Below are 115343 nucleotides of genomic sequence, written 5' to 3' on the forward strand. Positions count from 1 at the left end.
CGACTGAGGGTGTTCGACTGAGGGCTCGGGTGAAGAATTTCCCCACGAATTCCTCACGGGACGTACAACCATCCGTCCCCGTCGGCGATCTGATGAGGTGAGTCAACAGACTCCACCATCACTTTGGGCCCCGGATGTGACGACGAGCCGTGTGAGCGGCCACCGTCCGGGGCCCCTCTCCTCAGGGGGAACGCACATGCGCATTCGCGCCACCGTGGTCGCCGTCACCGGCGCCGTGGCCCTGTCCGCCCTCGCCGTGCCCGCCGCGCAGGCCACCGGCAGCGGCTCGCACAACCCCGTCGACACTCTGAAGGCCCTCCACGCGGCCGCCTCCGGCAAGAGCGCCTTCACCGGTTCGACCGCCGCCGACACCGGCAAGCCGTACGCGCTGGACGCCAAGTTCGGCAACGTCCGCATCAACAACGGCAAGCCGATCGTCGCGAGCACCGGCGGCAAGGTCACCGCCCCGGTCACCTTCACGGTGACGCACGGCGCGGGCGTCGACGTCACCGCGGACGACACCGAGCTGGACCTGCTCATCTACCGCGGCAAGTCCGACGAGCCGGACAACTTCCTCATCGGTGACGACTGGCCGTCCTGCACCAACACCTCGGCCACGGTCGCCACCTGCAAGAGCACCATCGACATCCTCCCGGGTGAGGAGCTGGAGAACGCCGACGCCACCACGTGGAAGGCGACCGGCTACATCGTCGACTGGAACGACGTCGACCCGAACGCCGACAACATCGACTTCAGCAAGGTCGGCTACGTCGAGGCCGACTCCCTGGCCGCCACCAAGCTGCAGCGCCTGTCCAAGCTGACGGTCAACGCCGCGCCGGAGCCGGTGAAGAAGGGCCGGACCATCACCGTCACGGGCCGCCTGACCCGCGCCAACTGGGACACCGGCACGTACACCGGTTACGCCGGCGTCTACGCCCAGCTGCAGTTCCGCAAGAAGGGCGCCACCACCTACAGCACGGTGAAGTCCGTCAAGGCCACCTCCACCGGCGGTCTGGCCACCACCGTCAAGGCGGGCGTGGACGGCTACTACCGCTACTTCTTCGTCGGCACCACGACCTCCCCGGCGGCCGTCGCCGCGGGTGACTTCGTCGACGTGAAGTAGGACGGGCGAACCAGCGCGGCAGCGGAACAAGAGCGGCCGGGCCCGGGATTCCGGGGCCGGCCGTTCGCTGCTCTTTCCCCACTTCTTACCTCACCTTGTACAACTGGCCCTGCCCGTCACGGATCTCACCTCATGAGTCAACAGACTCAGAGATCACTCCTCTCCTCTGGGGAACGCACATGCGCATACGCGCCATCGTGGTCGCCTCCTCCGGCGCCCTCGCCCTCTCCGCCCTCGCCGTCCCGTCCGCGCAGGCCGCGCCTTCGGCCGCGCCGAGCGTCACCTTCTCCAACATGAAGGTCAACGCGGGCAAGGCCGTCGTGGTCGGCCCCTCGGCCAAGGTCACCGTCACCGCCACGTACACCGTGACGAAGCCCGCGAACCTCAGCGCGAGCTCCTTCGAGAGCGGCCCGCTGCTCTACCGCGGCACCACGCTCAACGCGCAGTCCCAGATCATCGGCGGCGACGACCCGGGCACCTGCACCGCGGCCTCCGCGACGGTCCTCAAGTGCACGGCGAAGATCCAGTTCCGGCCGACCGAGTCCGAGGACTTCGACGACCTGGCCAACAGCCAGGCCGGCACCTGGAAGGTGGGCGCGCTCGCCGTCCCCAAGAACGCCACCGGCCTCACCGACTTCAAGTGGCAGAGCAACCTCGGCGCCGTCAACGTGCAGCGCCAGGCGCAGCTGACGACGGACGCCGCGCCGGAGCCGGTGAAGAAGGGCAAGACCCTCACCGTCACGGGCAAGCTGAGCCGCGCCAACTGGGACACCAACAAGTACGCCGGTTACGCGGCCCAGCCGGTGAAGCTGCAGTTCCGCAAGAAGGGCAGCACCGTCTACACCACCGTCAAGACCGTCAAGACCAGCTCGACCGGAGTCCTGAAGACCACGGTCACCGCCTCCGTGGACGGGTACTACCGCTACACCTTCGCCGGCACCACGACGACGCCGGCGATCAGCGCGGCGGGCGACTTCGTCGACGTGCAGTAGCCCCTAGGCAGGAAAGCGGCGGTCGACCCATTTCCAGGAGAACTCCAGGGCGACCGCCGCCACCGCCGCCACACCCACCGCGATCCACGGCATCGTCACCCCGACCAGCTTCAGCGCGAAGAAGTGCTGGAGCCACGGGATCACCAGGACGAGCAGGAACGCCACGCCCATCGAGGCCACCAGCAGCACCCGCCACCAGGTGTACGGGCGGGCGATGATCGCCAGCACCCACATCGAGATCAGGAACAGCGTGAGGGTCGCCGCGCTGGTCTCGGCGTCCAAGGAGCCCTCGCCGACGTAGTAGTGACGGGCGATCAGATACGTCACGAAGGTCGCGACGCCCGCGATCACCCCGCCCGGGATCGAGTACCGCATCACCCGCCGTACGAAGTGCGGGCGGGCCCGTTCCGTGTTGGGGGCGAGGGCGAGGAAGAACGCCGGGATGCCGATGGTGAGGGTGGACAGCAGCGTCAGATGACGGGGCAGGAACGGGTATTCGACCTGCCAGCACACCACCAGCAGCGCCAGCAGCACCGAGTAGACCGTCTTCACCAGGAACAGGGTCGCCACGCGGGTGATGTTGCCGATGACCCGCCGGCCCTCCGCGACCACCGACGGCAGGGTCGCGAAGCTGTTGTTCAGCAGCACGATCTGCGCGACCGCCCGGGTGGCCTCGGAGCCCGACCCCATCGCCACGCCGATGTCGGCGTCCTTCAGCGCGAGGACGTCGTTGACGCCGTCCCCGGTCATCGCGACCGTGTGGCCGCGGGACTGGAGCGCGCCGACGATGTCCCGCTTCTGCTGCGGGGTGACCCGCCCGAACACGGTGCCCTCGTCCAGGGCCTGCCCCATGCCGGCCTGGTCGGCGGGCAGGCGGCGGGCGTCCACCGTGCCGCCGTCGAGCCCCAGCTTCGCGGCGACCGCCCCCACCGACACCGCGTTGTCGCCGGAGATGACCTTGGCGTGGACGTTCTGCTGGGCGAAGTAGCGCAGGGTGTCGGCGGCGTCGGGCCGTAGCCGCTGTTCGAGGACGACGAGGGCCGCGGGCCTGGCGCCCTGGGCCGGGTCGGGATCGTCGAGGTCGCGGGCCGCGCGGGCCAGCAGCAGCACCCGCAGACCCTGCTCGTTGAGCCGCTCGGTGTCGGCGAGGGCGGGGGCGTCCTCGGCCAGCAGCACGTCCGGCGCCCCCAGCAGCCAGGTGTTGTTCTCCCCGTTGCCCTCGCTGAAGCTGGCGCCGCTGTACTTGCGGGCGGAGGAAAACGGCAGGGACTCCGTGCAGCGCCAGTCCTCGGCGTCCGGGTAGGCGGCGATGACGGCCCGCAGGGAGGCGTTGGGCCGCGGGTCGGACTCCCCGAGGGCGCCGAGCACCTGCCGTACGTACGTCTCGTCGAAGCCGTCGAGGGTCCTGAGCTCGGTGACGTCCATGCCGCCCTCGGTGAGGGTGCCGGTCTTGTCGAGGCAGACGGTGTCGACGCGGGCGAGGCCCTCGATGGCGGGGAGTTCCTGCACAAGGCACTGTTTCCGGCCAAGCCGGATGACGCCGATCGCGAAGGCGACGGAGGTGAGCAGGACCAGTCCCTCCGGGACCATCGGGACGATGCCGCCGATGGTGCGGGCGACCGAGTCCCTGAGGTCGTTGTTCTTCACGAACAGCTGCGTGACGACCAGGCCGATCGCGGCCGGGATCATCATCCACGTCACGTACTTGAGGATGGTGGAGATGCCGGAGCGCAGCTCGGAGTGGACGAGCGTGAAGCGGGAGGCCTCCTCGGCGAGCTGGGCGGCGTAGGCCTCGCGCCCGACCTTCGTGGCGCGGAAGGCACCGCCGCCGGCCACCACGAAGCTGCCCGACATGACCTGGTCGCCGGGGCGTTTCACCACGGGGTCGGCCTCGCCGGTGAGCAGCGACTCGTCGATCTCCAGCCCGTCGGCCTCGACGCACACCCCGTCCACGGCGACCTTGTCACCGGGGCCGGTCTCGATGAGGTCGTCCAGGACGAGCTCGGAGGTGGACACCTCCATCGCCGTGCCGTCGCGGCGGACGGTGGGGCGGGCCTCGCCGACGACCGCGAGGGAGTCCAGGGTCTGCTTGGCCCGCCACTCCTGGATGATGCCGATGCCGGTGTTGGCGAGGATCACGAACCCGAACAGGCCGTCCTGGATGGGCGCGACGGCGAGCATGATCACCCACAGGACGCCGATGATCGCGTTGAACCGGGTGAAGACGTTCGCCCGGACGATCTCGCCGACGGTGCGGCTGCTGCGGACGGGTACGTCGTTCACCTGACCGCGCGCGACGCGGTCCGCCACCTCGGCGGCCGTGAGACCGGTCGCCGTCGTCGGCACGGAGGCGGGTGCGTCGGTGTGGGCCATGGAATCGACGGTACGTGTGGATATGGGCGTTCACCCGTCGGAGGGGCGGAAGATCCGACCTGGGGAGGAGACGGAATAGTGCGCCGGTTGTACAGCCGGGACCCGTTTCTACTCGGCGGCCGGCGTTCCGGTGCCCGGCGTTCCGGTGCCCGGCGTTCCGGTGCCCGGCGTGCCCTCGGCTGCCGCTGCGGTGTCCGCGGCCGCCGCCGCGCGCTTGATCGCCGCGTCCCGGCTGCGCACGATCCGGATGCCGAGCAGCCCCAGCCCGGCGCCGGCCAGGCAGGTCCACAGCCACCACAGATGGCCGTGGTCGTCGAACCAGCCGTAGAAGGGGAGCTGGACGAGGAAGAGGACGAACCAGAGGATCGTGCCGCCGGTGATGGTGGCGACGACCGGGCCCTCCAGGGGCTCCGGCGCCTCGTGCTTGGTGGGTCCCGAGAAAAACGCGGCCATGGGCACAGCTTACGAGGAGGTCACATCTACGCGCAGAGATGGCTGATTCAAACGCTATAGGTTCATACTGAAACGGTTTGTGTCTGACCACTTCTCTTCGTAGGAACCGCCAAAACATGTCCAGCCCCGCCCTCGGCGCCCTCGACCGCTACTTCCGCATCTCCGAGCGGGGCAGCACACTGCCGCGTGAGATCCGGGGCGGTTTCGCCACCTTCTTCGCCATGGCGTACATCATCGTGCTGAACCCGATCATCCTCGGCAGCGCGAAGGACATGTACGGGCATCAGCTCGACAACGGTCAGCTGGTCACCGCCACCTGTGTGACGGCCGCCTTCACCACGCTCCTCATGGGTGTGGTCGGCAACGTCCCCATCGCGCTGGCCGCCGGCCTCGGCGTGAACTCGGTGGTCGCCCTCCAACTCGCACCCCGGATGTCCTGGCCGGACGCCATGGGCATGGTCGTGCTCGCGGGTTTCGTGGTGATGCTCCTGGTCGCCACCGGTCTGCGCGAGCGCGTGATGAACGCCGTGCCCTTCGGTCTGCGCAAGGCGATCTCGATCGGTATCGGCCTGTTCATCATGCTGATCGGGCTCGTCGACTCCGGCTTCGTCAGCCGCATCCCGGACGCCGCCCACACCACCGTCCCGCTCCAGCTCGGCGGCGACGGTCACCTCAACGGCTGGCCGGTTCTCGTCTTCATCCTGGGCGCCCTGCTCACCCTGGCGCTGATCACCCGCAAGGTGCCCGGCGCGATCCTGATCTCGATCGTCGCGATGACCGTCCTCGCGCTGATCATCGACGCCGTCGCCACGATCCCCTCCTGGGGCCTCACCACCCCCAAGTGGCCCGGCAACCCCGTCGCCAGCCCCGACTTCGGTCTCATCGGCGACGTCAGCCTCTTCGGCGGGTTCGACAAGGTCGGCGTGCTGACGGGCATCCTCTTCGTCTTCACCGTGCTGCTGTCGTGCTTCTTCGACGCGATGGGCACCATCATGGGCGTCTCCGACGAGGCCAAGCTGACCAACGCCAAGGGCGAGATGCCCGGCATCAACAAGGTCCTCTTCGTCGACGGCCTCGCGGTCGCCGCGGGCGGCGCCAGCTCCTCCTCCGCCACCACCGCCTTCGTGGAGTCCACGGCCGGCGTCGGCGAGGGCGCCCGCACCGGCTTCGCGAACCTCGTCACCGGCGGCATGTTCGCCGTGGCGCTGTTCCTGACCCCCGTCGCCACGATGGTCCCGTCCCAGGCCGCCACCCCGGCACTGTTCGCGGTGGGCTTCCTGATCCTGGCGGGCTCGGTCAAGGAGATCGACTGGAGCGACTACACGATCGCCATGCCCGCCTTCATCACGATGGTGATGATGCCGTTCACCTACTCGATCACCAACGGCATCGGCATGGGCTTCATCGCCTTCGTGCTGCTGCGTCTGGCGGCCGGGCGAGGCCGGGACGTCCCGGTGCCGATGTACGTGGTCTCCGCCGTCTTCACCTTCTACTACCTGATGCCGGCCCTGGACCTGACCTGAAAGCCGGGCGACCGGGAAGCCGGGTTCAGGTGAGCCCGTAGAACTTCTCCGTCTCCTCGACGGCGGTCTGGAACCGCTCGTCGAAGTCGTCGCGAATGAGCGTCTGGACGACATAGTCCTGGACGCTCATTCCCCTTTTCGCCGCATGCTGCCGGAGTCGTTCGAGCAGCTCCCCGTCGATCCGCAGGCTGAGCACAGTGGTCCCCATGAGGCCAGGGTCCCGTCCGCGCACCGAAGTCCGGTCACTTTCCGCTGTCTACTCACTCGTTCGAGTGAGCGTGGTGCCCTCCGTGGCCAGAGTCACGGGAATCCCGGCGTGCCCCAGCTTGTTTAGCGAGAGTAATGAGTTACCCTAAAGAGATGCCTGACCTAAGCCATGGCGACGATGCTGCCGCCGTGAACTCCCTGCGATCAGCCGTGATGCGGTTGTCCCGTCGGCTCAAGCACCAGCGGGTCGACGAGTCGCTGAGCCCCACCGAGATGTCGGTGCTCGGCACCCTCTCCCTCTGCGGCAGTGCCACCCCGGGCGAGCTCGCCCGCAAGGAGCATGTGCAGCCGCCCTCGATGACCCGCATCGTGGCGTTGCTGGAGGCCAAGGGCCTGGTCCGGCTGGAGCCGCACCCCGAGGACCGGCGCCAGAAGGTCGTCACCAAGACCGAGCAGGCCGAGACCATGCTCGCGGAGAGCCGCGCCAAGCGGAACGCCTTCCTGGCCACCCTGGTCGACGGCCTCGACGAGGACGAGTGGGCGAAACTGCGCGCCGCCGCCCCCGTGCTGGAGAAGCTCGCACACCTGTAAGCAGTCTTCGAGTAAGCAGTCTTCGAGGAGGCGAACCCTTTTGAGTACGGGATCCGGAGCAGATTCCGCCCCCGCACCGACCACCCACGACTCTCCCCCCGGCACCCCGGGGGGCACCCGCAAGTCCCCCCGCACGTCCCCCGGCAAGTCCTCGATGTTCAGCTCCCTGAGCATCAGGAACTACCGGCTGTTCTTCCTCGGCCAGGTCGTCTCCAACATCGGTACCTGGATGCAGCGCATCGCCCAGGACTGGCTGGTCCTCAGCCTTACCGGCTCCGCGACCGCCGTCGGCATAACGACGGCCCTGCAGTTCCTGCCGATGCTCCTCTTCGGCCTCTACGGCGGCGTCCTCGTCGACCGCCTCCCCAAGCGCCGCGCCCTGCTGTTCACCCAGTCCGCGATGGCCCTCACCGGCATCGCGCTGGCCGCCCTGACCCTCTCCGGGCACGTCGAGGTCTGGCATGTGTACCTGGCTGCCTTCGCCGTCGGCCTCGCGACCGTCGTCGACAACCCGGCCCGCCAGTCCTTCGTCTCCGAGATGGTCGGCCCGGACCAGCTGCAGAACGCGGTCAGTCTCAACTCCGCCAACTTCCAGTCCGCCCGCCTCGTCGGCCCCGCCGTCGCCGGTCTGATGATCACCGGTGTGGGCACCGGCTGGGCGTTCCTCGCCAACGGCCTGTCCTTCGTCGCGCCCATCACCGGCCTGCTGCTGATGCGGGCCCGCGAACTGCACGTCGTCGAGCGCGCACCGCGCGCCAAGGGCCAGCTGCGGGAGGGACTCCACTACGTCGCGGGCCGGCCGGACCTGATCTGGACCATCGTCCTCGTCGGCTTCATAGGGACCTTCGGCTTCAACTTCCCCGTCTACCTCTCCGCCTTCGCCGATGACGTCTTCCACGCGGGCGCCGGCAGCTACAGCCTCTTCAACACGCTGATGGCGGTCGGCTCGCTGGCGGGCGCCCTGCTCGCCGCCCGGCGCGGCACCGCCCGTATGCGCGTCCTGATCGCCGCGGCGGTGGCCTTCGGCGCGATGGAGATCGTGGCCGCGACCGCCCCCTCGCTGTGGCTGTTCACCCTGCTGATGGCCCCGATCGGCATGTTCGGCATGACGGTCAACGTCACCGCCAACACCAGCATCCAGATGGCCACCGACCCGGCCATGCGCGGCCGGGTGATGGCCCTCTACATGATGGTCTTCCTCGGCGGATCCCCGATCGGCGCACCCATCGCGGGCTGGGTCACGGACGCGTACGGCGTCCGGGCGGGTCTGGCCGTGGGCGGCGCGATCGCCACGGCGGCGGCCGTCACCATCGGTGTGATCCTTGCCAGGGTCGGCGGCCTGCGGTTGTCGGTCGGCTGGAACCGCGGTCATCCGGTCGTGCGGTTCGTGCCGCGGGAGCGGCGGGAGGAGCTGGCCGCGGCGGCGTGATGCGACCGGCCGGGTCAGTCGCGGGGGAACTCGTCCGTCTTGAGAACGAGCCCGACGACTGTCCCGGTCAGGTCGATCTCGTCGCCGAAGTCGAGGCTCACCTCGCCGTGGTAGTCGCCGTCCTTCGGCACGGTGTGGAGATACCACTTGCCCTTGTAGGGGTCGACGATCAGGTACACCGGGACCTCGGCCGCGGCGTAGGCGGTCTTCTTCGGACCGTAGTCGTTGTGAGCGGTGTCCTTGGAGATCACTTCGGCAACGAGTTCGACGTCTTGACAGCGCCAGCGGCGCTTGGCGTCCGGTTCCGCGCCCTCTGCCAGCAGCGTGACGTCGGTGGCGAATCCGTTGAGGTGCCCCGGGTAGTCGATGCGGACGTCGGACTTCAGCCGCCGGCGGGGGTACTTGGCACGTAGCTGGTCCAGGATGTCGAAGATGATCTCCCAGTGAGTGTCCCGTTGCGGCGCCATGCAGATGCTCCCCCCGACGATCTCCGTCTTGTAACCCTCGGGGATGGGCATCTTCTCCAGCCACTCGAACATCGTGTCGAGTGTGAGCTCTTCACCGCTCTCGGCCATCGCAATCCTGTCGTCCAGGACGGTCATCGTTGGCGCTCCTCCCCGGCGACCCCGATGGACGGGTGCCGCCGCGCAGTACAACGATACGCACGGCGCCGGGGATACGCCCGGCAGACTGGGCCCATGAGACTCTTCGCCGCCGTGCTGCCCCCGGAGGACGTCGCCCGTGAACTCGCCGACGAGGTGGCCGAGTTGCGCAGGCTGCCCGGCGCGGAGGGGCTGCGTTGGACGGGCCGCCCCGGCTGGCACTTCACCCTCGCCTTCTACGGCGAGGTCGACGACGACGTCGTAGCGGAGCTGTCGGCGCGGCTGGAGCGGGCCGCGCACCGCAGCGCGCCGTTTCCGCTGGCGCTGCGCGGCGGGGGACAGTTCGGGCACGGGCGGGCGCTGTGGACGGGGGCGACCGGGGACGTGCCGGCCCTTCGTCTGCTCGCCGACCGGGCGGAGGCGGCGGCGCGCAAGGCGGGCGTGGAGATGGGCGAACACCGCCGCTACAAGGCCCACCTGACGCTGGCCCGCAGCCGGGACGCGGTGGACGCGCGGCCCTACGTCGAGGCGCTGGGCGCCTTCGAGGGCCGTACCTGGACGGTGGAGGAGCTGGTGCTGGTGCGCAGCAGCCTGCCGAAGTCCGGGGTCCCGGGGGAGCAGCCGCGTTACGAGCCGGTCGGCCGCTGGGCTCTGGGCGGGGCCGGTTAGTCTCGACGCGTGGACCCGAAGACCCGGAACCGGATCATGGCCGGTGCGCTTGTGCTGATGTTCGTGGTGGTGGCGGTGGCGGCGGCGGTCGGCAGATGACCGCCGCCGACCGCCACCGCACGCCGCCCCGCCCCGACCGCATGCCGCCCTGCCTCACGACGCCCTGAGGGGCGGGTGGCCTACGACGGGATCTGCCAGGGGATCTACCAGGCGAAGGCCTCCGGGGACGGGCCCGGCCCCGGGAAGATCTCGTTCAGGCCGGACAGCAGCTCCTCGCTCAGCTCCAGCTCGACCGCGCGCACGGCGGAGTCGAGCTGCTCGGCGGTGCGCGGGCCGACGATCGGGCCGGTCACGCCGGGCCGGGTGAGCAGCCAGGCCAGTGCGGCCTCGCCGGGCTCGACGCCGTGCTTCTCGAGAAGGTCCTCGTACGCCTGGATCCGGGTGCGTACGGTGGGGTCGGCGAGGGTGTCGGCGGTCCGGCCGCTCGCCCGGCGCCCGCCCTCGACCTCCTTCTTGATGACGCCGCCGAGCAGACCGCCCTGCAGCGGCGACCAGGGGATGACCCCGAGGCCGTACTCCCGCGCGGCCGGGAGGACCTCCATCTCGGCGCGGCGCTCGAAGAGGTTGTAGAGGCACTGCTCGCTGACGAGCCCGAACGACCCGCGCCTGGCCGCGACCTCGTTGGCCTGGGCGATCTTGTAGCCCGGGAAGTTGGACGATCCGGCGTAGAGGATCTTCCCCTGCTGGACCAGCACGTCGATGGCCTGCCAGATCTCCTCGAAGGGAGTGGCGCGGTCGATGTGGTGGAACTGGTAGAGATCGATGTGGTCCGTCCGCAGCCGCTTGAGGCTGGCGTCGACGGCGCGTCGGATGTTGACGGCGGAGAGCTTGTCGTGGTTCGGCCAGGCGTCGCCCTCGGCGGCCATGTTGCCGTACACCTTGGTGGCGAGGACGACCTTGTCGCGCCGCTCGCCGCCCTTCGCGAACCAGTTCCCGATGATCTCCTCGGTACGGCCCTTGTTCTCACCCCAGCCGTACACGTTCGCGGTGTCGAAGAGGTTGATGCCGGCGTCCAGCGCCGCGTCCATGATCGCGTGGCTGTCGGCTTCGTCGGTCTGCGGGCCGAAGTTCATCGTGCCGAGGACGAGGCGGCCGACCTTGAGTCCGGTGCGTCCGAGCTGCGTGTACTTCATGGGCATCAAGCCAACGTCGTGGAGTGCGCTCTAGGCAAGGGAGATCGGAGATCTTGACGCTATCTGATGGTTAGTGCTTTCCTATGGGAAGTGTAAGCTTGAACCTTCAATATTCACTCTGGAGCGTCGCATGCCTCCCACCGCCTCAGTCCGCAGGGCGCTTGTCGCCGTCGTCGCCTCCGCCGCCGTGCTGGGCGCCGCCGCCGTCCCGGCCGTCGCGGCACCGCACACCGCCTCCACCGGACACGGCGGTCACGACAGTCACGCCGGATACGCCGGGTACGGCGATTCCGCCCGCCTGGGCTATCAGAAGGCCGTTGTCGCCGCTGTCCTCAAGGGGGTGTTCGAGCGCGGCGACACCCAGGTCGTGGACCGCTTCGTACGACCGGACTACATCCAGCACAACCCGTTGGCGCCGGACGGCGCGGAGACCCTGAAGAACCTGGCCGTCTCGGTGCACCAGCAGTTCCCCGACGCCAAGTACGACATCAGGCGGGTCATCTCCGAGGGCGACCTCGTCCTCGTGCACTCCAACGTCGTCCTGGCGCCGGGCACCCGGGGCTCGGCCGTCTTCGACATCTTCCGCTTCCAGGGCGGGAGGATCGCCGAGCACTGGGACGCCGGACAGAACGTGCCCGAGACCACGGCCAACGGCAACGACATGTTCTCGACGGTGAGTCGGCCGCGGACGGAGTCCCCGGGCCCGCGATGGCTGACGGCGTACAACAAGAAGCTGGTGACCGCGGCCGTCGAGCGACTGCTCGTGCGCAAGGACCTGTCGGCGCTCGACATGTACTGGGGGACCGAGTACCACCAGCACAACCCGAACATCGCGGACGGCGTCGCCGGCGCGAAGGCGGGGCTGGGCGCGTACTTCAAGGCGTTCCCCCAGCTCTCCGTCTCACCGAAGCGGATCGTCGCCGAGGGGGATCTGGTCGCCGTCCACAGCCACTATGTGAACGCGCCGGGCGAACGGGGGCAGGCGGTCGTGGACCTGTTCCGTGTGCGCAACGGCAAGATCGTCGAACACTGGGACGTACTCCAGGACGTCCCGGCCACGTCGGCGAACGACAACACGATGTTCTGACGAGGTCACGAGGAGCGCTCGTACTCCCCGCCCAGTTCCCACCCCTGGTACATCGCCTCAGCGAAGGCGGACGCCAGTTGGTGTTCGCCGGCTGCGTTGGGGTGGGTGCCGTCGTAGGTGTCGGTGTCGATGTCCCAGGTTTGCGGGATCGACGCCAGGAGGATCGGGGAGGCCGGTTCGTCCAGATCGGCGGCCGTCTTCGCCAGGAGCTCGTTGAAGAGGGTGACCTCGGTGGCGAAGGGTTCGTCGTTCGCGGCGCGGATGTTCGGGATCACCGGGAGCCACACCATCCGTATCCGGGGCCTCGCCGCCCGGGCCTCGGCCACGAAGGCGCGGGCGTTGGCCGCGGTCTGCTCGGCGTTCGTGTAGAAGCCCAGGTCGATCAGGCCCAGCGACACCAGCAGGACGTCCGCCTTCGACCGGCGTACCGCCTCGCCGATCAGCGGGACCATGTGCTGCCAGCCCTCGCCCCAGCCGGCCAGGTGGCCGCGGGGGAAGTCGGGTTCGGCGTACGCGTACGACGTCGGGGTGTCCGTCGCCTTGTCGTAGAGGGTCTCGCGAGGGCCGACGAGGGTGAACGGGCCCCCGTACGTCCCGCACAGGTGTCGCCACAGGCGGTAGCGCCAGGTGTGGTCGCCCGTGCTGCCGATCGTCATCGAGTCGCCTACGGGCATGAACCTGAGCATCCGCTCATGATGAGGGATCGGAGAAGGATCACCGTGGCCGGGGGCGTGTGACACCGGCCACGAGACGGTGAGGGCCCATGGGAGCCCGTGAACGGCCGGGCGGGATGGCAGGCTTGTTCGCATGCGCCGACCTTTCGCCGTCCGAGCCGGAGCCCTCCGCACCGGAGTCTTCAGGGCCCTCGGAGCCCTCAGGGTTCTCGGAGTTCTGGGGTTCCTCGGGGTCCTCCTCGCGGGTGGCTTCGCCGTGCCCGCCGCCTTCGCCGCCGACGGCGACAAGGGGTTCACCATCGAGGACCCGCGCGTCACCGAGTCCAGCGGCCTCGCCGCCTCGCGTCAGCACCCCGGCGTCTACTGGACCCACAACGACAGCGACGACGGCCCGTACCTCTACGCCGTCGACAGCGCGTCCGGAAAGACCGTCGCCCGGCTCACCCTCACCGGCATCGGCTCCCCGCGCGACGTCGAGGCGATCTCCATCGGGCCCGGCAACGAGATCTGGGTCGGCGACATCGGCGACAACCTCGGCGGCACCTGGAAGTACGTGTGGATCTACCGGCTGCCCGAGCCGGCGAAGCTCGTCGACCAGACGGTCAAGGCCACGCAGTACGTCGTGAAGTACTCCGACGGCGCCCGCGACGCCGAGTCGCTCCTCGTGCACCCCAAGACCGGCCGGGTCTACATCATCGACAAGAAGGAGGAGGGCGGGCACCTCTACGAGGGTCCGGCGAAGCTCTCCGCCTCGGGGACGAACATCTTCAAGCCCGTCGCCGCCGTCGACCTGTGGGCCACCGACGCCGCCTTCTCCCCGGACGGCTCCCAACTCGCCGTGCGCGGCTACTTCGGCGGCATCTACTACGCCTGGAACGGCGGAAAGATCGAGCGCAAGGGGCGGCTCGACGTGCCGCTGCAACGGCAGGGGGAGTCCGTCAGCTACTCCGCCGACGGCACCAAGCTCATGTACGGCAGTGAGGGCGCCGGGAGTTCGGTGGTGGCGGAGGACGCCCCCGACGGTGCGGGGTCCTCAGGCTCCAAGTCGGCCTCCGGGGGCGGGAGTTCGAGCGCCTCGGGCGACGGTGGCGGGTCCTCGGCCACCGGCAGCGGCGTCAAGTTCGGCGCGCTCGCCGTCGCGGTGGTCGCCGCCGTCGTCTTCGGCTTCCGCCGTCTCCTGCGCCGGAACTGAGCCGGCGTCCTCCGGCTTCCCCCGTCGAACTTCTTGACGTGGTCATGGGGTGTCAGTTTCCTGGGGGGAGCGCGGTGTATGGGAGCGCTCCCATAATTTCCGGGCCCGCGCCTCCCGAGAGGAAGCAGCGAGATGTTCCGCAGCTTGCGAAGAGCACTGTGCGCCGGCGCCGCCGCGCTTTTGATACCGCTGGGATCCGTAGTGCAGACGGCAGACGCGGCGGAGGCCCACGCGGCCGATGCCGCCGGGGCCGCCGTCGCGGCGAATGCCGGTACGGGGTACTGGCACACCAGTGGCCGCCAGATCCTGGACGCCGCCGGGCAGCCGGTCCGGATCGCCGGGATCAACTGGTTCGGCTTCGAGACCGGCAACTACGTCGTCCACGGCCTCTGGTCCCGCGACTACAAGAGCATGATCGACCAGATGAAGTCGCTCGGCTACAACACGATCCGCATCCCGTACAGCGACGACATCTTCAAGAGCACGACCGTTCCCAACAGCATCGACTTCAGCAGCGGCAAGAACGCCGATCTACAGGGGCTCGGCTCGCTGGGCGTGCTGGACAAGCTGGTCGCGTACGCCGGTCAGGACGGCCTGAAGGTCATCCTCGACCGGCACCGCCCGGACGCGGGCGGGCAGTCGGCGCTCTGGTACACCTCCGCCGTTCCCGAGTCGACGTGGATCGCCAACCTCAAGTCCCTCGCGACCCGTTACAAGGGTCAGGACACCGTCGTAGGCATCGACCTCCACAACGAGCCCCACGATCCCGCCTGTTGGGGCTGCGGGGACACGGCGACGGACTGGCGGCTGGCTGCGCAGCGGGCCGGGAACGCGGTCCTGTCCGTCAATTCGGACCTGCTGATCTTCGTCGAGGGCGTGCAGTCCTTCAACGGCGTCTCCGGCTGGTGGGGCGGCAACCTGATGGGCGCCGGGCAGTACCCGGTGCAACTGAACGTGGCCAACCGGGTGGTGTACTCGGCCCACGACTACGCCACGAGCGTCGCCCAGCAGAGCTGGTTCAACGACCCGACGTTCCCCGCGAACATGCCGGGTATCTGGGACAAGTACTGGGGCTACCTCTTCAAGCAGAACATCGCGCCCGTGTGGGTGGGCGAGTTCGGCACCACCCTCCAGGCCACCGTCGACCAGAAGTGGCTCGCGGCGCTGGTGAGTTACCTCCGCCCGACCTCGACGTACGGCGCCGACTCCTTCCACTGGACGTTCTGGTCCTGGAACCCCAACTCCGGTGACACGGGCGGGATCCTGAAGGACGACTGGCAGACGGTCGACACGGTGAAGGACGGCTATCTGGCGAGCATCAAGGCGCCGGGCTTCCCGAGCAACGGCGGCGGCGGGGGCGGAGGGGGCGGCGGGAGTACGGCCTCCTGCTCCGCCGCGTACACCGTCAGCAGCGACTGGGGCGGCGGCTTCAACGCCGAGGTGAAGGTGACCAACACGGGTACGACCGCGCTCAGTTCGTGGAAGGTCACCTGGACCTGGAGCGGCGCCCAGCAGATCACCAACATCTGGAACGCGTCGTACACGCAGACGGGCTCGACCGTGACGGCGGTGAACGCCGCCCACAACGGCTCGGTGCCGGCGGGCGGTTCGGCGAGCTTCGGGTTCGGGGGCGCGCCCGGGGGCGGGGGTGCGCCGAGCGTGAGCTGCACGGTGAGCTGACGAAGGGCGCCCGGTGCGGCAACTGCCGTACCGGGCGCCCTTCAGCGTCGTGCCGGAGTGATCAGAGCTTGTCGATCACGTAGTCGATGCACTTCGTGAGCGCCTCGACGTCCGCCGGGTCGACCGCCGGGAACATCGCGACGCGGAGCTGGTTGCGGCCGAGCTTGCGGTAGGGCTCGGTGTCGACGATGCCGTTGGCGCGCAGGACCTTGGCGACGGCGGCCGCGTCCACGTCGTCGGTGAAGTCGATCGTGCCGATGACCTGGGAACGCTTCGCCGGGTCGGCGACGAACGGGTTCGCGTACTTGACGTCCTCGGCCCAGCCGTAGAGCGTGCGCGCGGAGGTGGCGGTGCGGCGCACCGACCAGTCCAGGCCGCCCTGCCCGTTGATCCACTCCAGCTGCTGGTTGAGCAGGAAGAGCGTGGCCAGGGCCGGGGTGTTGTACGTCTGGTTCTTGCGGGAGTTGTCGATCGCCGTGGGCAGCGAGAAGAACTCCGGGATGTGGCGGCCGGAGGCGTGGATCCGTTCGGCGCGCTCGATCGCCGCCGGAGAGAACACGCCGATCCACAGGCCGCCGTCGGAGGCGAAGGACTTCTGCGGGGCGAAGTAGTAGACGTCCGTCTCGGCGACGTCGACCGGGAGGCCGCCGGCGCCCGAGGTGGCGTCCACGAGGACGAGCGCGCCCTCGTCGGCGCCCGGCACGCGCTTGATCGGGGCGGCGACACCGGTCGACGTCTCGTTGTGCGTGAAGGCGTAGACGTCGACGCCGGCCTCGGCGGCGGGCTCGGGGTGCGTGCCCGGGTCGGAGGAGACGACGGTGGGCTCGGCCAGCCACGGGGCGAGCTTGGCGGCCTTGGCGAACTTGGAGCTGAACTCGCCGAACGTGAGGTGCTGCGACTTGTTCTCGATCAGGCCGTGGGTCGCGATGTCCCAGAACGCGGTGGAGCCGCCGTTGCCGAGGATGACCTCGTAGCCCTCGGGGAGGGAGAACAGCTCGGAGATGCCCTCGCGCACCTGGCCGACCAGGTTCTTGACCGGGGCCTGGCGGTGGGAGGTGCCGAGGAGGGACGTACCGGTGGCGGCCAGGGCGTCCAGCGCCTCCACCCGCACCTTGGAGGGGCCCGCGCCGAATCGACCGTCGGCGGGCTTGATGTCAGCAGGAATCTGGATCTCAGCCACGGAAGGGAGGGTAGCCGTTGGGGGAAACGTGGGCGAAACGTCGTCCGTCGGGTGAGACGAGTTTTTTGGTTTCCTGGACAGGTGACAGTTCCGGAGGGTCTTCAGGGTCTTGAGGGTGAGCTGCGCCGGGCCGTGCGGGGGGACGTCGGCTTCGACGTCACCTCCCGGGCCCTCGTCACCATGGACGCGTCCAACTACCGGCGTGTCCCCGTCGGGGTCGTTGCGCCCAGGGACGCGGACGACGTGGCCGCCACGCTCGCGGTGTGCCGGGAGGCCGGGGTGCCGGTGGTCGCGCGGGGCGGCGGGACGTCCGTCGCCGGGCAGGCCACCGGCGTCGGGGTGGTGCTGGACTTCACGCGGTACATGAACCGGCTGGTCACCCTGGATCCGCGGGCGCGGACGGCGGTCGTGCAGCCGGGGCTCGTCCTCGACCGGCTCCAGGAGGCCGCCGCCCCGCACGGGCTGCGTTTCGGGCCCGACCCGTCCACGCACAGCCGCTGCACGCTCGGCGGGATGATCGGCAACAACTCGTGCGGCTCCCACTCGGTCGCCTGGGGGACGACCGCGGACAGCGTGCGCGAGCTGGACGTGGTCACCGCGCGCGGGCGACGGCTGCGGCTCGGGCAGGGGTGGGCGGGGGCGCCGGACGGGCTGCGAGGGCTGGTCGAGGGGGAACTGGCACGGCTGCGGACCGGGTTTCCCGACCTGCCGCGCCGAATCTCCGGGTACTCGCTGGACGCGCTGCTGCCCGAGCACGGCGCCGACGTCGCCCGGTCCTTCTGCGGCTCCGAAGGCACCCTGGGCGTGCTCACCGAGGCCGTCGTGGGGCTTGTCGAGGCTCCACGCGCGCGTGCGCTCGCGGTGCTCGGCTACGCCGACGAGGGCGCCGCCGCCGAGGCCGCGGCCGGGCTGTTGCCGTACGGCCCGCTGACGGTGGAGGGGATGGCGGCCGACCTGGTGCCGTCGTCGGCGGCGGCCGGGCTGCCCAGGGGCGCGGCCTGGCTGTTCGTGGAGACCGGAGGGGAGACGGGCGACGAGGCACGCGCGCGTGCGCAGACGATCGTCCGCGCGGCGGACGTCGTCGACGCGCGGGTGGTGAGCGACCCCGCCGGGCAGCGGGCGCTGTGGCGGATCCGGGAGGACGCGAGCGGGACCGCGACCCGGATGGCTGGGGGAGGCTCAGAGGCGTGGCCCGGCTGGGAGGACTGCGCGGTGCCGCCGGCCCGGCTCGGCGCGTATCTGCGGGACTTCCGTGGGCTGCTCGCCGCGCACGGCCTGCACGGCACGCCGTACGGCCATTTCGGGGACGGCTGCATCCACGTCCGTATCGACTTCGACCTGCTGACGGCGGCGGGCGTCGGCCGCTTCCGCCGCTTCTCCGAGGAACTCGCCGACCTGGTGGTCGCCCACGGCGGCTCGCTCTCCGGCGAGCACGGCGACGGCCAGGCACGGGCCGAGCTGCTGCCCAGAATGTACGGGGACGAACTCGTCGCGCTGTTCGAGCGGGCGAAGGACCTGTGGGACCCCGACGACCTGCTCAACCCCGGGATGCTCGTGCGCCCCGCCCCGTTGGACGCCGGACTGCGTTTCTCGGTGCTGCCGCGCGAGCCCGTCCCGGTGGCCTTCGGCTACCCGGCCGACGGTGGCGACTTCTCGGCTGCCGTCCGCCGCTGCGTGGGCGTCGCGAAGTGCCGTACGACGTCGGCGGCCGGCGAGTCCGTGATGTGCCCGTCGTTCCGTGTCACGGGCCGGGAGGAGCACTCCACGCGCGGGCGTGCCCGGCTGCTGCACGAGATGCTGGCCGGTGAGCTGGTGACCGACGGCTGGCGCTCCACGGAGGTCCGGGACGCGCTGGACCTGTGTCTGTCCTGCAAGGGCTGCCGCTCCGACTGCCCGGTCGAGGTCGACATGGCCACCTACAAGGCGGAGTTCCTGCACCACCACTACGAGGGACGACGGCGTCCGGCCGCGCACTACAGCATGGGGCGGCTGCCGCTGTGGCTGCGGTGGGCGTCCCGCACGCGCGCGACGGGGCTCGTCAACGCCCTCGCGCGCGTACGGCCCCTCGCATGGGCGGTGAGACGGGCCGGCGGGATCGCGCCCGAGCGGGAGATTCCACGGCTGGCGCGCGAGACGTTCAGCGGGTGGTGGCGCAAGCGGGGACGGCCGACCGTCGGCAGCGGCGAATCGCGCGTCGAGGGTATGGGCGGGTCGGGCGAGTCGGGCGAGTCGGGTGAGTTGGGTGAGTCGGGTGAGTCGGGCGAGTTGGTCGTCCTGTGGCCGGACACCTTCACCGAGTATCTGTCGCCGTCCGTGGGCCGGGCGGCCGTCCGGGTCCTGGAGGCGGCGGGGCTGCGGGTGGCGCTGCCGCCGACGCTGCGGATGCGGGGCCGTCCGGTGGGCGACGGCCGGTCCAGGGGCGTCGGCGCGTCGGCCGCGCTGCTGACGGCTCGCCGGGGGCGGGTCTGCTGCGGCCTGACGTACGTCTCCACCGGCCAGCTCGACCACGCGCGCGTGGTGCTGCGTCGCACGCTCGACCTGATGGAGCCGGTGCTGGAGACGGCCGCCCCGGTCGTCGTCCTGGAGCCGAGCTGTGCGGCCGCCCTGCGCACCGATCTGCCCGAGCTGCTGTCCGACGACCCGCGCGCGGGCCGCCTCGCCGCCCGCGTCCTCACCTTCGCGGAGGCCCTGGAGCGGCACGCGCCCGACTGGACCCCGCCCCGCCTGGACCGTCCGACGGTCGGCCAGACCCACTGCCACCAGCATGCGGTCCTGGGCGACGCGGCCGAGCGGCGGCTGCGCGAGGCCGCGGGGCTCACCGGGGACCTGAGGGGCGGGTGCTGCGGCCTCGCCGGCAACTTCGGCTTCGAAAAAGGCCACTTCGAGGTGTCGAGGGCCTGCGCGGAGGAACAGCTCCTCCCGGCCGTCCGGAACGCCCCCGAGGGGGCGGTGATCCTGGCGGACGGCTACTCCTGCCGGACCCAGCTGGAGCAACTGGCAGGGGTGCGGGGGAGGCATCTGGCGGAGGTGCTGGAGGAGGCGCTGGTGGAGGGGCTGGAGGAAAAGGAAGCAGGTTCCCCCTGAGAACCTCATCCCTCCCGTCCGCTCCCGCCGGTTTGTCCGCCCGTCAGCTCGCGACGGCCACCCGGCTGACCACGTCGCAGGTCGCACGGCAGTCCGGTACCTGCGGGGGGTCTGTGCCGGGCATGGGTGTTGAGCCGCAGGGCCCGGTCCTCCATCCGGGCCCAGAAGGCGAGGAAGACGGTGTTGCCCGAGGTGAACAGGACGGCCGTCAGCCAGGCGGTGTGCACCATCGGCAGGGCGGCGCCCTCCAGCACCACCGCGATGTAGTTGGGATGGCGCAGATAGCGGTACGGGCCGTGGTGGACGAGTGGAAGAGCCGGGACAACGACGATCCGGGTGTTCCAGCGCGGCCCGAGCGCGTGCATGCACCATCCACGCACGGCCTGCACCAACACCAGGACGGCGACGGCCGACCAGCCCAACACCGGGACGAACGGGCGGTGGGCGAGGGCCACTTCGAGGGGAATGCCGAGGACGAGGCAGGTGTGCAGGACGACGACGACCGGGTAGGACCGGCGCCCGTACTCCACACCGCCGTGCGCGGTGGCCCAGCGGGTGTTGCGCCGGGCCACGCACAGCTCGACCAGACGCACGCAGCACATGGCGGCGACCAGGACCAGCGCCCCGAGGGGGACAGCGGCCGTGCCGGGCAGTGTCATTTCGGCACTCCTTCGGGCTCCTCGCTCCCGCCGTGCGGGGCGGGTTTCCGGGACGTCCTCGATGAGCCGAGTCCGAGGAAGCAGATCGCGGCGGCGGTGACCACGGCCACTGCGACGACCGCCGCGGACATGCCACTCATGAACGCGTCGCGGACGTCCTGGGCGAGCCCGCTACCCCGTGGGCCCAGGAGGTTCGCGACATACAGGCCGCCCGCCGGTGAGCGGCGCACCGCTTCCGCCGCCTGCCCGGGGAGCCCGTCGAGGTCCGAAGTGAGGGAGGACCCGTAGCGGCTGTCGAAGACGGAGCCCATGAGCGCGATGCCGATGGACGCGCCGATCTCGCGAGTGACGTCGTTGGCGGCCGATGCCACGCCCTGCCGGTCGGCGGGCAGCGAGCCGGTGATGGCCGAGGTGCCGACGGCGCCGGTCAGGCCGAGGCCGAGGCCGGCCAACAGGACGCTGCCGAGGAAGGGCGGGTAACCGGAGCCTGCCGTGAGCAGCGACATGGCCAGCAGCCCGGACGCCAGCAGGACCAGTCCGCTGATCATCACCACGCGCATGCCGACGCGCCGCACGAGCAGGGGGGTGGTCTGCGAGGTCGGTACGACGACCAGGGCCACCGGCACCAGGGCGACGGCGGAGCGCAGCGGGCCGTAGCCGAGGACGAGCCGCAGATATTGCAGGCCGACGAAGTAGAAGCCGAACAGGACCATGAACTGTACGGTCAGTGCCACGCTGCCGGCGGAGAATTCCCGCACGCGGAACAGGCGCGGATCGAGCAGCGGATTCTCGGTGCGCAGGCCGATGACGACGTAGGCGCTGCCGGCCGCCACGGCGACGGCCAGCGCGGCGACGACCTGAGGGGTACGCCAGCCTTGCTCGTTGCCCGCGATGAGCGCGTACACCAGCGCGCCTGGGGCGAGCGCGGTGCAGACGGCTCCGGCGGTGTCGAAGCGGCCGGGGCAGGCGTCCTTGGACTCGGGGGCCCGCACGGCGACGGCCAGAGCGGTGACCGAGGCGACGAGCCCGCAGGTCACGAAGATCGACCGCCAGGAGAACCACTCCAGCAGGGTCCCGGAGACGAGCATGCCGAGGATGGACCCGGCGGCGGCGCAGCCGGACCAGACCGCGACCGCCTTGGCACGCCGCTCGGCCGGGAAGACGGCGGTGATGGTCGACAGCGTCCCCGGCATGATCATCGCGGCACCCAGGCCCATCACCAAGCGGCACAGGATGAGAGCGGTGGTGCTGGAAGCGGCCGAGGCGGTGAAGGCGGCGCCGCCGAAGACGACGGCGCCGACGAGCAGCACGGCCCGTCGGCCGACCCGGTCGCCCAGGGCGCCCAGCGGCAGCACCAGGCCGGCCAGGGCCACCGTGTAGGCGTCGACGATCCAGGTGAGCGAGGTGAAGGAGGCCGACAGGTCAAGGCCGATGTCCGGCAGGGCGAGGTTCAGCGCGGACATGGAAGCGGTGACGAGCATCAGCGCGAGGCACATGACGCCGAGGACCCCGCGGCGCCCGGTCGGGCCGAGTGCCACCGCTGCTCCGCTCGGGAGGGCCGGCGTAGAAGTCATCCGTGGACGCCCTCCATTGCGACGGGATGTGGTCTCACCAGCGGGTGAGGACCAGCTCGATGGCGAACCCGGGACCCATGGCGGCGATGAGGCCGGGCGCGCCCGCGGGCGGCGGTGTCGTCATGACCGTGTCCAGCACGTGCAGGACGGAGGCGGAGGAGAGGTTGCCGTTTTCCGCGAGGGACCGCCGGGTCGGTTCAAGCGCGTCGGGCGGCAGGTCGAAGGCGCGTTCCACCGAGGTGAGGACCTTCGGTCCGCCGCCGTGGACGATCCAGGTGGCGACCTCGCCAGGGGTGAGCGCGTGCCGGCCCAGCAGGTCGTACACGGCCTTCGGCAGATGCTCGGCGGTGAGGGCGGGCACCTCGGGGGCCAGCAGGATGCGCAGGCCGTGGGAGCCGATGTCCCAGCCGAGCACGTCCTCGGTGGCGGGCACCAAGTGGCTCTGCGCGTCGACCAGTTCGGGGCCGTCCCGGTGTCCTCGGGCGCCGGTGGCCACCACGGCGGCCGCCCCGTCCCCGAAGAGACTGCCGGCGACGATGTTCGCCATCGACGTGTCCTGCATCTGGTAGGCCAGCGAGCACAGTTCGACCGAGAGCAGCACCGCGGTGTCGTCGGGGTGGCCGAGGAGGTATTCACGCAGCCGGGCCAGGCCCGCGGCGCCGCCCGCGCAGCCGTTGCCGAACAGGGGGATCCGACGGACGTCGGGGCGCATTCCCACCCGGTGCGCAAGCCGGGCTTCGAGGGAGGGCACCGCCAGCCCGGTGACCGTCGTACTGATCACCGCGTCGACGTCCCCCGGCCGGGTGCCGGCCGCTTCCAGCGCCTCGGTGAGCACCTGTTCGCCCAGCTCCAGGGCGGTCTGGAGCCACAGCCGGTTGGCGTCGGTGAAGTCGGTGAGCGCGCGTAGTTCCGCGAGCGGGCGGGCGAAGTGGCGGGTGGTCACTTCGGCGTTGGACTGGATCTTGCGGAGCATCAGCCTGCCGGTCTGTGACCGTCCCAGCGTTGTGCCCGCCAGGGCGTCCATGATCTCCGCCTGGGAGAACCGGTGCGGTGGTACGGCGGTGCGGATGGCCCTCACCCGTGGTCCGGGTGCGGCCGGCCCCCAGCGCCCACGGACGGTCGTCATCTGATCTGGCGACACTCGGAATCTCGCCCTTTCTGCTGCCGTTTGCGCGTCTGATGGTGGCTATTCGGCCGTGAACAGCAGGACCGCGTTCTGGCCCCCGAAGCCGAAGGAGCAGCTGAGTCCCGCCCCCAGGGGCGTCGGGCGCGGCCGTCCGGCCACGATGTCGAGTTTGTGGTCGCCGTCCTGTCCCTCGAAGTTGGCGACCGGGGGCACCAGCCCGTGGCGCAGGGCGAGGACCGTGTAGGCCGCCTGGATCGCTCCCGCCGCCCCGAGGGCGTGCCCGATCACGCCCTTGGCCGCGGTGACCGGGGGCACCCCGTCGCCGAAGACCCGGCTCAGGGCGGCGGCTTCCGCCGCGTCGTTGAGCGGGGTGCCGGTGCCATGGGCGTTGACGTGCGCGATGTCCGCGAGGCGGCAGTCCGCGTCCCGGAGCGCGGCCGTGATGGCCCGTGCGGCGCCCTCGCCGCGCGGGTGCGGGGCCACGGGGTGGTGGGCGTCGGCGCCGGCGCCGTACCCGCGCAGCACGGCCAGCATCCGGGCGCGACGGGCGCGCGCGTCCGCGGCTCGTTCCAGAACGAGGACGGCGGCGCCCTCGCCGAGGACGAAGCCGTCACGTCGCGCGTCGAACGGCCTGCCGGCCAGCTCCGGCTCCTCCCGGCGGCGGGACAGCGCGCGCATCCGGGTGAAGCAGGTGGCCGTCATCCGGGACCGGGCCGATTCACTGCCGCCCGCCAACACGATGTCGCAGGTGCCTGACCGCAGCAGGTCCCGGGCCACGCCGAGCGCGGTGGCGCCCGATGCGCAGGCGCTGGCGGTGGTGAAGTTGGGGCCGCGCGCTCCCAGGTCGATGGCGACCTCACCGGCGGCCATACTCGGCACGCTGCGCGGAAGCGCGAGCGGCGAGACCCGCTCCGGCTGGTCGGCGCCGAGATGACCGAACTCGGTGACGTAGGTGCTCAGGCAGTTCGATCCGACGCCGAGGACGACGCCGACCCGCTCGCCGAGCCCCCCTTCGCTGACGCTGCCCAACTCCGCGTCGGCGACGGCCCTGCGGGCAGCCACCAGGGCGAACTGGATGAACCGGTCCGCACGCCGGACAAGCGGACGGCCGAGCTCCGCCACCGGGTCGAAACCGGTGACCTGGCAGGAGAAGTCGACGGGCAGTCCGGCGAGTTCGGGATCGCGGGCGGCCAGCGAGCTTCCCCGGCACAGGGCCCCCCAGTTCTCCTCGGGCGTGTGCCCGGCCGGGGTGACCAGGCCCAAGCCGGTGACGGCGATCTCAGCGGGCATGGCGAGCGGCGGCGAAGGCGCGGGCCGCGTCAGCGAGCGTCGAGGACGGTGAGAGGTCCAATGTGTCCTCGGGCAGAACGATCCCGAACTCCTCCTCCGCCGCCACCACCAGTTCCATCAGGGCCAGGGAATCCACGTCGAGGCTTTCGAAGCTGGTCGTCGGCGTGAGGTCCGCGGGGTCCGCATCGATCTCCAGGTGCTGGGTCAGCAAAGCTAAGAGCTGTTCGGGGAGCGCGTGGGGTGTCGCCTGGGTCATACGTGTGCCTCCCGTGCGGTGGGGTCTTCGCGAGAAGCCTTGATGAGATCTTCGCGCGGTCGGTCTTCGTGGGGGGTCTTCATGCGGTCGAACAGCTCCCGGGCGCGGGCCGCCCGTGCGGTGAGCCGCTCCCGGTCGGCGTCCAGCCGGTCCCGCGCCTGCTCGCCGGTGGGTCCCAGGCCGGTCAGGGACATCACCTGCAGCGCGCGCAGCAGGGGGACCACCACGTGCTCCAGGTGGACGTCCGGGCCGTAGATGCCGGCTGCCGCGATCCGAGCCGCCCGCGCCCGGAAACCGGGGAGGGAGGCGCCGGGCATCTCGAAATCGTGCAGGACGTCCGCGAGGGCGGTCAGGGCCGAGTCGGGGAACAGGGCGAGCGCGTCGCTGAACAGTCCCCGGTAGAAGAGCATGTGCAGGTTCTCGTCCGCCGCGATCCGCGCCATCAGCTGCTCGCCGACGGGGTCCTGGCAGGCGGCTCCGGCGTTGCGGTGCGCCTGCCGGGTCGCCAGCTCCTGGACCGTGACATACGCCAGGGAGTGCAGGAGAGTCGGCAGGCCGGCCCGGTATCCGGTGCCGACATGCCGCATGCGCAGCTCTTCAAGCGCGGCGGGGTCCACGGCGCGGCGGGCGTGGACGTAGCCGCGCAGGGCCGCAGCGTGGCGATCCTCCTCGGCCGTCCACCGATGCACCCACGAGCCCCAGGCGCCGTCCCGGCCGAACCGGGTGGCGATCTCGAAGTGGTAACTGGGCAGGTTGTCCTCCGTCAGGAGGTTCACGACCAGCGCATCCTGGACGGCCTGGGGCAGTGCCGACTGCTCCGGCGTCCAGGCCGTGCCCCGCAGCGGGCCCTCGAAGTCGCGTGCCGCGCTCCACGGCACGTACTGGTGCGGAAGCCAGTCACGCGCGGTGGCCAGATGCTGTTCCAGCAGCCGTTCGACCGAGGGCTCCAGCTCCCGCAGGACGCGTTCCTCCTCGGTGGGGCCATCGCCCATCGATCCCTCCCTGACGTGTCCTCACCTGTGCACGCTGGTTCGTGCACCCCGTTATGGGAACGCGGGCCGATGCAATACGAAACGATCTTTCACTCGTCCGGAGATTTCCTCAACGACGTGTCACTGAGTTCATCCGGTCGGGGGACTGACCGGATGACTCTTCAGTGCAGGTAGGTTCAGGCACACATCGGGTGCGGCGCGTGCCGTGCACAGCACCGTGCCGTCGGGGCGCACGACGGCCGCCCGTGCGCCGCCGCCGCGCAGCCAGCGGTGCAGTGCGGTGCCGGGTCCTGCCACCACCAGCACGGCGCCGCGCCGCCGCACCTCGGTGCACAGGGCTTCGGCCGGGCGCTCGGTCGTGACGAGCGCGAACCGTCCCTGGGCAAGGTCGTCGAATCTGTGACGTGGGTCAGCGGGGTCGAGCGGCGCGTTCGGGCACAGGCTGCCCGCGAGGCCCCGGCGCAGCCGTGGCCTCCGGACCAGTGCGGAACGGCGCAGTGCCGGTGTCTCGCTCCTGACGGCCAAGGTCGGCAACCAGGGCAGCAGGACCAGCCGGGGCAGCAGCGACCGGCGCAGGACGTTGCCGAGATCGCCGCCCTGCGTCATCGCGCTCCCGACGAGCTTCGCCATCCGGATCAGTGCGCGGGCGTGCGGTTTCCGCTCGCTCTGATAGGTGTCCAGGACGGCTTCGGGGAGGCTGCCGCAGAGAACGGCCGCGAGTTTCCAGGACAGGTTGGCCGCATCGCGCAGTCCGGCGCCCAGGCCCTGGCCGATGAAGGGGGGCGTCAGATGGGCGGCGTCCCCGAGCAGGAACACGCGCCGGTCCCGCCAGTGGTCGGCGACCTGGGCGCGGAAGGTGTACTCGGCGACGCGTACGAGCTGCAGTTCCCCGGCTGGGACGGTGCCGGTCCAGGGCGCGATCAGCGGGGACAGCCGGGCGATGTCGCGGTAGTCATCGGCCACGTCCCCAGGGCCCAGCTGGAACTCCCAGCGGTAGCGTCTCGGCCCGATCCGCATGTACGCCGCCGCACGGGTGGGATCGCAGACCTGGTGTGCGCCCTCCCACTGCCCCAGGTCTGCGTCGGTGACCACATCGGCGACGAGCCAGCGCTGTGCCGGGCCCAGGTCCCGCATCGCGGCGCCGATCCAGGACCGGGTGCGGCTGTTCGCGCCGTCGCAGCCCAGCACGTACCCGGCGCGCAGGACATCCCGCTCACCGGTGGCCCGGTCGGTGATCCGGACCGTCACCGCCCCGTCGTCGCGCTGGTCCAGACCGGTGACCTCGGTCCGGCTACGCAGGGTGACGCCGGGGAACCGGGTGAGGTTGGCGCACAGAAGCGCCTCCAGCTCCGGCTGGTCGTACATGTTCGCCTCGGGGTAACCGTGCACGCCCGCCCCCGACGCCCGCTGGAACTCCGCCAGCGGGCGCAGTTCCCGATCGACCAGGCGCATCCCCAGGCAGGGCCGGGAGATCGCGGCGAACTGCTCGCGCACGCCGAGCCAGGCCAGGATCCGGTACACCTCGTCGTCCAGGTGAACCGCTCGGGGCTGCGGGCAGACCGGCTGCCGGCGTTCCAGGACCAGGCACTCGACGCCGTACAAGCCGAGCAGGGTCGCCACAGCGAGCCCGGTGGGGCCCGCCCCGACGACGACCACCGGCACCTGCGACCGGCTCATCCCAAGCCCCCGCCCCGAGCCCGGTCAGACTTCGGGCTTGGTGGCACGGAACACGCCGTAGCGCATGAGGTGCGGATCGACGAGTTGAGCGAAGTGATGCACCACGGCCCGGTGCAGCTCGGCAGCCGAGCCCTCCAGGGACATGCCGTCGTCCAGGACGCTGCTTGCCGCGCTGCTTGCCGTCTTTTTCATGCGGATTCGGATTCCTCGTGTAGCGACGAACCGATGCCCCGGGAGCATCGTGGTTCCGCATCGTGCCATGGCCGACCAGCCTCACCAGGGCGTTCAGCGGTCTCCCCGATGATCTACGCCCGAAGGCGTGAATGAATGAATGAATGAGTGACATGCGGGCGATTGGAGGCTTTGGGCCTCGGGACCCGGGCTGTTGACCTCCTATCGTGGCCGTAAACGGCCGTTCGAAGGGGCCCCACCATGAGCCTGCGTGTTCAGTCCATCAGTCGTGACGAGCATCTGGCGTTCGTCGCGGCCCGTGCCTCCGCGAGCCATATGCAGGTCCCCTCGTGGGGGGATGTGAAGCCGGACTGGCGGGCGGAGAGCCTGGGCTGGTTCGACGAGGAGGGGCGGCTCGTCGGAGCGGGGCTGGCGCTGTCGCGGCCGCTGCCCAGGCTGAAGAAGTACCTGGCCTATCTGCCCGAGGGGCCGCTCCTCGGTGCTGCGTGGCACGCACCCGACCTGGTGGAACGCTGGCTGACGCCGATGCTCGGGCACCTGAAGGCGCGGGGCGCGTTCTCGGTGAAGATGGGCCCGCCCGTCGTCGTACGCCGCTGGAGCGCCGACGCCGTCAAGGCGGCCATCGCCGACCCGGCCGCCCACCGGCTGGGGGACGCCGAGGCGAGCTCGCAGGAGCCGGGCGCCCTCGACGTCGCCGAGCGGCTGCGCCGCGCCGGCTGGCAGCAGGCTGAGCCGGGCGGCGAGGACGGCTTCGCGGCCGGTCAGCCCCGCTACGTCTTCCAGGTCCCGTTCGCGGGGCGGACGCTGGAGGAGGTCCGCGGCGGCCTCAACCAGCAGTGGCGGCGCAACATCAAGAAGGCGGAGAAGGCGGGCGTGAAGGTCGTCCGGGGCGGCTACGAGGACCTCCCGGCCTTCTACACGCTCTACACCGAGACCGCCGAGCGCGACCGTTTCCTCCCGCGTCCGCTGCCCTACTTCCAGCGGATGTGGAGCGAGCTGAACGCCGAACACCCCGACCGTATGCGGCTCTACCTCGCCCACCACGACGGTGAGGTCCTCGCGGCGGCCACCATGCTGACCGTCGGCGAGCACGTCTGGTACTCGTACGGCGCCTCCACCAGCCGCAGGCGCGAGGTCCAGCCCAACAACGCCATGCAGTGGCGGATGATGGCCGACGCCCACGAACTCGGCGCCGCCGTCTACGACCTGCGCGGCATCACCGACACCCTGGAGGAGTCCAACCACCTGCTCGGCCTGCTCCGCTTCAAGGTGGGCACGGGCGGAGAGGCTGTGGAGTACCTGGGGGAGTGGGACTTCCCCCTCAACAAGCTGCTGCACAAGGCGTTGGATCTGTACATGTCGCGCAGGTAGACGTCGTCGCACGTCTCACAGCCCGAGACAGAGGCTAAATGGGTTCACACACCTGACGTGGTCCATTAGCCTGGACTGGTAAGTACACCGTGATGAACGGCCTGGATCGAACCCGACCACGCCGGCCACGCCGAGCACCTGGACCGCCCGTGACGACCCCCGACACCGCCACCTCACCGCAGATCTCGGCCCCGGGCACAGCCGCCCCGGCCGCCGCCCCGGGCCGCTTCGGCTCCCTCGGTCCGGTCGGACTGGTGCTCGCCGGCGCGGTCTCCGTGCAGTTCGGCGGCGCGCTGGCGGTGACGCTGATGCCGAGGGCGGGCGCGCTGGGCGTGGTGGCACTGCGGCTGCTGGTGGCGGCGGTGGTGCTGCTGGTCGTCTGCCGGCCGCGGCTGCGCGGCCACTCGCGCGCGGACTGGGGCACGGTCGTCGCCTTCGGGGTCACGCTGGCCGCGATGAACGGCCTGTTCTACCAGGCGCTGGACCGCATCCCGCTGGGCCTGGCGGTGACGCTGGAGGTCCTCGGCCCGCTGACCCTCTCGGTCGTCGCCTCGCGCCGCGCGCTGAACCTCCTCTGGGCGGGCCTCGCCCTCGCGGGCGTCTTCCTGCTCAGCGGTGGCGGAGACGCGGGACACGGCGGGGGCGGCGGCGGTGGCTTCGGCGGCGGCGTCGACCTGGTGGGCGTTGCGTTCGCGCTCGGCGCGGGAGCGATGTGGGCGGCGTACATCGTCTTCAGCGCCCGCACCGGCCGCCGTTTCGCGCAGGCGGACGGCCTGGCCCTGGCGATGGCGGTGGGCGCGTTGCTCTTCCTCCCGCTGGGCCTCGCCGAGTCCGGCACGAAACTGGCCGACCCGGTGACGCTCGGTCTGGGCGCGGCGGTGGCCATGCTCTCCTCGGTCCTGCCCTACACCCTCGAACTCCTCGCCCTGCGCCGCCTGCCCGCCTCCACCTTCGCCGTCCTGATGAGCCTGGAACCGGCCCTCGCCGCCACGGCCGGCTTCCTCGTCCTCGACCAGTCCCTCACCACCCTCCAGGCGGCCGCGATCGCCCTGGTCGTCGGGGCGAGCATGGGCGCGGTGCGGACGCAGGTGGCGCGAGGGAGGAAGCGCCCCGCTTCCTGACCCGGGGCGGGGCGGGGCGGGGCGGGGCAGGGAGGGGCGGGGCGGGGCGGGCCGCGCCTCGCCGGCTGTCTCGGCCGACCCCGTCCGGTTCGCCGTTCCGTACAAATTAATGCAAGCGCGCTTGATTGTTTTTGGGGGCGCTGCCATGCTCCACCCCATGGCCGACCCGACCCCCGTGCTCGACGATCTCCGTGCCGAAAGCGACGAACTCGACCGGCTGGTAGCCGAGTTGGGGCCGGAGCAGTGGACGCTGCCGACGCCCGCCGTCGGCTGGACCGTCGCCCATCAGATCGCGCACCTCGCCTGGACCGACCGCTCCTCCGTGCTGGCCGTGACCGATCAGGGCGCCTTCGCCCGTGAGGTGGAGAAGGCGCTGGCCGAACCCGGGGACTTCGTCGACAACGGTGCGCAGGAGGGGGCCGATAAGCCGCCCGCGCGGTTGCTCGCGGACTGGCGGGCCGGCCGTGAGGCTCTGGCGGACGCCCTGCGGGCAGCGCCCGCGGGGGCGCGTTTCCCGTGGTACGGGCCGCCCATGTCCGCCGCTTCCATGGCGACCGCCCGGCTGATGGAGACCTGGGCGCACGGCCTGGACGTGGCGGACGCGCTGGGCGTGGCGGCCGTGCCCACCGACCGGCTCCGGCACATCGTCCGCCTCGGCGTCCGCACCCGGGACTTCGCCTTCGGCATGCACGGACTGCCCACGCCGTTCGAGGAGTTCCGCGTCGAACTTACCGGCCCCTCGGGCGAGTTGTGGACATACGGGCCGCCGGACGCCGACGATCGCGTCACCGGCACCGCCCTCGACTTCTGCCGCCTGGTCACCCAGCGCGCCCACCGCGACGACCTCGCCCTGCACGCCGAAGGCCCCGACGCCGACCAGTGGCTGGACGTCGCCCAGGCCTTCGCGGGCCCGCCCGGCAAGGGCCGTCCGCCGAAGGGGACGGCCTCGTGAGCGTCCTGCGGGTGGGCAACGCCTCCGGCTTCTACGGCGACCGCTTCGACGCGATGCGCGAGATGCTCACCGGCGGCGAACTCGACGTCCTCACCGGCGACTACCTCGCCGAGCTCACCATGCTGATCCTCGGCCGGGACCGGCTGAAGGACCCGTCCGCCGGATACGCCCGTACGTTTCTGCGGCAGTTGGAGGAGTCCCTCGGCCTCGCTCACGAGCGCGGCGTCCGGATCGTCACCAACGCCGGCGGCCTCAATCCGGCAGGACTCGCCGACGCCGTACGGCGGTTGGCCGACCGGCTCGGCATCCCCGTTCGGGTCGCGCACGTCGAGGGCGACGACCTCACCCCCGGCCATCCCGGCAGCCTCACCGCCCACGCCTACCTCGGCGGCTTCGGCATCGCCGCCTGTCTGCGGGCGGGCGCGGACGTCGTCGTCACCGGAAGGGTCACCGACGCGGCCCTCGTCACCGGCCCCGCCGCCGCCCACTTCGGCTGGCAGCCGGGGGAGTACGACCGGCTCGCGGGCGCCGTCGTCGCCGGACACGTCCTGGAGTGCGGGACGCAGGCCACCGGCGGCAACTACGCCTTCTTCCGGGACGCGAGCCGGGCCGGCCGTGAGCTGCGCCGCCCCGGCTTCCCCGTCGCCGAGATCCACGCCGACGGCAGCTGCGTCATCACCAAGCACCCCGGCAGCGGCGGGCTCGTCGACGTCGGCACGGTCACCGCCCAACTGCTGTACGAGACCGGCGCCGCCCGGTACGCGGGACCCGACGTCACCGCCCGCCTGGACACCGTACGGCTCACCCAGGACGGCCCCGACCGGGTACGGATCGACGGCGTGCGCGGCGAGGCCCCGCCCCCGACGCTCAAGGTCGGTCGCACCCGCATCGGCGGCTTCCGCAACGAGGTCGTCTTCGTGCTCACCGGCCTCGACATCGAGGCCAAGGCGGCGCTGGTGCGCGAGCAGATGACGGATGTCCTCACCAAGAACCTTCCTGAGGAAGTCCGTTGGGAGCTGGTCCGCACGGACCGGCCCGACGCCGACACCGAGGAGACGGCGAGCGCGCTGCTGCGACTCGTCGTACGCGATCCCGAACAGGCCGTCGTGGGGCGGGCGTTGAGTGGCGCGGCCGTGGAACTGGCGCTGGCGAGCTACCCCGGCTTCCATGTCCTCGCCCCGCCGGGGAAGGGCTCCCCCTACGGCATCTTCGAAGCCGCGTACGTCCCCCAGGGTGAGGTCGCGCACCTGGCCGTCCTCGCCGACGGGCGCCGCATTCCCGTGGCCCCGGCCACCGACACCCTCGTACTCGATGACGTACCGGAACCCCCGCTTCCCGATCCGCTGCCGGACGGACCCGTACGGCGCGCCCCCCTCGGGCTGGTCGCGGGCGCCCGCAGCGGCGACAAGGGCGGGGACGCCAACGTCGGGGTGTGGGCGCGCACGGACGAGGCGTGGCGATGGCTCGCCCACACGCTGACCGCCGACCGGTTCCGCGAGCTCGTGCCCGAGAGCCGTGAGCTGACGGTCACCCGGCACGTCCTGCCCTCGCTCCGTGCCCTGAACTTCGTCGTCGAGGGCATCCTCGGCGCCGGCGTCGCCGCACAGCACCGCTTCGACCCCCAGGCCAAGGCGCTCGGCGAATGGCTGCGCTCCCGCCGCCTGGACATCCCGGAGGCCCTCCTTTGACGGTCATCACGTCCGCCCTGGACACCCACGGCCCCGACCATCGCGCCCATCGCGAGGCCATGCTCGGCAAGCTCGCCGACCTCCACGCCGAGCACGCGAAGGCGCTGGCGGGGGGCGGCGAGAAGTACGTCGCCAGGCACCGCGCGCGCGGCAAGCTCCTCGCCCGCGAGCGCATCGAGCTGCTCCTCGACCCCGACACGCCCTTTCTTGAGCTGTCGCCGCTGGCGGCCTGGGGGAGCGACTACACGGTCGGCGCGTCGCTCGTCACCGGCATCGGGGTCGTCGAGGGCGTGGAGTGCCTGATCACCGCCAACGATCCGACCGTGCGCGGCGGCGCCAGCAACCCCTGGTCGCTGAAGAAGGCCCTGCGCGCCAACGACATCGCCCTCGCCAACCGGCTGCCCTGCATCAGCCTGGTCGAGTCGGGCGGCGCCGACCTGCCCTCGCAGAAGGAGATCTTCATCCCCGGCGGCGCCGTCTTCCGGGACCTGACGCGGCTCTCGGCGGCCGGGATCGCGACCGTCGCGGTCGTCTTCGGCAACTCCACGGCCGGCGGCGCCTACGTCCCCGGCATGTCCGACCACGTGATCATGGTCAAGGAGCGGGCGAAGGTGTTCCTCGGCGGTCCGCCCCTGGTGAAGATGGCCACCGGGGAGGAGAGCGACGACGAGTCCCTGGGCGGCGCGGAGATGCACGCGCGCGTGTCCGGTCTCGCCGACCACTTCGCCGTCGACGAGCGGGACGCCCTGCGGCAGGCACGCCGCGTGGTGGCCCGCCTCAACCACCGCAAGGCGTACGAGGATCCCGGCCCGGCCGTACCCCCCAAGTATGACGAGGAAGAGCTCCTGGGGATCGTCCCGGACGATCTGCGCACCCCCTTCGACCCGCGCGAGGTGATCGCCCGGATCGTCGACGCCTCCGACTTCGACGAGTTCAAACCCCTGTACGGGACGAGCCTCGTCACCGGCTGGGCGACCCTGCACGGCTATCCCGTCGGCATCCTGGCGAACGCCCAAGGGGTCCTGTTCAGCGCGGAGTCCCAGAAGGCCGCCCAGTTCATCCAGCTCGCCAACCAGCGCGACATCCCGCTGCTCTTCCTGCACAACACCACCGGCTACATGGTCGGCCGCGAGTATGAGCAGGGCGGCATCATCAAGCACGGCGCGATGATGATCAACGCGGTCTCCAACTCGAAGGTCCCGCACCTGTCCGTCCTTATGGGCGCGTCCTACGGCGCCGGCCACTACGGCATGTGCGGGCGCGCCTACGACCCCCGCTTCCTGTTCGCCTGGCCCAGCGCCAAGTCGGCGGTGATGGGCCCGCAGCAGCTCGCGGGCGTGCTGTCGATCGTCGCCCGCCAGTCCGCGGCCGCCAAGGGGCAGCCCTACGACGAGGACGCCGACGCCGCCCTGCGCGCCATGGTCGAGCAGCAGATCGAGGCGGAGTCGCTGCCGAAGTTCCTGTCGGGGCGGCTGTACGACGACGGCGTCATCGACCCGCGCGACACCCGCACGGTCCTGGGCCTGTGCCTGTCGGCCATCCACACGGCGCCGTACGAGGGTGCGCGCGGCGGCTTCGGCGTCTTCCGGATGTGAGGGATCAGATCACGTGATCGGGACTGTACTTGTGGCCAACCGCGGCGAGATCGCCTGCCGCATCGTCCGGACCTGCGGTGAGTTGGGAATCCGGACGGTCGCCGTGCACTCGGACGCCGACGGGAACGCGCTCCACGCGCGCGGGGCCGACACGGCGGTTCGACTGCCGGGAGCGGCGCCCGCGGAGACCTATCTGCGCGCCGACCTCATCGTGAAGGCGGCCGTCGCCGCGGGCGCGGACGCCGTCCACCCCGGCTACGGCTTCCTCTCCGAGAACGCCGACTTCGCGCGCGCGGTCCTGGACGCGGGCCTGGTCTGGATCGGCCCGCCGCCGCAGGCGATCGAGGCGATGGCCTCCAAGACCCGCGCGAAGCAGCTCTTGGGGCTCGCGCCGTTGGCCCCGGACGAGGTGACGGACGCCGACCTGCCGGTGCTGGTGAAGGCCGCCGCGGGCGGCGGAGGGCGCGGAATGCGCGTCGTGCGCCGCCTGGAGGATCTGAGCGCCGCGCTGGACGGCGCGCGCGCGGAGGCCGCGAGCGCCTTCGGTGACGGCGAGGTGTTCGTCGAGCCGTACGTCGACAACGGCCGCCACGTCGAGGTGCAGATCCTCGCCGACACCCACGGCACGGTGTGGGCGCTGGGCACCCGCGACTGCTCCCTCCAGCGACGGCACCAGAAGGTCGTCGAGGAGGCGCCGGCGCCCGCACTGCCGCAGGACCTCACGGAGGAACTGCACGCGCTCGCCGTCCGCGCCGCACGCGCCGTGGACTACGCGGGCGCGGGCACGGTCGAGTTCCTCGTCGCGGACGGCCGGGCGCACTTCCTGGAGATGAACACCCGCCTCCAGGTCGAACACCCCGTCACCGAGGCCGTCTTCGGCCTCGACCTGGTGGCGGAGCAGATCCGGATCGCGGAGGGCGCCGCGCTGGCCCCCGAGCCCCCACGCGCGCGTGGCCACGCCGTCGAGGCCCGCCTCTACGCCGAGGACCCGGCGCACGACTGGACCCCCCAGACCGGCACCCTGCACCGCCTGGCCGTCCCCGCGGGCGTCCGCCTGGACACGGGCTACGAGGACGGCGACCCGATCGGCGTGCACTACGACGCCATGCTCGCCAAGATCGTCGCCCACGCCCCCACGCGCGCGGAGGCCGTCCGCAAGCTCGCGGGCGCCCTGGAACGCACCGTCCTGCACGGCCCGGCCACCAACCGCGACCTCCTCGTCCGCTCCCTGCGCCACGAGGAGTTCACGTCCGCCCGCATGGATACCGGCTTCTACGACCGTCACCTGCCCGAACTGACGGCCGTGCCCGCCGACCCGCACGCCCCGCTCGCCGCCGCGCTCGCCGAAGCGCGTACCGGGTCCCGGTTCGGCGGCTGGCGCAACCTGCCGTCCCAGCCGCAGACCAAGCGGTACGCGAGGGGCGGCGAGGAGATCGAGATCGCCTACCGGCACACACGGAGGGGCCTCACGGCAGAGGGCGTCCAGGTCGTGCACGCGGACCCGACCCTGGTCGTCCTGGAGATCGACGGCGTACGACGCCGCTTCGACGTCGCCCGCTACGGCGACCAGGTCCACGTCAACGCCACCACCCTCACGGCCCTGCCCCGCTTCCCCGCCCCGGCGATCCAGCACGCCCCCGGCTCCCTCCTGGCACCCATGCCGGGAACGATCGTCAAGCTCGCGCAAGGTCTCATCACCGGATCGAGTGTCCAGGCGGGCGAACCGATCGTCTGGCTCGAAGCGATGAAGATGCAACACGTCATTTCGGCACCGGTGACGGGGACGCTGACGGCTCTACCGGTGACGGCAGGACAGCAAGTGGAACTCGGCACTCTGCTGGCGGTAGTGCAGGACACCTAGGGGCGCGGGGCCGCATCGACATGCGGTTCCACCGCGCGAGCGCGCTCAGCCACAGCGGACCCGCACCTTCAAGGAGCCACCATGACCACCCTCATCGAAACCGACGAACACAAGGCACTCCGAGCAGCGGTGTCAGCCTTCGCGAAAAGCCACGACCACGACACCAGAACCCTCTGGCAGGAAGCCGCGGGGCTCGGCTACATCGGCGTCAACCTGCCGGAGGAATACGGCGGCGGCGGTGGCGGCATCGCCGAACTCTCCCTCGTCCTGGAAGAGCTGGGCGCCGCGGGCAACCCCCTCCTCATGATGATCGTCTCCCCGGCGATCTGCGGCACCGTGATCGCCCGCTTCGGCACGGAAACCCAGAAACAGCAGTGGCTCCCCGCACTGGCGGACGGCTCCCGCCTCATGGCCTTCGGCATCACCGAACCCGACGCCGGCTCCAACAGCCACCGCATCACCACGACGGCCCGCCGCGACAGCGCGAGCGGCGACTGGCTGCTCACCGGCCGCAAGGTCTTCGTGTCCGGCGTGGACATGGCCGACGCCACCCTGGTCGTCGGCCGCACGGAAGACGCCCGCACGGGCAGCCTCAAGCCCTGCCTGTTCATCGTCCCACGCGACGCCCCCGGCTTCACCCGCCGCCGCATCGACATGGAACTGCACGGCACGGAGAAACAGTTCGAACTGACCCTGGACGACGTACGGCTCCCCGCCGACGCACTCGTCGGCGACGAGGACGCCGGCCTGCAGCAGCTCTTCGCCGGCCTCAACCCCGAACGCATCATGACGGCCGCGTTCGCGATCGGCATGGGCCGCCACGCACTCGCCAAAGCGATCCGGTACGCGCGCGACCGCACCGTCTGGAAAACCCCGATCGGCGCCCACCAGGCCATCGCACACCCCCTCGCACAGGCCCACATCGACCTCGAACTGGCCCGCCTGATGATGCAGAAGGCAGCCCACCTGTACGACGCGGGGGACGACATCGGCGCCGGCGAGGCCGCCAACATGGCCAAGTACGCGGCCGGGGAGGCCTGTGTGAAAGCGGTCGACCAGGCCGTGCACACCCTCGGCGGCAACGGCCTCACACACGAGTTCGGCCTCGCCCGGCTGATAACGGCCTCCCGGGTGGCTCGTATCGCCCCGGTGAGCCGGGAGATGATTCTCAACTACGTCTCCCACCAGACCCTGGGCCTGCCCAAGTCGTACTGACCCGCCTGGGTACCGACCCGCCTTGGAGGAACCGTGTTCCGCAGCGAGTACGCAGACGTCCCGCACGTAGAACTCCCCATCCATGACGCCGTGCTGGGCCGCGCCGCCGAGTTCGGCGAACTGCCCGCGCTCGTCGACGGCACGGACGGCACCACCCTCACCTACGACCAGCTGGACCGCTTCCACCGCCGGGTCGCCGCCGCACTCGCCGACGCCGGCGTCCGCAAGGGCGACGTCCTCGCCCTGCACAGCCCCAACACCGTCGCGTTCCCGATCGCGTTCTACGCCGCCACACGCGCGGGCGCCACCGTCACCACCGTGCACCCGCTCGCCACCGCCGAGGAGTTCGCCAAACAGCTCGGCGACTCGGCCGCACGCTGGATCGTCACCGTCTCACCCCTGCTCCAGACCGCCCGGCGCGCGGCCGAACTCGCCGGCGGCGTCGAGGAGATCTTCGTCTGCGACAACGCGAGCGGACACCGCTCGCTGATCGACATGCTCGGCTCCACAGCCCCCGAGCCACAGGTGGACATCGACCCGACGGCGGACGTCGCGGCCCTGCCCTACTCCTCCGGCACCACCGGCACCCCCAAGGGCGTCATGCTCACCCACCGGCAGATCGCCACCAACCTCGACCAGCTACGGGCGGTGATCTCCGCGGGCCCCGGCGAACGCATCCTCGCCGTACTGCCCTTCTTCCACATCTACGGCCTCACCGCCCTGATGAACGCACCCCTGCGCCAGGGCGCCACCGTCGTCGTGCTGCCCCGCTTCGACCTGGAGACGTTCCTCGCGGCCATCCAGACCCACCGCATCACCGCCCTCTACGTGGCCCCGCCGATCGTCCTCGCCCTCGCCAAACACCCGGCCGTCGCCCAGTACGACCTGTCGTCGCTGCGATACGTCATCTGCTCCGCCGCACCCCTGGACGCCGAACTCGCCGCGGCCTGCGCCGAACGCCTCGACCTGCCGCCCCTCGGCCAGGCCTACGGCATGACGGAACTGTCCCCCGGCACCCACGTCGTCCCGCTCGACGCCATGCGCGAAGCCCCCGCCGGCACCGTCGGCAACTCATCGCCGGCACCGAGATGCGCATCGTCTCCCTCGACGACCCCGGCAAGGACCTCGGCGTCGGCGAACCCGGCGAGATCCTCATCCGGGGACCCCAGATCATGAAGGGCTACCTGGGCCGCCCCGACGCCACCGCCGCCATGATCGACGCCGACGGCTGGCTGCACACCGGCGACGTCGGGCACATCGACGCCGACGGCTGGCTGTTCGTTGTCGACCGCGTCAAGGAACTCATCAAGTACAAGGGCTTTCAGGTCGCCCCCGCCGAACTCGAAGCGCTCCTGCTCACCCACCCCGGCATAGCGGACGCCGCCGTCATCGGCGTCTACAACGACGACGGCAACGAAGTCCCGCACGCCTACGTGGTCCGCCAGCCGACCTCCCCCGACCTCTCCGAAGGAGAGATCGCCATGTACGTCGCCGAACGCGTCGCCCCCTACAAGCGCGTCCGCGAGGTCACCTTCATCGACACCGTGCCGCGCGCCGTCTCCGGGAAGATACTCCGCCGGCAACTGAGGGAACGCGCATGACGACACCCAGGACGGCGCCCCTCATCGGCCGCACCCGTGAACGGGGCATCGAGACCCTCAGCCTCGACTCGCCCGCCACCCGCAACGCCCTCTCCCACGCCCTCGTCACCGAACTGACCGACGCGCTCACCAACTGCCACAAGGACGACGACATACGCGCCGTCGTCCTCACCCACACCGGCAACACCTTCAGCGCAGGCGCCGACCTCAAGGACCCGCCGCGCCCCAAGGCGGTACCCGGACTGCTCCAGCAGATCCTCGAGCTGCGCAAGCCCGTGGTGGCCCGGGTCGCCGGGCACGTCAGGGCGGGCGGCCTGGGACTGCTCGGCGCCTGCGACATCGCGATCGCCTCCGAGACGTCGACGTTCGCGTTCACCGAAGTACGCATCGGAGTCGCGCCCGCCGTCATCTCGCTGCCCCTGCTGCCCCGCGTCGACCCACGCGCCCTCACCCGCTACTGCCTCACCGGAGAGACCTTCGGCGCCGCCGAAGCGGCCCGCATCGGCCTCGTCACCCAGTCCGCCGGCGACACCGACCTCGACGAGGCCCTCGCACCCGTCCTCGACGGCCTGCGGCGGGCCTCACCCAAAGCCCTGGCCAGGACGAAGAAGCTGCTCACGGCTAAGGTGCTGGAGGCGTTCGTCGAGGACGTGGGCTCGATGACCTGGCTCTCGGCCTCGTTGTTCGCCGGCCGCGACGCCCGCGAGGGAATGGCGGCCTTCCTCGAACGACGGGATCCCCCATGGGTGCTGTGACCACAGCCGCACATCTGCCCGGCGACCGCGGCCCCGGCGACCGCGGCCCGGCCGACCGGGCCCCCAAGCAGGACCGCAGCCGCGCCACCCGGCAGCGGCTCCTGGAAGCCGCCGTCGCCTGTCTCGCCGAACACGGCTGGGCAGGCTCCACGGTCTTGGTCGTCGCCGAACGCGCAGGCGTCTCCCGGGGCGCCGCCCAGCACCACTTCCCCACCCGCGAAGACCTGTTCACCGCGGCCGTCGAGTACGTCGCCGAGGAACGCTCCTGCGCGTTGCGCGCACTGTTCCCCCAGGGCGCCACCGGCGATCGCCGCGCGGTCGTCACCGCCCTCGTCGACCTCTACACCGGCCCCCTCTTCCGCGCCGCCCTGCACCTGTGGGTGGCCGCCTCCAACGAGGAACCACTACGCCCGCGCGTGACCGAACTGGAGGCCCGCGTAGGCCGCGAAACCCACCGCATAGCCGTGGAACTGCTCGGCGCCGACGAGACCGCGCCCGGCGTCCGCGAGACCGTCCAGGGCCTGCTGGACATGGCCCGCGGCCTCGGCCTCGCCAACCTCCTCACCGACGACGCGGCGCGCCGCGACCGGGTGGTGGCGCAGTGGGCGGGGCTGCTGGAGCAGACGCTGGGCTGATCGCCCACGTCGGCCGGCGGGCCCGTTGTCAGTGGCACGGCTTACGGTTCGGGCATGGGGGACACCTACCAGACGATCGTCGACCGTTACGCGGGTCCACAGGACGCACCGAGCCTCGCCCGGCCCGTGGTGGAGTGGCTCGTGGCCGAGGGCATCGTGCTCGCCGAGGCGGAGCCCGGCTGGGCCCTGGGGGACGACCCGGCCCACCCACCCGGCCCCAACTGGCACAAGGCGGTCACCCACGCCCGCTGGGGCGCTCCGGAGGGCGTCGCCGTCCACACCGAACGGCACGTCTTCTACAGCAACTTCAACACCAACCAGGGGGCGACGGCGATCTGCCCGCGCTGCGGGACGGCCGCCGATCCCGACGACCCGGTCTGGTCGTCGCACATGTCCACCGTGATGGACGTCTGGTACGAAACGGGCACGGCCGACGCCGAGTGTGCCTTCTGCGCCGCGTCCGCCCCACTGCCCGAGTGGGACTGGACCGACGACCACCTGGCCTTCGTCCACCTCGGCTTCCAGTTCTGGAACTGGCCCACGCTCAGCGAGGACTTCCGCGCCCGAATGGGCGAGTTGCTGGGCGGGCGCCGTACGGCGTTCCTGCCGGGCAAGGTCTGACGCCCCGAGGGGCCACCGCCTCAGGGCGCCTCAGGCCGCCTCAGGGACTGAGCCGCTCCACCCGCCAGGTCCCGTCCGCCTCCGCCACATACCGCAACCGGTCGTGCAGCCGGTTCAGTCGGCCCTGCCAGAACTCCACCGACTCCGGCGCCACCCGGAAACCACCCCAGTGCGGTGGCACCGGCACCTGCTCGCCCTCCGGGTAGCGGGCCGCCAGCTCGGCGTACGAGGCGTCGAGGTCGGCCCGGGTGGCGATCACCGACGACTGGGCGCTGGCCCACGCCCCGAGCTGCGAGCCGTGCGGCCGGGTCCGGAAGTACGCGGCGGTCTCGTCCCGCCCGGTACGCCGCGCCACGCCCCGCACGATGACCTGCCGGGCCATCGGATGCCACGGAAAGAGCAGCGAGACGTACGGATTCTCGGCGAGATCGAGGGCCTTGCGGGAGTCGTAGTTGGTGTAGAAGACGAAACCCTGCTCGTCGAACTGCTTCAACAGCACCGTACGGGAGCTGGGCCGCCCCTCGGCGTCTGCGGTGGAGACGACCATGGCGTTCGGCTCGAAGAGCTGGGCCTCGACGGCCGCGTCCTTGAACCAGCGGGCGAACTGCTCCACCGGCGTGGCGGCCAGCTCGGCCTCGGTGAACCCCTCGGCCCGGTACTGCTTGCGCATCGCGGCGGGGTCGGGAACGGGGCCGGGAGAGACGGCGTCTGCGTCGGTCACAAGGTCATCCTGCCGTATGCCCCACCACCGCACCCCACACCATCGAAGGTGGCACTGAGTGCCGCAACCACTCCCCAAAGGTGGCACTCAGGGATATGGTGCAGATGCCATCCCAGTGGGGTGACCGTCCGCCCCACGGGGCATCACTGGGGTGGCCGCCCACGACCGCGAGTCCCCCAGGACCGCGGATCCACCGGAGCCGTCCGTCGCACACATCACGAGGAGCCGCCTGATGTCCGACTTCGTACCCGGGCTCGAAGGAGTCGTCGCGTTCGAGACGGAGATCGCCGAACCGGACAAGGAGGGCGGCGCCCTGCGATACCGGGGCGTCGACATCGAGGACCTGGTCGGCCATGTCTCCTTCGGCAACGTCTGGGGGCTGCTCGTCGACGGGGCCTTCAACCCCGGACTGCCGCCCGCCGAACCCTTCCCGATCCCCGTCCACTCCGGCGACATCCGCGTCGACGTCCAGTCCGCGCTCGCCATGCTCGCACCCGTCTGGGGCCTCAAACCTCTCCTCGACATCGACGCCGAGCACGCCCGCGAGGACCTCGCCCGCGCCGCCGTCATGGCCCTCTCCTACGTCGCCCAGTCCGCCCGTGGCCAAGGCCGCCCCATGGTCCCGCAGCGGGAGATCGACAAAGCCCAGTCCGTCGTCGAACGCTTCATGATCCGCTGGCGCGGCGAACCGGACCCCAAGCATGTGGCGGCCGTCGACGCCTACTGGACCTCGGCCGCCGAACACGGCATGAACGCCTCCACCTTCACCGCACGCGTCATCGCCTCCACCGGCGCCGACGTCGCCGCGGCCCTCTCCGGCGCCGTGGGAGCCATGTCGGGCCCGCTGCACGGCGGCGCCCCCTCCCGCGTCCTCGGCATGATCGAGGAGATCGAACGCACCGGCGACGCGGAGGCCTACGTCAAACAGGCCCTCGACAAGGGCGAGCGCCTCATGGGCTTCGGCCACCGCGTCTACCGCGCCGAGGACCCACGCGCGCGCGTACTGCGCCGCACCGCCCGCGAACTGGGCGCACCCCGCTTCGAGATCGCCGAAGCCCTCGAGAAGGCCGCCCTCGCCGAACTCCACGCCCGCCGCCCGGACCGCGTCCTGGCGACGAACGTCGAGTTCTGGGCGGCCATCGTCCTGGACTTCGCCGAAGTCCCGGCACACATGTTCACCTCGATGTTCACCTGTGCCCGCACCGCCGGCTGGTCCGCGCACATCCTGGAACAGAAGCGCACCGGCCGCCTGGTCCGCCCGTCGGCCCGCTACATCGGCCCGGGCACCCGCAACCCCCAGGAGATCGAGGGCTACGACGACATCGCGAGCTGAGCCGCACCACGGGCCGTGCAGGTGATCACGCGGGGCTGAGCAGCTCCGCGTGATGCCGCTCGGCCACCAGCGGGTGCGCCCGCAACTTGCCCTTCAGCTCGTTGAAGCCGTACTCCGCGAACAGCGGGTTGGCCGGATCGTCGGTCACGCCGGGCGCGGCGGCGGCGTGCGGGAAGGGCAGCGGCTCGACCCGGGCGTCCAGACGCGGGTTGTAGAAGAACGGCACCGAGAACCGCTCCACCGCGCTCGGCGGCGACACGACCCGATGGTTGGTGGCGAGCAGATACCCGTTGGTCGCCACCTCCAGCAGTTCCCCGAGATTCACCACGAAGGCCCCCTCCAGCGGCGGCACATCATGGAACAGCCCGTCCTCCCGCTGTACCTGGAGCCCGCCCACCCGGTCCTGAAGCAGCAGCGTCAGGAAGCCGTAGTCCTTGTGAGCCCCCACCCCCTGACCGCCCCCGTCCCCCGCACTACCCGGATACCGCACGAGCTTCAGATGCGGATGCGCCCGCTCCCCGAACACCGCGTCGTAGAAGTCGACCGGCGCCCCGATCGCGGCGAGCAGCTCGTGCAGCAGTCGCTCCGCGACACCGCTGAGCCGCTCGACCCAGGCGAGCGCGGCACTCCGCAGCTCGGGCAACCCGGCGGGCCACTGATTGGGCCCCTGGAGCCACCAGTACGCGGGCTCACCCGGCCCCGGTATCCGCGCGGGCCGCTCCGCCCCGATGTCGAGCTGATCCCGCCAGTCCTGCCGACCGCCGGTCCGCTCGTCACCGGTCCGCGTGTACCCACGGAAGTGCGGCGAGTTCACATTGTCGATCGCGAGCCGCTGCTCCTCGGGCAACGCGAAGAACCGCCGCATGGCGGAGAGCAGCTCCTCCGTCTCCTCGGCGCTCACCCCATGCCCGACCAGCTGGAAGAACCCCACGTCGTGCGCGGCACTGTGCAACTGCGCATGCAGCAGCGCCCGCGCCTGGGGCCCGCGGTCGGCGGCGGAGAGATCGATGATCGGCAGTTGCTGATACGGCGGGTTCGTCGCGAGGGGTGTCACGTTCGTCATGATGCGTCCGTGGGTGTGCGGGGCCTGTGGCCGCCGTGGGTGGGGCGGCGCACGGGTGCCGGGCGGTCGGAGAAAGGAAAGTGCGAAAACGCGGCGGCGGTGAACCGCGAAGGGGCTGGACGGGCTCAGATGGAGCGTCGACAGCCCATGCTCGTGACGCGGACGTAGTCCACATGGCGGCGTCGAACGAGCGAAAGCATGCGCCCAGAGTACTGCCTGTCAAAAAATTCGCACGTGTCCCGCCTCACGCCCCGCAAACCTTGCGGACGCGGGCCCGGGCCCGGGAAAGCAGACGACCCGCGAGTCGGGTCCTCCCGGAGGAGGGCCGGCCGGACGTACCGGCGACTCGCGGGTCGGGTGACTGCGTTGAATTGGCCGGTTGCGCGCGACTCACACGCGCTGGTCCGGCACCGCACTCAGTGGGCGACGGGCCATCAGCCCGCAGCCACCTCCGACGTCCGGTGTGCATACATGCTTCGGACCACCTCCCTTCATTCGGTACGCCACACCTTAAGAACCCGTCTTCGGTCGCTCAAGTGTTTTTTTCCGGGATGTTGACCCGGCGGACCGGGAGGCGATTCCCTGCTCGCGTGAGTGATCTTCGTCTGTGTGTCGAGGCCGTCGTCGGGGAAGCCGCGCTGGAGCAGTGGCGGCACGTCCACAACACGATCGTGCCGCCGGCTGCGATGTCCCTGGGCGAGGTGCGTGAGCGCGCGGGGCGGTACCGCCTGGAGAACGCCTACGTCGGTGACGTCCTCGTCGGATGCTCGACCGTGCGGCCGCCCGAGGGCGAGGAGGCGGTGGCGACCGTCATCGCGCGCGTGCTGCCCGAGTACCGGGGCCGCGGGTACGGGGCTGCCCTGTACGAGCACGCGCTCGCCCACGCGCGCGTGCTGGGCGCCCGGGTGGTCGAGACGTGCGTGCTGGCCGTCAACGAGGGCGGGCTGCGGTTCGCGCGGGCGCGTGGGTTCGTCGAGGTCGAGCGGTATGTGCTCGACGGCGAGACGGCGGAATGGGTCGACCTGCGGCTCATGCCCCACCCTCACTAGAGCCCGGTGCGACGATTCCTCGGCAATCTTGCGGGAATCATATGTGGGCTGCGTCACGTTCGAGTTGAATGAGGGCAAGTGAGCGAACCTGCAGGGGGTCCAGGTGAGTGCTTCCCGGCGTAGTGGGACCACCGACGAGCTGGGGCCGGACGAGCCCGAGCAGCCCGAGCGGTCGGGCGAGGACGGCCCGGAGACCCCGGAGGGCGCGCACACCGGGGCCGGACCGGTCGGCCCGGACGGCGCCGACCTGCTCGCCGCGCTGCTCGACGGCATGGACGCGGCCCTGTGCGCCTTCGACGGCGACGGAGTGGTCACCCACTGGAACCGTGAGGCCGAGCGCATCCTCGGCTGGAGCGCGGCCGAGGCCGTCGGACGGCACGGCTTCGCCGGCTGGGCCGTGCGCGAGGCGGACGCCGAGGACATCGAGGGGCGGCTGATGGCCGCCATGCACGCGCCGGGCCGTCAGGTGCACGAGTTCGCGCTGCTGACGAAGGACGGCGGCAGGGTGCTCGTACGGACGCAGTCCGCCGCCGTGCACGGCCCGGACGGCAAGCCCGCCGGGCTCTACTGCGCCTTCAGCGAGGTGCATGCGCAGATCGACCTGGAACGTTCCATCGCGCTCAGCGAGGCCCTCTTCGACGACGCTTCCTGGGGGGTGGTCCTGGTCGACGCCGACCTGCGCCCCGCCGTCGTCAACGCGCACGCCGCCCGCGCGCTCGGCACGGGCCGTACGGCCGTGCTGGGCCGCCCGCTGGGGGAACTGCTCACCCGGGGCGCCGAGGAGCTGGAGAACGCGCTGACGCACGTCCTCGCCGAGGGCGCCCCGCCCGCACCCGCCGAGCTGTGGGTCGGGGTGCGCACCCCGGACGGCGAGAAGCGGCGCTGCTGGCGCAGTGGCTTCCTGCGGCTGGCCTCGCCGCTCGCCGAGGAGCCGGTGCCGCTCGGGGTCGGCTGGCTCTTCCAGGACGTCACGGAGGCCAAGCAGGGCGAGCAGGAGGCCGCCATGCTGCGCTTCCGCGCCAACCAGCTGCACCGGGCGGCCCGCGCGGCGGCCGAGTGCGAGGACCCGGCCGAGGCCGCCACCGTCCACCTCGACTTCGCGCTCGCCGGGTTCGCCGACCACGCCCTGGTCGACCGGGTGATGGGCGAGGCGTCGGCCGATGCGGAGGGGGCGGGGCCGGCGCGGCTGATGCGGGCCGCGGCCACGCCGTCGGGCGGTCCGGGCCCCAGCGCGCTCACCGGACACGCGGGCCTGCCCGTCCGCTACGGCGACGGGCATCCGGCGCTGCAGTGCGTGGCGCGGGCCGGTTCCGTGCGGGCGGGCGTGGGCTCCGTCCCGGCGGACGAGGCCCGGGAGTGGGCACGGGCGCGTCAGTGGCCCGAGGACACGGTGTACGCGCTGTGCGCGGTGCTGCGCAGCCGCGGCCGCACCATGGGCGTCGTGACGTTCCTGCGCGGCGCCGGCCGCACCGCCTTCGAACGCTCCGACGCGAACTACGCCGAGGACGTCGCCGTCCGCATAGCGACGGCCCTGGACCTGGCCGACCTGGCCGCCCCGGCCGACCGCGGCTGACACGCGCGCGTGCCGCGGCGCGTTCAGCGGCGGTAGAAGATCCGGTCCCGGTACTCCTCCATGATCCGTCCGTTCCAGTCGTGGCCGCCGTCGACGTTGCCGGAGCGCAGGAGCGGGGGCTCGATGCCGCGGTCGGCGAGGGCGCCGGCCGCGGTGGCCATGACGGCCTGGAGGAGGGCGGCGGTGACGACCGTGGAGGCGGGGGCGAACGGAGCGGGGACCGCGTCGAGGGTGAGCTCGGCGTCGCCGACGGTGATCTTCGAGTCCAGGACGATGTCGCAGTGGTCCTTGAGGAACGTTCCGGAGCTGTGCCGGGACGTCGTCTGTGAGGCGTATGCCACCGAGGTCACGCCGATGACCTTCACGCCCAGGGTGCGGGCGTTCTGGGCCATCTCCACGGGCAGGGCGTTGCGGCCGGAGAGCGAGACGATGACGAGGGCGTCGCCCGCGCGCAGGGGCGAGGTGTCCAGGACGGCGCTCGCGAGGCCGTCGACGCACTCCAGGGCGGAGCCGAGGGTGGCGGGTGTGACGTCGACGCCGACGACGCCCGGCACCGCGAGCAGGTTCATCAGGGCGAGGCCGCCCGCGCGGTAGACGATGTCCTGGGCGGCGAGGGAGGAGTGGCCGGCGCCGAAGGCGAAGAGGCGGCCGCCGTCGGCCACGGTGTCGGCGAGGAGCGTTCCGGCGGCCTCGACGGCCTCGGCCTCCTCGTCGCGGGCCCGCTGCAGCAGCGTGATCGCGGCGTCGAAGAACTGGGCGGCGAGCTTGCGGTCGCTCATCCGAGGGGCCCCTTTGCCGTGTCGGGTCCGGGTCCGTTCCCGGGTCGCGGATCACCGTGCGGTCTGGACCAGCGCCCTGTCAATACGACGGGGACGGTGATGGGGACGAGGGCGGAGAGGCGGCCGGGTACGGCGGGGAAGCGGAGTCGGCGACCGTCCTCGCTCCGTCGCCGCGCGCCGTGCCGCGCCCCGTGCCGCACCCTGATGTAACCGCCTCGTTTCAGCGGCGCGGCACGCTTGTCAGTGGTATCCGGCAGAATTGACTTCAGGGCCAGCGCACGCGCCGGAGAGCCGTCCAGCCTTCGGCAGAGCTAATCGAGGGGCTACGAATGTCCGGACTGATCGACACCACGGAGATGTATCTCCGCACCATCCTCGAGCTCGAGGAGGAAGGTGTGGTCCCCATGCGCGCCCGGATCGCGGAGCGGCTCGACCAGAGCGGTCCGACGGTCAGCCAGACGGTCGCGAGGATGGAGCGCGACGGCCTGGTCTCCGTGGCCAGCGACCGGCACCTGGAGCTCACCGACGAGGGTCGCCGGCTGGCCACGCGCGTGATGCGCAAGCACCGGCTGGCCGAGTGTCTCCTCGTCGACGTGATCGGCCTGGAGTGGGAGCAGGTGCACGCGGAGGCGTGTCGCTGGGAGCACGTGATGAGCGAGGCCGTGGAGCGGCGTGTGCTGGAGCTGCTGCGGCACCCGACCGAGTCGCCGTACGGCAACCCGATCCCGGGTCTGGAGGAGCTGGGCGAGAAGGACGGCGCGGACCCGTTCCTGGACGAGGGCATGGTGTCGCTGGCGGACCTCGATCCGGGCGCCGACGGCAAGACGGTCGTGGTGCGCCGTATCGGCGAGCCGATCCAGACGGACGCGCAGCTGATGTACACGCTGCGCCGCGCGGGCGTGCAGCCCGGCTCGGTGGTGAGTGTGACGGAGTCGGCGGGCGGTGTGCTGGTCGGCAGCGGCGGCGAGGCGGCCGAGCTGCAGTCGGACGTGGCGTCCCACGTGTTCGTGGCGAAGCGCTGAGCATTGTTCAACTCATGGGGTGCGTGGGGCAGTTGTGGCGTCCTGTCGATCTCGTCGAATCGCAGATTCCCTGTGTCGAATGGCAGCGCGCACGCGCTTCCCGTGCCACGCTGTCGCGTGAGGCATATGACCTGAGGGGGGCGGGGATGGTCTGCCGCAGACGAGCGGAGGGCCCCGGTGCCGTGTGGCACCGGGGCCTGTCCTCCCCTTTTTCGACCTGGAGCCCCGAGCTCTCAAGGTCGTTCCCCTCGGACCGGTTTCCCCGACCGGTCCGCCTCCCGCTGAAGGTCTCCCCTCGGCGGCGGCGATCATTCCTTGAACCAGGTCACTCGATCGAGGGGTGTTGCTTGCGGAGAGTGCCTATCTCGAAAGGGCATTCGATAGCCTGCGTGTGATCCGAAGTCTGACGACAGCACAACGGTACGAGGGCCAGGGGGGTGCCAGGAACTGTGGCGCGACGCATCGACGTGACCGGGGCGGGGGGCGTACGCCTGGCGGCCTGGGAGTTCGGGGACCCGCCCAAGGTGATCCCGGCACAGTCCGCGGGAGCCCCGAGCGCCGCGGAAGCCGAAGCGGAAGCAGAAGAGGACGGTTCCTCGGGCGTCCTGTTACTGCACGGCCTGATGGGCCGGGCCTCGCACTGGGCGTCCACCGCCCGCTGGCTCTCCGAGCGGCACCGCGCGGTCGCCCTCGACCAGCGCGGCCACGGCCAGAGCGAGAAGCCGCCGGAGGCCGCCTTCACCCGCGAGGCCTACGTCGAGGACGCGGAGGCCGCCCTGGAGCAGCTGGGCCTCGCTCCGGCCGTCCTCATCGGCCACGCCATGGGCGCGCTGACGGCCTGGCAGCTCGCCGCCAAGCGTCCGGACCTGGTGCGCGGCCTGATCGTCTGCGACATGCGGGCCTCCGCGCTCGGCGCGGCCTCGCAGCGCGAGTGGGGCGACTGGTTCAAGTCCTGGCCGGTCCCCTTCGCCACCCTCGCCGACGTCCGCAAGTGGTTCGGCGAGGACGACCCCTGGGTGGAGCGCCCGAACCCCTCCCGGGGCGAGTTCTACGCCGAGGTCATGCACGAGTCGCCCGACGGCTGGCGGCCCGTCTTCGAGCCCGACCAGATGCTGAAGTCCCGCGAGACCTGGGTCTACGACGCGCACTGGGAGGAGCTCACCCAGGTGCAGTGCCCGGCGCTGGTCGTGCGGGGCCTCGACGGTGAGCTCGGGCGGGCCGAGGCCCAGGAGATGGTGCGGGTGCTGCCCCGCGGCGAGTACGCGGAGGTCTCCGACGCGGGGCACCTCGTGTACTACGACCAGCCGGAGGCCTGGCGCTCGGCGATCGAGCCGTTCCTCGACGCCGTACTCACGCCCCCTTGCTGACCGCCGTCAGGATCTCCGGCAGCCGTTCCGCCGCCCTCGGCGCCGCCAGCCGTAGTCCCAGCACGGTGACGCCCACGCCGTACACCGCGCCTCCCGGCAGCAGCAGCCAGGTCCAGGCGTCCGCGCCCGCGCTGACGTTCAGCCAGATCGTCAGCGCGATGACGGGCGCACACAGCAGGGCCGCCGCGACCATGCCGCCGAAGATCGCGATCCAGGCGAGTCCGGCCTGGCCCGGAGCGACGTTCTTGTGCCCCTCCTGCGGGATCGAGTAGGGAAAGCGCGCCGAGGTCCAGGCGCCCGTCGCCAGCATCGCGCCGAGCAGCGCGAACGACAGCCCCAGCGCCTCGGGCAGCTTCGGCCAGTCGCCGAGCAGCGCCGTCGTCAGCACGGTCACCAGCGTCGCGTACGGCAGGGTGATCACCAGCAGGGCCAGCGCCCGCGCCCGCAGCTCCTCGTAGGCGTCCCGGGACGAGGAAATGGTCAGCGCGACCATCCAGAACGCGGACGTGTCCTGCCCGAACTGGTTGTACATCTGAATGCCGAGCATCCCGGCGGCGAAGCAGGCGAAGTAGATCGAGCCGGTGCCCTGCACCGCGTTGAAGACGGGCACGATCAGCCCGATGGCCAGCGAGGTCACCCAGGCCGCCTTGGTCTTCGGGTCGCGCCAGATGTAGCGCAGGCTGCGTTCCATCACCGGTCCGGTACGCCCGCCGGGCAGCAGCCGCGCCGGCCCCGTCGGCTCCGTCAGCCCCGTCGCGCTTCGTCGTTTCCGCGCGGTCGGCTCGGCGGCCTGGAGAGTGGAGCCGTCGGGCGAGGTCATCAGCCGCGTCAGAGTCCGCGCCCACACCCCCACCAGCAGCACCAACGCGGCCGCGCTGACGGCCATCTGCGCGACGGCGACCCCGTACGCCCCCTCGCTCACCGAGTCCACCGCGCCGACCGCGGAGGCGGGCGGCAGCCATCGCAGCACGTCCGCCACCGGGTCGAGCTGCCCCAGCCCGGACGTCCCGAGCCGCTGCGCCCCGAAGTTGACGACCTGCGCCCCCACCGCGATCACCAGCCCGCTCAGTACCGCCAGATCGCGGCCCTTGCGGCTGGACAGCACTCGGATGTTGGCGGCGGCCACGGCCCGCGCGAGCGCCACGCACACCAGCAGCCCGAGCACGACGGCGAGGACGCCCACCGTCCAGGCCGCCGCCCCGTGCGCCACGGCCACCACCGACCCCACCAGCATCAGCAGCGTGAACAGTGGCCCGATGCCCACCAGCGAGGCCGCCAGCAGCGCCCGCACCAGCGGCCGGGGCCGCAGCGGCAGCATCACCAGCCGGGTCGGGTCCAGGGTTTCGTCGCCGCTGGGGAAGAACAGCGGCATCACCGCCCACCCCAGCCCCAGCACCGCCCCCAGCAGCACCACCAGCGAGACGGCGTGGTCGTGCCCGCGCAACGCGATCAACCCGATCAGCTGCAACGCGGCGAACAGCAGAGTGACGACGGCGGAGGCGACGTAGGCGGCCCGCCGCCCGCCCGACTGCCGCAACCCGTTACGCAGCAGCGACAGCTTCAGCCGGACGAGGGTGTCGGTCACGCCGCTCATCGGGCGGCCCCGCCGCCCAGCCAGTCGAGGTCGGAGCCCGTGTCCCGACCGTGCGCCCCGACCAGTTCGAGGAACGCCTGCTGCAAGGAGGGGGACGACCCCCGCACCTCCGCCAGCGTCCCGTGCGCCCGGATCCGTCCCGCCGCCATCACCGCGACCCAGTCGCACAGCGACTCGACGAGCTCCATCACATGGGACGAGAAGACGACCGTCGCCCCGGACGCCGTGTACCGCTTGAGCACCCCTCGGATGATCTGCGCGGACACCGGATCGACGCCCTCGAACGGCTCGTCGAGGAAGAGGACTTCGGGATTGTGGAGCAGCGCGGCCGCGAGCCCGATCTTCTTCCGCATGCCGGTCGAGTAGTCGACGACGAGCTTGTGCTGGGCGCCGGCCAGGTCGAGCACGTCGAGCAGCTGCGTGGCCCGCTTGTCGACCTCGGCGCCGGGCAGCCCCCGCAACCGCCCGCTGTATCCGAGCAGTTCACGCCCCGACAGCCGCTCGAACAGCCGTAGCCCCTCCGGCAGCACCCCGATCCGCGCCTTCACCGCCACGGGATCCCGCCACACGTCGTGCCCGACGACCTCGACGGACCCCTGATCGGGCCGCAGCAACCCGGTCACCATCGACAGCGTGGTCGTCTTCCCGGCCCCGTTGGGCCCGACCAGCCCGATGAACTTCCCTGCGGGCAGATCGAGATCGATTCCGGCGACAGCGACCTGCTGACCGAACCGCTTCCAGAGCCCACGCACGCGTACGGACGTCATACAGGGAACCCTACGGCGCGCCGTTGACCATGTGTCGTCAACGATCCGCCGCTGAGGACGTGTTGGCGCCGTTGGCGCTGTTGACGTCGTTGATGATGCGGCGTTGAAGATCCGGCGTCAGCGATCCCTGCCGCACGCGTAGGCCAACGGCGAGATCAGTTCCTCCGCGTCCGGCAACCACCGATTTGCGGCGGTCGGCCGGCAGGCCCACTGCACAGCCCCCCGCGACCCGAACCGGGTGGGCGGCGCGGCGACGAACGTCCCCTCGCCCAACGTCACCAGATCCAGGGCCCCCAGCGACCAGCCCAGCTTGCGCACCAGGTCCGGCACCTTCGCCGACGCCCCCGGCAGCACGAAGAACTGCATCCGCCGGTCCGGCGTCAACGTGACAGGACCGAGCGTCAACTCCATCCGCTCCATGCGGGCCAACGCGAGGAACCCGGCCGTCTCCGGAACGGAGATCGCATCGAACGTACGCCCCGTGGGCAGCAGGATCGAGGCGGTCGGCTGCTTCTGCCACATCCGGCGCGCCACCGTCGCACTGCCGGTGGCCTGCGTCTCCCAGTCGGGGCGCGCAGGGTGCGCACCCGGCGCGTCGCACGCCGCTTCCCCGCAGGAGCAGCGCTGCACCCCGTCGACGGGTTCCAGCCAGGTGCCGGGGAAGACGTCCCAATGACGTTCCTCGGCATAGCGAACAGCGGTCTCGAGCAGCGATTCCCCGCGCTGCTTCGGGATTTGAGTGGCTTCGGCGCCCGCGATGGTCTCTTCCACGATGAGCACAACTCTAGCGGTCACCAGGGGTTACGCCCGCCCGTTTGCGCGGGGGAGGAGCATCGATTCCCCGTCCGGGGCGCATGGGTGCATGTGCGGGGGCGCGCGGCAGGAACGGGCGCGGGAGCGGGTAGTCACGGTAGGGGCGGGCTTCCGTCGGTAACCCGGAAATACTCGGCAATCCTCGCATGCCTCGCATTTTCACCATGTCCGTGGGGCATTGATCTTCTCGGCCGGAACTTTTCGGTACGGAACTCCACAGGGGGTAGTGCCAATGGCCGCAAGGCCGCTAGTCGCGCGGCAGCCGAACGAACGGCTGCAGGCGCTCATCCAGGAGGCGGGGTGCTCGAACGCCGGGCTCGCCCGCCGCGTCAACATGTGCGGTGCGGAGCACGGTCTCGACCTGCGCTACGACAAGACGTCCGTGGCCCGTTGGCTGCGCGGACAGCAGCCGCGCGGACGCGCCCCGGCGATCATCGCGGAGGCGCTGGGCCGCAAGCTCGGCCGTGCGGTCACGATCGACGAGATCGGCATGGCCAACGGCAAGAACCTCGCCTCGGGTGTGGGTCTCCAGTTCTCGCCGACGGTACTGGGGGCCATCGAGCAGGTCTGCGAGCTGTGGCGCAGTGACGTGGGCCGGCGGGACTTCCTCTCCGGTTCGTCCGTGGCCGCCTCGGCGTTGGTCGAGCCGAGCCGTGACTGGCTGATCTCCTCGCCCGACGCGCAGGTGGCGCGCTCGGCGGGACCCCGGGTGGGGCTGTCCGACGTCGCGGCCGTCAAGGCGATGACGCAGGCGCTGGTCGACCTGGACCACCGGTACGGCAGCGGGCATGTCCGTCCCGTCGTCGTGCACTACCTCAACAGCGTGGTCTCGGGGCTGCTGGCCGGCTCCTACCGGGAGGCGGTCGGGCGGGAACTCTTCGCGGCCGTGGCCCGGTTGACGGAGCTCGCCGGGTACATGGCCGTCGACACCGGCCAACCGGGCCTCGCCCAGCGCTACTACATCCAGGCCCTGCGGCTCGCCCAGGCCGCGGGCGACCGAGGGTACGGCGGATACATCCTCGCCGCTTCCATGAGCCATCTCGCGGCCCAGCTCGGAAACCCCCGCGAGATCGCCCAGTTGGCGCGCGCGGCACAGGAGGGGGCGCGTGGACGTGTGACGCCGCGTGCGGAGGCGATGTTCCTCGCGGCGGAGGCGCGCGGGCACGCGCTGATGGGTGACGCGCGCGGGGCGCAGGCGGCGTCCGGGCGGGCGGTGTCGGCGCTGGAGGCGGCCGATCCGTCCTGCGGGGACGATCCGGTGTGGATCGCGCACTTCGACGAGGCCTATCTGGCCGACGAGTTGGCGCACTGCCACCGCGACCTGGGCCAGGCCGAGGCGGCGGCGCGCTGCGCGCAGCAGTCCCTGGCCGGGCATCCGGAGAGCCGTGCGCGCCGGCGCGCGATCGGATACGTCCTGCTGGCCACCGCGCAGGTGCAGCAGCGCGAGATCGAACAGGCCTGCAACACCGGTCTGAAAGCGGTCGAGTTGCTGGAGACGCTCCGCTCGAACCGGGGCGCGGAGTACCTGGAGGACCTCCAGCAGCGACTGGAGCCGTTCCGGGACGAATCGGTGGTGAGGGAGTTCGGGGCGCGGCTGGAGCTGCAGACCGCGGCGTGAACGGACGGGGCGCCGCTGCGTGAACGTGCGGGAAACAGCGAGGTCCCGCACGGCAGGCGACGGATACAGCGCACGGCGCTCCGGATCTGTTACCGACGTCACTGCCGGCCTCCACGGGAGGGAGATCACGTTCTGCGCTGCGTGGCACGGGGTTCCGGGGACCCGGTAGCGTGAACCGACGATTCCGAAGGTCCCCCATTCGTAGGAGTCCCGGTGACGCAGAGTGGACAGGGCGAGGAGCCCTCGGCGCAGCCCGCGCGCGAAGGCATCGTGCTGCCCTCCGACGGTGGGGAACCCCTGCTGCCGGGAATGACGACGAGCGCCCCACGGCGGGCGCCCCGTCCGGAACAGCCGCCCGCACCGCCGTCGGACGACCATTCCGGCCAGTACGGCGCTCAGCACGACCGGCAGCACGGCCAGCAGCACAACCAGGAGCACGGCCGGCAGCAGTACGGCGGCCAACAGCAGTACGGGCAGTCCGACTACGGGCAGCAGCAGTACGGCCGACCGGAGTACGGGCAGCAGCAGGCGCCGGCCGGCGGCCAGACCTGGGGGCAGCCCTGGGGCCCCGACCAGCAGACGCCCGCCCCGCAGCAGCCGTCCCATGGCTGGCCGCTCCCCGTGGACCAGACGGGCCAGACGGAACAGACGGGCCTGGACCAGTGGAACGCCCCGCAGGCGGCCCCGTGGAGCGGCGGTACGCAGCCGGGCGCGGGCCCGCTCCCGCCGGAGGGCGCACCGGCCCCGGCACATCCGACGTACGGCCAGGGCACGCCGAGCACCCCGCTGCCACCGGCCGCTCCCCCCGCCGCCTCTGCCGCCTCGGCATCCTCCGCGGCTTTCGACGACGGCGCGACGCAGTACATACCGCCGATACCTGCGGCCCCGTCTCCGGCCTCCACGGTCGACGAAGGCGCCACCCAGTACCTGCCGCCCGTCCCCGCCGCCGCACCCGTCGACGAGGGCGCGACGCAGTACCTGCCGCCGGTCGCGCCGGGCGCACTGCCGCCCGAGACCCAGGCCGAGTCGACCCACTTCCTGGGCCGCGCCCCGCAGCACGGGCCCGCTCCGGGTCCCGGCCCGATGCCCGCCCACGGCACCCAGCCGGGCCCGCAGCCCGGCACGCACTCCGACGCGGAGGCCACCCAGTACCTCCCGCCCGTCCCCGCACAGGCCGGCGGGGACCGGCAGCCGCCCGCCGAGTTCGAGAGCCTCTTCCGCAGTGGTCCGGGCAGCGAGAGCCCGGCCGGATCCACGCAGCAGCTCCCGCGCTTCTCCGAGCCGGAGCCCCCCGGATACGGCGGCTACGGCGGCCCGCAGGGCTACGGCGCCGGGCCCGCCGCCCGCTCCCCGCAGCCCGCCTACACCCCGCCCGGTGAACCGGCGGCGGGCGGGCGGCGCGGGCCGCGTGACGACGACGGCGGCCGGGGTGGTCGTAGCGGCTCTCGGGTGCCGTTGTTCGCGGCGATCGGGGTGGCCCTCGCGGTCGTCGGGGTCGGCGCGGGCGCGCTGCTCTCCGGCGGGGGCGGCGGCAAGGGCGACGACAACAAGCCCGTCGCCGCGTCCGCTCCCGCGACCGGCGGGTCCACGTCAAAGGCGACCGGTGCGGCCGAGCAGCAGGCCGTCGCGCTGGACAAGCTGCTGGCGGACAGCGGCAGCAGCCGGGCCAGCGTGATCAGCGCGGTGGCCGAGGTGAAGTCCTGCGGCAACCTCGCGCAGGCCGCCACGGATCTGCGGGCCGCGGCGAAACAGCGCACCGACCTGGTGACGAGTCTTGCCGGGCTGAAGGTCGACCAGCTGCCGAACCACGACGCGCTGACCACCGCCCTCACCAAGGCGTGGCAGGCGTCCGCGTCCGCCGACGACCACTACGCGGCCTGGGCCGACCAGGTCGCCGGCAGCAAGAAGAAGAGCTGCAAGAAGGGCTCGGCCCGCACCACCTCCGAGACGCAGGCCGGCAACCGCGACAGCGGCACCGCCAGCGCCCAGAAGTCGCAGGCCGCGACGTTGTGGAACGAGATCGCGAAGACGTACGGCCTGACCCGGCGCCAGCCCACCCAGCTCTAGCCGGCCCATCCAGCTCCAGCCGGTTCACCGAGTTCCAGCCGGTCCCATCCCTCTCCAGTCGGCAGGAGGGGCGGTTCGTCAGTTGACGTCCGCCTTCTCCAGGGTCTTCGTCACGTCGGTGAAGCCCTTCTTGGCGGCCACCAGGCGGCCCTTCCGCACGGTCTGGAGGGTGACGTCGGCGTTGACCAGGCGGGGGAAGCCGATGGAGGCGAGCCGGTCGGTGAACTGCCAGCGGAGCGTCGGCGTGAGCCCGCCGGTGGTGATCTTCAGCCCGTCGTTCAGGGCGCCCCGTACAGAGTTGGAGGTGACCTCGCCGTCGCCCAGCGACTCCACGGCCTGCCGGAACACGTTGTAGGCGATCCAGGTGGTCTGCACTCCGGTGTCGCCGGCGTCGATGCGGGTGTCGGAGAACGCCTCCTCGCTGATGACCTTCTTCATCGGATTCCAGGCGGGGTCGCTCGCCACGGGGTACCAGCCGGTGACGTAGGCCCCCTCGTACCGGCCGGAGTCGCCGCCGGCCGCGTCGATGACCGTCTGGTCGACGCTGCCGAGGACCGTGGCGGTGTTGACGGCGGTGTAGTCCGTGCGGGCGCGCCGGAAGGAGTCCATGAAGGTGCTGGTGCGGTCCCCGAGGGCGGGCACCACGCACCCCTTCCCGTTCCTCGCGCTCTTGCCGTCGGTCGCGTGTTCCAGGGCGGTCTCGGACTGTGCCGAGTACTCGGTGGAGTCCTCCGGCGCGCGCTGGTCCTTGGCCTTGTCGTGGCCGCCCGCGGTCAGCCCGGCGTTGAGCATCGTGGGCAGTGCGTCGCCGGCGATGGTGTCGGGGCGGACCAGGGAGACGGGACCGCAGGTCGCGGCCAGCTCCTTGCCGAGGCCGGCCAGGAGGGAGGGCTGGCCGCCGTTGACGGGGTAGGAGAGCGGGCTGGTGAACTCCGCGTTCGTGACGCCGTAGCCGCCTATGTAGGGGATGCCGTCGCCCTCCAGGTAGGGGAGGAAGGCGTCGGAGTGCTGGCTGTAGGAGCCGACGACGGCGACCGCGTTCTCCTTGACCGCCCGGCGGGCGCACTTCGCGGCGGACACGGTGTCGTTGTGTTCGTTGCAGGTCAGCACCTTGAGCTTGCGGCCGTTGAGGCCGCCGCTCGCGTTGATCCAGCGGGCGTAGGCGCGGGCGAAGGCGGGCATGCCCGGTTTGTTGGTCGCCGACGTGCCCTCGGGCGCCCATGTCATGACGACGATCGGGTCGTCCCCGGAACCCCCCGTGGTACCGGGGACGACCCCGCAACCGACGGCGAGTGACGCACAGGCGGCCACGGCGCCCGCCGAGAGGGCGGTCGCTCTGAGGGACCTGGTGAAGCGGAAGGACCTGGGGAGGAAGGTACTTCGCAGGGAAGTGCGTCGCTTGCCGGTCATGGGCACGCACGATTCCGTCACATAGCCAACCTGTGAGTGACTCACGGTCAACGAGTGGTGACGTCGAGGTGAATAGCAGGGGGTCGTGAGGCTCCTGTGACGGGGAAACGTACGATCGATGACCGTGCAAGGTTCGGAGAACTCTTCCCGTCGCGGCCGTCGCTCCTCCACCATGGGCGGCATGCCACTCAACGACATGCCGTGGTGGCGCTGGCGCAGCAATGTGCGCTCCGCGCTGCACATGCTCTCCGACCCGGTGTTCCAGCAGAACGTCTGGCTGGCCGGCGTCGAAGGGTACGGGGACGTCACCGACGCCGTGTACCGCCTCGTCGAGGACACCTGGCTCGACAACTGGTCCGCCGAGAAGTACGTCGGCACGATCTTCCGCGACTCGCAGGAGGCGGCGCTCGTCGACACCGCCGTGCTGCGCGTGCTGCGGATCATGCACCAGGTCGGGCCGGACGCCCCGGTCTCCGCGTACGTCGAGCACCAGGGCTGGCCGGACGCCGTACGGGCGGCGCGCGACGCGCACGTCCGGATGGCGACGGCCGACGGCGACGAGCCCGACGCCCCGCCCCGGACCCTTGAGGTGCTGCACATCATGACCAGGTCGGCGTAGACCGGTCCGCGGGACGGGTCCGTAGGCCGGGTCCGCGTAGGCCCGGTCCGCGTAGGCCCGGTCCGCGTGGCGGACAGGGTTCTGTTAGGCCGGTAGGGGCATGAGACCCTGTCCTGCATGACTGAGCAGTCCACCCGAGCCGCGGCAACCCCCGCCGATCAGTACGTCCTCACACTTTCCTGCCCCGACAAGCAGGGCATCGTGCACGCCGTGTCGAGCTACCTCTTCATGACCGGCTGCAACATCGAGGACAGTCAGCAGTTCGGCGACCGCGACACGGGCCTGTTCTTCCTGCGCGTCCACTTCTCGGCCGAGTCGCCGGTGACCGTGGACAAGCTGCGCGCGAGCTTCGCGGCGATCGGCGACTCCTTCCACATGGACTGGCAGATCAACCGGGCCGACGACAGGATGCGCATCGTCCTCATGGTCAGCAAGTTCGGCCACTGCCTGAACGACCTGCTCTTCCGCGCCAGCATCGGCGCGCTGCCGGTGGAGATCGCGGCCGTGGTGTCCAACCACACCGACTTCGCCGAGCTCGTGGGCTCGTACGACATTCCCTTCCGCCATATCCCGGTGACGAAGGAGAACAAGGCGCAGGCCGAGGCGGAGCTGCTGGCGCTGGTCCGGGAGCAGGACGTCGAGCTGGTCGTCCTGGCCCGCTACATGCAGGTGTTGTCGGACGACCTGTGCAAGCAGCTCAGCGGCCGGATCATCAACATCCACCACTCCTTCCTGCCGAGCTTCAAGGGCGCGAAGCCGTACCACCAGGCGCACGCGCGGGGCGTGAAGCTGATCGGTGCGACGGCGCACTATGTCACCGCCGACCTCGACGAGGGCCCGATCATCGAGCAGGAGGTCGAACGCGTGGGCCACGGCGTCACCCCGGACCAGCTGGTCGCCATCGGCCGCGACGTGGAATGCCAGGCACTGGCGCGGGCTGTGAAGTGGCACGCGGAGCGACGGATTCTGCTCAACGGGCGACGGACGGTCGTGTTCGCGTAGGCCGAGCCTCCCGACCTCGGGTGCGGCTTGGTCGAGAGATGGGCGAGGTTTTCCCGCTCTTTTTGATCTTTCGGGTTTACGGGCCGGACCGGGGCAGTGTCTTTGAGTCTCCTTTGCCTGTCGACGACTCCTCGATGGGGCATTCTGTTCGTTTCTTTTGCGTGCCGTGTGTGATCTATGGGCCGATTCGATCGACTTGGTGCCGCTGGTAAGCGATTGACGCATGGCGTCCTCCGGGCTTTGATCACCCGCCTGTAAGGAGTCTGTGAATACGGGGTGGGGGCCATGGGGTGGGGCAGGCGTGTGCCGGGGCGTAGGGCCTGGCTCGTGGCATCGGTTTTGCTCGGGCCCACGCTGGGTGTGACGAGCCCCCAGGCGGTCGCCGTAACGCCGCCGGAATCTTCATCGGTGACTGCCGATACCGGCGACCTGTCACCCGAAGCGGCAGCCTCGCAGAAAGCCGCGGAGTCCGACTCGCCTGTCGAGGTGGATGCGGAGACGACGCCCACGCAGCTCGTCACGGCGCAGCCGGACGGCACCTTCAGGGTCGACTTCGATCCGACGCCGGTACGGGTGAAGAAGGCGGCGGGATGGGTGCCGGTCGACACCGGCTTGGTGAAGACCTCTTCCGGAGCCATCGCGCCGAAGGCCGCCGCGGCGGACATTACCTTCTCCGGCGGGGGCTCCCACGCCCCCTTGGCGAGCATCACGCAGGGCGGGAAGGTGTACAGCGTCAGTTCGCCGTGGACGCTGCCGACTCCCACGTTGTCAGGTTCCGTGGCGACATATGCGAATGTCATGCCCTCGACAGATCTGGTGGTCCAGGCCACGCCGGACGGCTTCAGCGAGAATCTCGTGGTCAAGACCCGTGCCGCGGCCCAGAACGAGGAACTGTCGAGCATCCGGTTCCCCGTCTCCGTCGACGGGGTCGCCGCGCATGACACGAACTCCGGCGGAGCCGCGTTCTTGGACGATCAGGGGCGGCCGGTGTTCACCACGGGCACGGCGCTGATGTACGACTCCTCGGCGCTCACCGCATCGTCCCAGGCCGCGACCACGGCCACGGCCTCGAAGGCGTCGCTCACCCTCGCGAAAGCCGCGTCCGACGAGGTCGCGAACTCGGGCGGGAACGCAGTGGACGGTCCCGACCCGGGGGCCAGATCGACCGTCATGGATGTGACGGTCTCCGACGACGCACTGACCCTGAAGCCGGACCGGTCCTTCCTCGACGACCCCGACACCACCTACCCCGTGGTGCTCGACCCTCAGACGACGAGCGCGTCTCTCACGGGCTGGACGACGGTGTGGTCGAGTGCGACGGGGACCTCGTTCTGGAAGACCTCGCACTCGCTCGGCGTCGGCTACGACGCGTGGGTCGACAACAAGAAGGCCCGGTCCTTCTACCAGTTCGACACGCACACCCTGGGCGGCAAGAAGATCCTCTCGGCGACCTTTACGGCGTTGGAGGTGTGGTCGGCGAACTGCACCGCCAAGGCGGTGCAGTTGTGGCGCACGGGGGCGATCTCGTCGTCGACGAAGTGGTCGGCGCAGCCGTCGTGGGCTGCTCAGGTGGATTCGGTCAGCGCCGCCAAGGGGTACTCGTCCTCCTGCCCGGGCGGAAACGTCTCCTTCGACGACCAGCGCCGTCAGTTACACCGCCGGCCAGTCCTCCGCGACCACGACACTCGGTCTGCAGGCCGCCTCCGAGACCGATGCGGTCGCCTGGAAGCAGTTCGCCTCACCGTCGGACACCAAGCCCACCCTGTCGGTGACCTTCGTCTCCAAGCCGAGCCCTCCGACCGGCGTGAAGACATCGAGCCCGAGCCTGGCGTGTGCCACGAGCCGCGGCACCGCCGCCGTGATCCGGGACACGACGCCCACGGTGACGGCGGCGCCGAAATCGGCGGACGGGTCACAGGCGACGTTGCGCCCGAACTTCGAGCTGTACCGGTACGACGCGAACGTCGGCGATCCCCTGATCGGCTCGGGAAATCCGTCGGCGTACACGGCCTCCGGCACGGCCGGGACGTGGACGACAGCGACGCTGACCAACGGGCAGACGTACTGGTTCCGCGCCCGCAGTCAGTACAAGTACACCTTCAACGGCACGACCGGCTTCATGTACTCGGCCTGGAGCCCGGCCTGCTGGTTCCGGATCGACACCTCGATTCCCGTTCAACCGGACGTGGACTCGGCGACGTACAAGGAGTGCGCAACTCCGGACAGCACGAACGACTGTTCGGCTTACGGGGGCGTCGGCGTCCCGGCGGACTTCACCCTCAAGGCCAACGGTGCCGCTGACGTGGTCAAGTACAGCTATCAGCTGAACGACGATCCAGTGCGGACCAAGACCTTCACCACCGCGACGAGCAGCTACACCCCGCCGCCCATCGTCCCCGACGCGCGCGGTCTGAACACCCTCACCGTGCAGACCTGGGACTCGGCAGGCAACGGCTCGGCCAGCTACACCTACGCCTTCAAGGTCGCGCCCGGCGCGGGTCCGCTCTCCCAGTGGTCCCTGGACGAGGGCGGCGGTGTCACGGCAGCCGACGCGGTCGGTGGCAAGACCGCGACCTTGACGGGGTCGGCCACGTGGTCCGACCGTGCAAGGCTCGGCAAGTCACTCCAGGGCAACGGTACTTCGGCATACGCCGCGACGACCTCCTCCGTGCTCGACACCACCAAGACCTTCACGGTGTCCGCGTGGGCCCGGCTGACCGGCAACACTCACGACTCCGTGGTCCTGTCCCAGGCGGGAGTCAACGGGTCGGCGTTCGCGTTGTACTACTCGAACTCATACAACGCCTGGGTCTTCAACCGGTACACGGCCGACGCCGTCGCTCCGACGATCGTCCGCTCGACCTCGACCACCACGCCGGAAGTCGGTGTCTGGACGCACCTGATGGGTGTGTACGACACCCAGGAGCAGACCATCCAGCTGTTCGTCAACGGCATCCCACAGGGCGATCCGGTCTCCTACACCACTCCCTGGCAGGGCACGGGGGGACTGCAGATCGCCCGAGGCCAGTACGGCGGCACCTTCTCCAACTACTTCCCCGGCCAGGTCGACGAAGTGACAGTCTGGAACCGGATCCTCGCCAAGGAGGAGATCACCGACCTCCAGGCGATGACCGACCCGGGCTCAGGCCAGGCGCGACCTGCCCTGGTCGCCGAGTGGGGCATGGAGGAGACCTCCGGTACGACTGCCGCCGACTCCTCCGGATACAGCCACACAGGAACCCTTGCCGCCGGCGGTACCTGGACCACCGACCTCGATCCTGACACCGGTGGTGGCAAGGGCAACGTCCTGTCCCTGGGCGGGACTTCGGCGGCGAACATCACCGTCCCCGGTCCGGTCGTGGACTCCCAGGGCGACTTCACCGTGGCGGCCTGGGCCAAGCTCGACGCGGCAGCCCTGGCCGACACGTCCGTAGCCCACCACATGAGAATCGCCACCCAGTCCGGCGGCGTACGCGACTCCTGGGGCCTGTGGTACGACCAGGCTGTCGGCTGCACCCAGGGCATGTGGGTGTTCGGCCGCACCACCGCCGACACCACCAGCGCCACCGTCGTGACCGTGCCCGCCAACATCGCCTCGGCCCAACTGGTCGACCCCGGCAGCTGGACTCTGCTGACCGGCGTCTACGACGGCACACGTCATCAGCTGCTCCTCTACGTCAACGGGATCCAGCAGGGCGCCCAGGGCGACACCGACACGGGCCAGGACACCGGCGACGGCATCGTCTTCACCTCGCCCTGGCAAGCCACTGGCACCTTCAACATCGGCCGCGGACGCATTAGTTCGGGCGCATACGGCGACTACACGCACGGCCTCGTGGACGACGTACGGGTATGGACGGGCGTGATGTCCGACGGCGTGATCGACCAGATGTACATCACCGAAGTGCCCAAGGCGCTGTGACGGCGCACCAGTCGCACAGCAGACCTTCAGCGGACCTTTTCACGATCGGGAGTGCAGTCATGGGTGGGCTACGGCGGACACGGTTGTGGGTCGTCGCTGTCACAGCGAGTGCCCTGGTGGCCACCGGCCTGGGCACCGCCCCGGCCGTATGGGCGGGCGAGCGGCACGGGCACAACACGGTAGACGCGCCCGATGCCAGGAACGGCACCGCCGTGCCCTTCAAGGCCAAGAAGTTCACGGCCAAGGACCCGGCCAGGGCTGCCGCTGTCCGTACGGCTGAGAAGGTCGCGAAGCCCGTCGTCTGGCCGGCCGCGTCCGCAGCCACTCTGCCTGTGGCGGGCAAGGCAGCCCTCGCGAAGACCACTTCGGTCGGTGAGCTCCCGCTCAAGGTGAGCGCCCCGGCGACCGGCGTGGCCCCGGCCAGGGTGTCGGTCAAGGTGGCCGCGCGCCAGACCGCGACGGCCCTCGGCATCAACGGCACCGTGTTGTCCGTCGGGCGAGCCGACGGCCGCAAGGGCACCGGCCACGCCCGGCTGACCCTGGACTACTCCGGCTTCGCCGACGCCTACGGCGGCGACTATGCCTCCCGGCTCACGCTGGTCCGTCTGCCTGCCTGTGCGCTCACCACCCCGGCCGTGAAGAAGTGCCGGACGACGACTCCGCTCGCCACCACGAACGACATCGCGCACCACACGCTGACCACTACGGCAACGGTCAGCTCCTCCGCGGTCACGGCCCTCGCCGCGACCGCCACTGCGGCCAAGTCCGGCGCCGGCTCCTACCAGGCGACGTCCCTCAACCCGTCCGCCGCGTGGAACGCGGGTGGCTCCAGCGGTGACTTCACCTGGTCGTATCCGCTGTCCGTGCCCCCGTCCAACGGCGGCCCGGCCCCGAACCTCTCCATCGCCTACGACGCGCAGAGCGTCGACGGCCGACTGCCGTCCACCAACAACCAGCCGTCCTGGGTCGGCGAGGGCTTCGACCTCTCGACGTCGTACATCGAGCGTTCCTACGACTCCTGCGACGACGACGGGCAGAAGGACAAGAACGACGAGTGCTGGGCGAACGACAACGCCACCCTCGTCCTCGGCGGCAAGTCCAGCCCGCTCATCAAGGACAAGCCCAGCGGCGACTGGCACCCCAAGACCGACGACGGAGAGCGGATCGTCCACTCCACCGGTGCCACGAACGGCGACAACGACGGCGAGTACTGGACCGTCACCACCCAGGACGGCACCCAGTACGTCTTCGGCAAGAACCGCCTCCCCGGCTGGACCACCGGCGCCGCAGTCACCAACTCCACCTACACCGCCCCGGTCTTCGGTGACGACACCGGCGAGCCTGGCTACGACCAGGGAACCGCCTTCTCCGGACGCTCCCTCACCCAGGCCTGGCGCTGGAACCTGGACTACGTCGTGGACCCGCACGGCAACGCGATGTCGTACTGGTACACCAAGGAGACCAACTACTACGCCAAGAACGGCACCACGACTGACAACGGCACGGTGTACGACCGCGGCGGCTACCTCAGCCGGATCGACTACGGCATCACCTCCTCCACCGTCTTCGGCACCGTCCCCGAGAAGGTCACCTTCACCACCGCCGAACGCTGTCTGGTGACCAGCGGCGAGACCTGCTCCTCGCTCACCTCGACCACGGCCGCTCACTGGCCGGACGTGCCCTTCGACCAGATCTGCGCCTCCGGCAAGGTCTGCAAGGCGACCGGGCCGACGTTCTTCTCACGCAAACGCCTCACGGGCGTCACGACCAGCGTCTGGGACACGAGCCTGTCGACCCCGGCCTACCGGGACGTCGACTCCTGGGCGCTCGCCCATGCCTTCCCCGATCCCGGGGACGGCACCTCCGCAGGACTGTGGCTGAAGTCCATCACCCGCACCGGCAAGGACGGCGGCACGACGGCCATGCCGCCGGTCACGTTCGAGGGCATCCAGCTCTTCAACCGCGTCGACACCACGCACGACAACATCGCCGCACTCGTCAAGTGGCGTGTCCGCAAGATCACTTCGGAGACTGGCTCGATCCTCACGGTCAACTACTCCGACCCGCAGTGTGTCGCCGGCACGACGATGCCCAGCGCCCCCGACGCGGACACCCTGCGCTGTTTCCCGACGTACTGGCAGCCGCCGTACACGGCCGACCCCCAACTGGACTGGTTCCACAAGTACGTCATCACCCAGGTCACCGAGTCGGATCCAACCGGCGGGGCCCCGCTGAAGGAGACCGACTACACCTACAACGGCTCCCCGGCCTGGCACTACGACACCGACAACGTCACCGCCCCCGCCAGGCGCAAGACATGGTCGCTCTGGCGCGGCTACGGCGGCGTCACGACCACGACCGGTGACGCGCAGTCCACTCGTACGAAGACGGTCTCGACGTACTTCCGGGGCATGGACGGCGACAAGCAGTCCGACGGCACCACGCGCACCGCCAAGGTCACCGACTCGACCGGGACATCGGTCACCGACGCGGACCCGTTGGCCGGCACGGTCCGCGAGTCGATCACCTACAACGGCGGCACCGAGGTCTCGGGCACGATCACCGCCCCGTGGATCCGCCAGACCGGCACCGACGGCACGCGCGCCTCCGACTACACCCGCGCCCAGACCGTCCGCAACCGCACCGACCTGTCCTCCGGCGGCACCCGCGACACCACCGTCACCACGACGTACGACGACACGACCGGTGCGGCGCTCAAGGTCGACGACTCGGGCGACGCCGCCGTCACGGGGGACGAGCAGTGCACCCGCACCACCCTCGCCGACAACAACACCACCGCCTGGCTGAGGGCCTTCCCGGTGCGGGTCGAGACGGTCGACGTCGCCTGCGACGCCACGACGAACCGACCGGACGACGTCGTCTCCGACGTCCGCACCCTCTACGACAGCCAGGCGTACGGCACCGCACCGACGCTCGGCGACGAGACCTCCACCCAGCGGCTGTCCTCGTACAGCAGCGGCAGTCCCGTCTACCAGACGGTCTCCACCAGCCACTACGACACGCAGGGCCGGGTCGACTCGGTCAAGGACACCAACTCGGCGGTCGTCAGCACCACCAAGTACACCCCCGCCGCGGGCGGCCCGCTGACCAGCACGGTCACGACCGACGCCAAGGGCTACGCGACCACCACGAACTTCGATCCGGCACGCGGCATCGCCACATCCGTCATCGACCCGAACATCAGGCGGACCGACTACGCCTACGACGCCCTCGGCCGGGTGACCGGCTTGTGGCTGGCCAACAGGTCCAAGTCCTCGAACCAGTCGGCGAGCCTCGTCTACACGTACACGATCTCCAACACCGCTGCCTCGGTGGTCTCCACGGGCAAGCTCAACAACGACGGCACGACGTACGACACGACGTACGCCCTGTACGACGCGCTCCTACGGCCGCGCCAGACGCAGACTCCGGCCCCGGGCGGCGGCCGCGTGATCGCGGAGACGAAGTACGACAGCCGGGGCCTGGCGGTAGAGGCCAACGCGGACTACACGGACGCTGGCTCCCCCTCCGGCGCGTTGGAGAACATCACCTCGGCCGTTCCCGCCCAGACCCTCACCACCTACGACGGCGCGGGCCGCCCCACGGCCGCCGACTTCTACGCCAAGGGCGCGAGGCGTTGGACGACGTCCACGTTCTACGGCGGCGACCGCACGACGGTCACCCCGCCCCAGGGCGGCATCGCGACCACGACCCTGACGGACACCCTCGGCCGCACCACCGAGACCCGGCAGTACGACAGCGGGGCCCCGACGGGCTCGTACACGTCGATCAAGTACGCGTACGACGCCAAGAGCCGCCTGAAGTCGGCCGTCGACGACGACGGCAACACCTGGTCCTACGGCTACGACCTGATGGGCCGCAAGACCAGCTCCACGGACCCGGACGCCGGCAGGACCACCACCGCCTACAACGAGCTGGACCAGGTCGCCTCCACGACGACCGCCGTGGGCACCCCCGACGAGAAGACCCTCAGCTACTCCTACGACGTCCTCGGCCGCAAGACCGACATGTACGACGGCGCCACCAAGGACGCGACGCACGAACTGGCCAAGTGGACCTACGACTCGCTCGCCAAGGGGCAGCCAACGTCGGCGATCCGCTATGTCGGCGGCAGCGCGGGCAAGGCGTACATCAGCCAGGTCGGCGCCTACGACTCCCTGTACCGGCCGACCCTGACCAGGGTCACCATCCCCTCGGTCACCGGTGAGGAGGCCCTGGCGGGCTCGTACACGTCGTCGATCGGCTACAACCTCGACGGCACCGTCCAGGTGACCTCCGACCCGGCGGCCGGAGGACTGCCGTCCGAGTCCCTGGAGTACGGCTACAACGACCTGAGCATGCCGACGACGCTGAGCGGCGCGACGGGCTACGTGGAGAAGACGAACTACACGAAGCTCAGCGACATCGCACAGGTGACTTTGGGGGTGTCCGACACCGCCAAGTGGCTCCAGATCACCAACACCTACGAGGACGGCACGCGCCGCCTGCAGCGCGAGCTGGTCACGGACGACGCGCAGACGGCCCCCGTCCAGGACACCACGTACACGTACGACGACTACGGCAACCCCACCAAGGTCGCCACGCACGCCGATGCCACCGACGACGTCCAGTGCTACCGCTATGACGGCCACGACCGCCTCACCGAGGCCTGGACCGCGACGGACGGCTGTTCGGCCAGCCCGTCGACCGCCGTGCTCGGCGGCCCGGCCCCGTACTGGCAGAGCTTCGCCTACGACGACCTCGGCAACCGCAAGACCCAGGTCAACCACGCGACGGCGACGGGCGGCGACGACAGCACGACGTCATTCGTCTACCCGACGCCGGGCACCAGCCAGGCCCACACCCTGACCTCGTCGACCACGGTCACCGGCAGCACCACGACCAGCGCTTCGTACACGTACGACGCCTCCGGCAACACGCACACGCGGGTGTTGGACGGCACGACGCAGACCCTCGACTGGGACGACGAGGGCCATCTCGCCAAGGTCACCAACGCCGACGGCACGTCCGCGTCATACCTCTACGATGCGGGCGGCAACCGGCTGCTCTCCCGCGACGATTCGGGCACGACCCTCTACCTGGGCGACACGGAGGTCCGCCTCGCCAAGGGCACGGCGACGACCACGGGTACGCGGTACTACAGCTGGGCGGGGCAGACGGTGGCCGTCCGCAGCAGTTCCGGCAGCCTGCAGTGGCAGGTCACGGACGCCCACGACACGGCCGAGACGGCGGTGGACGCGACCACGCAGGCGATCACGCGCCGCCGCCTGGACCCGTTCGGCAACGCACGTGGCACCCAGCCGGCTTCGGGCTCATGGCTGGGCGACAAGGGCTTCGTCGCAGGCGTCCAGGACACCACCAGCGGCCTGACGCACCTCGGGGCGCGGGAGTACGACCCGACGATCGGCCGATTCGTCTCGGACGACCCGGTACTGGAACTGACGGACGCCCAACAGATCGACGGGTACACGTACGCGGCCGACAACCCCGTCGGCAACAGCGACCCCAGCGGCCTCTACCTGCCGATTGGCTTCGGCGGTGGCGGTGGCAGCGACGACACGGCCTCCTCGTCGTCGAGCAGCAGCGACAGCGGGACCCATCACAGCGGCGGCTCTCATTACCTCGGTAACGGCCATCACCACAGCTGCGGCTTGTCCCTCTCCTGCCACGTATCCGACCTGGCCCACAAGGCCTACAACGCCGTCCAGCGGCACCCGGTGATCGCAGCCGTGGTGGCCACGGCCGCGGTGGTGGGCGTTGTCGCCTGCGTCGCCGTGAGCGGGGGCGGTTGCGCTGCTGTGTTACTGGCGGGTGCGGAGGGCTTCACCACGGGCGCGGAGGCGGGAAGCCTCGGGGGCGCCGTGGTCAGCGCGTCAGTGGGGGTGATCGGCGAAGGCGGCGCTGTCATCGCGGGGTCGATGGGCATCGCGGGGGCAGGAGCGGCAGCCGTCGCGAAGGGCACCGAAACGGCCTCCGCGGCCAAGGCGGCGACCAGATCCGGGGCCAGGGCGGCGGACACGGCGGCGGAGGGGACCGCCGCCGCGGGCGCGGCGAGGGGCGGTCAGCGCGCGGAGACGGCGGCGCCCCGGAGCGGCGCCGCCAAGTGCAACCACAGCTTCCTGCCCGTGACCAAGGTCCTCATGGCCGACGGCCACGAGAAGCAGATCAAGGACATCAAGGCGGGGGACAAGGTCCGGGCCACCGACCCCGAGACCGGCCAGAGCCAGTCCCGCACCGTCGAGAAGCTGATCACCACCAAGCACGACAAGGACTTCGCCACCATCACGATCCGCGACACCGACGGCGGCAAGCCGTCGAAGATCGTGGCCACGGTGACCCATCCCTTCTGGGTGGAGTCCGAGGGGGCGTGGGTCGACGCCGGCCACCTCAAGGCGGGCATGCGACTGCTTGCGGCCTCGGGGCTTGCCGTTGCGATCTCCTCGGTCAAGATCTGGCACGAGGAGCATCTCACTCACGATCTGACTGTTTCGGTCACGCATACGTACTATGTGGTGGCGGGTGAGGTCCCGCTCCTCGTTCACAACTGCGGCAGTGGCGAGAATGGCGGGAAGTATGGCGATCTACAGCCTGCGGGGACAGGCAACGAGATCAATCACATTCCCGCCAACTCTGTCAGCCCCCTCAGCACCTACAGCGGTCCTTCGATTCGGATGGAGTATGCGGATCACCGCGCGGTTTACAGCACGGGGTCGTACCTTGAGTCGCAGGCCTGGCGTATGAGGCAGAAGGAGTTGATAGATGCTGGCGATTTCCGTGGCGCAATCCAGATGGATGTAGATGACATTCGTGCTCGCTTTGGGAATAAGTATGATGAGGCGATCACGGAGATGTGGGTCAGTCTGAGTTCCAATAAAGCCCTTTGGAAATGGGCTTCCGAGCAGGGCTGGTAACTGTCGCGTGTAACGAATTGAGGATCACATGCCATCAGATTGGAAAAGCGAGATCGTTGAGTGCGGTGATCTCGTGCAGGACGATGACACGATTACGTCTCCGGATGAGGCGGCACGTCGCTGGAACAGGTATGTCGAGTTGGCGGATTCGGTAACTGGCCTAGAAGGGCCGGATGGCGTTGCGGCAATCATTTCCTCTCTGAAGGCAAAAGAGGATTACGGAGCTTACCAGGCGGCGCATTCGGCTCTAGCTCGTTTCCCTCACGGGGACCTTGGTAAGGGTGTGGCGTTGGCCGGTAGGGATCTGGCCTCCATCCCCAAGGATCATAGCGGGAATGTTCTCCTGATCCTGGCGCGCGCAGGCTCCGTCGCTGTGGATAGTTTTAACGAGGCCGCACGTGAGGTCGATCTCGGTGTTCAAAGAGAGATGCGTGAACTCATCGAGTTTCATGAGGCAGAGGAGTGGTTGTCCGATGAAGGTGTTCAGAACATCCTCCTAGTCCCTCGAGTTTAACTGTGAAGTTGTTATATCGAAACCCCGGATTTGCTGGCGCGTTGGGATTTTTCGGATATTCAAAGACTATTCGGTCGGATCGGTAGAGGGTATTTGGTGAGCGGCCTGGCAGTGGTGAATCGCGAGGGTGTGGAGGGCGTCTCCTCCATGGTCGCCAGGGCGATGGGGCGGGAGTGGTACCGAGAGCATCTGGCCGGCATGGATCCGTTGCGGGGCGTACGGCCTGAGGGGGCGTTCGTCGAGTACGTCGCTGATGTGGGTGCGGCGGCCCGCGCGACCGGGAATCCGGTGCTGGTGCTGGCCTCCAACGGGCGCAGGATCGCGGCACGTCTGGTGGACACGGTGATCGCGATGGTGTTCGCCTGCCTCGGGTTCTTGGTAGAGGCTGCCTCGACCGACGGTATTGCGCTGGTGGTTCTTCTGCCGGTCGGGATCGTGGCCGGTGGGCTGCTGTATTACCTGCCCTTGGTGCACTGGTGGGGGACGACCGTCGGCAAGCGGATATTCGGGCTGCGGGTTGTCCGGCTGTGGTCGGACGGGACCCTTCCGCCGTCGTGGAAGGACACCTTCCTCCGGGAGCTCGACCGGGGAGCCTTCCTGGCGATTCCGGTGCTGAACGTGCTGGTCGGGGCGATCCTGCTGGCGTACATGGCCAAGGACCGAGGGGCATACCACCAGAGCAAGTCCGACCGCGCGGCCCGGACGGTTGTGGTGCGGTGGCCAGCGTATGCGGGAGGGAATTGATGGGCGAGGGAATGAAAGCAGTTCGGCGCTCCGCGGGGACGGAGACCGCGTTGGATGTGTTGCTGCGCTGGTCCTGGATCCGGCGGCGTACGCCCGCGCAGGACATCGAGGACTTCAAGAACGGGCAGCCGCTTCAGGTCGTGGGGTTCACCAAGAGCATCGGTGGAGTGGCTGTCGTTCCGGTCGGCAGGGGCAAGGAGATCGCGCGGCTCAGGCAGGGATATCTGCGTCTTGCAGTGGGGGAGGACCCGGTCTGGGCTGATCGTCGGGGTGGGAGGGGCGCGACCCTGAGGCCGCCTCTCCGGCTCAAGCTCACGGGCGAGAAGGTGCCCATGGCATCGAAGTTCGAGCGTTATGAACTGGTCACGGCCGACGGGACGTACGACCTGGCGGTCCCGAAGAAGGACGGCGAGCTTGTGCGGTACGTCTTTGGCCTGACGCGGAGCTGAGAGGTCCTCGTAGTCGGGCGGGCTCGCGGACGCGGCTGTCGGTCAGCGGGCCGGGGACTTGTTGGCCGCGGCCCTGGATGACGGCCTCGACGTGAGCGGCCGGGCGCAGGGTCACAACTCCCCGGCGGCGACGCCCTCTCGGAAGGCCGCCCACTCCGAGGCGGTGAAGCGCAGGGGTTCGCGGCCGGGGTTCTTGGAGTCGCGGACGGCCCTTGCACCGTCGGGAAGGACGGCGACCTCGACGCAGTTGTTCTCCGCGCCGCTGGCGGACGACTTCCGCCATATCGCCTCGGTGAGGTCGTACGCGTTCAACTCGCTCTTGGGGTTCACTTCCGGTGGCTCTCTTCCAACTCGGCGATTCGCGCCAGCGAGTCCTCCACCGGAAGTGCCGTCGCTCGGATGCGTTCGAAGGCCTTGGCGAAGGGCGCTGCGTCGTCGCCCTCAACGTACGTCGCGCCGCTGAGGTTTTCCAAGAGCACTACCGGAGGCATGGGTTGAGGAAATGCCGTGACGGTGAAGCCGCCGACCATGCCGGGGTGAGGGGTGGATTCCAACGGCATCAACTGCACAGTGACGCTGGGCATGTCCGACACATCGAGCAGTCGCCGGAGCTGCTCACGCATGGTCGCGGGACGTACGGCGAAGCGCTGGTGGAGGGCCGCCTCATGGAGGATGGCCCACAGTTCCAAGGACGTGCCGGGGCGGGAGAGCACGGACTGTCGGGCCATGCGTACTTCCGTCAGCGCAACGACCTCTTCCGGCGTACGGGACGTCGTCACGCCGGCGATGGTTTCCCGGGCGTAGGAGGCTGTCTGCAAGAGGCCGGGGATGACCAGCGGAGACCATTCGCAGATCGTTTCGGCGTCCGTTTCGAGGGAGATGTAGTCGGCGTAGGCAGGCGAGACGATTGCGCTGTACGTCTGCCACCAGCCCTTCTTCCCCGCGTCTTGCGCCAGAGCCTGCAGTGCGGTCCGCACTTGGGAGTCTCCTACCCCGTACACAGTCAGGAGTGAGCCCACCTCACCCGACTTGATCGACTGGGTAGCGCTCTCGATCTTCGAGAGCTTTGGTGCTCTCCAGCCCATGGCTCCGGCGGCACTGTCGAGCGTCATTCCGGCTTCGTTGCGAAAACGCCGCAGGCTCGCACCTAGGCGGCGGCGACGGACGGTCGGTACAAGCGGCGAGTTGGGCATGAACGGAGTCTGGCAGCGCCGCCGTATCGATCACACACCGTAGCGAGAACTTAACTCTTTCGGGTTGGAAAATTTCCACCTTGGGGAGAAACGCCCGCCCGTGGTGGAACCTGGCGTCGTGCCAACCGACCACGATGGAGACGACGCCATGCACCCGACCCTCCCTCCCGGCCCCATCCCCGGCTACTACCTCCGCCCCCGCCCCCAGGGCTTCGCCGCCCACATCTGTGCGTCGCAGCAACACCTCGGCGCGGTAAGGGCGTTGGCCGGTGCCGAGCTGCTCGCTCACGGCATCGACGCCGACGTCGTCCACTCCGCGCAGCTCGTCCTCTCCGAGCTTGTCGGGAACTCGGTGCGGGCCTGTGGTGAGCATGTGCCGCTCGTCGTGGAGGTGTACGTGACGTCGTACGGCATCGCCTTGAACGTGCATGACCCGGATCCTGGTGCTCTGCCGAGGCTCCGGTCGACGCCGCTCGACAGTGCGGAAGCGGAGAGCGGGCGGGGGCTGGGGCTGGTCGACCTGCTGGCGCCGGGGTGGAACGTGCGGAGGTCGGCGATCGGGAAGCAGGTGCGGTGCCGGGTGTCTGTCGAACACGGGTGGGGCTGAGGGGCGTCGGTGTGGGTCCGTCCGGAAGCGCACCGTCCCTGTGGGGCGGCAATGACACCGGATGGCCAGCTTCCCCCTACGTCGCTCTCACATCCTGCTCAGCGCCGCCGCCGCGAACAGTACGTCCCTGATCGCGGCGCGGTCGCCCAACTGGCCGGCCGCTGCCTCCTCCGGGGATACGTGGCCTGCGGCCAGGCGGCAGAACTCGACGTCGTCCAGGGCTACGTGGGCCACCTCGTGGTCGGCGGAGCCGACCGCGCCGGGGGAGTCCAGGGGGATCAGCCACTGGCCGCCGCCCGAGCCCTCGATCTCCAGGCGCAGGCTGCGGCCGGGGCGGCCGGCGGGCACCAGGTGGCGGGTGTGCGAGGGGGCGGCGAGGCCGGCCCGGCGGCGGGCCGCGAGCGTCTCCGGGAGCATCCGCGCGGCCAGGTCGATCATGCCGTGGAGGTGGCGCGGGGCGGGCGGCGCGTAGGGGTAGTCGACGGCTTCCGCGATGTCCTCGGCGTGCACCCAGCATTCGAAGGCGCGGTCCAGCATCGCGTCCCGCAAGGGCAGCTCGAAGCCGCCGTACGAGACGGGCAGGGTGCCGCGGTCGGCGCCGGTGAAAGAGACCGTGCGGACGAGGGCGTGGGCCTGTTCGCGCCAGGGGGCGCGCACGGAACGGGTGGGCGGGTAGTGCGAGCCCGCCCAGAACGCCTCGGTGCGGCGGGCGGGCGTGACCGGCGGTCCGTCCGCGAGCCGCTCCCGCCCTTCCCGCCTTTCCCGCTCCTCCGGCTCTTCCCGCTCCTCCGGCTTTTCGACGGTGTCCAGCGGGTCGTCCAGGCCCAGGGCCACCGCGACCAGTCCGTCCACGGCGAGCAGGTGGGCGATGACGCCGGCGACGGTCGTCCGGCGGTATGTCTCGCCGTCGCCGCGGAACCAGCGCAGCCGCACGGGCGCGTGCCACTCGGCGTCCCCGAAGTCCTGGAGCAGGGCGTCGAGCCGCGCGGTCTCGGCGTCGTACGACGCGGCCCAGGCCGGCACCGGGATGCGGGGCGGGCGTCGGTCCAGGCAGCCGTCGAGGACGCGGGTGCGCAGGCAGGGATCGAGGTCGAGGCTCTCGGGGCGCTGGAGCAGGCCGACCGCCTCACGCAGTCGCCGTGCTTCGTCGGCGCAGGCACCGCAGTCGCCGAGGTGGTCCTCGACGGCCGCCGTCTCCTCGGCCGAGCAGGCGGCCAGCGCCCATGCGCCGAGCAGGGACTTGAGCACCGGGTGTTCGAGGGTGAGCGGTGGCGGCGCCGGGGAGGCCGGGTCCTCCAGTGCGGGCAACGGCAGGCCGCTGTCCTCCACGGAGGCGCGGGGGAGCGGGATGCGGGGCGTGGGTGCGGGCGCGGGGGTGCCGCCCTTGGCGTTCGTGTCCACGCTCTCCTCGTCCGTTCCCTCTGTCGTCCCCGTCTCCTCGCGGGCCTTCGCGTCCTCCCTGTTAGCTCCGTCCTCCCTGTTCGCTCCGGCCTCCCCGTTCTCGCCGTTCCTGCTGTCCTCCTCGTTCTCGCCGTCGTACGGCTCGAAACCGTTCGTGCCGCTCACGCCGCACCCCCGTAGCCGGGGGGCGCGCCGGGGGCCGGGGCGTCGTGGGCCGTGGAGAGGAGCTGGAGGCCGAGGCGGAGCCGGCGGCGGGCCTCGTCCTCGGTGACGCCGAGGTCGGCCGCGGTCTGTCGGTAGTCGCGGCGCTGGAAGTAGGCCAGTTCCAGGGCGGCGCGCAGTGGGGCGGGCATGGCCTGGACGATGTAGTCGGCGCGGGCGGCGACGGAGGCGTGCCGCACCTTGCGCTCCAGTTCCTCGGTCGCCTCGGCGGAGCCGTGGCCGGTCTCGGCCAGCGCGGCGGTCTCGGTGGCGTGCAGTCGCTGTACGGCGAGGCGGTGGGTCAGTGCGGCGACCCAGGTGCGCAGGGGGCCCTGTTTGGGGTCGTAGGCGTCGGGGTGTTCCCAGACGTGGGCGAAGACCTCGCGGGTGATGCCGTCGGCCGCGCGTTCGTCTTCGAGCACGCGGTGGGCGAGACCGTGCACGAGCGAAGCGAAACGGTCGTAGAGCTCGCCGAGGGCGGCCGCCTCACCGCGTGCGAGTCGCTGCTGCATCTTGCGGTCCCAGCGGGGCGGTGCGTCCCTCTTCGCCATGCGGCCCCCTCACCCATGCCCAGGCACATGCCCGTGTCGTCGGCCGTGCCTGTGTCCAGCCTGCGTCCACCGTCACCTCGAATGTAGTCGGCACATCCGGTTATGCACGCCCCTTTGTTTCAATGTGCGCCCCCTGTCCGCGAGCGCCTGGTATGGGCCGCGTCTACCCGACAATTACGGATCGAACCGGACTGGATATGACGGAAACAAGCCTCTTTCCTTTGGTTTCTGTTTTTCCTTCGGTGTTTCGGGGCACGGCCGCTGGGCAGCCGCGCTGCAAGGAAGCGAAGGGACAGCTTCCGTTTACAGCGAGCGAAGGGCGTGGTGGTGGCCTTCAAAGTGACCGGCGGCGAGCAGGGCGGGTGGGCCGTGCTCCATGTGTCGGGCGAGCTGGACCTGGTGACGTCGCCGGTGCTGCGGCAGCGGGTGCACGACGAGGTGGCCGAGGGCCGTCACCATCTCGTCCTGGACCTCTCCGAGGTGTACTTCTGCGACTCCAGCGGCGTCGGCGTGCTCATCGCGTCGCGCCGTCTCATCCGCTCCTGCCGGGGACGGCTGCGCCTGATCCTCCCCGCGCGGGGTGCGGCCGAGGACTCGCACGTCAACCGGGTCCTGGGCGCGCTGGGCGTCCGCCGCCTCTTCGACGTCTACGGGGACCTCGCCGACGCCGTGGACGACGGGACGGAACCGCTCTCGGCGTAGCGGGAACCCGCTCGGCGTAGCCGCGACCGTTCCATGCGCGGCCGGAACCCGCTCACCGGGGACCGGCGAGAGTCCGGGGTGCGCTCTGCCACACCCGCGTACCGGAACTCCCCCGGTCTTGGTACAGACGTCGCCTTCCCACTGTCGGGGCGTCGCCGGCGTCGTACGCTCCTGCCGGAAGCATCCCCACGTGATGACGTAAGGCGGCCGACAAGACATGGTCAGCAGTGAGTACGAACGCAGGATCGCCGCCCGGTTCGCCACCTTCGACCAGGACGGCAACGGCTACATCGACCGGGCGGACTTCGGTGCGGCGGCCAAGGCGCTGCTCGCCGAGTTCGACGTCGCGGCCCGTTCCGACAAGGGACAGGCCCTGTATGCCGGTGCCGAGGCGTTCTGGCAGGGCATGGCCGGCATCGCCGACCGGGACGGCGACCAGCGCATCACCCGGGAGGAGTTCGTGAACGGCGCGGTCAAGCGCCTGCGCGACAACCCGGAGCGGTTCGCCGAGATCGCCCGCCCCTTCCTGCACGCGGCCCTGGACATCGCCGACGCCGACAGCGACGGCCGGGCCACGGTCGCGGACACCGTACGGGTCCTCAAGGCCCTCGGAGCCCCCGACGAGGTCGCCCGCGGGGCCGCCGCGGTTCTCGACGCCGACGCGGACGGCAAGGTCGGCGAGGCGGAGATCGTGCCCGCCTTCGCCCGCTACTTCACCGTTCCCGAGTGACACTCACCCGGAATAGCGCTCGCGCAGCCTGTACTTGAGCACCTTCCTGAGCGTGTCGTTGCGCGGAAGGGCGTCCACCACCTCCAGCCGCTCCGGCAGCTTGTGCACGGACAGTCCGGCCGCACGCAGATAGGAAGCAACCGCTTCCAGAGTCAGCGGCTCCCCGGCGTCCGCCGCCCGCTCCACCACCGCGCACACCAGTTCCCCGCGCTCCGCGTCCGGCAGGCCGATCACCGCCACGTCCCCGACGGCCGGATGGGCGGCGAGCAGGTCCTCGATCTCCTTGGCCGACACGTTCTCCCCCTTGCGGATGATGACGTCCTTCAGCCGCCCGGTGAGGACCAGGTGACCGCTGTCGGTCACGTGCCCCAGGTCGCCGGTGCGCAGGAAGCCGTCCGCGTCGAAGGCCTCGGCGGTCTGGGCGGGGTCCAGATAGCCCCGGCACACGGCCTCTCCGCGCAGCCGCACCTCCCCGCCCTCCGCGATCCGTATCTCCATGCCCTCGGGCGGCCGCCCCTCCGTCGTCGCGAGGTTCTCCGCGGTGTCGTCCGGCGCGCCCATGGTGATCATCGGCACCTCGGTCATCCCGTACCCGTGCGTGAGCTGCACGCCCATCTCGCGCACGACGGAGTGGTACACCTCCGGCGGCTTCGGCGCGCCGCCGCCCGCCAGCAGCCGCAGGGTGGGAATCACCGGAACCCCCGGCTGCTTGCGCTGCTCGGCGAGGAACATCGAGTAGAACGCCGTCGACCCGCCCGCGACCGTCACCCCGTGCCGTCGGTAGCCCTCCAGCGCGTCCGGCAGCGCGAAGTGCTCGAACATCACCGCCGGGAAGCCGTACAGCAGCAGCATGACGGTGTAGTCGGGGCCGGCGATGTGGGCGTACGGGAACGCCATGGAGCCGACGTCGTCCGCCGACAGGTGCAGCGCGTGCGCGAGACACGATCCGCCCGCGATCAGCGAACGGTCGGTGTGCAGCACGCCCTTGGGGTCGGAGGTGGTGCCCGAGGTCCAGTAGATCCAGCGCACCGAGACGCCGTCGGCGGGCGGGGCGGGGAGAACCGCCGGGTCCCCCTCGGGGAGGTCGTCGTAGGCCTCGAAGACGCCCTTCGCGTCGAGCCGTTGCGCCATCTCGGTGTGGTCGAAGCCCCGCCACACGCCCGGCACCGCGAAGAACTCCGCCTTCGACTCGCGCAGCGCGAAGCCGACCTCGCGGTCGCGGTAGAAGGGGATGACGGGTGACTGCACGGCCCCGAGGCGGGCCAGGGCGAAGGACAGGACGGCCGTTTCGAGGCGGGTGGGCAGCTGCCAGGCGACGACCGTGCCGGGGCGCACGCCCAGGTCGTGCAGTCCGGCCGCCGTCCGCTCGGCACGCGCGCGTAGCTCTCCGAAGGTGAGCGCGCGGTCCTCCTGGAGGAGGACCCGGCGGTCGGGGGTGAGGTCGGCGCGGCGGGCGAGGAGCTCCCAGAGGGTGCTGGACGCGCTCAGCGCGCGGGCGGTGTCGGTCACGGCGGCCCCCTAAAGCTGACGGTCTGTCAGATCGTGGGCAGAGCGTAGAGCCCGGTGCCTTGCTGGTCCAGGGGGGTCGCACTAGCCTTCTTGGTACACCGAATCTGACGGCCCATCAGATAAGCCCGACCGATTCGTCCATCGGATGTGAGTGGATTCATGAGTGGATTCATGAGTGGGGGTCCCATGACCGAACTGCCCCGCATCATCAGCGTCGACGACCACGTGATCGAGCCCGCGCACCTCTTCGCGACCTGGCTGCCGCGCAGATACCGGGACCGGGGGCCGCAGCCCCTCACCGCCGGGATCGGCGAGCTCGCCTACGTCGCCGGGAAGTACCAGATCACGATGGACCCGGACGGTCAGCCCACCGACTGGTGGATCTACGAGGACCTGAAGTTCCCGTACAAGCGCAACATCGCCGCCGTCGGCTTCGACCGGGACGAGATGACGCTGGAGGGGATCACCCGCGAGGAGATGCGGCGCGGCTGCTGGGATCCGAAGGCACGCCTGGCCGACATGGACCTCAACCACGTCGAGGCCTCCCTCTGCTTCCCGTCCTTCCCGCGCTTCTGCGGGCAGACGTTCGCCGAGGCCCACGACAAGGACGTCGCGCTGGCCTGTGTGCGCGCCTACAACGACTGGATGGTCGAGGAGTGGTGCGGGGACAGCGGCGGTCGGCTGATCCCGCTGTGTCTGATCCCGCTGTGGGACGTCGGGCTGGCGGTCGCGGAGATCCGGCGCAACGCGGCCCGCGGGGTGCGCGCGGTGACGTTCTCGGAGATCCCCAGCCATCTGGGGCTGCCGTCCATCCACTCCGGGTACTGGGACCCGTTCTTCGCGGTGTGCGAGGAGACGGGCACGGTCGTCAACATGCACATCGGATCGTCGTCGCAGATGCCTGCCGCCTCACCGGACGCACCCCCGGCCGTCCAGGCGTCCCTGTCCTTCAACAACGCCATGGCCTCGATGATGGACTACCTCTTCAGCGGGGTCCTGGTCCGCTTCCCGCGCCTCAAACTCGCCTACTCCGAGGGCCAGATGGGCTGGATCCCGTACGCCCTGGAGCGCGCCGACGACGTCTGGGAGGAGCACCGCGCGTGGGGCGGGGTCCGCGACCTCATCCCCGAGCCGCCGTCCACGTACTACTACCGGCAGATCTTCTGCTGCTTCTTCCGCGACAAGCACGGCGTCGCCTCGCTGGACGTCGTGGGGCGCGACAACGCGACCTTCGAGACCGACTACCCGCACGTCGACTCGACCTTCCCGCACACCAAGGAGGTCGCCCTCGACCACGTCAAGGGCCTCGACGACGAGACGGTCTACAAGCTGATGCGGGGCAACGCGATCCGCATGCTGGACCTGGACCTCGACGGCTGATGGACCTCTCGGACAGCCCCGAGGACGCCGAGTTCCGGGCCCGGCTGCGGGACTGGCTCGGCAAGATGCTGCCGACGCTCCCGCCGAAGCCGTCCCCTGACGACTGGCCAGGCCGCCGCGCCTACGACCTCGGCTGGCAGCGCAGGCTGTACGAGGCGGGATACGCCGACGTCCACTGGGACGCCTCCCCGACCGTCCGGCTGATCTTCCTGGAGGAGACGGAGAAGGCGGGCGCACCCTATGTGGGGGCGGGGTTCGTCGGACTCCTGCACGCCGGGCCGACCATCGCCGCCGAGGGGACGGCCGGGCAGCGCGCGCGCTGGCTGCCGCCGATCCTGCGCGGCGAGGAGGTGTGGTGCCAGGGCTTCAGCGAGCCCGACGCCGGCTCCGACCTCGCGGCGTTGCGCACGCGCGCGTGGCGCGACGGCGACGACTACGTGGTGAGCGGCTCCAAGATCTGGACCTCGCACGCGGAGGTCGCCGACTGGTGCGAGCTGTTGGTCCGCACCGACCCGGGCGCGCCCAAGCACAAGGGCATCACCTGGCTGGCGATGCCCATGGACGCGCCCGGCATCACCGTGCGGCCACTGCGCACCCTCGCCGGGTCCGCCGAGTTCGCCGAGGTGTTCCTCGACGAGGTGCGGGTGCCGGGGGCCAACAGGGTGGGCGAGGAGAACGACGGCTGGCGGGTGACGATGGTGACGCTGTCCTTCGAGCGCGGCACCGCCTTCGTCGGCGAGGTCGTCGCCTGCCGCCGGGTGCTGGGCGAACTCGCCCGCGAGGCACGGAGCAACGGCCGCTGGGACGATCCCGCGCTACGGCGGCGGCTGGGCCGCCTCAACGCCGAGTTCAGGGCGCTGTGGCGGCTGACGCAGTGGAACGTGAGCGAGGCGCAGGCCACGGGGGGCCTGCCGGGCGTCGGGGGTTCGGTTTTCAAACTGAGGTACTCGCAGGCGCGCCAGGACCTGTACGACACCGCGGCCGAGGTCCTGGGCGACGCCTGTCTGGACCTCGACCACCCCTGGGTCGGCGACCGGCTCTCCTCCCTGTCGTACACCATCGCGGCCGGCACCTCGCAGATCCAGCGCAACATCGTGGCCGAACGGATCCTGGGGCTGCCGAAGGGGCGGTGAACTCTCTCCCATGCGTTTCCAACTGACGGAAGATCAGCGAGCGCTGCGGGACGGCGTACGGGGGCTGCTGGCGCGCCGCTTCGACCGTACGGCGCTGCGGGCCGCCGTGGACCGGCCGGGGCGGCTGGACCGGGCGCTGTGGCGGGAGCTGGGGGCGGCCGGGTTCTTCGCCCTGCGGCTGCCCGAGGCGGACGGCGGGGTCGGACTGGGGCTCCCCGAAGCGGTGTTGGCGTTCGAGGAGGCGGGCCGAGCCCTGCTCCCCGGCCCGCTGATCGCCACCCACCTCGCGGCAGGACACGTGCCCGGCGCGGCCGAGGGGGAGACAGTCGTCGCGGCGGCGGACGGCGGCGGGATGGTGGAGTGGCTGACGGAGGCGGACGTCGTCCTCGCGGGTAGCGCGGGTAGCGCGGGTAGCGGGGGTAGCGCGGGTAGCGGGGGTGCTGGGGGAGCCGGCGACTTCAAGGATCTCGAGTGCCTCATGGGCTTCACGGGCCTCACGGGCTTCGAGAGGCTGAAGGACGTCGAGGGGGCCGTGCGGGTGCGGTCGGTGGACCCGCTGACGCCGCTGCACCGGGTCAAGGCGTGCGGCGCGGGCGCATCGGTCGCCGTGGACCCGGTCGCCGTCCTCCTCACCGCCGCGGAGCAGGTCGGCACGGCCACGCGCGCGTGCGAGCTGGCCGTGCAACACGCCCGGGCGCGCGAGCAGTTCGGACAGCCGATCGGGGCCTTCCAGGCGGTCAAGCAGCTGTGCGCGGAGCTGCTGGTGCGGGTCGAGGTGGCCCGCGCGGCGCTCTACGCGGCCGCCGTCACCGCCGAACCGGCCGACATCGCGGCGGCCCGGCTCCTCGCCGACGAGGCCGCCGTGCGCGGTGCGCGCGACTGCCTCCAGGTGCACGGCGGCATGGGTTTCACCTGGGAGTCGGACGTACATCTGCTGCTCAAGAGGGCTTGGACGCGCACCCGACGTGCGGGGGCGACTACGGAGAGTGAGGAACTGCTCGCGGGTGACTTGCTGTCAAAGGTGGGCCGTTGACCGTGTCCGACGCCCTCTGCCTGCGATGACGGCCAGGATGTCGGGCGGACGGTCGTACGGATGTCGCGGATTGTGGCATACCGGAATCACGGAGCGTTGATATCGGGTTGTGTCCGATGCGTGACCCGTCACGGCCCGGAGTCGCCGCGTCGCTCCGGTACCTTCTGTGGGATGCGAGTGGTTCCGAGCATGAGCCATGTCGGCGGTGCCCCTGGGGCGGTGCCGGATTCGGCGGTGCGCGCCGCCACTTGCTGGGCGGACGGCCGATTGACCCCCGCCTGTTCGACTCCCCGCGACGAGCGTCGCACAGTATGCCGCACGGGTACTCCTTCGCGCTGGAATATGCCCGAAGCGCTTGTTGAGGTGACTGTACGTCAACCAAGCTGTCTCGTAAGGGATTCACGTTCCGTCACCCTGCCTCTGGCTGTTGTTCTGGCCATGCAGAAAATGGCTACGATCGTGGCCCCCGTCGTCATGGTGCACACGCGGCTCGCGTGGCTTGCGTGGCGCACGGCCATGTGTCCGCCGGTTCGGATGGTGTGAGCGGTGCAGGTGCTTAAGGTGCAGCTGGAGATCCGGCCCGACCCCGCTGAGGTGGGGCGCGCCCGGAGGTGGGCCCGTTCGCGTCTTGCCGGGTCCGGGATAGGGGACGAGGAGCCGCTCGCCGAGACGCTGATCCTGCTCGTCTCCGAACTGGTCACCAACGCCGTGGTGCACACCGGCTGTCCGGCCGTGCTGAGGCTGTCCCTGCCGTCCGTGTCGGAGGGCGAGGCGGCCGACGACCCGGCCGAACCGTCCATCGTCCGCCTGGAGGTGGCCGACATCAGCGACCGGGCCCCCGTGCCCCGGTGTGCCGGTGACGACGCGACCGGCGGCCGCGGCCTGGCCCTCGTGGACGGGCTCGCGGACCGCTGGGGGTGGAGCGTCGAGGGCGCGGGCAAGCGGATCTGGTGCGAACTGGACCGCTGCGCCGGGTCCGACGCGGCCGCGGTGGGTCACGGGAGCGCGGTGGGCCACGAGAACGCGACGGAGTGCGCGAGCGCGGCCGGCCAGGAGTCGGCCTGCGAAGGGTTCGCCTTCGAGGTGGTCTGAGCGGATCGGGTGTTCCTCGGGGTCCTCCCTCCTGATGGGCGCACGGCGCGGGGGGTTCGGCAGGTTGTGGAGCACGGGCGCAGAAAGCGCTGTCGGCCTTGGCCGGTCAGGGGTCGGTGCGCCTGCCTGTGCTTCCGTGCGCGGGCATCGCAAATAGGGCATAAGTAATAAATCTCCGTCCGGGTGTTGACGTGGCGTGTCCGTTTGATCACGCTTGTGGTCAGCGATTCGCCGTGAGGGGACGACGAGGGCTTCGGTGACGGAGGCCCTCGCCGAGTGTGGGTCGCGATTCGGCGTCGGTTCCCTCAGGGCCGAGGGGAGTCGATGGGGCCCCCGCTCGAGGGAAGCCGAGGGTGGGGGGTACGCCGAGTCGGATGGCGGTGCGCGGTGCCGTGCTCGGGGCGGGCAGCTGCGCGCCGCCAGCCGACGTTGTACGTGGATTTCGGGGCTTGGCGTTCGGGCGTTCGTGGTGTTCAGAGAACGGCCACCGGGGCCACCGGAGTTCCCGTTCCGCCGACGAACGGCTCGGGCATCGCCGACAGCAGGAACGCATACCGGCCCGTTTCTCCACAGGCTGTGGACAACTCTTCGAGATTCCAGTTCTGGCCCTGCAGCATCCCCATCTCCACGAGGTGGAGCGCGTGCACGGGCAGCCACAGATCGTCGATCTCGGGCGGGAAGATCTCGAAGGTCAGGGTGTCGTTGGCGACGGCGGCCACATCGCGCGCGTGGAACCACTCCGGGGTGCGGACCGACAACCCCGGCGAGGGGAACCCGTACCCCTGCTTGTCCCCGGCCAGATAGACCTGGACCTGCCCGGTCCGTACGAGCACGATGTCACCCGCACGCACGCGCGTACCGCCCAGTTCCTCGGCCGCCTCCAAGTCCTCCGGGGTGACCGCGTGCCCGCCCGCCAGCCGGTCGACGCCACGCGCGCGTGCCACGTCGAGCAGCACCCCGCGCGAGACGACGTGCCGCGCCTTGTCGATGCCGCTGAACTCGGCCCCGCCGTGCGCGGTGACGGTGGCGGCCGGACGGCCGTTGTAGAGCTTCCCCGAGTGCGAGACGTGCGGCAGCGCGTCCCAATGGGTGCCCGCCTGCAGGCCCATCGTCACGGCGTCGTCGGAGCAGGCCACCGTGCCCGGGCCGAAGATCTCCTGGTTGATCTGCACCATGGCGTGCAGGGGGTTGACCCGGCCCGGGATCAGCCCGCTCTGCACGCCGTCCTCCCGCAGGGGCAGCGCGAGCGGCACGCGGCGGCCGGTGCGGACCTCGGCGACGGCCGCGCGGACGACGTCGTCGGTGACGAGGTTCAGCGTGCCGATCTCGTCGTCGGCCCCCCAGCGCCCCCAGTTGTTGACGCGCTTCGCGATGTCGTGGAACTCGACCGGCAGTGTCATTCCATGCCTCCCCGGGGCTTGTCCCCGACCGACTGACGGGTCAACCTGTACCTCGCAACCCAAATCTAACGGTCCGTCAGAAACTCTGGGAGGGGGCCGGGCGTGGGGAACTTCTTGGCCGGCAAGGTCGTCGCCGTCACGGGGGCAGGGCGTGGCATCGGACGGGCGGTGGCGCTTGCGGCGGCAGCGCAGGGCGCGCGGGTCGTCGTCAACGACTACGGCGTGGGCGTGGACGGTGCCGCGCCCACGAGCGAGGTCGCCGAGTCAGTCGTCAAGGAGATCGAGGCGGCGGGCGGCGAGGCGGTCGCCGTCGCCGACGACATCTCGACGATGGCGGGCGGACAGCGGGTCGTCGACACCGCGCTGGCGTCGTACGGGCGGCTCGACGGGGTCGTGTGCGGGGCCGGGATCCTGCGCGAGCGGATGCTGTTCAACATGTCCGAGGAGGAGTGGGATCCGGTCGTCGCCACCCATCTGAAGGGCACGTTCACCGTGTTCCGGGCGGCGTCGGCGGTGATGCGGGGGCAGCGCGCGGGCACGTTGATCGGGTTCACCAGCGGCAACCACCAGGGCTCGGTGTCCCAGGCCAACTACAGCGCGGCCAAGGGCGGGATCATCTCGCTAGTGCGGAGCGCCGCGCTGGGCCTGCACCGGTACGGGGTGACCGCGAACGCGGTCGCTCCGGTCGCGCGGACGCGGATGTCCGCGGGGGTGCCCATGGAGTTGACGGAGATCGGGGAGCCGGAGGACGTGGCCGCGTTCGTGGTGTACCTGCTGTCGGACCGGGCTCGGGACGCGGGCGTGACGGGGCAGGTCTACACGGTGGCCGGGCCGAAGATCGCCGTGTGGGCGCAGCCGCGGGAACTCCGTGCGGCGTACGCCCCCGGCGGTTGGACGGCCGAGACGATCGCGGAGTCCTTGCCGGGGACGGTGGGAGTGGATCCGATGCCGATGCTCGCGCGGTTGGAGGAAATGGCCCGGGCCGCGCGGGAAGGGGCCCGGCCGAACCGGTGAACGTGCCTGGTCTCGTCTGTCGGGTGCGGGTCGCGCGTGGCTGGTCGCGCCCACGCGGCGGAGCCGCACATCGATACAGTCCCGCGCCCCTGGGCGGGTTGCACCTGCCCCGGCTCAAGGAGCTGAACGTGGATTTCGCTTTTACCTCCGCGGACGACGAGTTCCGCGCGGAAGCGCGTGCGTGGCTTGCGGCGAGCGCCCCGCACGCCGCCGATCGTCGTGCCTGGGAACGTACCCTCGGTGCGGCTGGGTGGATCGGGCTCGGGTGGTCGAAGGGCGGGTTCGGCAACCGGACCGGAACCCTCACCCAACAGGTCGCCTGGGCCGAGGAGTACGCGCGGTCGGGGGCCCCGCCCCGCTCCGGGCACATCGGGGAGAACCTGCTCGCGCCGACCCTCCTCGCGCACGGCACGGCGGAGCAGAAATCACGCTTCCTGCCGCCGATCGCCGCCGGCGCCGAGCTGTGGTGCCAGGGGTACAGCGAGCCGGGTGCCGGGTCGGACCTCGCCGGAGTCCGGACGAGAGCCGAACTCGCCCCCGACGGGCGGTCGTATCGCGTCACCGGGCAGAAGATCTGGACCTCGCTCGCCCATGAGGCCGACTGGTGCTTCGTGCTGGCGCGGACCGATCCGGAGTCCACGCGTCATCGCGGGCTGAGCTTCCTTCTCGTGCCCATGGACCAGCCGGGGCGGATCGAGGTGCGGCCCATTCGGCAGCTGACCGGGACCAGTGAGTTCAACGAGGTCTTCTTCGAGGGGGCGCACGCGCGCGCGGAGCACGTCGTGGGTGCGCGGGGCGACGGCTGGCGGGTCGCGATGGGTCTCCTCGGCTTCGAGCGCGGGGTGTCGACCCTCGCCCAGCAGATCGGCTTCGCCGAGGAGCTGGGGCGGGTGGTGCGTACGGCCGTCGAGACGGGCGCGGCCGACGACCCCGTCGTACGCGATCGGCTGGTGCGGCTGTGGGCCGAGCTGCGCACCATGCGGTGGAACGCGTTGCGGACGCTGGGGGGCTCCGGCGGGCCGGGCGCGCCGAGCGTGGCCAAGCTGCTGTGGGCGGGCTGGCATCAGCGGCTGGGGGAGGTGGCGGTGCAGGTACGGGGGGCGGCGGCGGGCGTCGGACCGGTGGACTGGTCGCCGTCCTCGCCGTACGAACTCGACGACGAGCAGTACCTGTTCCTGTTCTCCCGGGCCGACACGATCTACGGCGGCTCGGACCAGATCCAGCGCACGATCATCGCCGAGCGGGTGCTCGGCCTGCCCAGAGAGCGCAAGGGGGTCGTCTGATGCGAGGCGTGGTGTTCGACGGGAAGCGGGCCGAGGTCGTCGACGATCTGGAGGTGCGGGATCCGGGGCCGGGCGAGGTGCTGGTCGCGATCTCGGCGGCGGGGCTGTGCCACAGCGACCTGTCGGTCGTCGACGGGACGATTCCCTTCCCGGCTCCTGTCGTCCTCGGGCATGAGGGCGCGGGCGTGGTGGAGGCGGTCGGCGCGGGCGTCACACATGTCGTCCCCGGGGACCATGTCGCGCTGTCCACGCTCGCCAACTGCGGTGCCTGCGCCGAGTGCGACCGCGGCCGGCCGACCATGTGCCGGCAGGCCATCGGACGCCCGCAGAAGCCGTTCACGCGCGCGGGGAGTCCGCTGTACCAGTTCGCGGCCAACTCCGCGTTCGCCGAGCGGACCGTCGTCAAGGCCGTGCAGGCGGTGCGCATCCCGAAGGACATCCCGCTGACGTCCGCCGCACTCATCGGATGCGGGGTGCTGACCGGCGTCGGGGCCGTGCTCAACCGCGCGCGGGTGGGGCACGGGGAGAGCGTCGTCGTCATCGGGACGGGCGGGATCGGGCTCAACGTGCTGCAGGGGGCGCGGATCGCGGGGGCACTGCGGATCGTCGCGGTGGACTCCAATCCGGCGAAGGAGGCGGTGGCGCGGCAGTTCGGGGCGACCGACTTCCTGACGTCCACGGCGGGCGTGCGGGACCTGCTGCCGACGGGTGCGGACCATGTCTTCGAGTGCGTCGGACGGGTCGAGCTGATCCGGGCGGCGATCGACCTGCTCGACCGGCGCGGGCAGGCGGTGCTGCTCGGGGTGCCGCCCGCGACCGCCGAGGCGTCCTTCCTCGTCTCCTCGCTGTTCCTGGACAAGGCGATCCTGGGCTGCCGCTACGGTGCCTCACGGCCCCAGCGGGACGTGGCCCTCTACGCCGAGCTGTACCGCGAGGGCCGACTGCTGCTCGACGAACTCGTCACGCAGACCTATCCCGTCGAGGACTTCGAGAAGGCGACGGCGGACGCGGAGGCGGGGCGGGTGGCGCGAGGGGTACTGACGTTCTAGCGGACGAGGACGTCGCGCTGACGGGCGGGCTGATGACGGGCGGGGTGGCGGGCGGGGTGACGCGCGGGCGGTCGGGCGGTCGGGCGGGGTTATCCACAGGCTCTGGAAAACGCGTGGGCGGTGTCAGTGGCAGCGCCTACGGTCGTTTCATGAGCTACCGCGATGTCGCGTCCAAGCAGGTGCTGATCTGGGCCTGCACCGCTGTCGGCGCTCGTATGCCGGTTGCCATGGCCCCGTTGGCCCTGGTGTTCCTGGTGCGCGAGCGGCCCGGCGGCTACTCGCTGGGCGCGATGCTCGCGGCGGCGTATGTCATCGGTGAGATCGTGGGCGCTCCGGTTCTCGGGATGCGGCTGCGGTATGAGCGGGCCCGCCTGCACCTGGCTGCCGGGCTTGCGTGCGGGGCCGTCGGGTTCGCGGGACTGGGGGCCATACCGGGCGCGCATCCCGCCGTTCTCGGTGGGTTCGCGCTCGTGGCCGGGGCCGCTCCGGCCGCCGCCACCGGCGGGCTGCGCACGCTGCTCACCACGCTGGTCCCGGAGCGGTCGGCGGCGCAGGCGCTTTCGGTCGAGTCGATGCTGACGGCCGGCGTGTGGGCCGCCTCGCCGGCCGCGGTAGCCGGGCTGGCCCTCGGCGTCGCGCCGCGCGTCCCGCTGCTGCTGGCCGCCGCCCTGATGGCGTCGTCGGTCACGGGCCTGTGGCTTCTGCCGGCCGCCTGGGGTGCGGACCACCACGGCGGTGGCGGGACGCGACTGCGGGTGCTGGCCGGGGCCTGGCCGGTGTATGTCACGGGCGCGGCGAGTCTGGCCCTGCTCGGGCTGGCCGAACTCGTCCTGCCGGCGCTGCTCGAACAGCGGGGCGTCGGGGTGGGCTGGTCGGGGCCGTTGCTGACCGGGATGGCGGTGGGCGGGGGGCTCGGCGGGTTCGTCTACGGGTTGCGGACCTGGCCGGGGCTGTTGCGCACCCGCAGCGTGGTGCTGATGGTGGGGACGTCGGTGTGTGTGACCCTCGCCGCGCTGATACCGGGCGCGGTCGGGATCGCGGCGGCGCTGGCCGTGGGCGGCACGCTCCAGACGGGCGCGATGCTCACCCGCAACCTCTCCCTGCGTGAGGCCCTGCCGGCGGGTGCCCTGGCCGCGGGCTACTCCGTCATGTACGCGGCGGCGGGGGCGGGTTACGCGGCGACGGGGTCGCTCGCCGGCGCTCTGCTCCAGGTGGTGGCGCCGTCGACCGCGATGCTGGCCGGGGTGGTGCTGACCCTGGCGCTGACCGTGCTCGGTTGGTGGGGCGAGATACGGCACGCCGACCGCTCAGCGCAGGGTGCCGATCCCGCCGTGGCCTTCGCCGCCCCGGCCGGTTCCGCCGCCCCGGCCGGTTCCGCCGGCTTGGGTGGTTTCGAGGGCTCGGCCGCTTCTGCCGCTTGCGCCGGTTCCGTTGCTCCGGTTGTGCCCGGTCGTGCCGACTCGCGGGCCGCCGAGTCCCGGGCGGTCGGCTCCGGTTCGGAAGGTGCGGCGGTACGCGGTCGGGGTGACGCCGAGGGCCGCCTGTAGGTGCTGGCGCATCGACTGGGCGGTGCCGAAACCGGCGTCCCGGGCGATCTGGTCGACGGACAGGTCGCTGGACTCCAGCAGGTGCCGGGCCCGCTCGACGCGCTGCTGGGTGAGCCACTGGCCGGGGCTGATCCCGACCTCCTCGCGGAAGCGGCGCGTGAAGGTCCGCACGGACATGGCCTCCTGTTCGGCCATGTCGCGCAGCTGGATCGGCTCGTGGAGGCGGCCCAGCGCCCACGCACGGGCGCCGGTCGTGGTCGCCGTCTGCGGATCGGGCACGGGGCGCTCGATGTACTGCGCCTGGCCGCCGTCGCGGTGCGGCGGTACGACCGTACGGCGGGCGACGTCGTTGGCGACGGCGGTGCCGTGGTCGCGGCGCACGATATGCAGGCACAGGTCGATGCCGGCGGCGACGCCGGCGGAGGTGAGGACGTCACCGTCGTCGATGAACAGGACGTCCGGGTCGACGTCGATCTGTGGGAAGAGCCGCTGGAGGCGGTCGGAGTCGGCCCAGTGCGTGGTGGCGGGGCGGCCGTCGAGGAAGCCGGCGGCGGCCAGGACGTACACGCCGGTGCAGATGGAGGCGAGGCGGGTGCCGGGCCGGATGTGGGCGAGGGCGGCGGCGAGGTCGTCGGTCAGCACGCCCTCCTCGAAGACCGGGCCGAGCTCGTAGCAGGCCGGGACGATCACGGTGTCGGCGGTGGCCAGGGTCTCGGGGCCGTTCGCGACCATGATCGCGAAGTCGGCGTCCGTCTCGACGGGTCCCGGTGGCCGGATGGAGCAGGTGACGACCTCGTACAGGTGCCGGCCCTCGGCGTCCTTGGGGCGGCCGAAGATGCGGTGCGGGATGCCCAGCTCGAAGGGGAGGAGGCCGTCGAGGGCGAGGACGGCGACGCGGTGGGGGCGGAAGCCGGTGGCCGAATCCATGGCCCGATCCTACCGAATGCTGTCCCTCGGGCCACTCGTTGTGGGTGCCGGAATCAGGAACCTTTATGGCGTGACCCAGACAAGCGAGGCTCCCGCAGCCATAGAGGACAAGAAGCCCACCCCTCGTCTCCGCATCCATCGCGCCTGGTTCGTCGCCGCCGTCACCTTCGTCACGATCATCGGTGCGGCCGCCTTCCGGTCGCTTCCGGGCCTGCTCATCGATCCGCTGCACGAGGATTTCGGCTGGTCGCGCGGCACGATCGGCGCGGCGGTCTCGATCAACCTGGCGTTGTACGGCCTTACGGCCCCGTTCGCGGCGGCGCTGATGGATCGTTTCGGCATCCGTCGGGTGGTCGCCGTGGCCCTGACCGTGATCGCGGCCGGTTCGCTTCTGACCGTGTGGATGACGGCGGCCTGGCAACTGCTGCTGTGCTGGGGCCTGTTGGTGGGCCTGGGCTCGGGCTCGATGGCGCTGGCCTTCGCGGCGACGGTCACCGACCGCTGGTTCATGGCGCGCCGGGGCCTGGTCAGCGGCATCCTGACCGCGGCCTCCGCCTCTGGCCAGCTGATCTTCCTGCCGCTGCTGTCGTGGATGGTCACGCGCTACGACTGGCGCCCGGCGGCCGTGACGGTGGCGCTGGCCGCGCTCGCCGTCGTCCCCTTCGTGTGGCTGTTGCTGCGCGACCACCCGGCCGATGTCGGCCAGAAGCCGTACGGAGCACAGGAGTTCGTGCCGAAGCCGCCTCCCTTGGAGGGCGCCGCGCGACGCACGCTGCGGGTGCTCTTCTCGGCGGTCCGCACGGGGCCGTTCTGGCTGCTGGCCGGTACCTTCGCGATCTGCGGCGCCTCGACGAACGGTCTGATCCAGACCCACTTCGTCCCGGCGGCCCACGACCACGGCATGCCGGTCACGGCAGCGGCCTCGCTCCTCGCGGTGATCGGCGTCTTCGACGTGGTCGGCACGATCGCCTCCGGCTGGTTCACGGACCGCTTCGAGCCGCGCCGGCTGCTGGCGGTGTACTACGCGCTGCGCGGCCTCTCGCTGCTCTTCCTGCCGATGCTGCTGGACCCCGCGGTGCGCCCGCCGATGATCTTCTTCATCGTCTTCTACGGCCTCGACTGGGTCGCCACCGTTCCGCCCACGCTGGCCCTGTGCCGTGAGCACTACGGCGACGACAGCGCGATCGTCTTCGGCTGGGTCCTCGCCTCCCACCAGATCGGCGCGGCCCTGGTCGCCTTCCTGGGCGGCTTGGCACGGGACGTCTTCGGCTCGTACGACGTGGTCTGGTACGCGTCGGGCGCGTTGTGCGCGGCGGCGGCGATGATGGCACTGGTGATCCGGCGCCGCCCCTCGCTCGCCACCCCAACACCGTCCTGAGACCGCCGACCGCCCGGCCGCGGCGCTGGCTGGTCGTGAGGCTGCCCGGCCGCGGCGCTGGCTGGTCGTGAGGCTGCCTGGTCGTGGGGCTGCTTGGTCTCGTCCGCGTCCGGTTGTGACACCGTCCGGCCTCGAACCCCCGCCCCGGGCCCCGCCGCTGCCGGGCCGTCAGGCTTCCTCGCTTCCTCGCTGCCTCGCCGTGGCCGCCGCCGCCCCGCTGTGTGGCCCCCCGCCCCGCCCCCGCCCCCGCCCCCGCTCCAGTGGTGCCCGCGCGCTGCCCGGGGCTGTCTTTGTCGCTGTGGTGGTGGCTTGGGTTGTCAGGGGGCGAGGATGATTTTTCCGGTGGTGCGCTTTTCCTCTATCGCGTGGTGGGCCGCGGTGGCTTCGGTCAGGGGGTACACGCGGTCGACGGTGATCTGTAGGCGGCCCGATTCGATGCGGTCGGTGATCTGTTCCAGTACCTCGCCGGAGGGCTCGGCGGTGACCCAGACGTAGCGCAGACCGCGGGCGGCGGCCTGCTGTTCGTCCGTTCCCGGGTCGATCGACGCGCCGATGAGCAGGCCGCCCGGCCTGAGCACGTCGAGGGAACGGGGCCCGTACGCGCCGCCGACCAGGTCCAGGACGACGTCCACCGGGGCCACGGCGGTCCGGAAGTCGGTGGCGGTGTAGTCGATCAGTTCGTCGGCGCCCAGTCCGCGCAGGAAGTCGTGGTTGGCCGCCCGCGCGGTGCCGATGACATGGGCTCCGAGTTCCTTGGCGAGTTGCACCGCGACATGGCCGACGCCGCCCGCCGCCGCATGGATCAGCACCCGGTCGCCGGGCCGGACCCGCGCCAGCACGGTCAGCGCCTGCCAGGCGGTGAACGCGACGAGGGGCACGGCCCCGGCGTGCACCAGGTCGAGGTTCTTCGGCGCGGGCGCCAGCGCGTCGGCCGGTACGGCGGTGAACTCGGCGTACGCGCCGCGCCCGGTGACCGCGAGCATGCCGTACACCTCGTCGCCCGGCGCGAACCCTGTCACGCCCTCGCCGACCCGCTCGACGACGCCGGACACGTCGTTGCCCGGCGTCCACGGCAGGGTGACCAGCCCGGGCACGCCGCCGGCCCTGAGGACCGTGTCGCCCGGGTTGACCCCGGCGCCGGCGACCCGCAGCAGCACCTCCCCGGGGCCGGGTTCCGGCACGTCGGTCTCGGTGTGGACGAGCACCTCGGGGCCGCCGAACTCGGACTGGAGGATGGCGTGCATACGGGCGGACATCAGGACTCCTCGTCGGCGGGGTGCGATACGTCCCATCGTCGGCCTGTGTGATGTCCGCGCGGAAGAAGGCACTTGTCTGATATCGAGGTTCTTCATGGATACCGGCTTCGACCTGAGGAAACACGGCGGCGTGGACGTGTTTCTCCGCGACTGCCCCACCCGCGCCGTGCTGGAGTTGATCGCGGGCAAGTGGACCATGCTGGTGCTGGTGGCACTAAAGGACGGTCGGCCCATGCGGTTCGCCGAACTGCGCCGGCGGCTGGACGGCGTGACACCGAAGATGCTGACCCAGACCCTGCGCTCGCTGGAGCGCGAGGGCCTGCTGACGCGCAGCGTGTACCCGACCGTGCCGCCGTGCGTGGAGTACCGGCTCACCGGGCTCGGGCGGGAGGTGGGCGGACTGATCCAGAGCATCACCGACTGGTCGCAGACCAACATCGACGCCATCCGGGCGGCCCGCGAGGACTTCGACGAACGAGCGGCCCGCCAACCCCCACGGGCGGCCTTCTGACCGCCCCGGCTCGCCGACGCGAGCGCAAGCACAGCGACTGGACGACTACTCCACGTATCATATGGCTACATTCCGTGACGTACGGCTGTGCTGCCCGTCTGTTGCCCGTGGAGGCGATTCATGACTTCTCTGGACCGTCGTGGTGTGTTGAAAGGCCTGACGGTCGCCGCCGCCGGGGCCACCGTGACCGGCGCGGTGACGGGGCCGCCCGCGGTGGCGGCGCCGCACGCGGTGGCGGGGCAGGCGGCCGCCGCCCCCTTCCCGCAGCCGGAGACGCGCAGGGCGTCGCCGTCCACGGGGAGGCTGGCAACCCGGTTGACCGTCCGGTTCACCGAGCTGAACGTTCCCGGGGTCGGCAAGGTGCTCACGCGCACCTACGAAGGGTCGATCCCGGGGCCGACACTGCGGGTGCGCCCAGGCGACTCGCTTGAGATCACGCAGGTCAACGCGTTGCCGCCGAACACCGGGACGCACGAGGACGACGTCAACATCCCGCATCACTTCAACACCTTCAACCTGCACACGCACGGGTTGGAGGTGGACCCCACCGGTGACGCCGACAACGTCTTCCGTGTCTTCGAGCCCGCCGAAACGCCCGGCGACACCACGACCTACCGCACCGTCATCAACGTCCCGGAGGGGCATCCGGCCGGCACGTTCTGGTACCACCCCCACCATCACGGATCCACCGCGACCCAACTGCTCGGCGGCATGAGCGGCGTGATCATCGTCGAGGGCGACATCGACCAGGTGCCCGAGATCGCCGCCGCCAAGGACGTCGTCGTCTGCATCAGCGAACTCAAGGTGTCCGCCGGACGCGTGCCGGATCTGACGTCGCAGGCCACCTATGACGACATCCCCTCGATCTTCCTCGTCAACGGCGCGTTGAACCCCGTGCTGACCATCGCCCCGGGGGAGGTCCAGCGCTGGAGGGTCGTCAACGCCGGGCCGGTCAGTGCTCACTTCCTGAGCCTGAGCGGGCACGAGATGCACCAGATCGCATGCGACGGCATCACCTTCATGAGCCCCGTCGCCACCACCGGAATGACCCTGTCGATGGGCGGGCGAACCGATCTGCTGATCCGTGGCGGCAAGCCCGGCACCTACAAGCTGACCGGCGGCGGCGCCTCCGGGCCGCTGCTGACGCTCGTCGTCACCGGCGAAGCCCGCCCCAAACCGATGCCGCTGCCGAAAAGCCTGCCCGGCCGGCCCACCGACCTGCCCGAGCCGACCCGCACCCGCACCCTGATCTTCCGCACCGACGAGGACGTCTTTCCGGGCGCCTTCCCGAACGCCTACCGCATTCTGGGCGACGGCGAGACCCCGCCCGCCGACCCCGACGCCGGCCGACGCGATGTCGCCTGGGGCCGCTTCTCACCCGACTACGTCAACCAGCGCATCCGCCTGGGCGAGGTCGAGCAGTGGACGGTCACCAACGACTCCCGCAACCGCGGTCACGGCCATCACCCCTTCCACCTGCACACCAACCACTTTCTCCTCACCGCCGTCGACAACCGCCGCCTGGCCACGCCCGTCTGGCACGACACCATCGACGTCCCACCGGAGAGCACGATCACCTTCCTGCTGTGCGCCCAGGACTTCACCGGCCGCGCCATGCTGCACTGCCACCACCTCGAGCACGGGGACGAAGGCATGATGCAGATCATCGAGTACGTGCGCTGACGCCGAGGGGCAGCGGGCCGGTCAGAGGAACCGGCCCTTGTGGAACAGCAGCGGCTGCTCGTCCGCGCCGTCGCCCGCGCCCAGGGCGTTCACCCGGCCGACGACGATGAGGTGGTCGCCGCCCGTGTGGACGGCGTGGATCGCGCAGTCGATCCAGGCGAGCGTGCCGGTGAGGCGGGGGGCGCCCGACGCGGGGGCGGCGTCGTGGTCGACGCCCGCGAACTTGTCGGCGCCGCTCCTCGCGAAGGCGCGGCACAACGGACCCTGCGCCGCGCTCAGCACGTTGACGCAGAAGACGCCCGCGCGGGCGATGCGCGGCCAGGTCGTGGACGTCCGTCCGACCATGAAGGCGACGAGGGGCGGATCGAGGGAGAGCGAGGAGAACGACTGACAGGCGAAGCCCGCGGGCCCGTCCTCACCCTCGGCGGCAGGCGCCGTCACCACCGTCACGCCCGAGGCGAAGCTCCCCAGCACCCGCCGGAACTCACCCTGATCGACCGGCGCCCGCTCGTCCTCCCGGACGCAACGCAGTTCGGGCCTGGGCAGCGGTTCGACCGGCCCCGCCCTCAGGTAACGGACGGCGGCGGCCGCCATCCCCGCATGTCCCATCACACTCCCCATTGAAGCTGACGGTGTGTCAGATGGGAAGGGGTGCGGGGCGCGGGAGGACCCGGTGGTGCGCTTGCGTACGCTGCGGACATGGGGTGGGGGAACGGGCGTACGAAGACGGGGTGGAAGCGGGCGGAACCCGAGGTGGTCGCCGCCATCGCGGCCGGGGCGGCACAGCTCCCGGCCGCCTTTCTCCTGTGGTGGTTCCACAGCCTGGCCGCCGACGCCTACGGCCGTGGCTACGGCGGCGGCTTCGGCCTCGCCTGCCTGTTCCTCTTCGCGCCCGGGTATCTGCCGGTGCTGGGCCTGCTGCACGCCTGGACGAACACCCTTCCGGGCATCATCCTGGCCGATCTCGCCCTGGCCCGACTCCGGTGGCCGCGCTGGGGACGGCATCTCCTGGGTGTCACGCTGATCGGGGTGGGGTGGGCCGCGGTCACCAGCCTGCTGTGGGACTGGCCGTTCCTCGCCGTCGCCCTGGTGCTCGCGGCGCTCGGAGTCCTGCCCGTCCTCGCGATGGCGTACACGCGGCGAAAGGCCACCGGGAGTACCTGGAGTACCGGGCGCACGTGGAGTGCCGGACGTCCCTGGAGTACCTGGGGCGTCTGGTGGCGGGCGGGGGTGAGCTCGGTCGCGCTGTTCGTGCTCGCCTTCGCGGGCGCGGCACTGGCCGACGCCACGGGCCTGATCGAGGAGTACGAGCCTCCGGAGCTGTCCGCCGCGAAAGTCGCGGGTGTCTGGCGCGGCGACGACGGGGCGGAGCTGCGGCTCCTGCCGGGCGGACGCGCCGAGTCGGCGAGGATGCCCGCCGAGGGGGAGTTCGGGTCGGACGAGGACATGGTCGTGTGTGACGGCGCCGGCACCTGGGCGTATGCGACGGAAGGCCCATACGAAGCTCGGGGCCGGGTCGTCGTACGCCTGAGCGCAGGCAGCGGCACGGACAGCGGCTGTGGGGACGAGACGACCTGGCGGGTCAGCGGGACGGATCGTGCGCCCGAGCTGTTCGTGATCTTCGGGGATCCGGACGGCGGCGAGCTGCGGATTCTGAAGCGGGACGCCGCCCGGTAGGCGTCACCGGCCCTTGAACTCGGCTGCCCGTCGCTCCACGAAGCTCGCCACTCCTTCTCCGGCGTCCGCCGTCGTCATGTTGATCTCCTGGGCGGTGGCCTCGGCGGTGAAGGCGGTGGTGCGGTCGGTGTCGAGGGAGGCGTTGACGAGTTGCTTGGTGAGGGCCAACGCGCGGGTGGGCCCGGCGGCCAGACGGGCCGCCCACTCGGCTGCCGTCTTGTCCAGCTCCTCGTCCGGGACCACCCGGTTGACCAGGCCCAGGCGTTCGGCGTCCGGCGCGGTGAGCGCGTCGCCGAAGAACATCAGCTCCTTGGCGCGCCGGGGGCCGATCAGGCGGGGGAGGAGATAGGCGCCGCCGGCGTCGGGGACCAGGCCGCGGCGGACGAACACCTCGATGAAGCGGGCCGACTCGGCCGCCAGCACCAGGTCGCAGGCGAACGCGAGGTGAGCCCCCAGGCCGGCCGCCGTGCCGTTGACCGCCGCCGTCACCGGTTTCTCGCAGTCCAGGACGGCGGAGATCAGGCGCTGGGCGCCGAGGCGGATGGTGCGGGCCACGTCGCCGGCGACGCGTTCGCCCGCCGGAGGGCCGCCTCGCAGATCGGCTCCCGCGCAGAAGCCGCGGCCGGCGCCGGTGAGGACCACCGCCCGGACGTCCGGGTCGGCCGAGGCGTCCGCGAAGAGGTCGATCAGGTGGTTGCGCATGTCGGGCGTCAGGGCGTTGAGGGTCTCGGGGCGGTTGAGGGTGATGTGGGTGACCTGTCGGTCGGTCGTCTTCTCTATCCACGGCTCGGGCACGGGCCTGCTCCGTTCTCACGCGGGCCGGCCACGTGCGGGCCGGCCACGTGCATCTCGTCCGCGACGGCGATCCTCACCGGCACACCGCCAGCGCGTCCAACGCCACCGCTCCCTGGCCCCAGGGCAGTACCACCAGCGGGTTGATGTCGAGCTCGGCCAGGTCCTCGCCGAGTTCGAGGGCCATGCGCTGGACGCGCAGGACAACCTCGACGAGGGCGTCCAGGTCGGACGGCGGGCGGCCGCGGACGCCGTCCAGGAGGGCCCGGCCGCGCAGTTCGGCGAGCATGGCGCGGGCCTGGTCCTCGCCGAAGGGCGGGACGCGTAGGGCGACGTCGTGCAGGACCTCCACCAGGACGCCGCCGAGGCCGACCGTCACCGTCGGACCGAACAGGTCGTCGTGGGTCACGCCGACGACCATCTCCACGCCCCGCTCGACCATCTGGCACACCAGGACGCCGTCCAGGGACACGCCCTCGTAGCGGGCGATGTCGGTCAACTCGCGGTAGGCGTCGCGGACTTGGCTGGCCGAGGTGAGGCCGATCTTCACCAGGCCCAGCTCGGTCTTGTGGGCGATCTGCCCACCGGACGCCTTCATCACCACCGGGTAGCCGACCAGCGCCGCCGCCCGCACGGCCGCCGCCGCGCTCGTCACCAACTGCTCGCGCGGGACCCGGATGCCGTACGCCCGCAGGAGTTGCTTCGCCGCGTGTTCGCTGAGCTGCTCACCCGGCCGCATCAGCAGCCGGGCCTTGCGGAACGACGGGGACGGGGTGCGCGGGGCCTGGTCGAAGGGGGAGTGGTAGTCGCTCACGAAGCGGTGGTGGTCGAGGTGGGCGCGGACGGCCGTGATGCAGCCCGCGAGGGTACGGAAGGTCGCCACCCGGGAGGAGCCCAACAGCACGTCGCGGTAAGCGGGTTCGGTGCCCACCGGGGAGCCCCAGACCACGCACACCAGCTTGTCCGTCCGCTCCGCCGCGTCCACCAGGTCCTGGACCAGGCGATCGCTCAGGGGCGGGAAGGGACCGGTGATCGGGCAGATCAGAACGCCCACCGCCGGGTCGTCGAGGATCGCGTCGATGATCTTCCGGCCGCGCCAGTCGCCCACCGGGTGGCCGCCGTTGTCGACCGGGTTCGCCACGTTCAGGTACTCGGGGATCCACTGGTGCAGCTCGGCCTGCTTGGCGGGCGACAGCGGCGGCAGCTGCAGGCCCGCCGCCGTCGCCAGGTCGGCCGCGTGGGCGCCGGTGCCGCCCGAGATGGAGTAGACGACGACGCCGTCCGCCTGCGGGGGGCGGGCCCGGGCCAACAGGGCTGCGGTGTCCTGGAGTTCGTCCAGGCCGTCGACGCGGATCACGCCGTACTGCCGCATCGCCGCGTCGACGACGTCGTCCGCGCCGGTCAGCTTGCCGGTGTGGGAGGCGGCGGTGCGGGCGCCGGCCTCGGTGCGGCCCACCTTGACCGCGACGACCGGCACCCCGCGCCGGGCCGCCCGGTCGGCGGCGAGCAGAAAGGACCGGCCGTCCTTCAGGCCCTCCACGTAGCAGGCGATCGCGCCGACCTCCGGGAGCTCGGCGAAGTAGGAGAGGAAGTCGGCGGTCTCCAGGTCGGCCTCGTTGCCGGTCGGCGCCCAGTGGGAGAGGCGGATGCCGAGCTCCTGCAGGGCGAAGACAGGGCGGCCCTGGTGGCCGGACTGGGTGATGAGGGCGATCGACGGGCCGGTGAGGTCGTCCCGGAAGCGTTCGAAGGCGTTGAGGTTGGTGTTGGGCCCGAGCAGCCGTAGACCGGTACCGGACCGGCCGGACCGGGCGACCGCCGCCGCGAGGCGTTCCTGCGCGAGCGCGCCCTCCTCGCCCGTCTCGGCGAACCCGGACGCGAAGACGACCGCGAACTTCACCTTCGTCCCCGCGAGTTCCTCGATCACCGGCAGCGGGTCGGCGACCAGCAGCACCGCCAGGTCGACCTGCTCGGGCAGCTCGGCGACGGACGGGAAGCAGGGCAGTCCGAAGACGCTCTCGCGGGTGGGGTGCACGGGATGCAGCCGCGCCCCCACCCGCTCCGCCCAGTCCACCAGCTGCCGGGTGACACCGGTGTTCGGGCGTCCTTCGGTGTCCGAGGCGCCGACGACCGCGACCGACTCGGGCCGGAAGAACCGGTCCAGGTCGGGAACGGCCGCGTAGAGCGGGCGGCCGCTGACGTCGAGGTCGTCGGCGTCGGCCGGCCGGCCGTGGACGGCGGGCCCGGGCTGCTCGCCGCACGCGATGACCCGGGCCCGGCGGGAGTCGGTGGTGAGGGTGCCGTGGGTTGATCCAAGCATCGGTCCGCCCCGCTCCTGTGTGACTGCCAAGTAACTGACGTACTGTCAGATTACAGAACTGACGGAGTGTCAGGAATGGTCGTGCACACAGAAAGGAACGGACCTTCGGCCGTCGGCTACAGCGCCGCCAGCACCTCCTTCGCCACCCGCTCGCCCGACCGCACCGCTCCGTCCATGAAGCCCATCCAGTGCAGGGACGTCTCCGTCCCCGCCCAGTGGATCCCGCCGACGGGCGCCCGCAGCGCCGGACCGTACTGCGTCAGGACTCCGGGCGCGGCGATGGAGACGGGGCCGCCGCGGGTGTAGGCCTCGTTGTTCCAGCGTTGCAGCACGAAGGAGGTGGGGGAGGCCGCTTTCTCGCCGAAGTACCTGACGTAGTCCTTCAGGACGGCCGCCCTGACCTCCGCCTCGCTCGCCGCGTCGTACGCCCGCGCCTCGTCCGCCTCGATGAAGCCCATCAGCGCACCGTAGGAGGCGTCGGGCGGGGAGTTGTCGAAGGTGGAGCTGACCACGCCGGTGTCGCTGACGACCTGGCCGTTGAGGCCGTCGGCCCGCCAGAACGGGGTGTCGTAGATCGCGATCGCCTTGCCGACCGAGGCCATCGGCAGGCGCTGGGTGAGCTGGTCACGGGCGGCCGGCAGTAGCGGGTCGTACGTGATGCGGGCGGCCAGCGGCGGAGGTACGGCGACGACGACCCGCTTGGCGGTGACGGTGATGCCGTCGGCCGTCACCACGTACTTGCCACCGGACCGGGCGATGGTGCGTACCGGCGCCTTCAGCACCACCCGGTCGCCGAGCGTGGCGGCGAGCTTGATCGGCACCTGCTGGGAGCCGCCGACGAAGCGCTGTTCCTGGGCGCCGTTCGCGGTCTCGGTGAGGCGTTCCAGGGTTCCGGGGGTCGTCTCGTTGCCGGCGGCGGCGATGTAGAAGAGGACGAACAGGAGGGACAGTTCCCGGGGTTCGGCCGAGAAGATCGAGGTACAGGCCACGTCCAGGAGGAACTTCGCCGACGGGATGACGGCGTTGGCGCGCAGCCAGGACTCGAAGGTCTGCCGGTCCCACTCCTCGGCCTTGGCGGCGGTCCAGGGCGCGTCGACCGGCACCTGCTTGGCCATGTCGTCCAGCGAGGCCTGCACGATCGCGGCGTTGGCGAGCCCGGCCGCGTCGACGGGCGGAACCGAGCCGAGGAGACCGTCGGTGGCGTACGGGGTCTTCTTGCCGTCCTTGTAGAGCAGGTTCTTGCCGGTGTTGTAGGTGGGGAAGGTGGCCACGCCGAGGGAGTCGGCGAGCGCCTTGATGCGGTCCTGGGTGGGGCCGATGAACTCGCCGCCGCCCTCGGTGACCCCGCCGTTCGCGAGGGCGAGGTTCACGACCCGGCCGCCGACGCGGTCACGGGCCTCAAGGACGGTGACCGTCTTGCCGGCGGCGACCAGATCGCGGGCCGCGGTGAGGCCGGCGAGTCCGCCGCCGACGATCACGACGTCGACGTCCCGGGCGGCGGCCGCGGCGGCGGTGCCGGCGGCGGCGGTCGCGGTGAGGGTGGTGGCGCCGGCGGCCACGGCGGCGGTGCGGCCCAGCAGGGAGCGGCGGGAGAGGTGTCTTTCACTTGCCACGTGCGTCCTCCGGAAGAGAGGGGGGAGCCGGAAAGGTGAACAGGGCTCACATTCTGGTGCCGTGCGAGGGTGCACGACAACGCTCTCGTCACATCTGACGCACGCGTAACTAAGGGAAAAGCTAACGGAGTTGGCGGCGAACTGCCTTGGCGATCCTCTCCGCGTCGATCGCCAGCTCGCGGAGCGTGCCGCTGATGGGGGTGGTGAAGCCGGTGAAGTACAGGCCGTGAGCGTCCTTCGGGGTGCGGGCGCCGTGGGCCACGGGTCTCCCGCGGTCGTCGAGCACGCCGAGATGGCCGACCAGGTCCTCCAGGGCGCGGACGTATCCGGTGGCGGCGACGACGGCCTCCGGCGAGATCCGGGCGCCGTCGGCGAGCGCGATCTTGCCGCCGTCCTCGAAGCCCTCCACGGCGGCCACGATCTCCACCCTGCCCTTGCGGACGGCGTCGATCAGACCGACGTCCTGCACCGGGATGGCGCCGTCCTTGACGCGGGAGTAGAGGCCCGTGTCGGGGCGGGGCAGACCGTGCGCCGACAGGTCGGGCACGCTGAGCCTGGCCATCGGCCGCGCGAGCCGGTCGACGAGGCCGACCGGCAGCCGCCGTACCAGGACCGCCGTGTACTGCGCGGCCCACCCGGCCGTCGAACGCCGCACGATGTGCGGGACCGTGCGCACGGACAGCCGCACCCGGGCCGCGCCGCTCTCCACCAGGTCGACGGCGATCTCGGCGCCGGTGTTGCCGACGCCGACGACGAGGACGTCCCGGCCGGCGTACTCCTTGCCGCTGCGGTAGCCGGACGCGTGCGCGAGGTCACCGGTGAACGTCTCGCGGCCGGGCCAGTCCGGCAGGTGCGGGGTGTGGTTGTAGCCGGTCGCCACGACGACGGCCGAGCCGACGAGCTCGCGTCCGCCGGTGGCGCGCAGCAGCCAGCCGGCGCCGTCCGGGGTGCGCTCGACCCGGGTGACCTCGACGCCGGTGATGATCTCCAGCTCGTGGACCTCGGCGTACTTCTCCAGGTATCGCACCACGTCGTCGCGGGCCGCCCAACGGCCGAACCGGCGCGGCATCTTCAGCCCCGGCAGGGCGGAGAGACGGCGGGTGGTGTGCAGATGCAGCCGGTCGTAGTGACGCCGCCAGGACGCGCCGACCCCGTCGGCCTTCTCCACGACGACGGCGCGTATGCCCTGGGCACGCAGCGTATACGCGGTGGCGAGACCGCCGGGGCCGCCGCCGATGACGTAGACGGGGCGGTCGGCCGGGTTCGCGGTGGTGATCGTCCGGGGGGCCGGGCGGGGTGCGGAGTCTTCCATGAGCGCGAGCGTAATCACGCGCGCGGTTGATGGGTCTCGGTCAAGAGGGGAATTGGTTGCGGATCGATCACGTGTGGGGGAGGTGTGGGTGGGGCTTGTGACGTAGGCCACCTGGTTGTGCCCGAAGGGAAAAGCCTGACCTTGGGTTCGGGCGGGTTCGCACTCATGCGGTTGGGCTGGGTTCCCGGATCTCATTGTCTGACGTACCGTCAGATCTATGACGGCACAGCGCTACGACGTCCCCGAGGCCGACGTCTTCACCCGCACGTATTGGGACGCGGCGGCGGAAGGCCGGCTCCTGATCCGGCGCTGCGGAGCGTGCGGGCGGGCCCACCACTACCCCCGGGAGTTCTGCCCGCACTGCTGGAGCGAGGACGTGACCTGGGAGGACGCGAGCGGCCTGGCCACCCTCTACACCTGGTCCGTCGTCCACCGCAACGACCTGCCGCCCTTCGGACACCGGACGCCGTACGTCGCGGCGGTGGTCGACCTGGCGGAGGGGCCGCGGATGTCCACGGAGGTGGTGGAGGCCGGCCCCGGGGAGTTGCGGGCGGGGCTGGAGCTGGAGGTCGTGTTCCGGGAGGGCGTGCCGGTGTTCAGGCCAAGGGTCTGAGCGGGCGGGTGCGTCGGGCCCTCGGGCCTTCGGATGGTGACCGTTCGGTCGGGTGTTCAATGAACGGATGACCGGTATGCGTCAGCCGTACGCGGCTCCCCCGCCAGCCCCCGTACTCGACGGCCACGGCCACGGCCATGGCCTCCGTCTCCGGCTCTGGAACCCCGAGTCCGCCGCCGACGTGGACGCGTGGCTGCGCGGGCACCTCGACCCGGAGTTCATACGCTGGAACACGCCGCTGCGCACCGTCACGGACACCGACGGCGCGCTGGAGTCGCTGCGGGCGAAGGCGGCGGACGCGGCCGCGGGGACGAGCGTGAACTTCTGCGTGACGGACGACGAGGACGGAACGATCCTCGGATCGGTGTCCGTGAACATGATCGACCGGATCCAGAGCTCGGGCAACGTGGGGTACTGGATCCTTCCCGAGGCCCGCGGCAGGCAGGTGGCGACCCGCTGCCTCCTCCTCGCGGCCCGCTGGGCGTTCGACGAAGCGGGCCTGCACCGCCTGGAGTTGGGCCACGCGCTCGGCCACGACGCGTCGTGCCGGGTCGCCGAGCGGTGCGGTTTCCCGTACGAGGGGACGCTGCGCGGCGCGATGTGGGAGTCGGGCCGCAGGGACGCGCACCGTGACGCCCACCTGCACGGCCGCCTGGCGACGGACCCGGAGCCGGAGTTGGAGCTGAAGACGGCGAGGAACCCGGAGCCGGAGACGCCGTGAACGCGGCGTAATCCGGAGGCGGTCACCGGCGCCCGCGCGCGACGATGAGTCATGCGCCCCGACGACTGGCACCTCACCCACGACCTCGACGCGTTCCTCGACCGTGCCGGTGACTTCCTGCACTCCCGCCCCGCCCTGCACACGGTCCCGCTGACCGTGACCAACGGCCTGCGGCGCAGGGGCCTGCACGTGTACGGCGACGCGGATCCCCTCTTCGGCACGCTGGACTCGGGGGACGGCGGGATCCGCGCCGTGTTCTTCCGCACGCCCCCGCACCGGATCTACCCCACCTCCCTCACGGCGGAGGAGGCCGACGCCCTGGCCGCAAGGCTGGCTTCCCTCGGTCACCGCCTGCCCGGCGTCTCCGCCGACCGCGACACCGCGGCCGCCTTCGCGCAGGCGTGGCAGCGGCGGACAGGTGCCGAGCCACACTTGTACGAACGCCAACGCCTCCACCGCTTGGGTGAGTTGACGTCCCCGAAGCCGTCCCCTCCAGGCCGCGCGCGGGTCGCCACCGCGGCCGATCGCGCCCGACTGGTCCGCTGGTACGACGAGTTCATGGACCAGGTCGGCGCGGGCGCCGCCCAGGACAGCGGAGCCTGGGCCGACTCCCGGATCGCCTACGGCGGAATCACCTTCTGGGAGACGGCCGACGGCACCCCCGTCTCCATGGCCGGCGCGACCCCGAAGGTGGCCGGCCAGATCAGGGTGGCCCCCGTCTACACCCCGGCCGAGCTGCGCGGCCGGGGCTACGCGGGTGCGGCGACGGCCGAGGTGAGTCGCGCTGCGCTGGCCTCGGGTGCGGCGGAGGTCCTCCTCTTCACCGACCTGGCGAACCCGACGAGCAACGGCCTCTACCGGCGGATCGGCTACCGCCCGGTGGCGGACTTCGCGGTGTACGAGTTCGCGTGCTTGCCTTAGAGCAGGTGGTCCGCCTTGCCTGCCTTGATTTCCAGGATGAGGGCGCGGAGGGCGTCGGCGACGGCGATGTAGGCGTTGCTGGTGGGGTCGGTGCCTATGCGGAAGCAGTTGTTGCCTTCGCCGCAGAAGGGAATCGTCTCCGACGGACACAACACGGTGGTGTTCGAGGAACGCGCCGCCTGACCCGTCACGGCCAGAGCAGTTGCCTGGCCCATCCTCCTGTTGTCTCCCGCCGGTACGTCAGCCGTACGTGCCGTCGCCGCGCGTCGCCCTGGAAGAACTCCACCGTGTCCGGGTGCAGGCGGTACAGGGTCCAGGTGGGGGACTCCGCCTTCGGCTCCCGGGATGCCCGGTTCCAGGCCTCCTCCGATGCCGCCGCCAACTCCTCCAGGGAGTCCAGCACGTCGCTCTGGCGGCCGGTCAGCGCAGCGGCCAGCGCGCCCGTCGAGCGGACGTGCAGGTCGCTCTGCGCCTCCTCGGTCGGAGCCACGGCGACCGGCCCCCGGAGGCGGATCTGGCGTCCGTGCACCGGCCAGTAGAAGGTGAGCGCGGCGTAGGGGCGGGCGGCGAGGTGGCGGCCCTTGCGGCTGGTCGCGTGGGTCGCGAAGGCCCAGCCGTCCCCGTCGGCGCCGTGCAGCATCACGATGCGGGCGTCGGGCAGGCCCTCCTCGTCGGACGTCGACAGCGTCATCGTGTGCGGCTCGCTCTGACCGGCCGCCACCGCGTCCGCGAACCACTCCGTGAAGAGGGGGAGGGGGTCCGCGGGGGCGGTCGTCGGGTCGAAGGGCGGCAGGGTCGTCGTCTCCGGGTCCCAGACCCGCAGCGACCTGAGCAGCTCATGAAGATCGGTGGCCATGTACCGAGTATCAGGTCAGTGCCGGGCGAACTGGACCCGCGTCGCCTGCACCGTCTCCGGCCGGACGGCGATCCCCTCGACCGTCAGTTGTTCGCCGTAGATGTCGGTGAGCCTGATCGTTCCGCCGCATCCGCGGCCCTGCTCGGAGAGGAAGTAGTTGTACCCGGTGCGGGCCAGCGCGAGCCAGGAGCCGTTCGCGCGGACCTCGAGGCGGGCCAGCGGGTTGCGGTGCCCGATCGCCTGGATGCCGCACCAGTACTGGGTGGAGCCGGTCTTGTAGCGAATCGAGATCGTGTCGGACGTGGCCGGGCTCAGCAGGCTCCAGGTGACCGGGATCCGGCCCGCCGAGAGCGGAGCGAGCTTGGCGAACGCCTGTTGGCTCAGGTCGAGTTGTCCCGGCTGGCAGGGCGCCGGGCACTCGTTGGTGATCCGCACCGTGATGGACGCGCCGCCCCCTGCACGGACCAGGACATACGCGCCGCACGCCTTCGACGTCTCGTAGTCCGCCGTGTTCATCGCCGCGGTCATGACGTCCGAGGTCGGGCCGTAGGAGCAGGCGCCGTCGCCGTTGCCGATGTCGTAGGCGGTGGCGATGCCCTGGTAGCTGGTGCCGGGCTGGATCCGGCCGGCCCGCGGGGCCGAGCCGGACGCCGTCCGGGCGGCGGCCGCGGCAGGCGCGGCCGGCTTGGCCGCGGGCCGCGTGGACTTGGACGGGGTGGCCGACGGCGACGTCATCCCGCCGGCCGTCGGGCTCGCCGTCGCAGACGCCGTCGAAGGCTTCGGTGACGCGGATGTCGCCGTATCCGCCGCCCTCGGCGACCCGCTCGCCTGGGCGCCGGCCACCGGCTTGACCGTGCCCGCCCCGCCGTCGCCTCCGCCGTCGGGGCGGAAGGCCACGACCAGTGACACGACGAGCGCTACGGCCGCCACGGCGACCACGGCCACCATGGGGACACGGCCCGTGCGCCGCTCTGGGCGGCGCTCTGGGCGGCGGGGTCGGCGGTGCGAGGAGGATGCCACGGATGAATCCTTACGCGGTTCGGCGGAGCAAGTCCGGCAGTTGAGGCTTCCGAGGGCCGGAAGCCGCCTACTCCTCAGTGGCCGCCGGGTCCGAAAAGGTTGCCGCCGCAGTCGGACCTCGATGCTCTCTCAGCCCGCGTGAAGGATCCGGAAGCGATCGGGTTCCGCCGGATCCCGGTCCACGACTTGGATCGGCGTCGACGCCCACTGCCACACGCTGATGCCCGGCCTGCGGGAGAACCGGATCCGCCCCCGGGTGCCGTCGACGGTGACGCGCGGCCAGGATTCGGCGATGCGCGCCCGGTCCGCGCCGTGGGAACGCAGCGCATCGGCGAGGACGGCGACCGTGTCGTAGCCCTCGAAGGCGACGAAGGAGGGCGCTTCGGCCAGCCGCTCGCGCAGGGCCGTCTCGACCCGTGCACCGAGGGGGGTGAGCCGCTCGGGCAGATAGCGCAGGAACGGGACCCCGGCCCCGTCGTCGCCCAGCGACGCCGCCCATTCGGCGAACTCCGGCTGCCCGGCCGGAGCGCCGATCATGACCTCGGCGAGACGCCGGTCGCCGCGGACGGACCGGACGATCGGCACCGCGGGCTCAGGTTGGCCGACCAGCAGAAGGAGGGCTGTCGCGCGGTGGCCGACGAGTTCGTCGCACATGGCCGCCGGAGTGAGCGCGTCCATGTCGAGCACGCTGATGGTGCCGCCGCGTGCAGCGACGTAGTCCTGCAGAATGCGGGTCCCGGCTGCCCAGTAGACGCTCGACTGGGCTGCTACGGCGATACGGCGGTGGCCCGCGCCGAGGAGGAAGTCCGCGTAGACCTGCCAGCCGCGGGACTGCGGCGGGGAGAGGCGCGCGACCCATCGCGTCGGCTGTTCGGTGAGCGCGTCGAGAACCGCCGACGAGCAGAGGAACGGCAGACCGAGAGCGTCGGCCCTGCCGGCAGCGGCACGGGCGACGACGCTGTGGTACTCGCCCACCAACGCGGCCACGCCCAGACCGGCCAGTTCCTCCACGGCCGCCTCGGCCCTCCGCGGATCAGCCGCGGTGTCCCGGACCACCAGCTCAAGCGGTCTTCCGCCGATCCCCCCGGCGTCGTTGACTTCACGAACGCCCAGCTCGAGCCCGGCGAGCAGATGCCGTCCCGCCTCAACCCAACCGGGCCGAGCCAGCGGAGCGAGAGCGCCAAGCCGGTACGCGTTCATCCCATCCCATCCCATCCCGCCGTCGCGGGCGCCCATGCATGATCACGTCGGCCATTGCACCCACCACCACGACCGACAGACAACCGATTATCGTCCGGCCGCCACCCCGGGTGACCGTTCATGCTTCGTCGTTCATGCTTCGTCGTTCAGGCTTTGTCCTTGTGGGTGAGGTGGCCGTCGGTGAGGTGCCAGTGGTGTTGGTGGGGGGTCAGGCGCCAGGTTTCGTCGGCGGTGGTCGTTTGCTCGATCCAGGTCAGTAGCTGGGGGAGGGCCTTGGCGCGGAGAAGGGCGCGGGTGGCGGCCCGTTCGGCGGCGGCGACCGGGTGGACGTCTATGCGCACGCCGACCGTGTCCGGGTGGACGCCCCGGCCGTAGTTGCGGGGGTGTGGAGCGGCCCATGCGGCGCCCAGGACGATGGTGCCGCTGTCGTGCCCGGTGAGGAACTCCAGGTCCGTGACGTGGGCCATGGCGGTGCCGAGGAACTCGGTGATGTCGGTGGCGGTCAGGGGCCAGGCGCGGTCCCTGGGCAGTCTTCGGTTGCGTGCGGACATGGGAGAAGAGTGACAGGAGAGTCTCCTCTTCGGGTTCCGGTTCAGTCCCGGCCCAATACCACCGTCCCCGAGGAGCAGAACCAGCCGCCGGTTCCGGAGGCCACTCCGAGGCGGGGCAGGCCGCCGTCGCGGCCCCGCACCTGACGTTGCCCGGCCTCGCCCCGCAGCTGCCGTACCGCCTCCACCAGCAGGAACAGGCCGCGCATTCCCGGGTGTTGGGCCGACAGGCCGCCGCCGTCCGTGTTCACCGGCAGCTCTCCGACGGTGAGCAGCCGGCCCTTCTCCACGAACGCGCCGCCCTCGCCCTTCGCGCAGAAGCCCAGGTCCTCCAGGGTCACCAGCGTCATGTACGTGAACGCGTCGTAGATCTCGGCGAAGTCCATCTCCTGCGGGCCCACCCCCGCCCGCTCGAACGCCAGCCGGCCGCTCACCGCAGCCGGCGAGACCGTGAAGTCGTCCCACTCGGACATCGAGGCGTGCGAGACGTGCTCGCCCGTCCCGAGGATCCACACCGGGGCCGTACGACAGTCGCGTACGTACTCCTCGGCGGCCAGCAGCAGCGCCGCGCCGCCGTCGGAGCGCAGGCAGCAGTGGAGCTTCGTGAACGGGTCGGCGATCATCGGACCCGCCAGGACGTCGTCGACGGTGATCGGGTCGCGGAACATCGCCTCGGGGTTCAGGGCCGCGTTCGCCCTCGCCTGGACCGCGACCTCCGCCAACTGCTCGATCGTCGTGCCGTATTGGAGCATGTGGCGGCGGGCGGCCATCGCGTACTTGGCGATGAGCGTGTGGCCGTACGGGACCTCGAACTGGAGCGGGCCGCGTCCGCCGAACGCGAAGGTGCCGGTGCGGCGGCCCGCCCTGATGTCCGCGCGGGGCGTCGAGCCGTAGGCCAGGAGCACCGCGTCGGCGTGGCCCGCGGTGATCGCGTCGGCCGCGTGGGCCGTCATGACCTCCCAGGTCGCGCCGCCCACCGAGGTGGAGTCGACCCAGGTGGGGCGCAGGCCCAGGTAGTCGGCCAGCTCGACGGGGGCGAGCGTGCCGAGGCCCGCGGAGGCGAAGCCGTCCACCCGCGAACGCTCCAGTCCCGCGTCCGCGAGCGCGCGGCGGGCCGCCTGGGCGTGCAGGGCGTACGGGGTCGCCTCGTCCACCCGCCCGCAGTCGGAGAGCGCCGCGCCCACCACCGCCACCTTCCGGCTTCCCGCGGCCATGAGGGGCCACCTCCCTCTTCCCTCTGTTTCCCTCTGTGCATCTCGTTCCCGGACTCCTAATATGACGGACCGTCAGATGTGGAGGGAAGTGCCATGGACCCCAACTTCACCGCCGAGCAGGGCGAGATCCGGCGCACACTGCGCGAACTCCTCCACAAACGCTCCGGCCCGCACGACCTGCGGGCGGCCCTCGATACCCCCGACGGCCACGATCCCGCCCTCTGGGCCGCCCTCGCCGAACAACTCGGCCTGCCCGGACTCGCCCTCCCGGAGCCTTACGGCGGTGTCGGCTGCCCCCGCACCGACCTCGTGCTCGCCGCCGAGGAGACCGGCCGGGCCCTCGCACCCTCCCCGCTGCTGGCGACCTCCGTCCTCGCCGCGCCCCTGATCCTCGCCCTCGGCACCGACGCCCAGCGCACCGGCCTGCTGCCCCGGATCTCCGACGGCACCCTGACCGCCGCCCTCGCCGTCCCGGCCCCCGCCCTCGCGACCGCCCTCGCCCTGACCGGGCCGGGCGGCGGCGACTGGTCCGGCGGCGGGCGGGCGGGGGGCGTCCAGGCCCGCCGCACGCAGGAGGGCTGGCGGCTGTACGGGGAGGCGGCGCAGGTGCTCGACGGGCACAGCGCCGGGCTGCTGGTCGTCGCCGCCCACACCGGGGGGTTCGCACGATCGCGCACCCTGCTGTTCCTGGTGACGGGGGACGCCTCCGGGCTCGTACGGACCCGGCAGACGGCACTTGACCCGACCCGCCCGCAAGGGCGCGTCCAACTCCGGGAGGTTGAAGCGGAGTTGCTCGGCGAGGAGGAGGTGGCGGATGTTCCGGCGGCGTTGTCCCGCGCCGGTGACTTCGCTGCCGCCTTCGTCGCCTGCGAGGCCGTCGGGGCCGCCGACCGGGCGCTGGAACGGACCGTCGAGTACCTCAAGCAGCGGGAGCAGTTCGGGCGGGCGATCGGGTCCTTCCAGGCGGTGCAGCATCGGCTGGCCGATGTGTACGTCCAGGTCCAGGCGGCCCGGTCCGCCGCCTATTACGCCGCCTGGGCAACAGGCCAGGACGGCCAGGACGGTCAGGACGGTCATGCTGAGCGGGTCGGGGGGCTTGCCCTCGCCCAGGCGCTGGACGCGTTGAGTCGTGCCGCCGCCGAGGGCATCCAGTTGCACGGCGGCATCGGGTTCACCTGGGAGCACGAGGCGCACCTGTACTTCAAACGGGCCGCCGGCGACGAGCTGCTGTTCGGGCCCGTGCACCGGCTCCGTGCCCATGCCGCCGGGCAGGCCCGGCTCTTCGAGCGGGCGGAGGTGTCGGTGTGATCGGCGTCCGACTGGTGCAGAAGGTCTCCTCGACGCGGGCGTTCGCGAAGGTCGCCCCGCATGTCGTCCCCGCCCTCGACCGGGCCGTCCACCGCCTGACCCGGGGGAAGGTGCTGCTCAGCGCCCAACTGCTGCCGGGGGTGATCCTTACCTCAACTGGGGCGAGGAGCGGGCAGCCGCGCCGGACGCCGCTGGCCTGCATGCCCGAGGAGGGCGGCGGGAGCTGGGTGCTGATCGGCTCCAACTTCGGCCGCACCGGGCATCCCGCGTGGACCGCCAACCTCCTCGCCCACCCCGACGCCGAGATCAACTGGAAGGGCGCGGACCTTCCGGTGACGGCCGTGCTGCTGACGGGAGAGGAACGGGCCGCCGCCTGGAAGGAACTGCTGGCGTTCTGGCCGCCGTACGCGACGTACCAGGCGCGCGTGGAGCGGGAGATCCGGCTGTTCCGGATCATCCCCAGAAGCAGCTAGCGGGTGTCGTCGGCAGCCCGGCCACGGGTGTCGTCGGCAACGCGGCAGGCGGCAGCTCACCGGTGTGAACTGCCGCCTGGCAGACAGGACTTGACGTGTAAAAAGAGTGAGGGGCGGGCTACTTCGTCGGCTTCTTGCCGGTGATGCCCAGGTGCACCAACAGCGCCAGGTTCGGCTTGAGTTCAGCCTGCTTGACACCCCACGTCGTGAAGCCCTTCTGGTGCGAGGCGACCGCCGCGAGCATCGCGACGAGCGCACCGGCGACAGCGGCCGGGTTCACGTCCTTGTCGACCCTGCCCTTGGACTGCAGCTCGGCGACCGCGTCCGACAAGGAGTTGTTCACCGAGTTGAGGATCTTCATGCGGAGTTTGTAGAAGCGCTTGTCGCCCTCCGCCGCGCCGAGATCGACGACTCTGAGAATCGCGTCGTTCTTCCGCCAGAACTCCAGGAAGCCGTCCACGAGCTCCTGTGCCGTCTGCCAGCCGGCCTTGCCGACCCACGACCGGCCGGCGACCAGCTCGGTCAACTCGGCTCCCTCGGCGGCCATTTGCTCGGCGATCTCCAGGACGGCGCCCTCGACGTCGGGGAAGTACTGGTAGAACGTCGCGGGCGAAGTACCGGCCTTCCGGGCGACATCGATGACCTTGACGTCCCGGTAGGGAGAGGAGCTGAGCATCTCGCTGAGGCAGTCGAGCAGCTTCTGCCGCGTCGCCTGCCCGCGCCGACCGGCCACGCGGCCGTCGACGGTACGCACTTGTCCTGTCATGCCGTCAGCTTACCGAGGGGTGATCGGAGCGCTATTCGGCCGACTGCAAATGGGGTGCGTGGGGGTACGGAGACGGGTGTGCCTGGTCGCGCCGGGTCTGCGCGCCGCGTGAACCGCCGTTAGTTTGGCTGCATGGCCGAAAACAGGGCATCGGTGTACGCGGCGGGACCCCCCGGGGGATTCCCGGAGGGCGTCCCCTGCTGGGTGGACGCCCAGCTCCCCGACGTGGACGCGGGCAGGCGGTTCTACGGCGAGCTCTTCGGGTGGACCTTCGAGGAGCGGCCGGAGGGCCAGGGCGGCTCCGTGTGGGCCCGGCTGGACGGCGAGCCCGTCGCCGCGCTCGCCCACAAGACGGACGGGCGCATGCCCACCGTCTGGACCGTGTACTTCGCGACCCCGGACGCGGAGTCGACCGCCCGGCGGATCCAGGCGTCCGGCGGCCAGGTGGTGATGGCCCCGCTGCCCGTCGACGGGCTCGGCACCGGCGCCCTCGCCGCCGACCCCGAGGGCGCCGTCTTCGGGCTCTGGCAGCCCGGCAGCCACCCCGGCTTCGGCGTCCGGCACCGGCCCGGCGCCTTCGCCTGGGCGCAGCTCTACGCCCGCGACACCGAGGCCGCCAACACCTTCTACGGGAACCTCTTCCACGCCGCCCTCTTCGGCCCCGGCGCCGCCCCCGACTTCGGCCGCGCCCCGGTCGGCGACGTCTTCCCGGAGGTGATGCCGCCGCACTTCCTCGTCCACTTCGGCGTCGAGGACTGCCAGGAGACGCTCGGCGCGGTGAGCCGACTCGGCGGGCGGGTGCAGGCGGGGCCGTTCACCGCCTCGTACGGCACGGTGGCCGTCGTCACCGACAACCAGGGGGCGTCGTTCGCACTGCTCCAGCGCTGAGCACGCGCTCAGCAGCCCGCTCTTACTGGCGGGTTTGTCCTGCGGTGAGTATTTTTTGCCCACATATGAAATAAGACACCCCGATTGCCCCCGGGTTCGCAACCAGCCGCCCGGCCAGGAAGAATCGGGGTGCGTGCCGCCATGGCGGTGCGGTGGTGAGACGCTGCACGGGGCCGTGTACACAAGTGGGTGACGCGGCTCGTACGGGGAGGTGGCAGGCAAGTGGTGGATCAGCTGACGCAGCACGATCCTCGGCGGATCGGGCCGTTCGAGGTGCTGGGACGGCTGGGTGCCGGCGGCATGGGGCTGGTCTATCTGGCCCGCTCGGCCTCGGGCCGGCGCGTGGCGATCAAGACGGTCCGTACGGAGCTCGCCGAGGACCAGCTCTTCCGGGTGCGTTTCACGCGCGAGGTGGAGGCGGCCAGGGCGGTCTCCGGCTTCTACACGGCCGCCGTCGTCGACGCCGATCCGCGCGCCGCCGTGCCGTGGCTGGCCACCGCGTACGTGCCCGCGCCCTCCCTCGAAGAGATAGTGAACGAGTGCGGGCCGATGCCGGCCCAGGCGGTGCGCTGGCTGGCCGCGGGCGTCGCGGAGGCCCTCCAGTCGATCCACGGCGCCGGGCTGGTCCACCGTGACCTGAAACCGTCCAACGTGCTCGTGGTCGAGGACGGCCCGCGCGTGATCGACTTCGGTATCGCGTCCGGTGTCTCGAACACGCGCTTGACGATGACGAACGTCGCCGTCGGCACCCCCGCCTACATGTCCCCCGAGCAGGCGAAGGACTCGCGCAGCGTCACCGGCGCCAGCGACGTCTTCTCGCTCGGCTCGATGCTCGTCTTCGCCGCCACCGGCCACCCGCCCTTCCACGGCGCCAACCCGGTCGAGACCGTCTTCATGCTGCTGCGCGAGGGCCCGGACCTGGAGGGCCTCCCC

100 protein-coding genes and 2 pseudogenes (2 of these 102 only partly in view) are annotated in these 115343 nt (G+C 71.1%); 58 read left to right on the top strand and 44 right to left on the bottom strand.

All coding sequences use genetic code 11. The features are described 5' to 3' along the window. The 3 genes from B5557_RS24810 to B5557_RS24820 form a co-directional block, all read left to right on the top strand. Window positions 1-7, top strand: the end of a protein-coding gene (locus B5557_RS24810; protein ID WP_079664981.1) for a sacsin N-terminal ATP-binding-like domain-containing protein. It extends 3167 nt beyond the left edge of the window; only the last 7 of its 3174 coding nucleotides appear in the window; its start codon lies off the left edge, out of view; the stop codon is at window positions 5-7. A 189-nt stretch (window positions 8-196) separates the two neighbouring features. Continuing rightward, window positions 197-1123, top strand: a complete 927-nt coding sequence (locus tag B5557_RS24815) for a hypothetical protein (RefSeq protein WP_079661521.1) — start codon at window positions 197-199, stop codon at window positions 1121-1123. A 179-nt stretch (window positions 1124-1302) separates the two neighbouring features. Then, complete coding sequence (locus B5557_RS24820; protein ID WP_079661522.1) at window positions 1303-2115, top strand: hypothetical protein; 813 nt, start codon at window positions 1303-1305, stop codon at window positions 2113-2115. Window positions 2116-2118: 3 nt separating this feature from the next. On the opposite strand, the gene B5557_RS24825 is transcribed toward B5557_RS24820, so the two are convergent. Further along, on the bottom strand, window positions 2119-4488 hold the full coding sequence (locus tag B5557_RS24825) for an HAD-IC family P-type ATPase (protein WP_079661523.1): 2370 nt from the start codon (window positions 4486-4488) through the stop codon (window positions 2119-2121). A gap of 108 nt (window positions 4489-4596) precedes the next feature. Then, complete coding sequence (locus B5557_RS24830; RefSeq protein ID WP_079661524.1) at window positions 4597-4941, bottom strand: DUF2530 domain-containing protein; 345 nt, start codon at window positions 4939-4941, stop codon at window positions 4597-4599. A 116-nt stretch (window positions 4942-5057) separates the two neighbouring features. On the opposite strand from B5557_RS24830, the gene B5557_RS24835 reads away from it, so the two are divergent. Continuing rightward, the gene (locus B5557_RS24835; RefSeq protein WP_079661525.1) at window positions 5058-6464 is read left to right on the top strand and encodes an NCS2 family permease; all 1407 of its coding nucleotides are present in this window, start codon (window positions 5058-5060) and stop codon (window positions 6462-6464) included. A gap of 25 nt (window positions 6465-6489) precedes the next feature. Here B5557_RS24835 and B5557_RS24840 read toward each other — a convergent pair whose 3' ends face one another. Continuing rightward, window positions 6490-6672 carry a ribbon-helix-helix protein, CopG family gene (locus tag B5557_RS24840; RefSeq protein WP_079661526.1) on the bottom strand — a complete coding sequence of 61 codons (183 nt, stop codon included), beginning with the start codon at window positions 6670-6672 and terminating at the stop codon, window positions 6490-6492. Window positions 6673-6824: 152 nt separating this feature from the next. Between B5557_RS24840 and B5557_RS24845 the strand changes: the two genes are divergently transcribed. Beyond that, window positions 6825-7262 (top strand): MarR family winged helix-turn-helix transcriptional regulator, encoded by a 438-nt coding sequence (locus tag B5557_RS24845; protein WP_079661527.1) that lies wholly within the window; start codon window positions 6825-6827, stop codon window positions 7260-7262. A gap of 154 nt (window positions 7263-7416) precedes the next feature. After that, on the top strand, window positions 7417-8691 hold the full coding sequence (locus tag B5557_RS24850) for an MFS transporter (RefSeq protein WP_079661528.1): 1275 nt from the start codon (window positions 7417-7419) through the stop codon (window positions 8689-8691). A gap of 14 nt (window positions 8692-8705) precedes the next feature. On the opposite strand, the gene B5557_RS24855 is transcribed toward B5557_RS24850, so the two are convergent. Next, the gene (locus tag B5557_RS24855; protein WP_079661529.1) at window positions 8706-9293 is read right to left on the bottom strand and encodes a Uma2 family endonuclease; all 588 of its coding nucleotides are present in this window, start codon (window positions 9291-9293) and stop codon (window positions 8706-8708) included. Between the two features lie 96 nt (window positions 9294-9389). Between B5557_RS24855 and thpR the strand changes: the two genes are divergently transcribed. Then, entirely contained in the window at window positions 9390-9962 is a 573-nt protein-coding gene (gene thpR / locus B5557_RS24860; protein ID WP_079661530.1) for an RNA 2',3'-cyclic phosphodiesterase, read from the top strand. Between the two features lie 203 nt (window positions 9963-10165). Here the strand turns inward: thpR and B5557_RS24865 are convergent, their stop codons facing one another. Further along, a complete protein-coding gene (locus B5557_RS24865) occupies window positions 10166-11155 on the bottom strand; it encodes an aldo/keto reductase (protein ID WP_079664982.1) in 990 nt (329 codons plus the stop codon). A gap of 130 nt (window positions 11156-11285) precedes the next feature. Between B5557_RS24865 and B5557_RS24870 the strand changes: the two genes are divergently transcribed. Further along, a complete protein-coding gene (locus B5557_RS24870; protein WP_079661531.1) occupies window positions 11286-12242 on the top strand; it encodes a nuclear transport factor 2 family protein in 957 nt (318 codons plus the stop codon). 5 nt (window positions 12243-12247) lie between these two features. Here B5557_RS24870 and B5557_RS24875 read toward each other — a convergent pair whose 3' ends face one another. Continuing rightward, a complete protein-coding gene (locus B5557_RS24875; protein ID WP_079661532.1) occupies window positions 12248-12928 on the bottom strand; it encodes a GDSL-type esterase/lipase family protein in 681 nt (226 codons plus the stop codon). Between the two features lie 121 nt (window positions 12929-13049). On the opposite strand from B5557_RS24875, the gene B5557_RS24880 reads away from it, so the two are divergent. Both B5557_RS24880 and B5557_RS24885 read left to right on the top strand, forming a co-directional pair. Continuing rightward, window positions 13050-14108, top strand: coding sequence for a WD40 repeat domain-containing protein (locus B5557_RS24880; protein ID WP_231976022.1), 1059 nt, complete (start codon window positions 13050-13052; stop codon window positions 14106-14108). A 132-nt stretch (window positions 14109-14240) separates the two neighbouring features. Further along, window positions 14241-15788 (top strand): cellulase family glycosylhydrolase, encoded by a 1548-nt coding sequence (locus B5557_RS24885; RefSeq protein ID WP_079661533.1) that lies wholly within the window; start codon window positions 14241-14243, stop codon window positions 15786-15788. 61 nt (window positions 15789-15849) lie between these two features. Here B5557_RS24885 and serC read toward each other — a convergent pair whose 3' ends face one another. Next, window positions 15850-16968: a phosphoserine transaminase gene (gene serC / locus B5557_RS24890; RefSeq protein ID WP_079661534.1), complete on the bottom strand. Its 1119-nt coding sequence runs from the start codon at window positions 16966-16968 to the stop codon at window positions 15850-15852. Between the two features lie 180 nt (window positions 16969-17148). Here serC and B5557_RS24895 point away from each other — a divergent pair, with 180 nt between their 5' ends. Continuing rightward, complete coding sequence (locus B5557_RS24895; protein WP_107472727.1) at window positions 17149-20052, top strand: FAD-binding and (Fe-S)-binding domain-containing protein; 2904 nt, start codon at window positions 17149-17151, stop codon at window positions 20050-20052. Window positions 20053-20057: 5 nt separating this feature from the next. Here the strand turns inward: B5557_RS24895 and B5557_RS24900 are convergent, their stop codons facing one another. The 8 genes from B5557_RS24900 to B5557_RS43865 form a co-directional block, all read right to left on the bottom strand. Continuing rightward, the gene (locus tag B5557_RS24900; RefSeq protein ID WP_079661536.1) at window positions 20058-20711 is read right to left on the bottom strand and encodes an isoprenylcysteine carboxyl methyltransferase family protein; all 654 of its coding nucleotides are present in this window, start codon (window positions 20709-20711) and stop codon (window positions 20058-20060) included. Next, window positions 20708-22285, bottom strand: a complete 1578-nt coding sequence (locus B5557_RS24905) for an MFS transporter (protein ID WP_079661537.1) — start codon at window positions 22283-22285, stop codon at window positions 20708-20710. Before B5557_RS24905 ends, B5557_RS24900 begins: the two co-directional genes overlap by 4 nt. 34 nt (window positions 22286-22319) lie before the next feature. Then, window positions 22320-23411 (bottom strand): type III polyketide synthase, encoded by a 1092-nt coding sequence (locus tag B5557_RS24910; RefSeq protein WP_079661538.1) that lies wholly within the window; start codon window positions 23409-23411, stop codon window positions 22320-22322. Window positions 23412-23471: 60 nt separating this feature from the next. Continuing rightward, window positions 23472-24701, bottom strand: a complete 1230-nt coding sequence (locus B5557_RS24915) for a beta-ketoacyl-[acyl-carrier-protein] synthase family protein (RefSeq protein ID WP_079661539.1) — start codon at window positions 24699-24701, stop codon at window positions 23472-23474. Continuing rightward, on the bottom strand, window positions 24691-24957 hold the full coding sequence (locus B5557_RS24920; protein ID WP_079661540.1) for a phosphopantetheine-binding protein: 267 nt from the start codon (window positions 24955-24957) through the stop codon (window positions 24691-24693). Before B5557_RS24920 ends, B5557_RS24915 begins: the two co-directional genes overlap by 11 nt. Further along, complete coding sequence (locus B5557_RS24925) at window positions 24954-25949, bottom strand: acyl-ACP desaturase (RefSeq protein WP_079661541.1); 996 nt, start codon at window positions 25947-25949, stop codon at window positions 24954-24956. The genes B5557_RS24920 and B5557_RS24925 overlap by 4 nt, the downstream gene beginning before the upstream one ends. Window positions 25950-26078: 129 nt before the next feature. Further along, a complete protein-coding gene (gene mhpA, locus B5557_RS24930) occupies window positions 26079-27626 on the bottom strand; it encodes a bifunctional 3-(3-hydroxy-phenyl)propionate/3-hydroxycinnamic acid hydroxylase MhpA (protein ID WP_079661542.1) in 1548 nt (515 codons plus the stop codon). Window positions 27627-27650: 24 nt separating this feature from the next. Beyond that, on the bottom strand, window positions 27651-27818 hold the full coding sequence (locus tag B5557_RS43865) for a hypothetical protein (RefSeq protein ID WP_159424427.1): 168 nt from the start codon (window positions 27816-27818) through the stop codon (window positions 27651-27653). 240 nt (window positions 27819-28058) lie between these two features. On the opposite strand from B5557_RS43865, the gene B5557_RS24935 reads away from it, so the two are divergent. From B5557_RS24935 to B5557_RS24985, 11 genes and pseudogenes are all read left to right on the top strand, one after another. Beyond that, a complete protein-coding gene (locus tag B5557_RS24935; RefSeq protein WP_079661543.1) occupies window positions 28059-29189 on the top strand; it encodes a lipid II:glycine glycyltransferase FemX in 1131 nt (376 codons plus the stop codon). Between the two features lie 149 nt (window positions 29190-29338). Next, window positions 29339-30310, top strand: coding sequence for an EamA family transporter (locus B5557_RS24940; RefSeq protein ID WP_231976023.1), 972 nt, complete (start codon window positions 29339-29341; stop codon window positions 30308-30310). A 157-nt stretch (window positions 30311-30467) separates the two neighbouring features. Then, window positions 30468-31262 (top strand): TIGR03084 family metal-binding protein, encoded by a 795-nt coding sequence (locus B5557_RS24945; RefSeq protein ID WP_079664984.1) that lies wholly within the window; start codon window positions 30468-30470, stop codon window positions 31260-31262. Then, a complete protein-coding gene (locus B5557_RS24950; RefSeq protein WP_079661545.1) occupies window positions 31259-32950 on the top strand; it encodes an acyclic terpene utilization AtuA family protein in 1692 nt (563 codons plus the stop codon). Before B5557_RS24945 ends, B5557_RS24950 begins: the two co-directional genes overlap by 4 nt. Then, window positions 32947-34545, top strand: a complete 1599-nt coding sequence (locus tag B5557_RS24955; RefSeq protein WP_079661546.1) for an acyl-CoA carboxylase subunit beta — start codon at window positions 32947-32949, stop codon at window positions 34543-34545. Before B5557_RS24950 ends, B5557_RS24955 begins: the two co-directional genes overlap by 4 nt. Before the next feature lie 13 nt (window positions 34546-34558). Next, the gene (locus B5557_RS24960; RefSeq protein ID WP_079661547.1) at window positions 34559-36406 is read left to right on the top strand and encodes an acetyl/propionyl/methylcrotonyl-CoA carboxylase subunit alpha; all 1848 of its coding nucleotides are present in this window, start codon (window positions 34559-34561) and stop codon (window positions 36404-36406) included. Between the two features lie 81 nt (window positions 36407-36487). Beyond that, window positions 36488-37621, top strand: a complete 1134-nt coding sequence (locus tag B5557_RS24965; RefSeq protein ID WP_079661548.1) for an acyl-CoA dehydrogenase family protein — start codon at window positions 36488-36490, stop codon at window positions 37619-37621. 33 nt (window positions 37622-37654) lie between these two features. Beyond that, window positions 37655-39222, top strand: a pseudogene (locus B5557_RS24970) (4-coumarate--CoA ligase family protein). Further along, window positions 39219-39977, top strand: a complete 759-nt coding sequence (locus B5557_RS24975; protein ID WP_079661549.1) for an enoyl-CoA hydratase family protein — start codon at window positions 39219-39221, stop codon at window positions 39975-39977. The pseudogene B5557_RS24970 and the gene B5557_RS24975 overlap by 4 nt, the downstream one beginning before the upstream one ends. Next, the gene (locus tag B5557_RS24980; RefSeq protein WP_079661550.1) at window positions 39965-40612 is read left to right on the top strand and encodes a TetR/AcrR family transcriptional regulator; all 648 of its coding nucleotides are present in this window, start codon (window positions 39965-39967) and stop codon (window positions 40610-40612) included. Before B5557_RS24975 ends, B5557_RS24980 begins: the two co-directional genes overlap by 13 nt. 54 nt (window positions 40613-40666) lie before the next feature. Further along, window positions 40667-41233, top strand: a complete 567-nt coding sequence (locus B5557_RS24985; protein WP_079661551.1) for a hypothetical protein — start codon at window positions 40667-40669, stop codon at window positions 41231-41233. A 40-nt stretch (window positions 41234-41273) separates the two neighbouring features. On the opposite strand, the gene pdxH is transcribed toward B5557_RS24985, so the two are convergent. Beyond that, on the bottom strand, window positions 41274-41954 hold the full coding sequence (pdxH, locus tag B5557_RS24990) for a pyridoxamine 5'-phosphate oxidase (RefSeq protein WP_079661552.1): 681 nt from the start codon (window positions 41952-41954) through the stop codon (window positions 41274-41276). Window positions 41955-42186: 232 nt separating this feature from the next. Between pdxH and B5557_RS24995 the strand changes: the two genes are divergently transcribed. Continuing rightward, on the top strand, window positions 42187-43287 hold the full coding sequence (locus B5557_RS24995) for a citrate synthase 2 (RefSeq protein ID WP_079661553.1): 1101 nt from the start codon (window positions 42187-42189) through the stop codon (window positions 43285-43287). 25 nt (window positions 43288-43312) lie between these two features. Here the strand turns inward: B5557_RS24995 and B5557_RS25000 are convergent, their stop codons facing one another. Continuing rightward, the gene (locus B5557_RS25000; RefSeq protein WP_079661554.1) at window positions 43313-44350 is read right to left on the bottom strand and encodes an isopenicillin N synthase family dioxygenase; all 1038 of its coding nucleotides are present in this window, start codon (window positions 44348-44350) and stop codon (window positions 43313-43315) included. A gap of 590 nt (window positions 44351-44940) precedes the next feature. Here B5557_RS25000 and B5557_RS25005 point away from each other — a divergent pair. Next, a complete protein-coding gene (locus tag B5557_RS25005; RefSeq protein WP_231976024.1) occupies window positions 44941-45399 on the top strand; it encodes a GNAT family N-acetyltransferase in 459 nt (152 codons plus the stop codon). 103 nt (window positions 45400-45502) lie between these two features. Further along, entirely contained in the window at window positions 45503-46972 is a 1470-nt protein-coding gene (locus B5557_RS25010) for a PAS domain-containing protein (RefSeq protein WP_079661556.1), read from the top strand. 23 nt (window positions 46973-46995) lie between these two features. Here B5557_RS25010 and B5557_RS25015 read toward each other — a convergent pair whose 3' ends face one another. Then, window positions 46996-47751, bottom strand: a complete 756-nt coding sequence (locus B5557_RS25015; protein WP_079661557.1) for an SIS domain-containing protein — start codon at window positions 47749-47751, stop codon at window positions 46996-46998. Between the two features lie 329 nt (window positions 47752-48080). Between B5557_RS25015 and B5557_RS25020 the strand changes: the two genes are divergently transcribed. Both B5557_RS25020 and B5557_RS25025 read left to right on the top strand, forming a co-directional pair. Then, complete coding sequence (locus tag B5557_RS25020) at window positions 48081-48773, top strand: metal-dependent transcriptional regulator (protein ID WP_079661558.1); 693 nt, start codon at window positions 48081-48083, stop codon at window positions 48771-48773. 449 nt (window positions 48774-49222) lie between these two features. Beyond that, window positions 49223-50140: an alpha/beta fold hydrolase gene (locus B5557_RS25025; RefSeq protein ID WP_079661559.1), complete on the top strand. Its 918-nt coding sequence runs from the start codon at window positions 49223-49225 to the stop codon at window positions 50138-50140. Here the strand turns inward: B5557_RS25025 and B5557_RS25030 are convergent. The 3 genes from B5557_RS25030 to B5557_RS25040 all read right to left on the bottom strand — a co-directional run bounded on the left by B5557_RS25030 (window position 50124) and on the right by B5557_RS25040 (window position 53281). Further along, window positions 50124-51734, bottom strand: coding sequence for a transporter (locus tag B5557_RS25030; protein ID WP_099936615.1), 1611 nt, complete (start codon window positions 51732-51734; stop codon window positions 50124-50126). The genes B5557_RS25025 and B5557_RS25030 overlap by 17 nt on opposite strands. Then, on the bottom strand, window positions 51731-52501 hold the full coding sequence (locus tag B5557_RS25035) for an ABC transporter ATP-binding protein (RefSeq protein ID WP_079661560.1): 771 nt from the start codon (window positions 52499-52501) through the stop codon (window positions 51731-51733). Before B5557_RS25035 ends, B5557_RS25030 begins: the two co-directional genes overlap by 4 nt. A gap of 117 nt (window positions 52502-52618) precedes the next feature. Further along, window positions 52619-53281 (bottom strand): bifunctional DNA primase/polymerase, encoded by a 663-nt coding sequence (locus tag B5557_RS25040; protein WP_099936616.1) that lies wholly within the window; start codon window positions 53279-53281, stop codon window positions 52619-52621. 265 nt (window positions 53282-53546) lie between these two features. Here B5557_RS25040 and B5557_RS25045 point away from each other — a divergent pair, with 265 nt between their 5' ends. Next, window positions 53547-54932, top strand: coding sequence for a transcriptional regulator (locus tag B5557_RS25045; RefSeq protein ID WP_079661561.1), 1386 nt, complete (start codon window positions 53547-53549; stop codon window positions 54930-54932). 213 nt (window positions 54933-55145) lie between these two features. Further along, a complete protein-coding gene (locus tag B5557_RS25050; RefSeq protein ID WP_079661562.1) occupies window positions 55146-56999 on the top strand; it encodes a hypothetical protein in 1854 nt (617 codons plus the stop codon). 78 nt (window positions 57000-57077) lie between these two features. Here B5557_RS25050 and B5557_RS25055 read toward each other — a convergent pair whose 3' ends face one another. Further along, window positions 57078-58409: an ABC transporter substrate-binding protein gene (locus tag B5557_RS25055; protein WP_079661563.1), complete on the bottom strand. Its 1332-nt coding sequence runs from the start codon at window positions 58407-58409 to the stop codon at window positions 57078-57080. Between the two features lie 118 nt (window positions 58410-58527). On the opposite strand from B5557_RS25055, the gene B5557_RS25060 reads away from it, so the two are divergent. Continuing rightward, window positions 58528-59028 (top strand): SCO4402 family protein, encoded by a 501-nt coding sequence (locus B5557_RS25060; protein ID WP_079661564.1) that lies wholly within the window; start codon window positions 58528-58530, stop codon window positions 59026-59028. A 117-nt stretch (window positions 59029-59145) separates the two neighbouring features. Further along, complete coding sequence (gene purU, locus B5557_RS25065) at window positions 59146-60030, top strand: formyltetrahydrofolate deformylase (RefSeq protein ID WP_079661565.1); 885 nt, start codon at window positions 59146-59148, stop codon at window positions 60028-60030. Window positions 60031-61004: 974 nt separating this feature from the next. Here the strand turns inward: purU and B5557_RS25070 are convergent. Together B5557_RS25070 and B5557_RS25075 are read right to left on the bottom strand one after the other, a co-directional pair. Continuing rightward, window positions 61005-61202: a hypothetical protein gene (locus B5557_RS25070; protein ID WP_143688222.1), complete on the bottom strand. Its 198-nt coding sequence runs from the start codon at window positions 61200-61202 to the stop codon at window positions 61005-61007. 478 nt (window positions 61203-61680) lie between these two features. Beyond that, window positions 61681-61902 carry a hypothetical protein gene (locus tag B5557_RS25075; RefSeq protein WP_143688223.1) on the bottom strand — a complete coding sequence of 74 codons (222 nt, stop codon included), beginning with the start codon at window positions 61900-61902 and terminating at the stop codon, window positions 61681-61683. A gap of 10 nt (window positions 61903-61912) precedes the next feature. Here B5557_RS25075 and B5557_RS25080 point away from each other — a divergent pair, with 10 nt between their 5' ends. The 5 genes from B5557_RS25080 to B5557_RS25100 all read left to right on the top strand — a co-directional run bounded on the left by B5557_RS25080 (window position 61913) and on the right by B5557_RS25100 (window position 72591). Further along, window positions 61913-63952, top strand: coding sequence for a LamG domain-containing protein (locus B5557_RS25080; protein WP_079661568.1), 2040 nt, complete (start codon window positions 61913-61915; stop codon window positions 63950-63952). A 59-nt stretch (window positions 63953-64011) separates the two neighbouring features. Beyond that, entirely contained in the window at window positions 64012-70884 is a 6873-nt protein-coding gene (locus B5557_RS25085) for a polymorphic toxin-type HINT domain-containing protein (protein ID WP_159424428.1), read from the top strand. 73 nt (window positions 70885-70957) lie between these two features. Further along, window positions 70958-71398, top strand: a complete 441-nt coding sequence (locus tag B5557_RS43870) for a hypothetical protein (RefSeq protein WP_143688224.1) — start codon at window positions 70958-70960, stop codon at window positions 71396-71398. 96 nt (window positions 71399-71494) lie between these two features. Continuing rightward, window positions 71495-72142, top strand: a complete 648-nt coding sequence (locus tag B5557_RS25095; RefSeq protein ID WP_159424429.1) for an RDD family protein — start codon at window positions 71495-71497, stop codon at window positions 72140-72142. Window positions 72143-72198: 56 nt separating this feature from the next. Next, window positions 72199-72591, top strand: coding sequence for a hypothetical protein (locus tag B5557_RS25100; RefSeq protein WP_231976470.1), 393 nt, complete (start codon window positions 72199-72201; stop codon window positions 72589-72591). Between the two features lie 111 nt (window positions 72592-72702). On the opposite strand, the gene B5557_RS25105 is transcribed toward B5557_RS25100, so the two are convergent. Beyond that, a complete protein-coding gene (locus B5557_RS25105) occupies window positions 72703-72921 on the bottom strand; it encodes a DUF397 domain-containing protein (RefSeq protein ID WP_079661573.1) in 219 nt (72 codons plus the stop codon). After that, entirely contained in the window at window positions 72918-73784 is an 867-nt protein-coding gene (locus B5557_RS25110) for a helix-turn-helix domain-containing protein (protein ID WP_079661574.1), read from the bottom strand. The genes B5557_RS25105 and B5557_RS25110 overlap by 4 nt, the downstream gene beginning before the upstream one ends. 148 nt (window positions 73785-73932) lie before the next feature. On the opposite strand from B5557_RS25110, the gene B5557_RS25115 reads away from it, so the two are divergent. Further along, on the top strand, window positions 73933-74391 hold the full coding sequence (locus B5557_RS25115) for an ATP-binding protein (protein WP_079661575.1): 459 nt from the start codon (window positions 73933-73935) through the stop codon (window positions 74389-74391). 87 nt (window positions 74392-74478) lie between these two features. On the opposite strand, the gene B5557_RS25120 is transcribed toward B5557_RS25115, so the two are convergent. After that, window positions 74479-75957 carry a maleylpyruvate isomerase N-terminal domain-containing protein gene (locus B5557_RS25120; protein ID WP_079661576.1) on the bottom strand — a complete coding sequence of 493 codons (1479 nt, stop codon included), beginning with the start codon at window positions 75955-75957 and terminating at the stop codon, window positions 74479-74481. Then, window positions 75954-76544, bottom strand: coding sequence for a sigma-70 family RNA polymerase sigma factor (locus B5557_RS25125; protein ID WP_079661577.1), 591 nt, complete (start codon window positions 76542-76544; stop codon window positions 75954-75956). Before B5557_RS25125 ends, B5557_RS25120 begins: the two co-directional genes overlap by 4 nt. A 321-nt stretch (window positions 76545-76865) precedes the next feature. Here B5557_RS25125 and B5557_RS25130 point away from each other — a divergent pair, with 321 nt between their 5' ends. Both B5557_RS25130 and B5557_RS25135 read left to right on the top strand, forming a co-directional pair. Next, complete coding sequence (locus tag B5557_RS25130) at window positions 76866-77246, top strand: STAS domain-containing protein (RefSeq protein ID WP_079661578.1); 381 nt, start codon at window positions 76866-76868, stop codon at window positions 77244-77246. 217 nt (window positions 77247-77463) lie between these two features. Continuing rightward, the gene (locus tag B5557_RS25135; protein WP_079661579.1) at window positions 77464-77976 is read left to right on the top strand and encodes an EF-hand domain-containing protein; all 513 of its coding nucleotides are present in this window, start codon (window positions 77464-77466) and stop codon (window positions 77974-77976) included. 3 nt (window positions 77977-77979) lie between these two features. Here B5557_RS25135 and B5557_RS25140 read toward each other — a convergent pair whose 3' ends face one another. Next, the gene (locus B5557_RS25140) at window positions 77980-79485 is read right to left on the bottom strand and encodes a class I adenylate-forming enzyme family protein (protein WP_079661580.1); all 1506 of its coding nucleotides are present in this window, start codon (window positions 79483-79485) and stop codon (window positions 77980-77982) included. Between the two features lie 186 nt (window positions 79486-79671). Here B5557_RS25140 and B5557_RS25145 point away from each other — a divergent pair, with 186 nt between their 5' ends. From B5557_RS25145 to B5557_RS25165, 4 genes are all read left to right on the top strand, one after another. Continuing rightward, window positions 79672-80865 carry an amidohydrolase family protein gene (locus B5557_RS25145; protein WP_079661581.1) on the top strand — a complete coding sequence of 398 codons (1194 nt, stop codon included), beginning with the start codon at window positions 79672-79674 and terminating at the stop codon, window positions 80863-80865. Continuing rightward, the gene (locus B5557_RS25150; RefSeq protein ID WP_079661582.1) at window positions 80865-81998 is read left to right on the top strand and encodes an acyl-CoA dehydrogenase family protein; all 1134 of its coding nucleotides are present in this window, start codon (window positions 80865-80867) and stop codon (window positions 81996-81998) included. Before B5557_RS25145 ends, B5557_RS25150 begins: the two co-directional genes overlap by 1 nt. 10 nt (window positions 81999-82008) lie before the next feature. Further along, window positions 82009-83031, top strand: a complete 1023-nt coding sequence (locus B5557_RS25155) for an acyl-CoA dehydrogenase family protein (RefSeq protein ID WP_079661583.1) — start codon at window positions 82009-82011, stop codon at window positions 83029-83031. 561 nt (window positions 83032-83592) lie between these two features. Next, window positions 83593-84123 (top strand): ATP-binding protein, encoded by a 531-nt coding sequence (locus B5557_RS25165; RefSeq protein ID WP_079661585.1) that lies wholly within the window; start codon window positions 83593-83595, stop codon window positions 84121-84123. Window positions 84124-84596: 473 nt separating this feature from the next. On the opposite strand, the gene B5557_RS25170 is transcribed toward B5557_RS25165, so the two are convergent. Beyond that, complete coding sequence (locus B5557_RS25170; protein WP_079661586.1) at window positions 84597-85523, bottom strand: cyclase family protein; 927 nt, start codon at window positions 85521-85523, stop codon at window positions 84597-84599. Window positions 85524-85625: 102 nt separating this feature from the next. Here B5557_RS25170 and B5557_RS25175 point away from each other — a divergent pair, with 102 nt between their 5' ends. The 4 genes and pseudogenes from B5557_RS25175 to B5557_RS25190 all read left to right on the top strand — a co-directional run. After that, a complete protein-coding gene (locus B5557_RS25175; RefSeq protein WP_079661587.1) occupies window positions 85626-86537 on the top strand; it encodes an SDR family NAD(P)-dependent oxidoreductase in 912 nt (303 codons plus the stop codon). A gap of 128 nt (window positions 86538-86665) precedes the next feature. Then, window positions 86666-87820 carry an acyl-CoA dehydrogenase family protein gene (locus B5557_RS25180; RefSeq protein WP_079664987.1) on the top strand — a complete coding sequence of 385 codons (1155 nt, stop codon included), beginning with the start codon at window positions 86666-86668 and terminating at the stop codon, window positions 87818-87820. Next, the gene (locus B5557_RS25185) at window positions 87820-88869 is read left to right on the top strand and encodes a Zn-dependent alcohol dehydrogenase (RefSeq protein ID WP_079661588.1); all 1050 of its coding nucleotides are present in this window, start codon (window positions 87820-87822) and stop codon (window positions 88867-88869) included. The genes B5557_RS25180 and B5557_RS25185 overlap by 1 nt, the downstream gene beginning before the upstream one ends. 149 nt (window positions 88870-89018) lie before the next feature. Continuing rightward, a pseudogene (locus B5557_RS25190) lies at window positions 89019-90257 on the top strand (MFS transporter); the annotation flags it as partial. Here the strand turns inward: B5557_RS25190 and B5557_RS25195 are convergent. After that, the gene (locus B5557_RS25195; RefSeq protein WP_231976025.1) at window positions 90177-91343 is read right to left on the bottom strand and encodes a GlxA family transcriptional regulator; all 1167 of its coding nucleotides are present in this window, start codon (window positions 91341-91343) and stop codon (window positions 90177-90179) included. The pseudogene B5557_RS25190 and the gene B5557_RS25195 sit on opposite strands and share 81 nt — an antisense overlap. 70 nt (window positions 91344-91413) lie before the next feature. On the opposite strand from B5557_RS25195, the gene B5557_RS25200 reads away from it, so the two are divergent. Then, window positions 91414-92721, top strand: coding sequence for an MFS transporter (locus B5557_RS25200; RefSeq protein WP_079661589.1), 1308 nt, complete (start codon window positions 91414-91416; stop codon window positions 92719-92721). A 317-nt stretch (window positions 92722-93038) separates the two neighbouring features. On the opposite strand, the gene B5557_RS25205 is transcribed toward B5557_RS25200, so the two are convergent. After that, on the bottom strand, window positions 93039-93977 hold the full coding sequence (locus B5557_RS25205) for an NADP-dependent oxidoreductase (RefSeq protein ID WP_079661590.1): 939 nt from the start codon (window positions 93975-93977) through the stop codon (window positions 93039-93041). 94 nt (window positions 93978-94071) lie between these two features. Between B5557_RS25205 and B5557_RS25210 the strand changes: the two genes are divergently transcribed. Next, on the top strand, window positions 94072-94488 hold the full coding sequence (locus B5557_RS25210; RefSeq protein ID WP_079661591.1) for a winged helix-turn-helix transcriptional regulator: 417 nt from the start codon (window positions 94072-94074) through the stop codon (window positions 94486-94488). Between the two features lie 120 nt (window positions 94489-94608). Then, window positions 94609-96171 (top strand): multicopper oxidase family protein, encoded by a 1563-nt coding sequence (locus tag B5557_RS25215; RefSeq protein ID WP_079661592.1) that lies wholly within the window; start codon window positions 94609-94611, stop codon window positions 96169-96171. A gap of 21 nt (window positions 96172-96192) precedes the next feature. Here B5557_RS25215 and B5557_RS25220 read toward each other — a convergent pair whose 3' ends face one another. After that, window positions 96193-96780, bottom strand: coding sequence for a flavin reductase family protein (locus B5557_RS25220; protein ID WP_231976026.1), 588 nt, complete (start codon window positions 96778-96780; stop codon window positions 96193-96195). A gap of 90 nt (window positions 96781-96870) precedes the next feature. On the opposite strand from B5557_RS25220, the gene B5557_RS25225 reads away from it, so the two are divergent. After that, window positions 96871-97848 (top strand): hypothetical protein, encoded by a 978-nt coding sequence (locus B5557_RS25225; protein WP_159424430.1) that lies wholly within the window; start codon window positions 96871-96873, stop codon window positions 97846-97848. Window positions 97849-97851: 3 nt separating this feature from the next. Here B5557_RS25225 and B5557_RS25230 read toward each other — a convergent pair whose 3' ends face one another. The 4 genes from B5557_RS25230 to B5557_RS25245 form a co-directional block, all read right to left on the bottom strand. Then, window positions 97852-98643 (bottom strand): enoyl-CoA hydratase/isomerase family protein, encoded by a 792-nt coding sequence (locus tag B5557_RS25230; RefSeq protein ID WP_079661594.1) that lies wholly within the window; start codon window positions 98641-98643, stop codon window positions 97852-97854. Window positions 98644-98716: 73 nt separating this feature from the next. Next, window positions 98717-100957 (bottom strand): acetate--CoA ligase family protein, encoded by a 2241-nt coding sequence (locus B5557_RS25235; protein WP_079661595.1) that lies wholly within the window; start codon window positions 100955-100957, stop codon window positions 98717-98719. Window positions 100958-101073: 116 nt separating this feature from the next. After that, window positions 101074-102570 (bottom strand): flavin monoamine oxidase family protein, encoded by a 1497-nt coding sequence (locus tag B5557_RS25240; RefSeq protein ID WP_079661596.1) that lies wholly within the window; start codon window positions 102568-102570, stop codon window positions 101074-101076. Between the two features lie 121 nt (window positions 102571-102691). Next, complete coding sequence (locus tag B5557_RS25245) at window positions 102692-103882, bottom strand: flavin-containing monooxygenase (RefSeq protein ID WP_079661597.1); 1191 nt, start codon at window positions 103880-103882, stop codon at window positions 102692-102694. Window positions 103883-104099: 217 nt separating this feature from the next. Between B5557_RS25245 and B5557_RS25250 the strand changes: the two genes are divergently transcribed. From B5557_RS25250 to B5557_RS25260, 3 genes are all read left to right on the top strand, one after another. Continuing rightward, entirely contained in the window at window positions 104100-104495 is a 396-nt protein-coding gene (locus tag B5557_RS25250; RefSeq protein WP_079661598.1) for a Zn-ribbon domain-containing OB-fold protein, read from the top strand. A gap of 67 nt (window positions 104496-104562) precedes the next feature. Next, window positions 104563-105216, top strand: coding sequence for a GNAT family N-acetyltransferase (locus tag B5557_RS25255; RefSeq protein ID WP_079661599.1), 654 nt, complete (start codon window positions 104563-104565; stop codon window positions 105214-105216). Between the two features lie 51 nt (window positions 105217-105267). Then, window positions 105268-106137: a GNAT family N-acetyltransferase gene (locus B5557_RS25260; RefSeq protein WP_079661600.1), complete on the top strand. Its 870-nt coding sequence runs from the start codon at window positions 105268-105270 to the stop codon at window positions 106135-106137. Here B5557_RS25260 and B5557_RS25265 read toward each other — a convergent pair. From B5557_RS25265 to B5557_RS25290, 6 genes are all read right to left on the bottom strand, one after another. Beyond that, a complete protein-coding gene (locus tag B5557_RS25265; protein WP_143688227.1) occupies window positions 106134-106352 on the bottom strand; it encodes a hypothetical protein in 219 nt (72 codons plus the stop codon). The two genes, B5557_RS25260 and B5557_RS25265, sit on opposite strands and share 4 nt — an antisense overlap. Beyond that, window positions 106325-106993, bottom strand: coding sequence for a pyridoxine/pyridoxamine 5'-phosphate oxidase (locus B5557_RS25270; protein WP_079661602.1), 669 nt, complete (start codon window positions 106991-106993; stop codon window positions 106325-106327). Before B5557_RS25270 ends, B5557_RS25265 begins: the two co-directional genes overlap by 28 nt. Before the next feature lie 15 nt (window positions 106994-107008). After that, window positions 107009-108013 (bottom strand): expansin EXLX1 family cellulose-binding protein, encoded by a 1005-nt coding sequence (locus tag B5557_RS25275; RefSeq protein WP_079661603.1) that lies wholly within the window; start codon window positions 108011-108013, stop codon window positions 107009-107011. Between the two features lie 129 nt (window positions 108014-108142). Next, the gene (locus B5557_RS25280) at window positions 108143-109213 is read right to left on the bottom strand and encodes an ABC transporter substrate-binding protein (protein ID WP_231976027.1); all 1071 of its coding nucleotides are present in this window, start codon (window positions 109211-109213) and stop codon (window positions 108143-108145) included. A 146-nt stretch (window positions 109214-109359) separates the two neighbouring features. Further along, window positions 109360-109764: a hypothetical protein gene (locus B5557_RS25285; protein ID WP_079661605.1), complete on the bottom strand. Its 405-nt coding sequence runs from the start codon at window positions 109762-109764 to the stop codon at window positions 109360-109362. A 41-nt stretch (window positions 109765-109805) separates the two neighbouring features. After that, on the bottom strand, window positions 109806-110975 hold the full coding sequence (locus tag B5557_RS25290) for a thiolase C-terminal domain-containing protein (RefSeq protein WP_079661606.1): 1170 nt from the start codon (window positions 110973-110975) through the stop codon (window positions 109806-109808). Between the two features lie 93 nt (window positions 110976-111068). On the opposite strand from B5557_RS25290, the gene B5557_RS25295 reads away from it, so the two are divergent. Both B5557_RS25295 and B5557_RS25300 read left to right on the top strand, forming a co-directional pair. Then, entirely contained in the window at window positions 111069-112283 is a 1215-nt protein-coding gene (locus B5557_RS25295) for an acyl-CoA dehydrogenase family protein (protein ID WP_079661607.1), read from the top strand. After that, a complete protein-coding gene (locus tag B5557_RS25300) occupies window positions 112280-112756 on the top strand; it encodes a nitroreductase family deazaflavin-dependent oxidoreductase (protein WP_079661608.1) in 477 nt (158 codons plus the stop codon). The genes B5557_RS25295 and B5557_RS25300 overlap by 4 nt, the downstream gene beginning before the upstream one ends. A 118-nt stretch (window positions 112757-112874) precedes the next feature. Here B5557_RS25300 and B5557_RS25305 read toward each other — a convergent pair whose 3' ends face one another. Continuing rightward, a complete protein-coding gene (locus tag B5557_RS25305; protein WP_079661609.1) occupies window positions 112875-113510 on the bottom strand; it encodes a TetR family transcriptional regulator in 636 nt (211 codons plus the stop codon). A gap of 144 nt (window positions 113511-113654) precedes the next feature. On the opposite strand from B5557_RS25305, the gene B5557_RS25310 reads away from it, so the two are divergent. After that, entirely contained in the window at window positions 113655-114410 is a 756-nt protein-coding gene (locus B5557_RS25310) for a VOC family protein (protein WP_079661610.1), read from the top strand. 222 nt (window positions 114411-114632) lie between these two features. Next, on the top strand, window positions 114633-115343 hold the 5' portion of the coding sequence (locus B5557_RS25320) for an outer membrane protein assembly factor BamB family protein (RefSeq protein ID WP_079661611.1). It continues 1725 nt past the right edge of the window; the window shows 711 of its 2436 coding nt (coding positions 1-711); it begins with the start codon at window positions 114633-114635; its stop codon lies off the right edge, out of view.

Source organism: Streptomyces sp. 3214.6 (genome assembly GCF_900129855.1).
GTDB lineage: Bacteria > Actinomycetota > Actinomycetes > Streptomycetales > Streptomycetaceae > Streptomyces > Streptomyces soliscabiei.

What these genes read in the sequence shown, in the direction of transcription:
- B5557_RS24815 (WP_079661521.1), top strand. Translation starts at nt 197, where the DNA reads ATGCGCATTCGCGCCACCGTGGTCGCCGTCACCGGCGCCGTGGCCCTG.
- B5557_RS24820 (WP_079661522.1), top strand. Translation starts at nt 1,303, where the DNA reads ATGCGCATACGCGCCATCGTGGTCGCCTCCTCCGGCGCCCTCGCCCTC.
- B5557_RS24825 (WP_079661523.1), bottom strand. Translation starts at nt 4,488, where the DNA reads ATGGCCCACACCGACGCACCCGCCTCCGTGCCGACGACGGCGACCGGT.
- B5557_RS24830 (WP_079661524.1), bottom strand. Translation starts at nt 4,941, where the DNA reads ATGGCCGCGTTTTTCTCGGGACCCACCAAGCACGAGGCGCCGGAGCCC.
- B5557_RS24835 (WP_079661525.1), top strand. Translation starts at nt 5,058, where the DNA reads ATGTCCAGCCCCGCCCTCGGCGCCCTCGACCGCTACTTCCGCATCTCC.
- B5557_RS24840 (WP_079661526.1), bottom strand. Translation starts at nt 6,672, where the DNA reads ATGGGGACCACTGTGCTCAGCCTGCGGATCGACGGGGAGCTGCTCGAA.
- B5557_RS24845 (WP_079661527.1), top strand. Translation starts at nt 6,825, where the DNA reads ATGCCTGACCTAAGCCATGGCGACGATGCTGCCGCCGTGAACTCCCTG.
- B5557_RS24850 (WP_079661528.1), top strand. Translation starts at nt 7,417, where the DNA reads ATGTTCAGCTCCCTGAGCATCAGGAACTACCGGCTGTTCTTCCTCGGC.
- B5557_RS24855 (WP_079661529.1), bottom strand. Translation starts at nt 9,293, where the DNA reads ATGACCGTCCTGGACGACAGGATTGCGATGGCCGAGAGCGGTGAAGAG.
- thpR (WP_079661530.1), top strand. Translation starts at nt 9,390, where the DNA reads ATGAGACTCTTCGCCGCCGTGCTGCCCCCGGAGGACGTCGCCCGTGAA.
- B5557_RS24865 (WP_079664982.1), bottom strand. Translation starts at nt 11,155, where the DNA reads ATGAAGTACACGCAGCTCGGACGCACCGGACTCAAGGTCGGCCGCCTC.
- B5557_RS24870 (WP_079661531.1), top strand. Translation starts at nt 11,286, where the DNA reads ATGCCTCCCACCGCCTCAGTCCGCAGGGCGCTTGTCGCCGTCGTCGCC.
- B5557_RS24875 (WP_079661532.1), bottom strand. Translation starts at nt 12,928, where the DNA reads ATGCTCAGGTTCATGCCCGTAGGCGACTCGATGACGATCGGCAGCACG.
- B5557_RS24880 (WP_231976022.1), top strand. Translation starts at nt 13,050, where the DNA reads ATGCGCCGACCTTTCGCCGTCCGAGCCGGAGCCCTCCGCACCGGAGTC.
- B5557_RS24885 (WP_079661533.1), top strand. Translation starts at nt 14,241, where the DNA reads ATGTTCCGCAGCTTGCGAAGAGCACTGTGCGCCGGCGCCGCCGCGCTT.
- B5557_RS24895 (WP_107472727.1), top strand. Translation starts at nt 17,149, where the DNA reads ATGGACGCGTCCAACTACCGGCGTGTCCCCGTCGGGGTCGTTGCGCCC.
- B5557_RS24900 (WP_079661536.1), bottom strand. Translation starts at nt 20,711, where the DNA reads ATGACACTGCCCGGCACGGCCGCTGTCCCCCTCGGGGCGCTGGTCCTG.
- B5557_RS24905 (WP_079661537.1), bottom strand. Translation starts at nt 22,285, where the DNA reads ATGACTTCTACGCCGGCCCTCCCGAGCGGAGCAGCGGTGGCACTCGGC.
- B5557_RS24910 (WP_079661538.1), bottom strand. Translation starts at nt 23,411, where the DNA reads ATGACGACCGTCCGTGGGCGCTGGGGGCCGGCCGCACCCGGACCACGG.
- B5557_RS24915 (WP_079661539.1), bottom strand. Translation starts at nt 24,701, where the DNA reads ATGCCCGCTGAGATCGCCGTCACCGGCTTGGGCCTGGTCACCCCGGCC.
- B5557_RS24920 (WP_079661540.1), bottom strand. Translation starts at nt 24,957, where the DNA reads ATGACCCAGGCGACACCCCACGCGCTCCCCGAACAGCTCTTAGCTTTG.
- B5557_RS24925 (WP_079661541.1), bottom strand. Translation starts at nt 25,949, where the DNA reads ATGGGCGATGGCCCCACCGAGGAGGAACGCGTCCTGCGGGAGCTGGAG.
- mhpA (WP_079661542.1), bottom strand. Translation starts at nt 27,626, where the DNA reads ATGAGCCGGTCGCAGGTGCCGGTGGTCGTCGTCGGGGCGGGCCCCACC.
- B5557_RS43865 (WP_159424427.1), bottom strand. Translation starts at nt 27,818, where the DNA reads ATGAAAAAGACGGCAAGCAGCGCGGCAAGCAGCGTCCTGGACGACGGC.
- B5557_RS24935 (WP_079661543.1), top strand. Translation starts at nt 28,059, where the DNA reads ATGAGCCTGCGTGTTCAGTCCATCAGTCGTGACGAGCATCTGGCGTTC.
- B5557_RS24945 (WP_079664984.1), top strand. Translation starts at nt 30,468, where the DNA reads ATGGCCGACCCGACCCCCGTGCTCGACGATCTCCGTGCCGAAAGCGAC.
- B5557_RS24965 (WP_079661548.1), top strand. Translation starts at nt 36,488, where the DNA reads ATGACCACCCTCATCGAAACCGACGAACACAAGGCACTCCGAGCAGCG.
- B5557_RS24975 (WP_079661549.1), top strand. Translation starts at nt 39,219, where the DNA reads ATGACGACACCCAGGACGGCGCCCCTCATCGGCCGCACCCGTGAACGG.
- B5557_RS24980 (WP_079661550.1), top strand. Translation starts at nt 39,965, where the DNA reads ATGGGTGCTGTGACCACAGCCGCACATCTGCCCGGCGACCGCGGCCCC.
- B5557_RS24985 (WP_079661551.1), top strand. Translation starts at nt 40,667, where the DNA reads ATGGGGGACACCTACCAGACGATCGTCGACCGTTACGCGGGTCCACAG.
- B5557_RS24995 (WP_079661553.1), top strand. Translation starts at nt 42,187, where the DNA reads ATGTCCGACTTCGTACCCGGGCTCGAAGGAGTCGTCGCGTTCGAGACG.
- B5557_RS25000 (WP_079661554.1), bottom strand. Translation starts at nt 44,350, where the DNA reads ATGACGAACGTGACACCCCTCGCGACGAACCCGCCGTATCAGCAACTG.
- B5557_RS25015 (WP_079661557.1), bottom strand. Translation starts at nt 47,751, where the DNA reads ATGAGCGACCGCAAGCTCGCCGCCCAGTTCTTCGACGCCGCGATCACG.
- B5557_RS25020 (WP_079661558.1), top strand. Translation starts at nt 48,081, where the DNA reads ATGTCCGGACTGATCGACACCACGGAGATGTATCTCCGCACCATCCTC.
- B5557_RS25030 (WP_099936615.1), bottom strand. Translation starts at nt 51,734, where the DNA reads ATGAGCGGCGTGACCGACACCCTCGTCCGGCTGAAGCTGTCGCTGCTG.
- B5557_RS25035 (WP_079661560.1), bottom strand. Translation starts at nt 52,501, where the DNA reads ATGACGTCCGTACGCGTGCGTGGGCTCTGGAAGCGGTTCGGTCAGCAG.
- B5557_RS25045 (WP_079661561.1), top strand. Translation starts at nt 53,547, where the DNA reads ATGGCCGCAAGGCCGCTAGTCGCGCGGCAGCCGAACGAACGGCTGCAG.
- B5557_RS25055 (WP_079661563.1), bottom strand. Translation starts at nt 58,409, where the DNA reads ATGACCGGCAAGCGACGCACTTCCCTGCGAAGTACCTTCCTCCCCAGG.
- B5557_RS25060 (WP_079661564.1), top strand. Translation starts at nt 58,528, where the DNA reads ATGACCGTGCAAGGTTCGGAGAACTCTTCCCGTCGCGGCCGTCGCTCC.
- purU (WP_079661565.1), top strand. Translation starts at nt 59,146, where the DNA reads ATGACTGAGCAGTCCACCCGAGCCGCGGCAACCCCCGCCGATCAGTAC.
- B5557_RS25070 (WP_143688222.1), bottom strand. Translation starts at nt 61,202, where the DNA reads ATGACGGTCGATCTGGCCCCCGGGTCGGGACCGTCCACTGCGTTCCCG.
- B5557_RS25085 (WP_159424428.1), top strand. Translation starts at nt 64,012, where the DNA reads ATGGGTGGGCTACGGCGGACACGGTTGTGGGTCGTCGCTGTCACAGCG.
- B5557_RS25110 (WP_079661574.1), bottom strand. Translation starts at nt 73,784, where the DNA reads ATGCCCAACTCGCCGCTTGTACCGACCGTCCGTCGCCGCCGCCTAGGT.
- B5557_RS25115 (WP_079661575.1), top strand. Translation starts at nt 73,933, where the DNA reads ATGCACCCGACCCTCCCTCCCGGCCCCATCCCCGGCTACTACCTCCGC.
- B5557_RS25125 (WP_079661577.1), bottom strand. Translation starts at nt 76,544, where the DNA reads ATGGCGAAGAGGGACGCACCGCCCCGCTGGGACCGCAAGATGCAGCAG.
- B5557_RS25135 (WP_079661579.1), top strand. Translation starts at nt 77,464, where the DNA reads ATGGTCAGCAGTGAGTACGAACGCAGGATCGCCGCCCGGTTCGCCACC.
- B5557_RS25145 (WP_079661581.1), top strand. Translation starts at nt 79,672, where the DNA reads ATGACCGAACTGCCCCGCATCATCAGCGTCGACGACCACGTGATCGAG.
- B5557_RS25150 (WP_079661582.1), top strand. Translation starts at nt 80,865, where the DNA reads ATGGACCTCTCGGACAGCCCCGAGGACGCCGAGTTCCGGGCCCGGCTG.
- B5557_RS25155 (WP_079661583.1), top strand. Translation starts at nt 82,009, where the DNA reads ATGCGTTTCCAACTGACGGAAGATCAGCGAGCGCTGCGGGACGGCGTA.
- B5557_RS25170 (WP_079661586.1), bottom strand. Translation starts at nt 85,523, where the DNA reads ATGACACTGCCGGTCGAGTTCCACGACATCGCGAAGCGCGTCAACAAC.
- B5557_RS25185 (WP_079661588.1), top strand. Translation starts at nt 87,820, where the DNA reads ATGCGAGGCGTGGTGTTCGACGGGAAGCGGGCCGAGGTCGTCGACGAT.
- B5557_RS25195 (WP_231976025.1), bottom strand. Translation starts at nt 91,343, where the DNA reads ATGGATTCGGCCACCGGCTTCCGCCCCCACCGCGTCGCCGTCCTCGCC.
- B5557_RS25205 (WP_079661590.1), bottom strand. Translation starts at nt 93,977, where the DNA reads ATGTCCGCCCGTATGCACGCCATCCTCCAGTCCGAGTTCGGCGGCCCC.
- B5557_RS25210 (WP_079661591.1), top strand. Translation starts at nt 94,072, where the DNA reads ATGGATACCGGCTTCGACCTGAGGAAACACGGCGGCGTGGACGTGTTT.
- B5557_RS25215 (WP_079661592.1), top strand. Translation starts at nt 94,609, where the DNA reads ATGACTTCTCTGGACCGTCGTGGTGTGTTGAAAGGCCTGACGGTCGCC.
- B5557_RS25220 (WP_231976026.1), bottom strand. Translation starts at nt 96,780, where the DNA reads ATGGGACATGCGGGGATGGCGGCCGCCGCCGTCCGTTACCTGAGGGCG.
- B5557_RS25225 (WP_159424430.1), top strand. Translation starts at nt 96,871, where the DNA reads ATGGGGTGGGGGAACGGGCGTACGAAGACGGGGTGGAAGCGGGCGGAA.
- B5557_RS25235 (WP_079661595.1), bottom strand. Translation starts at nt 100,957, where the DNA reads ATGCTTGGATCAACCCACGGCACCCTCACCACCGACTCCCGCCGGGCC.
- B5557_RS25245 (WP_079661597.1), bottom strand. Translation starts at nt 103,882, where the DNA reads ATGGAAGACTCCGCACCCCGCCCGGCCCCCCGGACGATCACCACCGCG.
- B5557_RS25250 (WP_079661598.1), top strand. Translation starts at nt 104,100, where the DNA reads ATGACGGCACAGCGCTACGACGTCCCCGAGGCCGACGTCTTCACCCGC.
- B5557_RS25255 (WP_079661599.1), top strand. Translation starts at nt 104,563, where the DNA reads ATGACCGGTATGCGTCAGCCGTACGCGGCTCCCCCGCCAGCCCCCGTA.
- B5557_RS25260 (WP_079661600.1), top strand. Translation starts at nt 105,268, where the DNA reads ATGCGCCCCGACGACTGGCACCTCACCCACGACCTCGACGCGTTCCTC.
- B5557_RS25265 (WP_143688227.1), bottom strand. Translation starts at nt 106,352, where the DNA reads ATGGGCCAGGCAACTGCTCTGGCCGTGACGGGTCAGGCGGCGCGTTCC.
- B5557_RS25270 (WP_079661602.1), bottom strand. Translation starts at nt 106,993, where the DNA reads ATGGCCACCGATCTTCATGAGCTGCTCAGGTCGCTGCGGGTCTGGGAC.
- B5557_RS25280 (WP_231976027.1), bottom strand. Translation starts at nt 109,213, where the DNA reads ATGAACGCGTACCGGCTTGGCGCTCTCGCTCCGCTGGCTCGGCCCGGT.
- B5557_RS25285 (WP_079661605.1), bottom strand. Translation starts at nt 109,764, where the DNA reads ATGTCCGCACGCAACCGAAGACTGCCCAGGGACCGCGCCTGGCCCCTG.
- B5557_RS25290 (WP_079661606.1), bottom strand. Translation starts at nt 110,975, where the DNA reads ATGGCCGCGGGAAGCCGGAAGGTGGCGGTGGTGGGCGCGGCGCTCTCC.
- B5557_RS25295 (WP_079661607.1), top strand. Translation starts at nt 111,069, where the DNA reads ATGGACCCCAACTTCACCGCCGAGCAGGGCGAGATCCGGCGCACACTG.
- B5557_RS25310 (WP_079661610.1), top strand. Translation starts at nt 113,655, where the DNA reads ATGGCCGAAAACAGGGCATCGGTGTACGCGGCGGGACCCCCCGGGGGA.